The organism is Urechidicola vernalis (assembly GCF_031846385.1).
Taxonomy (GTDB): domain Bacteria; phylum Bacteroidota; class Bacteroidia; order Flavobacteriales; family Flavobacteriaceae; genus Urechidicola; species Urechidicola vernalis.
Genome location: NZ_JAVRHV010000004.1, coordinates 230686 through 331044 on the forward strand (window position 1 = coordinate 230686; position 100359 = coordinate 331044).

The window sequence follows — 100359 nt, forward strand, 5'->3', positions numbered from 1 at the left end:
CCCACGTCCGGGCCCAACAGAAACACCCATTTTACGCGCTTCATCAATTAAATCCCATACAATTAGGAAATATCCTGGGTAACCTGTTTTTTGAATAATAGACAACTCAAAATCTAAACGTTCTATAGTATCTTCATCTAATTCTTTACCCCAACGTTTATAGGCACCTTCATAAGTTAAAAAGCGAAGATATGCGTTCTCACCACGAACACCGCCATCTTCAGCGTCCTCTTCATGGACAAATCGCTCTGGAATATCGAATTTAGGTAAGAGTACATCTCTCGCTAACGGATAAGGTTCTACCTTATCAATAATTTCTTTAATATTTAAAATGGCCTCGGGAGTGTTTTTAAACTTCTCCTTCATTTCATCGGCCGACTTGAAATAATATTCCTCGTTTGGTAAACCGTAGCGAAAACCTCGACCACGCCCTTTTGGTGTGTCGAATTTTTCTCCGTCTTTTACACACAATAAAATATCATGAGGTGTGGCGTCTTCTTGCGAGATGTAAAACGTATCATTAGTAGCGACTAATTTTACAGTATGCTTTTTAGAAAACTCTTTAACAATGCTGTTTACGTGTTGTTCATTTTCTTGTCCGTGATCCGTAATTTCTAAATAGAAATCTTCGCCAAAAGTTTCTTTCCACCACAACAAGGCATCTTCAGCTTGTTGCTCTCCTATATTTAGAATTTTAGAAGAAATTTCGCCATAGATATTACCGCTCAAAACAATAATATCCTCTTTGTGTTGCTCAATTACTTCTTTATCTATTCTCGGAACGTAATAGAATCCTTTCGTGTGCGATATAGAAGACATTTTTGCCAAATTATGATAGCCGTTTTTGTTTTTGGCAAGCATTACAATTTGGTACCCATTGTCTTTATGAGATCGGTCTAGATGATTTTCACACACATTGAATTGACTTCCAACAATTGGAGTTATTTTTTGTTTGGGCTGTTCTCCTTCTTTTAAGTTTTCGTTGTGCTCATCTACCGATTTGTTGTGTGCTAGAATTTCTTTAACAAAATAAAAGGCACCCATCATATTACCGGTATCTGTAAGAGCAACAGCTGGCATTTTGTGTTTTATTGTCGATTTTACAATATCTGAAATACTTGCTGTAGATTGTAATATTGAAAACTGAGAATGATTATGTAAATGTGCAAATGGAGCATCTTTAAGTAAGGAGGTGTCTGAACCTGAAGTCTTAGAAGGGCCGTCAGTTTCTTGCGCTTCTTTTTTTGATTTTAGTTTTGCACTTGCCTTTTTTAGATTGATGTGTTTTAACCCTATTAATTTAATAGTTCTAGGGTTCTTTTCATCATATTTTTCAAAGAAATCATCTGCTACATCTAATTCTTCTTTGGTATAAACTCTTTTTCTGATGAGTTCTAAAAAACATCTTGTAGTTGCTTCAACATCGGCAGTGGCATTGTGTGCCTCTCCAAAAGCGGTACCGAATAAATATTGATGCAACTCAGTTAATGTTGGGAGTTTAAATTTACCTCCTCTACCACCTGGAATTTGACAAAGCGAGGCCGTAGTTTCGGTACAAGTATCTAAAATTGGTAAATCGTTTAGACTCGTTTCAATCCCTAAACGGTGATACTCACAACCCATAATATTTAAATCAAATCCAACATTTTGTCCAACTACAAATTTAGATTTGTCTAGCGCTTCGTTAAATTTTATCAAGACCTCTTTTAACGGGATACCATCAGTGTCTGCTAGTAAAGTAGAAATACCATGAATTTGTTCCGCATCATACGGAATGTTGAATCCATTTGTTTGTATTAAATAGTCTTGGCTTTCAATCAATTGACCTAATTCATCATGTAATTGCCAAGCAATTTGAATACACCTTGGCCAATTGTCTGTATCGGTAATTGGAGCATTCCATTTCTTGGGTAAACCAGTGGTTTCGGTATCAAAAATTAGGTACATGTAAGGATGAAATTTGAAGATTTAAAAGTAGTATAATTCAGTCTTTTTTTGTGGTTGAAATATCGAATACTTATCAACAAAAAGATTGAAGATTAACTTGCTTTAAATCATGTAATTACTATGATGTGATAATTTTTTAATTTCTATTGAAAAATTGAATTTTTAACGAATTAAATTTTGTACATTTGCAGCCTTAATTCCCAAAATAAATTTGGGACCAATTAATAACCAAGGTCGCGTACCTTAAAATTTTAAAAAAATGTCAGTAAAAATTAGATTACAAAGACACGGTAAAAAAGGAAAACCATTTTATTGGATCGTAGCAGCAGATGCTCGTGCAAAAAGAGATGGTAAATTCTTAGAAAAATTAGGAACTTATAACCCTAATACAAACCCTGCAACAGTTGACTTAGATGTTGATGGTTCAGTAAAGTGGTTACAAAATGGAGCACAACCTACAGACACTGCGAGAGCATTATTGTCTTACAAAGGAGCTTTATTAAAGCATCACTTAATGGGAGGAGTTAATAAAGGAGCATTTTCTGAAGAAGAGGCTGAAAAGAAATTCCAAGCATGGTTAGATGAAAAAGCAGGTTTAGTTACGGCAAAGGTTGATGGTTTAGCAAAAGCACAAGCAGATGCAAAAGCAGCAGCATTAGCAGCAGAAAAAGAAGTAAACGAGGCTCGTAAGAACGCAGTAGCGGAAGCAGAAGCAGCGGCTAAGGCTGAGGCAGAAGCGGCAGCAGCAGAAGCAGCAGGTGAAGAAAGTGCTGAGGCTCCGGCTGAAGGTGCTGAGGAAGCAACTGAAGAAACTGCAGAGTAATTTATTTTTCTAACCACCATGAAAAAAGACGATTGTTTTTATCTTGGTAAAATTGTTAGAAAACACAGTTTTAAGGGTGAAGTAGTTATCAAATTAGATACAGACGAACCCGAACTATACGAAAATTTGGAATCAGTATTTGTGCAACATGGCTCAAATCTGATTCCTTTTTTTATGGAGAAAACCTTACTCCAAAAAGGAAATCAATTACGTGTAAAATTTGAAGGAGTAGATTCTGAAGCGGATGCAGACGGAATTATGAAATCTGGAATATATCTGCCTTTAAATATGCTTCCCAAACTTGAGGGGAATAAATTTTATTTTCATGAAGTTATCGGATTTTCTTTAGAAGATGTAAATCACGGTATTGTTGGAGAAATTTCTGCAATAAACGATACCACAGCACAACCACTTTTTGAAGTTGATAGAGATGGAGTAGAGTTGTTAATTCCGATGATTGATCATTTTATAAAAAAAATTGATCGAGAAAATAAGACAATCCTCGTTGAGACTCCTGATGGGTTGATTGATCTTTATCTAGAATAAATGTCTTCAGAATTTAGATTCAAACAATTTACCATTCGTCAAGAACACACTGCAATGAAAGTGGGTACAGATGGTGTGTTATTAGGTGCTTGGGCCCAACCAAAAGAAGCCTTTTCTATTTTAGATATTGGGACAGGAACCGGTTTAATTGCTTTACAATTAGCGCAAAAAACGTACGCCGAAGTTGTTGATGCGCTAGAAATTGAAGGTTCTGCATATGAGCAGGCCGTTGAAAATTTTGAGCAATCCGACTGGGGAGATCGTTTGTTTTGTTATCACGCTTCATTCAATGAGTTTGTTTCAGAAATGGAAGGTGAAGAGTATGATTTTATTATTTCTAATCCTCCGTTTTATACATCAACAGTAAAAGAAGATACTGTGGAATCTGCACGAGTTAAGGCACGTCATGTAGAGAGTCTATCGTATGAAGAACTGATAGAAGGCACGACTAAATTACTTTCAGAAAAAGGAGAATGTGCCTTTATAATTCCGTTTAAAGAAGAAGTGTCGTTTTTAGAAATTGCGTCGAATTATAATTTATTTCCAAACAGAATTACTAGAGTTAAAGGAACAGAAAAGGCTGAAATTAAGAGAAGTTTATTACAGTTATCTTTTCAGGAAGTAAAGCGAGAACTTTCGGAATTGGTTATTGAAATTGAGAGACATGTTTATACTAAAGAATATATAGACTTAGTTGAAGATTTCTATTTAAAGATGTAATCCACATTCTGTTTTTGGAGAGTTATTCCATCTCCCAGACCTTCCATCACCTGGAACCGTACAATGTTTACAACCTACAGAACTATAACCTTTTGAAGCCAAAGGATGGAATGGCAATTCATGTGCTTTTATATATTGTTCTCGTTTTTCTTTAGTGACATCGAGCAACGGGTAAAATTTTAAAATACCATTTCTTAATTCAAATATATCGAGTGTTGCTCGATGGTCACTTTGCCATTCCATTAATCCTGAGACCCATACGTTAAAACGTTCATTTATTTGTTGCAATGGTCTTACTTTATTGACATCGCAACAAAATTCGGGCATGGTTTTCCAAGTTTCATTTCTAGTTGTAAAGTCATTATCTATTGGGTTGCCACTTATTGATTCTACTTTTAAGCCGTATAACTCTGTAAGTTGTTTTTTATAAGTTAAAGTTTCTTCGAAATGATAAGTTGTATCAATAAAATAAATGATTTGGTTATTATTTACTTTCGAAAATTCATGTAAAAGAAACGCTGAACTTGTAGCAAATGAACTTGTAAGCATTACTTCATTTACATCAAAATCTTTGTACAATTGTTCGATACGCTCTGTAACCGAGAGGGCTCTATACTTTTGGTTTAATTCTGATATATACTTTTCTGTAAAAGTTCTTTTCTCGACTGTAATTGTGCTCATCAAAAGGTTGATTATAATAACCTACCAAATATATAGAGTTTATATGATACTAACTAATATTTTCAGAATTATATCCTAAAAAAGGGACTTTCCTTTCTTTAAAAACAACTCCGTAGTCTTTTAATTCAGATAGGATTGGAGCGTAAACCTCTTTATCAATTGGAATAATAACACCTTTTTTAGTGATTTCATTATTCAATATTTTTAAACATGCAATTGCAACAGGTAGCCCTACTGTTTTGGCCATGGCTGTATATGTTTGGTCATCTCCCATTACCACTAATTGAGAGTCAATTTGTTCTTTTTTGCCATTTAGTTCGTATCCAAATTTATGATACATTACTATCATATCTTTATCATCTGGTTTCAAGGTCCAGCTATCCATTAAAATCTTTTGGAGCATTTGGGCTGGTGTAGCATTTTTAATGCCAATTAGTTTTGAACTGTTGAAAATGTCTAATTCTTCTAACTTACTCCAAAGAATGTCGTCTTGGTCAATCTTCAAATAATGACGTAACTTCAACTCAATAGAATCCGTTGGATGATATGCTAAAAATGAATTGATAAATTCACGATTGGTCATATTTTCAGATCCTTCTAACTCATAACTATCATCGGTCATTCCTAGTTGCACAAAAATATTCCATGCTCTCGAGAATCCAACACGTCTAATAGTTCCTCTATACAAAGTAGGGATTGCATCTAAGCCATAGACACTTCTATATTTTAACGAATCTCGGTTGGCATAAGCTTCAAACTTTCCATAACCGTCAATATTTAGAAACTCTGTACGTCTGAATAATTTTTGATATGGAATGTATTTGTATTTTCCTTCTTGAATAAATTTAGCGGCTCCTCCTTGTCCAGAAACTACAACATTTCTTGGATTCCAAGTGAATTTATAATTCCATAAATTATCATCGCAATCGGGAGATACCAATCCGCCTGTAAACGACTCAAAAAGTAACAGTTTACCACCTCTATCTCTAATGGAATCTAGAACCTCCATTGCGCTCATATGATCTATTCCTGGGTCTACCCCAATTTCATTCATAAAGGTTAAACCGTTTTCAACTACATTGTCGTGTAATGCTTTCATCTCAGGAGAAACATAAGAGGCAGTAACTAAACTTTTCTTAAAAGAAATACAATCTTTTGCAACTTCGATATGAAATCTCGCCGGCAGCATAGAAATCACAATGGCAGCATTTTTTATGGCTGCTCTTCTTTGATCAACTTCAAAAATGTCTAATTGTAAAGCACTAGCATTTGGATGGTTGTTTAGTTTACCCTCAGCAGATGCTAAATCAAGATCACCTAATATAATATGTAAGTTTTCATCTTCAGATTTGTCAAGTAAATATTTTATAAGTGAAGATGATGATCTTCCTGCTCCGATTATTAAGATGTTTCTCATTAAAGAATTGATTTTAGAATTGATTTGGCCTTGATGGCATCAAATGATCGTATTTGAAGTCGATAATCCGTAACAAAACCGATGGTTGTTAAATGCTCATCTGGAATAAAACTTTCTATACCTTCACTTTTTAATTTTTCCCTTGCAATTTGAACTTCATGTAAAAAAGGTGAATCGAAAATTGTTACAATTTTATTTGAGGATGAAGCATCTTGTTGGTTTGAAATCATATTTTTGTTTTAAACTTTTAATAATGAAAAATAGAAATTTAATAGTTACTTCAATTCTTGGCATGCTCACAGTTGTATTTGGTGCATTTGGAGTTCATTCTTTAAAAGAAATTTTAAGCCATGAAGCCCTAAATAGTTTTGAAACAGCAGTTCGTTACCAAATGTATCATGTAATTGTTTTATTACTAGTAAATATGTATGGTAATTTTAGTGCAAAAACTAAAAACAATATCAGTTTACTTTTCTTCATAGGAATTCTATTTTTCTCTGGCTCCATTTATGCTATTTCAATGGCAAACATACCTGCTAAATCAATTTGGTTTATTACTCCGCTTGGAGGATTGATTCTAATATTAGGCTGGATAAAATTATCGATTTCATTTTTCAAAGACAAGTAAAATATTGGTATTGTAAAATAATGTTTAAAAAATGCCGATTTAGCAATTTTAATTAAAAAACTTAACTTAGTTTTGCCTCATTAACAACGTTTAATCAAAAAAACTAATGGTAACTAACGACATAATTTCGAAATCGATTTCGTTAACCGACTATGGTATTGAAAATGCTACAATTAAGTACAATCTTTCAGCCGATGAATTACATCAAATTTGTATCGACAAAGGACTTGGTAAAGAGGCTTCTTCTGGCGCTTTAGCAGTTAATACAGGAGAGTTCACAGGGCGCTCACCTAAAGACAGATTTATTGTTAAAGATGAATTGACAAAAGACAAAGTTTGGTGGGGAGATATCAACCTTCCTTTTGAAGAAGATACTTTTGATAAATTGTATCAAAAAATTACAAAGCACTTGTCAGGAAAAGAATTGTATGTACGTGAAGCATATGCATGTGCTGACGACAGGTACAGAATGAATTTACGTGTAATTACAGAATTGCCTTGGGTAAATTTATTTGCGTATAATATGTTTTTGCGTCCAACTTCTAAAGATTTGGAATCTTTTACTCCAGAATGGACAGTAATGCAAGCGCCTAGTTTTATGGCGGTCGCTGCCGAAGACGGAACACGTCAGCATAATTTTGCGGTATTAAGTTTTAAACGTAAAACCATTTTAATTGGTGGTACCGGTTATACAGGTGAGGTGAAAAAAGGAATTTTTTCAGCCTTGAATTTTATTTTACCAGTGGAAAAGAACACCATGCCAATGCACTGTTCTGCTAATGTTGGTAAAAATGGAGAAACTGCAATTTTCTTTGGATTGTCAGGGACGGGAAAAACAACCTTGTCGGCAGATCCAAATAGAAAATTAATTGGTGATGATGAACACGGTTGGACTGCGGATAACTCTGTTTTCAATTTTGAAGGTGGATGCTATGCTAAAGCCATCGATTTAAAAGAAGAGAATGAGCCTGAAATTTTTGGGGCTATTAAAAAAGGAGCCTTGTTAGAAAATATTGTTTTTAAAGAAGGTACGAATGAAGTTGATTACGCGGATGTTTCAAAAACTCAAAATACCCGTGTTAGTTATCCAATTCACCATATAGAAAATATACGAGTGCCATCGGTAGCAGGTAACCCAAAGAATATTTTCTTTTTAACCTGTGATGCATTTGGGGTATTACCTCCAATTTCTAAGTTATTGCCAAATCAAGCGGCATATCATTTCATTTCTGGGTACACGGCGAAAGTAGCAGGTACTGAGGCAGGAATAAATGAGCCAACACCGTCGTTTTCGGCATGTTTTGGAGCACCATTTATGCCATTACATCCTGCAAAATATGCTGAGATGTTAAGTGCTAAAATGAAAGAATCTGGTGTAAATGTTTGGCTGGTTAACACTGGTTGGATTGGTGGACCTTACGGAATTGGAAAACGTATCAGTTTAAAATATACACGTGCCATGATTAACGCAGCCTTAAATGGTGATTTAGGCGCGTATTGTTATGAAGATTACCATGTACATTCTGTATTTGGATTGGCTCAGCCAAGAACTTGTCCTGGAGTACCAGATGCTGTTTTAAGCCCTAGAGCAACTTGGAATGACGATGAGGCCTATTATAAAATGGCTTTTAAATTATCAAATGCATTTAGAGAAAACTTCAACGAATTTGAAATGGAATCGGATGAAGAAATTCGTAGAGGAGGTCCAGTTAGATTTACTAATTAATAAGGATTAACTAATAAATATTTAAAACCACCAATTGAGAGATTGGTGGTTTTTTTATCGCGTAGATCTAAATCGAATCCCGTATTTATACTCACAAAATTTGAAATAATTATAGAGTTTGTAGTTTACATCTAGTCCATAATCAATACTCTGTTGGTAGTCAATTCTGGTTTCATAGAAACCCCCATATCTAGTAGGGTTATCATGTCTTATATTCCATTCTGTAACATAAAAAATATTCTTAATTTCATAATATTCTTGAGAATAAAAATTAGCAGGTCTAGCAATTGAGTTTAGATAGGTATTAAAACCAAGATCTAAAATAATAATCTCATATTCTAAACTGTCGTTTGATATTACCACGGCTTCTTCCTCAGATAATTGTCTTTTTGAAGTTGTATTTTTAGAATTTCCGCAACTATAAGCAATAACAGATATAAGTAATATGTAAAATAATTGTTTCATTTACTTCAAATTTAGAAATAAGCCTTTTATAAAGTGTCGTAGTTTCTGTTAAATTTGTACAAAACAAAATTTTATGGAAAGAATAAGGTGTAAGTGGGCAGGAACAGATCCGTTGTATGTAGCCTATCATGATACAGAATGGGGAGTGCCGATATATGACGACGCTAGTTTGTTCGAATTTTTAATTCTTGAAACGATGCAGGCTGGTTTAAGTTGGATTACTGTGCTTAAAAAACGTGAAAACTTTAGAAAAGCCTTTGATAATTTTGATTATAGAAAAATCGCAAAATATGATAACAAAAAGTATGAGTCATTGCTACTTGATGCAGGTATAATCAGAAACAAATTAAAGCTTAAAGCGACCATTTCCAATGCAATAGCTTTTATGAATGTACAAAAAGAATTTGGGTCCTTTTCTACATATATTTGGGGGTTTGTAGATGGAAAGCCAATCAAGAATAAGTGGGATTCAAATAATCAAGTTCCGGCAAATACGGAACTTTCAGATAAAATATCAAAAGATTTAAAAAAGCGAGGTTTTAAATTTGTTGGAACTACTGTAATATACGCTCATATGCAGGCTACAGGTATGGTGAATGACCATACTACAGAATGTTTTCGATATAATGAGGTTTAAAATCTATTTGTCATTCTGAGCATAACTTAATGTAGCAAAGAATCTCAAATCTTAAACCGAACTTTTAACTTCCTTTTAATGCATCGAAAAGGTAATAAGAGTAAATACAGCAATAACAGCAAAAATTGCAATTAGGACCAGATAACTGTTTTTATAATATTTTTTATGCAGTTTTAAATCTTTTCTATAAGTCCATATCATAACTGCTGTAAAAGCGATTACAAAAAAAATGGCGAAGATTTTCTGGCCAGGAGTAAACATATTCTGTTATATTTATAAACACAAAATTACATAAAATTTAAAGAGGATGAAGCAAAAAATAGGAGCTGTTCAACAATTTCATGAAGCGTTTAAGTTGGGAATTAAACAAGAGCCAACAGCCAATTTAGGAGAGGCGAAAAACAAGTTAAGATTTAATTTGATGGCGGAGGAGAATGAAGAGTATTTTGAAGCTGCTCAAAATAATGACTTGGTTGAAGTGGCAGATGCATTAGGTGATATGTTGTATATACTATGTGGAACTATATTAGAGCACGGAATGCAGTATAAAATAGAAGAAGTATTTAATGAAATTCAACGTAGTAATATGAGTAAATTAGGCGCAGATGGCAAACCAATTTATAGAGAAGATGGAAAGGTGTTAAAAGGACCATCTTATTTTAAACCGAACATTAAAGAGATATTGGATAAATAAAATTTTATGAGAAAGACAATTGCTATGGTTTTGTTTTCTTGTGCTATAAATACTATCGCTCAAGATTTAACGGTAATGAAGAAAAGTTGGGAATACAAGGTTGTTGAAAAATCTGATAATTCAAAGGTGTATGATAGAAATACTGGAGAGCATATTAAAGAGTCAGAGGTCAAAAAAATTTTTAAAAAGTATAAGAAAATATATTTAGAAAAGATAATAGATGAGAATGGTGATGTCGAGAAAAAGTTAATAGATAGTTCTGATCCAACTAAAATATATAAATGGGATATTTCCAAAAGATCCGAAAGTGGTGAGAAGTTCCCAAATTTGAATTTTCAATCTATAAATGGTGAAAATTTTAGGTTAAAGGATTTAAAGGGCAATTTAATTATTCTTAGGTTTGAGTTATTCTCGGATAATTTTAGATTTAAGAAATATGAAATCGAAGAATTAGATGCAAGGATTAATTCTTTAAATGAAAATTCAAATAAAGTCAAATCTTTTATATTTTTTATTACACCACCTGATGAAATTAGAAAGGGTTTTGATTTGGAAGGTTCGAACTTTGTTCCTGTTGCCAATAGTGGAAATATAAACTTACGATATATTATAAAGGAATTTCCGACGAATATAGTTGTTGACAGAGAAGGAAACTTAATTGGGTATTATTCAGATATTTATGAATTTAATATTGAAGAGTTATTAAGTGATAATTAAAAAAATAAAACTATGAAAACAATGAAGTTAATTAAAGCACATTTACTTGTAGTCGCAGTCGTGCTATTTGGGGTGCAAAAAGGGTATAGTCAATCGGAAACAATTAAAGTACAATCCTTTAATAAGGTAATTATAAGTCCGCACGTTCAGGTTAGATTTGAAAAGGGAATTGAAGAATCGGTAACTATTTTATCAAATTCAGAAGGAAAGGACAAATTGAATATAGAAGTAAATGGAAAGGTCCTGAGGATATTTCTTGATGATGCTAAAATGACTACAAAATCTGAAAAAGTAGATTATGAAGGATGGAAGCAGAAAGTGCCAATATACGATGGTACAGTAGTTACAGCAGTTGTAACTTTTAAGGATATTGAAGAATTGTCTTTAAGAGGAGAGGAAGACTATGATGTTATTGGTTTGTTAAAACAAGACAAGTTTGTGCTGTCTATTTACGGTGATTCTGAGGTTGAATTTGAGGAGGTCGATTTTATGAGGTTGAAAACAACAATTTATGGCGAAAGTGAATTGAAATTAAAAAAAGGTACTATTGAAGATCAAAAATATACGGTATATGGAGAAGGAGAGGTAAATGCTAAGAATATTTCTAATAAGACCACAAAAGTTATTGCTTATGGAGAAGGTGAATTTAAACTAAATGTAACGGAGCGCCTAAAAGTAACGGCCTATGGAGAAGCTGAGATAGAATACTCTGGAAATCCAACGCTAAAAAAGGGGATCGTTATAGGTGAAGCGACAATTGAGTCTAGAGATTAGATTAAACCCGTTATGAAATAAAATAATCAATTATAATAGTGTTTTACGAAGGTGAAACTGTAATTAATTTACAATGAATAAAACACGAACTCATATTGTACTTGAACTATCATCTCCTATGCGTCTTCAAGAATATGGAGTTGGTATTTTTGACGAAATTGGGACAAAATCTGCATTGAAGAAAATATTAAAAAAACAATACATTAAGGTAAATGATATTGTTGCAACTTCTGCTACTTTTATTCAAGAAGGAGATCGGATATCTTTGGAAATTTCAAATGAAGTAAAATTCAAAAGAAAACTAATTTTTCCACTTAAAGTATTGTTCGAAGATGATTATTTGGCTGTAATTCATAAGCCAGCCGGAATTTTAGTTAGTGGTAATTCATTTAAAACAATTACCAATGCGCTTGTTCAAAATTTAGAAGAAAGTAAATTGTCTGATGAAATTACGCCACAACCTGTTCATCGATTAGATTACGCCACAACGGGTCTTCTGTTGATCGGTAAAACAAGTAGTAGTATTCGTAGATTAAATAAGTTATTTGAAAATAAGGAAGTAGCTAAAACCTATTACGCAGTTACAATTGGTGAGATGGACACTAAAGGAATCATTAATTCAGAAATTGATGGTAAAAAAGCTTGTTCAAATTTTATTCTTCAAAAAACAGTTCCATCTAAAAGGTTTGGAAAATTAAATTTAGTAAAGTTAGAACCTAAGACAGGGAGAAGGCATCAACTCAGAAAACATTTATCAGGTATTGGTACTCCTATTTTAGGTGATAAGGACTATGGAATTAAAGATTTAATTCTAAATGGAAAAGGAATGTATTTACACGCTTTCTCATTAAAGTTTATGCATCCTTTTACAAAGGAAGCGATGCATGTCGTCGATGATTTTCCATATCGATTTAAAAAAATATTTAATCACTTATAGTACTAAGAATAAATTCAATAAAAAATCCTGCCTATGGCAGGATTTTTTAATTGTATGTTAAATGAATTTACTTCACTTCAAACCTCCATCCATAAGGATCTTCTGATTTATTCGTTTGGATGTCTGTAATTGTCTTTTTTAATTGCGCCGCATAAGGGTTTTCCAATTCCGGTAAATCAAAATCTTCATTTTTATAACCAAATCCTGCAATTGGAGAAATTACTGCTGCAGTTCCTGCACCGAACATTTCTTTTAAATCGCCACTTTTCGCCGCTGCAACAACTTCCGCTACCGTAACTTTGCGTTCTTTCACTTCAATACCTGCATCTTTAGCAATTTGGATAATACTCTTACGGGTAATTCCGTCTAAAATTCTGTCACTTGTTGGGCTTGTTAGCAAAGTGTCACCAATTCTTACAAAGATGTTCATGGCTCCAGCTTCTTCAATATACTCATGTGTATTGTCATCTGTCCATATAACTTGGTTGTAGCCTCTGTCTATAGCAAGTTGAGTTGGGTAAAATTGAGCAGCATAATTACCACCCGCTTTTGCATATCCGACACCGCCGTTTGCCGCACGCGCATATTTTTCTTCGATGAGTACTTTTACTTTTCCTGAGAAGTAAGCACCTGAAGGTGCTGTACAAATAACAAATTTATATTCATCAGCCGGTGATGCGTGGAATCCATTTCCTGATGCAAACATAAAAGGCCTGATATATAAGGAACTACCTTCATTAGTTGGAATCCAATCGCCATCAACGTCTAATAGCTTTGTCAATCCATCCATAAAAATAGCTTCAGGGATTTCAGGAATAACCATTCGCTCTGCGGATTTGTTTAATCTAATCCAGTTGTCTTTTGGTCTAAAAAGTAGTGTTGACCCCTTTTCATCTTTATAGGCTTTCATTCCTTCAAAAATAGATTGACCATAGTGAAAAATCTTTGCTGCAGGATCTAGTTGAATTGGTGCATAAGGTTCTATGGTAGGTGCTTGCCATTCACCATTTTTAAAATTACATACCAACATGTGGTCAGAAAAAATACTGCCAAATGCCAAGTTGCTAAAATCTACTTGATCTATTTTCGATTTTTCAACTTTGTTCACTACAATGTTTTGTGTCGCTGTACTCATCATTCAATTTTTAAATTTTCACAAACCAATTCTGTCAAAATTCTATTTTTTTGACCTTAAATATGGGTTTGTATTGTCTTAAAACCCAATATGGCTTAGTGCTTGTTTAACAGTGTAAAGGTATAAAAATAGCGCTAGCAATAATTATTCTTGAATTATTTTTTAATTGACTATATCGAATGCTTAAATTTGTAACAATCTTTAAAAATAAATTGATGAAAAGAATAGGTATTCTTATTGTAATTGCAATTTTATTAGTGAATTGTAAAAAGGAAGAGGTAAAAGTGAATTATGCATCTTTTGGAGCAAAAATTTCAACTGAAAATGCCCTCTCAAAAGAAGAAATGATGAAGCAATTTTCTTCGTTAAAATCAGGCGATACAATTGATGTTAAATTTGCTTCTAAGGTGAATAAGGTCTGTAAGGCAAAAGGATGTTGGATGAAAATTGATTTAGGTGATGCTGAATCTACCGTAAAGTTTAAGGATTATGGGTTTTTTGTGCCAATGAATTCTGAAGAACGCAAAGTTATTGTTAATGGTAAGGCTTATGTTGCCGAAGTATCTGTTGCAGAATTAAAACATTTAGCACAAGATGCTGGGAAGAGTGAAGAAGAGATTGCTGAAATAACTGAGCCAAAACGTACATATTCATTTATGGCTGATGGCGTGTTAATGGAAGAATAATAAGATGCGGTTAAAACACTTTTTAATACTTATTGGAGCAATACTTATAATTTTTTCTTGTGCCAAAGAGAAAAAAAATCAAGAAAAGGAACCTCTTATGATGCGTGAGGCATCTGAATTGGCCATAATGATGGAGCAGATGTATGCGTTTAATGATTCTGTGAAGCGACAAATATTGAGAGGTGAAGAAATTTCAAAGTTGCCTTTTGAATTGCAAGAGATGCATACCTTAGAAATGACGGATCGGTTTAGTAGAGATGATAATTTTAACAAGTTTTCAGTCGTTTTTGAAAAGTATCAAAAGCAATTATATACAACTACATCTGATTCTTTAAGAACTGTTTATAACAATGTAATTCAGACATGTATTGCTTGTCATCAAACTTCATGTACAGGCCCGATTCCAAGAATCAAAAAATTATTGATTGACTAAATTAAAACGGGAAATTATAACGACTTCTGATGGCTCTACTACCATTCATATTCCTGAATGGGATGAACAATACCATTCGAAACACGGGGCAATTCAAGAAGCTTATCATGTATTTATAAAGCATGGATTGGATTTGTTTCAGAACCAAAATATTTCAATATTAGAAATAGGATTTGGTACAGGATTAAACACATTTATAACATATATAGAAAGTGAACAAAGAAATTTAGAAATTAAGTATGTCGGTGTAGAGGCGTATCCAATTGCATTGGAGGAGGTTTCAAAATTAAATTATGTTTCTGAGCTGCAGGCGAATGATTTGAAAAACGTATTTGATCAAATGCATCAAACAAAATGGGGTGTTAAAGATTATTTGAGAAAGGGATTTAGTTTGTTAAAGAGAAAACAGTTTTTTCAAGATATTGAAGATTCAAAAAGTTTTGATTTGATTTATTTTGATGCCTTTGGTGCAAGAGTTCAACCAGAACTATGGTCTGTAGAAATTTTTCAAAAAATGATAAATGCACTTAAAGTCGGTGGTGTTTTAGTAACTTACGCAGCAAAAGGAAGTGTTCGTAGGGCGATGTTAGAGGTTGGTTTTTCAGTAGAAAAGTTACCGGGACCTCCAGGAAAAAGAGAAATGTTACGAGCTATGAAAGTGTCGAGTGACATTCAATGAAGTTAAATGTTTCGAGCAATAAAAATGAAGTAAAATGGAAAATAGTAGATTTAAAAAAAGAAAAAAACCTAACAAGAAAAAGCTAGTAATACTTCTTATAATCTTATTAGGAATTTTGTTTTTCTGGTCAAACGCAGAAAGCGTTTTGAGTAGTTTTTTCGGTTAGTTAATAACCATTTTTTTCATTAATCGAATCGCTTCTACATATACCCAAACTAGGGTAACAAGTAAGCCCCATGTAGCTACCCATTCCATATAGCGTGGTACATGATTTTTCTTCCTTTCAATAAAGTCAAAATCTAATAATAATGTAAATGCCGCAACTCCGGCTGCCAATGCGTTAAAAGCAATTGCCAAATAGGAAGAACTATCTAAAATTGCAAAAGGGGTTTCAATATTAAAGAAATGTAGCGTCCAACTACAAGCATAAATGGTCATGATGATGGCAATCGAAACAAAGATGACACTTTTAAAACGTTGGGTAACTTTAACGATTCTGCTTTTATATAAGAATAGCATTAAAAAGAAAGTACTTATGGTTACTCCAATGGCCTGCATCGCAATACCGCTAAATTTACTTTCTGCATAAATTGTAACACCTCCAATAAATAAGCCTTGAGCCAATGCATAAAGAGGAACAAGAATAGGTGCTAACCTATGAATAAATGCTGTGAGGAGGCTAAAAAATAGTGCTGCTACTAATCCACCATACATTAAAATATTAATGTTGAAACCGAATTCTTGCATTTTCCATGTGAAAATGGCACTTGTTAATAATAAAAATATGCAGAACAGAGATTTTAGAATAATTCCGTTTACTGTCATTTTGTTAGATGTAGATGCGTAGCCTTTCCATACATCTTTACTGAACGCAGGGTTCGCTGTCTTGTAATTGTATAAAGCCATAGTTGTGGGGTTTGGGGGTTGACTTGGCTCAAATATATAAATAAATTGTTGATAACTAATAATAAATTACCATTTATTTATAAAATCATACCATTTATATGTAAAATCATACCATTTATTTTATATTAGGAAAATATAAGATGTTTCTATTAACCCCTTATTTACTTGAAAATGTTCGATTTTTCCAATTGTATTTACTTGAAAATATGGCGAATATGGCAATGCTAACTATAAAAATGGGATGCAATAATACTATTATTGGGTGCCACAGAATGGATTTTTCATTTTTACCAAGACTTAATGTGATCCATATTATGATAAAATCTACTATTATTTTTGAAATTACCAATGCGAAGTAAATCGGAGAGAAATTTTTCGAAAGAAATAAAAATAGTAGACAATATGCAAATATTAAATTTGATAAGAAGACAATAAAACTAACCAATTTTGAAAAAGGGTTAGAATAAGAAGTGGCTTTGGAGGCCCATCGGATTCGTTGTTGAATTAATTTAGAGATGGATTTTTCAGCTGAAGTATAAACCAAGGCATCGTAAGATTTTAAGTATGAAACCTTATTTGGGAAATGCTCATGAGTTTTCTCCAATAAGAAAACATCATCTCCGCTTGCTAAATGATTATTACCTACGAACCCATTTAATTGAAGAAATAGATCTTTTCGATAGCAAAGATTGGCACCACTGCACATAAATGGTTTTTTAATTCCGAATCCACCAATGGTAGACCCAATTAATGCACTTAGGTCCAATTGCTGAAAGTGATCTAAAAAAGATGCAGGTTTTGAAAACGCAACTGGGCCTGCCATGAAATAAGGTTCGTTCTTTAAAATGAATGCATTGTATGTTCGGAGCCAGAAAATTGGTACGATACAATCCGCATCAGTAGTTAAAATCCACTCAAATTTTGAATGTTGAATACCCGTTTCAATAGCATCTTTTTTAGGAGAACTAGATTTTCTGTTATTCTCAATTATCTTAATATTTAAATGTGAATGTTCTTTGATAAATGCATTTAAAATCAATCTAAACCCATCTCGAGAATTATCGTTTATAAGAAGAATTTCAAATTTTTCACTTGGATAGTTCAACTTTGAGATGCTTTTTAACAAACAGGCTAAATTATCGGCTTCATTTCTGAATGGAATAATTATAGAAAATGAGTTTGAAGCAATTTCTGAATGGTAGTTGAATTCCTTCACTTTAAAAAATCCAATAATTAGTACTCCTATTAATAGGGTGTACAAAGCAATAATTAGAATGGCAATTATGGTCATTTAAAGTATAAGATATGCACTTGCTTATGAAATGCTTTATTGTATTTTTACACAAAGTAACAAATATAATGTCGTCAGAAAAAATCATACTCGGAATTGATCCAGGAACTACAATAATGGGTTTTGGTTTGATAAAAGTTGCCAATAAAAAAATGGAATTTATTCAAATGAATGAATTGGTTTTGAAAAAGTATGATGACCATTATGTAAAGCTAAAATTAATTTTTGAACGAACAATTGAGTTAATCGAGTCGTATCATCCAGACGAAATTGCAATTGAAGCACCATTTTTTGGAAAAAATGTGCAATCAATGTTAAAATTAGGAAGAGCGCAGGGTGTTGCTATGGCTGCCGGTTTATCGCGACAAGTTCCAATTACTGAATATTCTCCTAAAAAAATTAAAATGGCCATAACGGGTAATGGTAATGCTAGTAAAGAACAAGTTGCGGGGATGCTTCAGAATACTTTAAAATTGAAATCTTTGCCAAAAAATTTAGACGCTACAGATGGTTTGGCCGCGGCAGTATGTCATTTTTACAATCAGGGTCGTATAGATGTGGGAAAGAACTACACAGGTTGGAAAGCATTTGTTACGCAGAACCCGAGCAAAGTAAAATAAGAAATCCAAATTATAGTATATTTGGGTATGTCCAAAACAAAAATTGCTGAATTAAAACCATCTAAACTAACTATTGCAATCAATAGATTCATACGGTTCGTATTTGTTAGTTCTGCTTTACAGATTATTGTAGGCTTAAGTGTTTGGTTGTTTGTGGTTGGTGTGCGAGAGTTATTGCAGTATCAAGGTCTGGCATGGGATCTTTACTTTTATAAATGGGCTTTTTTAACTTGGATAGGAATGGCAATTCCTTTATTTGCCGAGATGGATGCTTTTGGGAGGTATCAAAATTATAAAATGGTAAAGGATAAACTACATCTTATGGGATTTGATCCTAGATTAGTACGTCCCTTTATGTATTCAAATTGTCAACGAATTGCCATATTAGTGGCGGCCAATGATTTGGGTTGTGAAGATGATGTGAAAAAATATTTTTATCAACAAGGATATCGTTGGTATCATATATTCCCAGACACTTGGATTAAAAAACCGCTGATTTTATTCACGAAACTATTTTGGGAGAAGATTTTGTTTACCAAATATTATCAACTTAAATATTTTTATTGGTGATGAATATTCTTGAAGTTGAAAACTTGTCGTTAGCTTATGGTAAACAACAAGTGTTAGATCACATTTCTTTTGAGTTTAAAAAGGGAAAGATAATCGGGTTGTTAGGGCCAAATGGAGCAGGAAAAAGTTCTATTTTAAAAGTGTTGGCCGGGTTGGTTTTCGCCGATAGCGGAAAATTGAAAATAAACAATCAATCTCAAACGGAGTTTCATAAGGTGAAGTCAATTACAGGTTTTCATATAGATTCTCCCTCTTTTTATCCCTTCTTGTCTGCAAAAGAAAATTTGTATTTGTTAATGAAAATGAATCAGAAACAAATTGACATCGATGTTTTGTTGAGAAAAGTGGGATTAGAAAATGTTGGTTCTAAAAAGGTGCGTTTTTTTTCAACCGGAATGAAACAACGATTGGCAATTGCACAAACTTTATTGCGATCACCCGAATTACTCATTTTGGATGAGCCGTTTAATGGTTTGGATCCAAACGGATTTCAAGATTTAATTGATTTGATTCAAAAATTGAATGCAGAAGGTATCACAATAGTCGTTTCATCGCATTTATTGAATGAATTAGAGCAATTGGCAGAGCATTTTATTTTATTGCATCACGGTAAAATAGCCTTGGACATTTCGAAAAAAGAATTACAAAAGTCGAAAAATAAGGTCGAATTTAATTTTATATCAGAGTTAACAGAGGCGTCGATTCAATTATTAATTGATAAAAAAGCAGAGTTCATATCAGAGAATAGATTGATTTTGAAATTGAATCCAAAGGAAGTTGAACAATTGGTGCTGGCTTTAGTGCATAACGGAAATAGTCCAGTGAAGGTTGAAACCTTGACCTTGTTACAAGAAAAATATCTCGAAATAACAGTGTGATTCGATTGGTTCAAATAGAGTTGATTAAGTTATTTCGTTCTAAAAGAACGTATTTAACTTTTGGAATTACCTTAGTTCTGATGTTAATCATAGACTTAGGATTGTACAGCGATGGAGATGAATTATTTAATTATTTACTACAATCTATAAATGACTATTTTTATTTAGAAGGTAATCTAGTAAACGGTTATTTAATTTCTTATTTGGCCTTAAACACTTTGTGGGTTCATATACCAACCTTAATTGTAATCGTTACGGCGCATATTTTTTCAAGCGAATTTGAGCAAGGAACAATTCGGTTATTACTTACCCAATCAGCTTCTCGTGGAGAATGTTTAATGGCTAAGTTCATTTGCATGATTTTATATGTAATTTGCTTTATGATAGTGGTGGCGTTATCAGCATTAATTCCTTCTGTAATGATATTTGGCACAGGAGATGTGCCGGTATTTATTGATGGAATTCAATTTATTCAAGAAAGTTCATTTCTATCCAGATTTTGGAAAACGCTCATGTTTTCGACCTTAGCAATGGTTGCATTTTCTAGTTTAGCAATGGCCTTTGCTATTTGGTTTAGGAATACACTAACCGCTGTTTTGGTAGTTTTAGGATTATTGATTGTTTTAACCCTATTGCAGACCTTTGTTTTTGGAATCTTTAGTAGTTGGCAGCCATTTATATTTAGTTACCATATTGCTAAATGGCAATTATTTTTTATGAGTGATATTCCAATGCCTAGTATTTGGAATTCAGTTTATTATTTAATTGGAATGACATTTATTTGTTATGTTGTAACGTGTATAAAATTTAATAAAATGAATATTTCAGAATGAGAAAAGTGATCTTTTTTTTATTGGTGTTATCTGTCTTTCAGTCCTATTCTCAGCAATTATTGGATGAAAATATTCAGGATTTAATTGAAGTCTATGCTGAGAAAAAAGAGATTAATTGTGAAATAACAATTGATATTGAAATTGAAGGAATGCAAATTCCACAAAAGGTGATTACTGTTAATTTTGAAGAAGGGAAAAAGCCCAAAGTAAAGGGTAAAGGATTGGCATTAGTGCCTAAAAAGGGGTTGATAAATCAGTTTAATGAATTGTTTAATACACCACTTCAAGCAATAAAAATGGACGATAATGGAGAAGAATTGGATTATAAACTAGTATCTCTAATTAATTCGAGTGAATGGGTTACGGCTGATATTAGATTTAATTCCATAACGAATCAAATTTTTGAATCCACCATTAATACGCGTAAGCACGGAACAATTAAGGCAATACATTCCTATAAAGATTATGAATATCCGATAAAATCGGTTGTAACTTTCGATGTAAAGAAATTTAAAGTTCCTTTACGTTTTATTGGAAGACAAAATCAAAATATAGATTTGCCAAAAGTTGATGAGCAAGTTCAAGGTAAAATTGTATTGCAATACAAATATTTAGATGAATAATGGCTGGAATTTATTTACATATACCGTTTTGTAAGCAAGCCTGTTTTTATTGCGATTTTCACTTTTCTACATCCGTAAAACGAAAGTCTGAAATGGTTGATGCTATTTGTAAGGAAATAGCATTACGAAAGAGAGAGATTGATGATGTTATTGAAACGATTTATTTTGGAGGAGGAACACCATCATTACTTTCTGAGCAAGAATTAGAGCAGATTTTAAACACAATTTGGGCAAATTTTGAAGTAAATGAAAGTCCAGAAATTACTTTAGAGGCGAATCCAGATGATTTAACAGAAGAACGAATTATTCAATTGTCTAATAGTCCAATCAACCGGTTAAGCATCGGAATCCAGTCTTTTTTTGAAGAGGAATTAAAATCGATGAACCGTGTCCATACAGCCACCGAATCCTTAAACTGCTTGTCAGTGGCGACTGGCTATTTTGAGAATATTACAGTTGATTTAATTTACGGTATTCCCAATATGAGTAGTGAGAAATGGAAACAGAACTTACAAAAGGTTTTTGATTTGGGGATTTCACATATTTCTAGTTATGCCTTAACTGTAGAATCTAAAACAGCACTAGAATCCTTTATTAAAAAAGGAATCTATCCACCCTTAGATGAGCAATTGGCTTCCGAGCATTTTAATATATTAGTAGAAGAAACAGCCAATAACGGTTTCGTGCATTATGAAACCTCAAACTTTGGTAAAGATGGTTTTTTCTCAAAACATAATACCTCTTATTGGAAAGGAGTGTCTTACTTAGGTATAGGGCCTTCAGCTCATTCATTTATTGGAAATACGAGAAGTTGGAATGTGGCCAATAATGCCAAATATATCAATGCAATAGAGCAAGGAGAATTACCATCGGAAAATGAAGTACTTTCGGAAAAAGATCAATTCAACGAATATATAATGACCGGTTTGCGAACCATTTGGGGCGTAGACTTGCAAAAAATAAAAATGGATTTTGGGAATGCCTATTTTGATTACTTAAAAACAACATCGGAAAAATTTATTACTCAAGGTTTACTCGAAATTAGCAATTGTCATTCTGAGCCAGTCGAAGAATCTTTAAATAGTAATGTATTAAGAACTACTCAAAAAGGCAAATTCTTGGTAGATGGAATCGCATCAGATTTGTTTATGATTTAGTATTTTTGAGAGGTGATTGCTAACATAAAACATAACGGAGAGGAATATTCAATTGATTTGTCAAAACCATTAGATATTTCAATTCCTTTGGTCAATTCAGAAAAAAACCCAATTGCATGGTATCAGGAGCAACCTGAAATAAATCCTGTAAAAGGTGAAGGATTTGTTGGCAGTGTTGCTGAAGGATTTTCGGTGAATTTTAATAATATCCATTTCAACCCACATGCACATGGAACGCATACGGAGTGTATTGGACATATAACCAAAGAGTTTTATAGTGTCAATGATTCGTTAAGTACTTATTTTTACAAGGCACAATTGATTACCGTATCTCCAGAACTACAGCCCAATGGAGATTTGGTAATAACCAAAGATCAGATTTTTTCATTGTTGAAAAATGACTTAGAAGCTATTGTTATTCGTACTACTCCAAATGAGATCTCAAAAAAATCTAGAAAATATTCAAATACCAATCCACCTTATTTAAGTGAAGAGGCTGCTGATTTTTTTAGAGAAATTGGTGTCAAACATTTATTAATTGATTTACCATCAGTTGATAAAGAAAAGGATGAAGGTGCACTGTTAGCACATAAAGTTTTTTGGAATTACGATGGAAAACAGCGACTAGATGCAACTATTACTGAGTTTATTTATGTTTCTGATTCAATTGTTGATGGATTATATATGTTAAATCTTCAAGTCGCGCCAATTGAGAATGATGCAAGTCCGAGCAGGCCAGTATTATACAAAATTGAAAAGACGTAATAATTTATGAACATCGAAGTTTACAGAGATTATTGTTTAGCCAAAAAAGGCGTTACAGAACATTTTCCTTTTGATGAGGTGACGTTGGTTTTCAAAGTGATGGGAAAAATGTTTGCACTTTGTGGCTTAGAGCGTATTCCTTTTCAGGTCAATTTAAAGTGTGACCCAGAACGGTCATTGGAGTTAAGAGAGGAATATAGTGAGGCTATTATTGGTGCTTGGCATATGAGTAAGAAGCACTGGAATACGGTCATTCCTGAAGGTAATATTTCAAATGATTTTTTCTTTGAACTAATAGATCATTCCTATGAAATGGTTGTAAAAGGGTTGACCAAGAAAATGCAACAAGAATTAGAAGGTCTTTAAAAACTAATATCCCATTGCAATCGATATCGACTTCCGGTTTGATTCGAAACCATGTCTATAGATTCATAATCTAAATAGGAGTATTCTGCAGTAATTTTATTGTTATGTCCAAAAATAAACCAGTTCAGTCCTACGGTATATTCAAATTGTAAATCATCTTTTAGTTCTCTATTCGGATTAAAGACAGAATGCCTTCCATAAACTTCAAAATCTTTTGGCAAAAAGTTGATTTTCTGCCCAATTAAATAACCCAATTGCGCATAATGACCGGTTAGGTGTGTCATTGGCGTATCATAAATTTTATCTTCAATTTCTTTCCAATGATATTCCTGCTGATAATACCAACCCTTGTATCGAAAGTTCGCCTCAATTAAATATTGATTCACTCGGTATTGGCCATCTTCAGCGTCTTCAAAGCCTTCTAAAAAACCTCCTCCGGATGTAGAAAAACGTGTGTATTTACTTTTATTAGTTACTGTTGCTGTCGCAATATAAGTGGTGAATTTATCTGAATAGTTCAAATCAGAGCCCGTAAATTTCACTTCTTCGCCACTAATATTCCATTGCAAACGACCCATATACATCATATGCTTGTCGTCGTTACTTCGATTTCCTCTACCAGTACCAGTAAAAACAGAAGCCCAATAACTGATATTAGCAGCTCCTTTTCCTTCTAAATTCCCATAAACAGAGGCACCTCTTTGCCTATCTATTGTAAAGGCTCTATTGATAAGTGACCTTTCTAATGTCTGCTGTTTACCGGAAGAAATCATGCGTTCAACACTGTACCTAGATTTCCATTGACCAACCCTAAATTTTAAGAACTTCCATCGTTCAATCATAAACTCAAAGTTTAATAGATTGCTGCCTTCTAAATCATACTCAAAATAATATTTAAGCCAAGACTTGTAGGCATTTCCTCCAACTTTCATCCGCGCTCTGTTCACATTTATCCCATTGTCAAAATTTTGAAAATCGTCAATAGTAGTTGGGTCAGCATCAAAATTTAAATAGCCTCGGAATTGAACTCGAAAGTTCAATTTCATTTTGTAGTCACCATCCATCGTCTGGAATTGAACACCAGGTTTGGCGTAAAATACTTTTAGTTTTTTATCAGATTCCTTATCTGGAATACTGTCTTTTTGTTGCCCATAAAAGATGGTTGTGAAAATTAAAAACAGAAAGTAAATTCGTTTCATGCAATTTTTTTGATAAGTAAATATAGGAAGTTGTGAATTAATGGAAACGAAGCGTAAATTCTTTTCGAATGAATATTATCTGTTTTTATACGATGTGGGCGTCATTTGTTTAACCGATTTAAACTTTCTATTAAAATTAGAAATGTTTTGAAACCCAGACTGCAAAGCAATTTCTGCAATAGACAAATCTCTATCCTTGGTTAATAGTTTACAGGAGTGCTCTATCCGAACTTCGGTTAATAGTTGAAAATAAGTTTTGTTTGTACGTTGTTTAAAGTACTTGCAAAAAGCATTTGTAGTCATATTGGCAACTGATGCAATTTGGGGCAAGGTAATCGGTTCACTAAAATGTTGAAAGGTAAAATCATAAATGTCTCCCATACGCTTTCCTTCATCGTCTTTGTAATTTTTCTGGTAAACGAACGAAGATATTTGATCGCAATCAGATTTTATAATAACCTGCATAATTTCAAAAAGCAATATGAATCGTTGCAATTTGGTTGATTTTGGAAGGTTTAGAAACAACTCTTTTAATCGGTCCTTGTTCGATGTAAGTTTGACTCCGTATTCACTTTGTTTAAAGAACTTTTTTAATGACCTAAATTCATTCAATTCAAAGAATAGATTTCCAAATGAGAATTTAGAAAAGAATAATGTCATCATAAAACTAGGTACTTCACTTTCTAAATCAGAATTAAAAACATGAGGTAAATTACTCCCAATAACAATGATATCATCTGTTTTGTAATCGGTAATGGTATCTCCAATTATCAAGGAACCTTCTCCACTTTTAATAAAACTAATTTGAATTTCTTCGTGTTGATGCAGTTTGTTGTAAAAGGCTATTTCCTTGTCTTCTTGATAGATAAAAGCTTCATTTTCTGGTTTTGATATTTTAAATGGAAGGACTTTCATGAATAGAATTTAACGACTTATTAGTGCAATATTAGTCAAAATATTATATTTACAAATAATTATGGATAAAAAAGTATTATTAGTGGATATTTTGTATGTATTGATTTTTACTGATTCGGTATACCTTTACAAAAAAATATTATTACAATGAGTTTAGAATGGAATGGGGTAATGCCAGCCGTATTTACATGGTTGAAAGAGTCAAAATCCGGCTCTCTTGAAATTGACTTTGGAGCAACACAAAAACAGGCTGCAGGTATTTTAAAAGTTCAAGGAAAGGGTGGGAGCAGAATGAGCGGACTTGTCGGTTCTGGAACTCTGGGTGAGAATAGTTACCTGAGCACCAAGCAGCGTCTTTCCTTACTTAAATCTCTTTCTGAGGTTGCTAAAGAATATAATGTGCCGTTAATTAGCGGAGCAGCAGCAGAAACTAAGGAAGAACTTGCCAAAATTGTTGAAGGACTTGCAACAGTTGGAGTTGATACCGTCATGGTCATGCCGCCAAAAACTAAGGCGATACCGTCTGAAAAAGAAATGTATGAGTACTATGCACTTTCTGAAGCAACTGCGAAAGATGTAGGCGTAACAATAATGCCTTATAACAATCCTGATGCAGCCGGTTATCATGCGCTCTCAACAGACCTTCTTAAAAGACTTTCCGTACTTCCTAAGGTAACTGCTCTTAAAATATCGACGATTGATGTTTCAATAATTGAAACACTGATGTTAGAGAACAAAGATTTAAAAGTTTTGGCAGGAGTAGACACGGTCACTGTACATGCAGGACTTGCTGGAGCAAGTGGTGGAATTACTGGTGTAGGTTGTATCTTCCCAAAAGCAAGTGTTACTATGCAAGAGCATGTTGTAAATGGAGAATGGGCTAAGGCAAACAAAATTTCTCAGGCTTTGAATTCATTGTCGTATCTAGATGCTCAGCCGTTGCTTTTGGAATATCTTAAACTTGCTATGGGGATTCATCATAATGATATTGCTGGAGGACTTCGTACTTTTGGTAAGAAATTAACTCAACAGGAAATTGATGATGTCCAAGCAAGATATATTTTGGCAAAAGAAAGACTTGAAGTCCTAGACTTAATTTAGGCGTTTCAAATATTCAAACTAGTAAATTTGAAAAAAAAGACATATAAAAAATAAGTGAAGATGATTACAGGAAAAAACCAGATAGGAAACACGGTATCCGCCATCGGAACCAAAACATATAGAACCTTTAATCCGCAAACCAATCAGGAGAATTTGTATTTATTTACTGAGGCGGCAGCAGAAGAAATCGATACGGCTGTTTCTCTAGCTGCGGATGCTTATAAAGTATTCAGTAAAAAATCGGGAAAAGAAAAGGCTGCTTTTTTAAGAGCAATAGCAGAGGAAATAGAAAACCTTGGCGATGATTTAGTTAAGGTATATACTTCAGAATCTGGATTGCCAGAGGGAAGAGCAATGGGAGAGCGAGGAAGAACAGTTGGGCAGTTAAGAGCCTTTGCGGCGCATATAGAAGAAGGTTCATGGGTTGATGCTCGTATTGACACTGCACAACCAGATCGTCAACCAATTCCTAAAATTGACCTTAGAAAAATGAATGTAGCCATTGGTCCAATTGTGGTTTTTGGAGCATCTAACTTTCCATTAGCATTTTCAACGGCCGGAGGAGATACTGCAGCGGCATTTGCAGCGGGCTGTCCGGTTATTGTAAAGTCACACCCAATGCATTCAGGTACTGGAGAATTGGTTGCTTCGGCAATTATAAAAGCAGTTGAAAAAACCGGAATGCCAAATGGTGTTTTTTCAAACTTAAATAGTAGCGGAATTGAAGTTGGACAGGCTTTGGTGCAACACCCACAAGTTAAGGGGGTTGGGTTTACAGGTAGTATCCGCGGAGGTAGAGCCCTGTTAGATACTGCAGCAAAAAGACAAGAGCCAATTCCGGTTTTTGCAGAAATGGGAAGTATAAATCCTGTAGTGCTTTTACCAGAGGCACTGAGTAATAAGGCAACGGATTGGTCTAAAACATATGCCGGATCTATTACTTTAGGTGCAGGTCAGTTTTGTACAAACCCAGGACTTTTAGTTGGTGTCAAGGGAGAAGGATTAGATAATTTTGCACAAACCTTAGCAGAAGAAATAGTAAAAATTGAACCAACTTGTATGTTGCATCCGAACATTATTGGAGCGTATGAGCATAATAAATCTACGGCAATAACGCAGGAGGGTGTTGCAGTTTTGGCAGCATATGATAATGACGCTAAACCAAATTATGGTCGTCAGGCGGTATCTAAGGTTACTGGATCTACGTTTTTAGAAAACCCAACATTACATCACGAAGTATTTGGTCCTTTCTCTTTAATTGTAGAATGTGAAAGCCATACACAGTTAGAAGAGGTTTTAAATAATTTAGAAGGACAGTTAACGGGAACTATTGTTGCAACTGATAGCGAATTAGAGAACAATTCGTCAATCATAAGCGCACTACAAAACAAGGTTGGTAGAATTATATTTAATGGAGTTCCAACTGGTGTAGAGGTGTGTCCGTCTATGCAACACGGAGGTCCATACCCTGCATCTACAGATTCAAGATTTACAGCGGTTGGTGTAGATTCAATTAAAAGATGGGTAAGACCATTTAGTTTCCAAGCATGGCCAAACACATTGTTGCCAGAAGAATTACAAGATGAAAATCCAATGGGAATCTCTAGAATTATAAATGGATTACAATCAACAGATAAAATTTAAAAATTAGCCTATGAGTTTTGTAAAGCAACTTAAGTATCTAATCGTTTCAATGTTTGGGTTTACGATGGTAGCTCAACAAAATTCTGTTGAATTAGATTCAATTATTAGCAAATATGAAAACCACGAAGGGTACGATTATAGATCGTACCCTTTGGGGTTATATACAAAACAACATTATAAATCGGAGGCAGATTTTGCCCGTTCTGCATTGAGTGAGCTGACATCAATATCATCAGAAGGGTTGTCTGAAACGGATAAGATTTCATATCAATTACTCGAATTTGTTCTTAATGATAAAATTGCTTATTTCGAATTTGAACGCTATTTAAATCCCTTGTTATCAGATTCAGGGTTTCATGCTAGTTTAGGTTTTAATATTCGATCAATAAATAGTTTTGAAGGGGCTAAGAATTATTTAAATAAATTAAATGCCATCCCAGAATTTGTGAATCAACATTTTGTAAACCTAAGAGAAGGATTAGAAAAAGGAGTATCACAACCTTTGGTTATTTTTAAAGGATATGAGTCAACTTATAATGATTATATAGTTGATAACTTTGAAGAAAGTCGTTTTTATGCACCATTTAAAAAGTTGCCGTCAACATTTACAGACCATCAAAAGGATTCAGTATTAGTTGCTGCTAAAATTGCTATAGAAAAAAATGTTACCCCACAATTTAAACGAATCAAACAGTTTTTTGAAGAGGAGTATTTTACTAAAACTAGAGAAACTTTAGGTGCTTCAGAAACACCAAATGGGGAGGCCTATTACCAAGATAGAATCAATTTTTACACAACAAGCACGCAATATACAGCAGATGACATTCATCAAATTGGATTGAAAGAAGTCGCTAGAATTCGTGCTGAAATGAAGCAAATTATTACTGATTTGGAATTTGAAGGCACTTTCGAAGACTTTTTTGAATTCCTAAGAACGGATGAGCAATTTTTTGCTAAAACACCGAAAGAAATTTTGATGATTGCAAGAGATATGGCAAAACGTGCGGATGCTCAGTTACCCAAATTCTTTAAAACCTTACCTCGAAAACCATATGGTGTAGCCCCGGTTCCTGATGCAATTGCTCCTAAATACACAAGCGGACGTTATGTTGGCACTTCTAAAAACAGTACAAATCCAGGTTATTATTGGGTAAATACCTACGATTTACCGAGTAGGACATTATATACTTTGCCGGCCTTAACTGTTCATGAAGCTGTACCAGGTCATCATTTACAAATGAGTTTAAATAATGAATTGGGAGATAATATTCCACAATTTAGAAGAAATTTATATCTGTCTGCTTACGGAGAAGGATGGGGATTGTATTCTGAATTTTTAGCTGAAGAAATGGGAATGTATTCAACACCTTATGAAAAATTCGGACAGCTAACCTATGAAATGTGGCGCGCTTGTAGGTTGGTAGTAGATACGGGTATTCATGCAAAAGGATGGACAAGAGATCAAGTTGTAGATTATATGGCGTCGAATACAGCCTTGTCTTTACATGAAATAAATACTGAAACGGATAGATATATCTCATGGCCGGGTCAAGCACTTTCATACAAAATTGGAGAAATAAAAATTCGAGAAATGCGTGTTAAAGCCGAGAGTCAATTAGGAGCGAAGTTTAATATTAGAGATTTTCATGAAGTGATATTGGAAGAAGGAACAGTAACGCTTTCAATTCTGGAAGACCGTATTAATAATTATATAGAGAAAACAAAGAATGAGTAGAAAAACATTTTTTTGTGTTGATGCACACACATGCGGAAATCCGGTAAGAGTAGTTGCAGGAGGCGGTCCAAATTTGGAAGGGACTAATATGAGTGAAAAGCGTCAACATTTTTTAAAGGAATATGATTGGATTCGAAAGGGCTTGATGTTTGAGCCAAGAGGACATGATATGATGAGTGGAAGTATTTTATATCCCCCTCATAATCCTGAGAATGATTTTGGAATTTTGTTTATAGAAACTTCTGGTTGTTTGCCAATGTGTGGACATGGAACTATTGGAACCATAACTATTGCTGTTGAAGAAGGATTGGTTACTCCAAAAGTGCCAGGTAAAATAAAAATGGAAGCCCCTGCAGGATTGGTGCAAATTGAATATCAACAAACTGGTAAGAAGGTCGATTGGGTTAGATTAACAAATGTAAAAAGTTATTTAGCTGCCAAAAACTTAACAATAGAATTAGATGATTTAGGTGAAGTTACTTTTGATGTGTCCTATGGTGGTAATTATTATGCAATTGTAGATCCACAACAAAATTTTGCTGGAGTTCATGAATATACAGCATCAGATATTGTTCGTTTTTCTCAGGAAGCAAGACGAAAAATAAATGAAAAATATCCAGATATGTTTATACATTCTGAAAACGAAACCATTAGAGATGTAAGTCATATGTTATGGACAGGAGACCCGATAGATCCAACATCATCTGGACGAAATGCTGTTTTTTATGGAGATAAGGCCATAGATAGAAGTCCTTGTGGAACTGGAACTTCTGCTCGAATTGCTCAATTACATGCAAAAGGAAAACTGAAAAAGGGTGAGGAGTATGTCCATGAAAGTTTTATTGGATCAAAATTTATTGGCCGTATTGAAGAGGAAACAACTTTAGATGGTAAAGTAGCAGTTGTCCCAAGCATTCAAGGATGGGCTAAGGTGTATGGTTACAATAACATCATTATAGATGATCAAGATGATCCATACGCACATGGTTTTCAGGTAATTTAAAGTATCAATAACAATTTTATCACTTCGAGCGGAGTTCAGACATACTTCGTTTTTTAAAATTTAGTAAAATGAACAAATTTTTAAAACTTTCATTCTTAGTACTATTCATTTCTAGTTCACTTTTTTCACAACAAATTTCGAAAGAAGATTATAAAAGAGCCGTGAGTTATATGTATGCAAATTACAATAACAAAACAGCCTTCAATTTAACAACAAACGTCAATTGGTTTGAGGACAAAAGCGGAATTTGGTTTATAGATTATTCAAAGAATGCTAAAACATACAAAACGGTTAATTTTAAAAATGGAAAGGTTACAGAATTGTTCGATCATGCTAAGTTCTCACAAGAATTTTCAAAGTTTACAAAAGATACAATTGCATTTAATGATATATCCATTAGTGATGTTGAGTCATCAAAAGATGGAATTCAGTTCAAATACAAAAACAAAAAATATCAATTAGATACTAAGAAGTTTGAGTTTTCGAAAGTTGAAGAAGAAAAAAAAGAAGAGCGAAATGAGTTTGAAACAAAATCACCTGATGGTAAATGGATTGCTTTTGTAAGAGATTACAATCTTTTTATAAAATCTGTTGATGACAAAGAAGAACATCAATTAACCACCGACGGTAAAAAAGATTATGAATATGCCACTTGGTACGGTTGGTATGATAAGATGGAAGGTGAAAATGGCGATCGTCCAAAACATTTTTATGTAGATTGGAGTCCAGATTCAAAATTTCTAAAAACGGATGTATTAGACTTTAGAAATGCGGAGAAAATGTACTTGTTAGATTGGAGTATTGATTCTTTATACAAGCCAAAGTTAATGACTTATTTCCGTGGATCTCCCGGAGATACTAGCATGGTTCATGTACAGCCTGTGGTATTTAATGTAGAGAAAAAGAAGCAACTAGATGTTAATTTGCCTAAACAAACGCATATCAATTCTGTTACTACGCAATGGACAGAAAAATCAAGTGAATTGATAGCGAGAATTCCTGAACGTGGATATCAAAAGGAAGAAGTGAATTTAATTGATTTGAACTCAAATACTTCCAAAAATTTAATTTCAGAAATTTCTAAAACGAATATTGATGATTTTAGATTTGTGCAATTCGAAGGACAGAACAAGTTAGTTTTTCTGTCGCAAAGAAGCGGTTGGCGACAATTATACGAATGTGATTTTGTTGGTAATATTAAAGCAATTACCAAAGGTGATTTTGTAATTAATGATGTGAAGTATCTCGATGAAGAGAATGGGGATGTTTACTTTATGGCATCGGGTGTAGACGCTCAGATGAATCCATATCATCAGCAATTGTATAAGGTAGATGTCAAAGGTAAAATGGAACTATTAACTCCAGAAAAAACACATCATGAGGTTAATTTTTCTGAAGATGGAGCTCATTTTGTAGATGCGTATTCAACCATTTCAATTCCAACTAAAACTGTCTTAAGAAAATCAAAATCAGGTAGAATAGTTGTACAATTAACACAGGCAGATATTTCACATTTTACAAGCCAAGGATTTGAATCACCCGAAGTGTTTCATTTAATTGCTAAGGATAAAAAGACCAAGATTTATGGAGCCTTTTGGAAGCCTTCAAATTTTGATGCTACTAAATCATATCCAATTATTGATGCAACCTACACGGGTCCGCATACGCAACGTTTTCCTAAATCATTCAATCTAAGTTTTAGTGAACAATCTTTAGCGGAACTAGGCTTTATTGTTGTAAGAATTGATGGTTTAGGTACTAGCGGAAGGTCAAAAGAGTTTTTAGGCCACTCCTATAAAAATATGGGTAAAAATTTAGAAGATCATGTCTTAGCCATCGAGCACTTGGCAAATAAACACTCCTTTATCAATAAAGATAAGGTCGGTATTTATGGCCATTCGGCTGGTGGTTTTGATACCGGTAGAGCGTTACTGGCTTTTCCAGATTTTTATAAAGTTGGTGTAGCTAGTAGCGCAGATCATGACTTTAGAATGGAAAAAGCATGGTGGCCGGAAATGTATATGGGTTGGCCTGTTGATGAAAGTTATGAAGCGGCGTCTAATATTACCAATGCTAAAAACCTTAAAGGTAAATTGTTGTTGGTGCATGGTGGAATAGATGAGAATGTAAATCCATCCGCAACCTTTAAATTAGCTGAAGCATTTGTAAACGCAGATAAAGAGTTTGATTTGTTAATTTTACCAAGTCAGCGTCATGGATATACTGGTAAGGCGAGAAATTACTTTATCAAAAAACGATGGAATTATTTTGTAGAACATTTAAAAAATGAAAATCCTGTTTGGGATTTTAGTTGGGAATAAAAATGAGTAAAAGAATTGTAATTATTGGTGGTGGAATTGTAGGTTTAAGTTCTGCGTATTATCTGCAAAAAGAAGGGCATCAAGTAACTGTAGTAGATCAGTCTAAGATGGATAGCGGTGCATCACATGTTAATGCTGGATACATAACACCAAGTCATATTATTTCATTGGCGCATCCAGGCATCATTACCCAAGGAATTAAATGGATGTTTAATTCATCTAGTCCGTTTTATGTGAAGCCTAGATTAGATCCTGAGTTTTTAAAATGGTCTTGGGCTTTTAAAAAATCTGCAACTGAATCAAAGGTTGAAAAGTCGATAAAAGTACTAAAGGATATCAATCTTTTAAGTAGATCATTGTTTGAAGATATGAAATCTTCGAACGAATTTAACTTCCATTACGAGCGAAAAGGTTTGTTAATGGCGTATCAAACCGATAAGGCAGGTGAAGGAGAATGGAAAGTTGGGCGACGTGCCATAGAAGAAGGCTTAGACGTGGTACATTTATCAAAAACCGAAGTAGAGAATTTAGAGCCGAATGCCAAAATAAATGTAAAAGGAGCAGTTTATTATCATTGTGATGCGCATTCAACTCCTTCGGATTTTATGCCAGAAATGATTCATTATTTAAAGGAGAAGGGTGTAGAAATTTTGATAGAAGAAAAAGTAGAAGATGTTGAATTATCTAACAATTCAATTTCAAGAGTAATTACAGATAAACGAAGTATTGACGCTGGTGATGTAGTTTTGGCAGCTGGAAGTTGGAGTCCGTTATTATCTCAGAAATTAGGGTTGAATTTATTGATTCAAGCGGGGAAGGGTTATCGAATAAATGTTAAAAGAGATACTGGAATAACTATTCCAACCATTTTAATGGAAGCAAAAGTTGCAGTAACACCTATGGATGGGTTTACGCGTTTTGCAGGTACTATGGAAATAGGAGGTATAAATCACAACATCAATCCGGTAAGGGTAGATGCTATAGCAAAAGCAGGTAAAAGATATTACCGAGGATTAAAAATTTCCGAAGAAGAAAAACAAGAGGCTCAATGTGGATTGCGTCCATGTTCTCCTGATGGTGTTCCTTTTATTGGTAAATCGTCAAAATGTTCAAATTTAACTGTGGCTTCAGGTCATGCAATGATGGGGTGGAGTTTAGGACCAGCAACAGGTAAATTAGTTTCAGAAATCATTTCAGATAAAAAGACTTCATTGGATTTAATTCCGTTTCACCCAGATAGAAAATTTTAATATGAGATATACACCACTTCCAAACTCAGTTTATATAAAAAATAGGGCGTCTTTTTGTGAGCAAATGCAATCAAATACAATTGCAATTTTAACTTCGAATGATGTAAAACATACCAATGCAGATGATGTGATGGGTTTTGCGCAAAACAACGATTTGTTTTATTTAAGTGGTATAGATCAGTTTGAAACGATATTAGTTTTATATCCGGAAGCTGTTAAAGAAGAAAACAAAGAGATATTATTTATAAAACAACGAAGTGAATTAGAGAAAATTTGGGATGGTGATGTGCTTACAAAAGAACAAGCAATTGAACTATCAGGAATTGAAAGAGTTGAATGGGTTGATGATTTTGAACGTTTGTTACAGTATATGGCTTTTGAAGCCGATGGACTTTGTTTAGGTCATAATGAGCACCTTAAAAGAGTTACTAATAATCAGCAGACCAGACAGGATAGAATGATTAATTGGTGTAAGAAAAAGTATCCATTGCATAATTACTATCGCGCTGCAAAAATTACCAGAGCATTAAGAACTGTAAAATCAAATGAAGAGATAGCGCAAATTCGAACGGCTGCTTCAATAGCCACGGCTGCTTTTAAAAGAATGCTTGGAAAGGCAAATTCTGAAATGATGGAATATGAGTTAGAGGCAGAATTATCCTATATCTTAGCAAAAAAGGGAGCAACAAGACATGCATTTAAACCAATAGTCGCTTCAGGTAAAAACGCCTGTGCTTTACATTATAATACCAACGATGCTCCATGTAAAGATGGAGATATGGTTTTGATTGATTTTGGCGCTTGTTATGGAAATTACAATAGCGATACAACACGCTGTATACCTGCTAATGGAAAGTTTTCTGCGCGACAAAAAGAAGTGTACAACGCCGTTTTACGATGCTTGCAAGAGGGAAGTCAGTTATTAGAGCCAGGAATACTTCCAGCGGATTACGAAGCAAAAATGGCTAAGTTGGTAGAGGTAGAAATTATAAACTTAGGATTATTAACACAGGATGCGGTCGATAATCAAGACCCTAAAAATCCGTTGTATAAAAAATACTTTATGCATGGAACAGCGCACCATTTAGGATTAGATGTCCATGATGTTGGTTTGTATTCTAAACCTTTTGACGTAGGGAATGTAGTTACTTGTGAACCGGGTATATACATACCAGAAGAGAATATTGGTTGTAGGTTAGAGGATGATTTTTTAATAACCGATGAAGGTCCAGTAAATCTAACTCCAGACCTGCCAATAACAATAGAAGAAATAGAGTCACTAATGAGTCAAAACAACTAAGATGATAGGAATAGGAGGTTCAACGGCAGCAGAAGAGTTAGCAAAAATTCAGCCTAGAATAAATCAAGTAAAGCCCATTCAAAAAGAAGAGTTTCAGGAAAGAATTCAACGAGCTGCAAAACTTATGAATGATGAGAATATAGTTTCCACTTATGTGCATTCAGGGACAAACTTGTTTTATTTTACGGGAATGCGTTGGAATGCTAGTGAGCGTATGGTTGGAGCCTTAATTCTACCAAATGGAACCATTCATTATATCGCTCCACAATTTGAAAAGGGGACCATATTCGATTTTATGTTGTTGAATGGAGAGGTGCATTGTTGGGAAGAGCATGAGAGTCCATTTGAACTATTACTAGCTATTTTAAAGCAAAATGGAATTGAATCTGGGCAACTTGCCATGGATGAAATGACACCGTTTTTTATGACAAATAGTTTGTCTAAAGTGAATACTTCTTTTTCTATTATAGATGCAACTCCGGTTACTGCTGGGTGCCGTATGCAAAAATCTAAAAATGAAATAGCCATAATGCAAGCGGCTATGGATATTACCTTAGAAGTTCAAAAAGCAGCAGCGAGAATTTTATATGTCGGAATATCAGCAAAGGAAGTGGTCGATTTTATCAATGAGGCTCATATTAGATACGGTATTCCTTCTGGATCTTACTTTTGTATTGTGTTGTTTGGAGTTGATTCTGCTTTTCCACATGGTGTAAAATCTCCAAAGAATTTAGAAGCAAATGAAATGGTCCTTATTGATACAGGTTGTGTCTTACATGATTACATTTCTGACATTACAAGAACCTATGTTTTTGGAACTCCAACGGATGAACAAAAGCGAATATGGAATGTAGAGAAAGCAACTCAATTAGCCGCTTTTGATAAAGCCAAATTGGGAACGACATGTGGCGCTATTGATGATGCTTCGCGCGTTGAACTTTCTAAAAACGGGTTGAGTAAAGACTATGATTTACCAGGGTTACCGCATAGAACAGGGCATGGAATCGGATTAAATATTCATGAGCATCCCTATATAGTTCGAAACAATGCAGTAACTTTAAAAGAAGGGATGACTTTTAGTAATGAACCGATGATTGTAATTCCTGATGCATTCGGAATTCGCCTAGAAGATCATGTTTATATGACCACTGAAGGGTCTAAGTGGTTTACAGAACCTGCACATAGTATTGAGAATCCCTTCGGATATTAAGAAAACGTTCAAAATAGGTGTACCTTTGCAACATCGTAAAGAAAATCTATGTCATTTAAATCCTTAGGGTTAATTCCAGAACTTTTAAAAGCAGTAAAGCAACAAGGTTACGAAACGCCTTCTCCTATTCAAGAGAAAACAATACCTACTATTTTAGAAAAGAGAGATGTATTGGCTTCTGCGCAAACAGGAACTGGAAAAACAGCGGGGTTTACCTTGCCGTTATTACAAACATTAGATGCGACTCGTAAAAAGCGTCATCGCCCAATTAGAGCACTAATTTTAACCCCAACGCGAGAACTAGCAGCTCAGGTTCATGATAATGTAAGAAGTTACAGCAAGTTTTTAGACATAAGATCTACTGTAATTTTTGGAGGTGTAAATGCCAAACCACAAATACGTACTATCCGTGGAGGAATTGATGTACTTGTTGCAACGCCTGGAAGACTGCTAGATTTAGAAAATCAAAAAGCCTTGTCATTGGGTCGTATCGAAATTTTGGTATTGGATGAAGCAGACCGTATGCTAGATATGGGCTTTTTAAGAGATATCAAAAAGATTATTTCTTTAATGCCAAAGCATAGGCAAAACTTAATGTTCTCGGCAACCTACTCAAAAGATATTAAGAAATTGGCTGAAGGAATATTAAACAAGCCTGTCCTAATCGAAGCAACTCCTGAAAATACGACTGCAGAGCGCGTAAATCAAAAAGCTTTTAGAATTGACAAGGGGCAAAAAATTGCTTTTATAACAAAATTGATTGATGATGGAAACTGGAAGCAAGTACTGGTTTTTACTAGAACAAAGCATAGAGCAAATAAACTAAGCGAGAAGTTAGTAAAGGCTGGAATTTCTTCTGCTGCAATTCATGGAAATAAGAGTCAGGGCGCTAGAGAAAAGGCTTTAGGAGGTTTTAAAGCACAAAAGATTCGAGTATTAGTTGCCACCGATATTGCCGCACGTGGATTGGATATTCCATTACTTCCTCATGTTATCAATTTTGAATTACCAAATGTACCAGAAGATTATGTACATAGAATTGGTAGAACGGGTAGAGCAGGAGCAGAAGGTGAGGCTATATCTTTGGTTGATATTGATGAAATTCCTTATGTGAAGGCAATTGAAAAGTTGTTGGGTGAACCAATTGAAACCGAAGAAGTAGAAGGATTTGAACCATCTAATGAGCCTTCAGAAAGCAAGCCTAAACAGCAGCAAAAAAGAAAAAAGCCTAGAAGGCCATCAGACAGAAAACAACCTAGAAAAGAGGGGCAGAATAAATCACACAATTCTTCTGGAGACGCTAAAAAAGACGGTTCTAAAAATAGAAGAAGAAATAATAGGAGGAGAAGAAATAGAAACTCTTCTAAACAATAAGAGATGCCAAATTTAATGACATCTCTTATTAGGGGTGGGATTGAATTAATTAATTTAATACTGCAAATTTTCCAGCTTCAACTTTAGGAAAATCAATTTCCGTTTCTGCTAAATGATTTACGTAATTCGTTAAGGTATTCGAAACTACGTTTAGAACAATTTCTAGTGCATCGCCATCCGAATGTCCTGCTGCTTTAAAGTTATTAATAGTATCGGAAGTTACTTGTCCTCTTGTACGTGTAATTTCTTGAGCAAATTTTAATGCCGCTTGTACTTTAGTATCATCGGCTAATCCTTGTCTATTTTGTTCGGTTTGCTCGTCAGTTAATCCATTCATTTTTCCAATTGCAGTATGCGCAGATAGGCAATAGTTACAACTGTTTTCTTCGGCGATGGCCAAGGCCAATTGCTCTCTAAATTTGTTATTGAAGTTGCCTGAAGCCGTTAATTGACCTAAAGAAAGATAGGTTTCTAAAAGTGCAGGAGAATTACCCATAACCTTAATCAGGTTTGGAATAAAGCCTAACTTTTTTTGTACGGCGTTAAACAATTCTTTTGCTTTTCCGGTAGTTGTATCCGGGTTTAAAGTTTCAATTCTAGTACTCATAATTTTTGTTTTTAGTGTTTAATTAATTTTTAGGACAATTACATAAAATATTGTCTGGTTGTTTTTCATCGTATTGTTGATATCCCCAACAATTTGGGCATTGATTTTCTTGTACTACATGTTTCATAATTTTTACTATTAATTATTTACACTGCAAAGATGCGGTAGAATTGAAGGTGAAAAAATGGACAAAAGTTCCTTGTACTTGGACAAATTACTTTTTAACCTCTTTTTTGAATGAATTAGGGGATTGAGTCGTTGCTTTTGCGAAGAACCTAGAAAAATATGCAGGGTCGTTAAAACCTAAATTGTATGCAATTGTTTTGATTGAGTCATTAGAATAAAGTAATTGTCTTTTCGCCTCAAGAATTATTCTATTTTTAATGAATTGACTAGGAGAAGTGGTTCCAATTTTTTGAAAATGTTTTGTGAGTGATTTAGGCGAAAGCCCTAATCTAGATGCATATTCATTTACTGCATGAATTGATTTAAAATTCATTTCTACCAGGACACTAAAATCTTTAAATAATTTTGAGGCAACGTCCTCTTTTATTTGTGATTGCCCTTTTTTTATTCGAACAGATGATACTATAAATTGCTTTAAGTAAGATTGTAGCATATCATATTGTGCCGTTTCATTAAGTTGAAACTCCTCAATAAGGTTGTTTAAAATAAAATCTAGTTTTTTGATATCATTTGTTTCTGGAAGAACAAAAGGGGATTCATATATATTGTTGAAGAGCAATCCATTGCATGATACTTCCTTGTCATGAGTTTGGATACAATAGAAATCTTGTGCAAATGAAATTTTATAGGCTTCTTGTATTTTTTCTGAATCTACGGCAAAGACCTGACCAGGAGATAGAAAAAATAAGGTGTTATCTTCAAAATTGTATTTCTCAAAATCGATGTGATATTGTCCTTTCCCTTTTTTAATCCAAAAGATATTGTAACCACTAACTTGCTCGGGTTTATTTACAACGCATGCTTTTTCAAATTGAACGGAACTGACCGAGAAAATATTTTTAAACGAGTATGTAGATATATCTTGAACTGCCATTGTAGTTTCTTATCCGAAAATTGGTCGTAAAAAGAAAGAATTCATTTCTTATAAATCTTTTAATGGTTTTTTTCGATTTGATTTTTTGTCTGATTGCTTCTTTTTAGATTCCATTCTTTTTTTAACAACACTTCTAGGTACTTTAGTTGGTCTTCTAGTTTTTTGAACCTTTAATCCATTTTTTAGAATTTCTAGAAATCGAGAAATAACCAACTCTTTATTTCTATGCTGACTTCGAGTTTCGTCACAATTCAGAATTAAGATATAATCCGAATTTAGTTTTGATGAGATTGATTTTCGTAAGCGTTCTTTCTCTAGATCGGATAATCCTTTTGAAGTATTAAGATTAAAGAATAAAACAACTTTTGATGAAACTTTGTTTACATGTTGCCCTCCGGCACCACCGCTTCTAACTGCTTTAAAATTAAGCTCCGATACAATTTTTTCAATGTTCATTACAACGATGATGAGAATCGATCCAAATTTGACCTACTAGCTATAATCTTATCAATGGCAGTAACGGCCGTTTCAAGTCTAGTTTTTTTATCACCTTTTAATAATAAATGCGGTCGGTTGTATTGATTTAAGGCCGTTTCAAAGGCATTAAACATTTTTTCTCGTTCATGAGGTTTGTCTCGTAAGTCGTCCGCTTCCCAGGGAGTATCTATGTAAGTAAGTAGGTATAGATCATATTGATTTTCAATTGCGTATTTGTCTAAAGTCGGATCACATGTGCCTGCATAATACGCTTCCGAATATACCTTAGTTTCTAATAAATCAGTATCGCAAATAAGAACTCGGTCTGCTTTTTTAGACAATTTATTTTCTAATTTCATTTGCCCTTTGGCAATTGGAATTAAATCAGAAGTCTCACAAGTCTTTCTTTCATTATTCCATTTTTTTTGCAAATATTCTCTGGCATATTCTGGGGCCCAAACGGTATTATAATATACCGCAAGTTGGCGAGACAAAGTCGTTTTACCAGTAGATTCCGGTCCGAACAAGACTATTTTTACAATGTTTGCGGGTTTTTGTTTAAGTGTTTTTTCCATGCTAAATAACCAGAAATTGCTATAAATGTAAAGATTAAATATTGAAAACTAGTAAATGTAAAGCCTTTGTAAAAATACAACGGAGCCGAAATTATATCGCCAATGATCCAATAAATCCAGTTTTCAATTTTTCTTCGTGCCATTAACCACATTCCAACAAAGAAAATTGCCGTAGTTACCGTATCTACATAAGCAACCCAACTGGTCCATTTGTCAAAAGTTTCATAAACGAAATAGACAAAAATTAGCGTAGCAATAAAGATGGCTACCGATAATTTTTTTTCTTTTGATGTCGTTCTAGAAATGGGTGTTACGTGTGTAGAATCTACTTTTCGAGTCCAAATGTACCATCCATAAACACTCATTATGAAATAGTATCCATTAATCATCATGTCGCCTAAAAGTTCCCATTTAAACAGTAGGTAAACGAAAATAGAGGTGCTAATCATTCCGGTAGGGAAAACCCAAATTTTATTTTGTTTGGAATACCAAACAGATAAAAACCCGAAAATAACAGCAATAATTTCTAAAACAATATCAATGGTTTCATATCCGGAATACTGTCCGAATAGAAAATCAAAAATGTGGCTCATAGTTGCGTCTATCAGACTTTACAATTTTTAGTAATAAAATTCCTCTTTCTGTCATTTCCAAAGCCGCTTTACCTTCTTCATTTAAGACCTTCATTACGGTGTCAAAATCACCATATACTTGCGTACTTAATGGATTTTCCAAAACTTTTAGCCCACTTGCTCTTAGTTTCTTAATAAAGGCAATAATCGGCGTTTCGTAATCGTCTTGTAATGGAGTTAAAGTAAGTTCTACAGAAATATTCATTGTATTTATTTTAATGATTGTAAAATGTTTAAATTTTCTTCAAAGGCAGTGCCGATAACTACAACATCTGCACCGTTTTTATAGGCGTTTTCTAATTGTTCTTTTGTTCTGATACCACCTCCAACTATTAGCGGAATGTCTAATTGCATTGATACGGTTTTAATAATAATTACCTCCATGGGTTCCGTGGCGCCGCTACCAGCCTCCAAATATACCAAGTCTTTACCCATATATTGAGCCGCCAATGCCGTGTTTATTATTTTTTCGATTTCATTTTGAGGAATTGGGAGTGTTTTACTTACCCTTTGCACCGCTGTTTCTTTGCCTCCATCAATTAAAATATATCCGGTTGGAATAATTTCTAAAGTTGAGTTTTTTAAAAACGGAGCAGATTTAACCTGTTGATGTACCAAATATTCTGGGTTGTTTCCAGAGAGTAAAGAAAGAAAAAGAACCGCATCTCCTTCATCCGTAAGTTGGGTGTAATCTCCAGGAAATATTAAAACTGGAATATTAGAATATTTTTTAATTTCTTTAATACAATTATCTGTAATTCCTTTTTGAACAGTACTACCACCAACAAAAATAAGATCAACATTTTGATTGTTGATTTTATCAATAATTTCAGAGATTATTTCTAACTTTAATTTGTCGGGATCTAATAAAATGGCTAGCATTTTTTCACCCTTAACTTTGGAGCTTTTTATATGATTTAAAATTTGATTTTGCATTTTAATTCATTGCATATACCAAAGTGAAGTTTTCTATTTGCTCAAAAAAGATATCGTAGTTTTCGTAATAATTGTCTTTTTTAATCCAGCCTTTAGTCTTAGTGTCGGTTAGTTTAAATGACTCTATAGGCAAATGTTCTCTAAATAATAGGCCGCCGTCTGGATGAATTTTAAAAAGACTTTCCTTAGCGCCCCAAATTACGGTCAATTGCTCAATTAAATTCTCTTCAACTAAAAAATCATTTTCAGAATCGACAAATTTATGAGCAATACGCTTTATTTTTTCACGATTCATTTCCATATCTATCCCAACCTGTGTAGTACTTACAATAATTGCAGAAAAAGTATAAGAATGAGTAATAGAGATATGATTTCCATCTTTTAAATGAGGTTTTCCATCTGAAGTATAAAATAATTCATCATCAGAATATCCAGCCTCTTTTAAAAGATATCGAACACTTAAAAACCCACGTTGATGCAATTCAGATTTCATTTTTTCAATTCTAGAAATACTTCTTTCATTGAGGTGTATATTGTCTCTTAATTCATCAACAACCTCTTCTATTTTCCAGACATATACAATGGTATTTTCATTCGCTTGTATTGTTTTAAATAGAGGCATTATTATATCGTTGAGTTTTCGTAATTTTGCACCTCAAAAATATACAATTATGAGCACAGAGACATCAACTTACGTAAAATTTAAAGTAAAAGATATCGATCTTGCCGCATGGGGAAGAAAGGAAATTAAATTGGCGGAGGCTGAAATGCCTGGGTTAATGAGTTTAAGAGAAGAATATGGAGATTCTCAACCTTTAAAAGGTGCAAGAATTGCTGGTTGTTTGCACATGACAATTCAAACGGCTGTTTTGATTGAAACATTGCAAGCTCTTGGAGCGGAAGTTACTTGGAGTTCTTGTAACATATTCTCTACACAAGATCAGGCTGCTGCTGCAATTGCTGCTGCAGGAACTGCTGTGTATGCGTGGAAAGATATGACTGAAGAAGAATTTGATTGGTGTATTGAGCAAACTTTATTCTTTGGAGAAGATAAAAAACCATTAAATTTAATTTTAGATGATGGTGGAGATTTAACCAATATGGTGTTGGATAAATACCCGGAATTGGCTGCAGGAATTAATGGATTGTCTGAAGAAACAACAACAGGAGTTCATAGATTATACGATAGAGTAAAGGCTGGGACATTGCCTATGCCAGCAATTAATGTTAATGATTCGGTAACAAAGTCAAAATTCGATAATAAATACGGATGTAAGGAATCTGCAGTTGATGCGATTAGAAGAGCAACCGATATTATGTTGGCAGGAAAACGAGTAACTGTTTGTGGTTATGGAGATGTAGGTAAAGGAACGGCGGCTTCTTTTAAAGGTGCTGGAGCAATTGTTACAGTAACCGAAATTGATCCAATTTGTGCATTGCAAGCAGCAATGGATGGTTTTGAAGTGAAGCGTTTAGAATCGGTGGTTGGTAATTCTGATATTGTTATTACTACAACTGGAAATAAAGACATCATTCAAGGACGCCATTTTGAGTCTATGAAAGACAAAGTGATTGTTTGTAACATCGGTCATTTTGACAACGAAATTGACATGGCTTGGTTAAATGCGAATCATGGAAATACAAAGGACACAATTAAACCACAAGTTGATAGATATAATATTGATGGAAAAGACATCATTATCTTGGCAGAAGGTCGATTGGTAAACTTAGGTTGTGCAACAGGTCACCCAAGTTTTGTAATGTCTAATTCATTTACAAACCAAACATTGGCGCAATTGGAGTTATGGAATAATAGAGATGCTTATGAGAACGAAGTATATATGTTACCTAAGCATTTAGATGAAAAAGTTGCAAAATTACACTTGGCTAAAATAGGCGTTGAGTTAACGGAATTACGTGAAGACCAAGCTGCTTATATTGGGGTAACTGTAGAAGGGCCATTTAAACCGGAACATTACAGATACTAATCTGTAAAGAATAAATTATTTAAAAAAGGCTCTCAGTTTTGAGGGCCTTTTTAAATTCCCTCACATTTCGATATTCTTGTTTGCTAATTGAAATTGTTTTTTAAATAATTAAAATTAAGAAGGTGATATATATTAATATTTTGTACCTATGTTGATTGTACTGTATTATTTTCAACTTAGCATCTAATTTCATGTATTTTTCATAATGAGAAATATTATTTATTAACCAACTAAACCAAACTAATCGATGAAAAAACTTTTTCTATGCTGTTTACTATTTATTTTTTCCATTCAAGGCGTATTAGGTCAAAAAACAGAATTAAATTCCGATAATACTCCTCAAGAACTTGAAGAGTATTATACTATGATGCATAAAAAGAAGAGGAAAACGGGTAATATACTTTTGATAAGCGGAGTTAGCGTACTTGCAGTTGGAGGAGTTTTAAGTGTTACTACTGCACTAGAGGCTGGTTTAATTGCTGCTCCTTTAGGAGCAATATCATGTCTTGCGAGTATTCCATTTTATGTTAAGAGTAAATCATACAAAAGAAAGGCTAGGAAAGTCTCCTCATCTTTTAATGTTTCTATCGGAACTGTAAATTTGCCTGATAGTAAAAAGATGTCTCTAGGACTAAGTTACAATTTTTAAAAACGTTTATTCCAGATTGTTGTTTTTAGAATTTGATTTTTAGATATTTGAAACTTATAATTTTTTTGGGGATGTAGCTCAGCTGGCTAGAGCGTTTGACTGGCAGTCAAGAGGTCGTGGGTTCGACTCCCATCTTCTCCACCAAGTATGTTTTCCTTTTAAGGAGGATTTAATAATAAAGTATTCAGATGAATTTAAAAAAGTACGTAATTGCGCTATTAGCACTGACTTTAGCAGGGTGTAATGTTGAAGATAAAGGAAAGGAAGTAAAGAATAAGACTCCAAAAAATGTGATTCTGTTAATAAGTGACGGAACAGGATTGTCTCAGATTTCATCGGCTTTTTTCTTCAAGGATACGGAACCAAATTATAAGCGATTTGAGCATATTGGTCTAATAAACACTTCTTCTTCTCGTCAAGATGTTACAGATTCAGCCGCAGGTGCTACCGCTTTTGCAAGTGGTGTAAAGACGTATAATGGCGCTATTGGGGTTGCAGATGATACGACAACAGTAAAAAATATAGTAGAGATTGTTTCAAAGAAGAATATTAATACGGGATTGATTGCAACCTCTTCAATTACCCATGCAACACCAGCTAGTTTCTTTGCGCATGTAGAGGAAAGAGGGATGGCAGAAGCTATAGCTGAGCAAATGGCAGCATCTGGAGTAGATTATTTTGCTGGAGGAGGATTAAAATATTTTAATAAGCGAAAAGATAACCGCAATTTGTTAGAGGAATTGAAGCAGCAAGACTTTACGGTTGATACTATAAGCCTGAAAGATTTTTCTGCAATCAAAAACAATAAGAAAGTCGGATATTTATTAGCCGATAAGGCCATGTTAAAAATACAAGATGGAAGAGGAGATTTTCTTTCAGATGCTACGAATCAAGCAATTCAATTTTTAAGTCAAGATAATTCGAACTTTTTTATGATGTCAGAAGGATCTCAAATTGATTGGGGTGGGCACGATAATGATGCTCCCTATTTAATTTCGGAATTAATCGATTTTGACAATACTATAGGAAAGGTATTGGATTTTGCAGAGAAAGATGGTAATACGCTGGTTGTTGTCACTTCTGACCATGAAACAGGAGGATTTACCTTAAGATCAAGCCAAAAAGAAGGTGATAATGGAAAAATGCATAGTGATTATACAAAAGTTGGAACTTCATTTTCTACAGGAGGACATTCAGCAACTTTAATCCCGGTTTTTGCTTATGGACCAGGCTCAGAAGAATTTATTGGTGTTTATGAGAACAATGATATTTTTCATAAAATTTTAAAGGTTACAGGTTGGTAGTATTGAAATAGTTTCCAATTCGATTTTAAAAATTAATATTTTAACTAAATAGAAAAGCAACGCAAATGCGTTGCTTTTTTTATTGTCGACTTGAGTGTTAGTCGTTAAAATATAGATTTTAACCCTACCACAAATACGGTTGCTAATACTGTAGAAATGGAAGTAATTCCCAACCATGTTACTACGAATACGATTCTGTCTATTATATAATTTCTTGTTTTCATGACCTGTGTTATTTGATTTCACATCAAAAGTAGGTCTAAGAATAAGGCGTAAAAATATATATAAGGTGAATCGCCTTAATTTAAAAGTGAAGTGTTTTTAAAAATGGATGAAATGAACTTAATTTTTACTTAACGGCAAAATAACTATCCAGAAGTCCATCAATAGTTAATTTTAAGTCGTTAATATTTACACCATCATTTCTAAAAATTGTAATGTTTTTATCCACCCTATTTCTGCTCAAACTATCTTGTATTTCTACGAATTTAATACCTCCAACTTTGTCTAACATGTTTTTTATGTCAGCATAAATAGTAATATCTTTTACGTAAATTTTTATAGTCTGCTCCTTAGGTGAATTTCTAATTTCTGTTCTAAAAGGTAACATGACAATAGTATTTTATAGATGAATAGTTTTCTGTACTATTGATCTGCCTAAATATACTAATTACCTCTGATTATCGCAAATGTTTGCTTTTCAAAAGTTTAACAGTTTCTTTAACTTGAGATTAACAGATTATTAACGCCTAAGGTAAAATTTTCATTTTAATATTGTTGTATCAAACAGCCATTATTAAAGTTTAACTAACTATGAAAACCACAAGAAATTATCTATTCAATCCGGTTATTTTTGCCTTGCTTGCTTTGTCCACTTTAATGGGGTTTGCTCAGGATAAAGGTAATAATGCACAAGAATTTTCTAATTCTGAGGTTATACAAGTTTCAACTTTAAATGATATTTCGCCGAATAGAAAGTGAACTATAATGTATTCTTTATAAGATTTAGTTGCTATGTAAAAGAAATGGTTGATTATTTATGAAAAAGCAGTTTCAAGCAATTTGTTTGAACTGCTTTTTTTAATTAGTTATATTAATAATTTTTCATATTTATTATTTTAGTTGTTGTAAAGTCTCTTTTATTGGTCAGATGTTGTTTGTCGATTAAATTAAGTTCTTTATCCTATCTTTTTGTGGAGGTCTTATTTTTTGATCAAATTTGAAATGAATTAATTTAGAAGTTAACAGGTTTCAGTGGTTTAGTTTCCAGTTTTTAAATTCAAAAATAGTTTGTTTTCGTAAAATTCAGTTTAAAAAGTTTTTCCATTTTGGAAAAACTTTTTTCTATCCCAACCATCCTTCTCTGTCTAAACTCCTGTATTGAATGGCTTCAGCAATATGATCCGGATTTATATTTAAAACTTCTTCTAGATCTGCAATGGTTCTAGCTACTTTTAAAATTCTGTCATAAGCTCTTGCGGATAAATTTAATTTGTCCATTGCGTTTTTCAATAATGTTTTCGACTTTTCATTTAAAACGCAATACTGTCTAATTTGTTTAACGCTCATCTGTGCATTGTAATGAACATTATCTATTTCATTAAAACGTTTAGATTGAAACTCTCTAGCTGTGGTTACACGCTTTCTTATTTCCGAACTCGGTTCTCCTCTTCGTTCTTCAGTAAGTTTTTCAAAAGGAACTGGTTGCACTTCAATATGGATGTCAATTCGATCTAATAAAGGTCCAGAAATTTTGCTCAAATATCGTTGCATTTCATGTGCTGAAGTCGAAATAGCCTGGGCGTCATCAGGAAAATACCCGCTTGGAGATGGGTTCATGCTTGCAACTAGCATAAAGCTACTAGGGTAAGTTACGGTAAATTTTGCTCTAGAAATAGTTACTTCTCTGTCTTCTAAAGGCTGCCGCATTACTTCTAATACATCACGTTTAAACTCTGGTAATTCATCTAAAAATAATACACCGTTGTGGGATAGAGAGATTTCACCAGGTTGGGGATAGCTTCCTCCACCAACGAGTGCAACATTCGAAATTGTATGATGTGGACTTCGAAAAGGGCGTTGATTCATTAATCCACTATGTTCTTTTATGCGACCTACAACAGAATGAATTTTTGTAGTTTCTAAAGCCTCATTCAAAGTCATAGGAGGTAAAATAGTTGGTAGCCTCTTGGCAAGCATGGTTTTTCCACTACCCGGTGGTCCTATTAAAATGATATTATGTCCGCCGGCAGCGGCAATTTCCATACAGCGTTTTATGGATTCTTGACCCTTAACATCTGCAAAATCAAATTCTGGATTTTGCATGTTATTATAAAACTCCTTACGAGTATCTATCATCAAGGGTTTTAAGTTAGATGTACCTTCAAAATAATCAATTACTTCTTGAATATTATCGACTCCATAAACATCTAATCCGTTAACAATAGCAGCTTCTTTTACATTTTGTTTTGGAAGAATGAAACCCTTAAATCCTTCTTCTCTAGCTTTAATAGCAATAGGTAATGCACCTTTAATAGGTTGTAGACTTCCGTCTAGAGATAGTTCACCCATTATAATATACTCATGAATGTTTCCTCCTTTTATTTGATTTGAAGCGGTAAGTATGCCAAGTGCCAAAGTTAAGTCATAGGCACTACCTTCTTTTCGCATATCGGCGGGTGCCATGTTAAGCGTAATTTTTTTACCAGGTAGTCGATAACCATTGTTATTTAATGCTGCAGAAATTCGATAGGAACTTTCTTTTATGGCGTTGTCAGGTAGTCCTACAAGATGATATCCAATCCCTTTGTCTATATTTACTTCAACGGTAATAGTGGTGGCTTCAACACCGAATACGGCGCTGCCAAATACTTTGACGAGCATATTTTTTTCTATAAATATAGAAAAAAATGGATTGATAAGTGGCTGAAATTAAGTTGATTCTCGTATCTCGAGAGAAGTAGGAATAACCAATCGTTGAATTTCTATTTGTTGTCTTTCCTTTTTTAAGGCAATTTCTTTAAGCAGCAATTCCACAGATTTTTCTCCCATTTCATAGCCTGGTTGGTTAACTGTAGAAAGAGAAGGAGTTACAATGGAAGACATAAACCAGTTACTAAATCCAAAAATGGCGATATCCTCTGGAATTTTAATTTCATTCGAGTTAAAGTATTTGCTTGCCCCAACCGCCATTAAATCAGTAACGGTAAACAGTGCGTCTACTTTGCTCTTACTATGGTCTGATACAATCTTTTCGGCATATTTCATCCCGTTTTCATATTCATCATCGCTGTCTGTTATGTAAACAATCGATTCGTCATATTTAATTCTAAATTCGCTCAATGCTTCTTTGTAGCCTAAAAACCGATTGTTAAAATTTTGTGCAGTTAACGAGCCTCCTAGAAAAGCAATTCTTTTATAACCTTTTCTAATTAAGTAAGATACTGCATCGTAGGCAGCTTGTTTATCGTCAATAATAACTTTAGAACAATTAATATTTTTCGATACTTTATCGTACATAACTAAAGGTATTCCTCTAGTTTGCACTCTTTTAATATGTTCAAAACTCGTAGTATGCGCTGTTAACGACATCAAAATACCGTCTACTTGTTGTTGAATAAGCAAGTTGATTTGTTTTTGCTCTAATTCAAATTTTTCGTTACTCTGAAGTAAGATAACCATGTAACCATTCTGTTCCGCAATATTTATGATACCCCCAATAACATTCGAAAAGAAGTGGTGTACAATTTCTGGAACGATTACTCCTATTGTTTTGGTATGTTGTGTTCTTAAATTGGAAGCAACAATATTTGGAGAGAAATTTAATTTATCAGCAAGTTCAACAACCGCTTTTTTGGTTTTTTCGCTCACATCTGGATAACCTTTAAGTGCTTTTGAAACCGTACTAACGGAAATATTTAATTCATACGCTAAATCTTGTAAGGTTATTCTTGACATATTTTTAAATTTCTAGTTTCCAGCCCTCTCTATATTTTCTGCTAACAAACTTGTTAGCTTCGTTAAAGTTAGTGACTCTTAGATTTTCCCTATCCCAAAGTAATTTTTTACGACCGTTAAATTTATTTCCAGTTTTTTCCAAATAACTTCTAATAGCTAAGTTACCAATTAATAATGACTCTGTCAACGGTCCGGCATAATCAAAAGAAGAGGTCAATGATTTATGCTCCTTACTTCCAAACCCAGCTTTACAGGCTTCAGTCCAAAATATCTGATGTCCACTTTCAGGTAGTTTGTTGTTAAACAGTCTTTTACTACTTGTTAATAATTCACCTGAATTCAAATAAACTTTCGGTTCTTGCCCATAAGTTCCACAGGTCATAATTCCTTTTTCTCCAATCATTAATACTCCATTAGAGCTATCTTTATTTCCTATGGAGTGATCCGCTGGAATTAAATCAGGATGAAATGGTCTAATACCACCATCGGACCAAGTGAGTTTCACATCAACTGGATTCTTTTTTGTTGCCTTAAATTTTAATTGTGTTCTAGAAGAAGGAGGACAAGAATCTGGGAGATAATCTGCTGTCCAATCACTAGAGAACACTGCTCCAACACTACTTTCAACTTCAGTTGGATGTCCTAACCCTAACACTCTAAATGGAGGGTCTATTAAATGACATCCCATATCGCCTAAAGCACCAGTTCCAAAATTCCACCAGCCTCGCCATTTAAATGGATGATACAACGGATGATAATCTACCATTTTGGCTGGGCCAACCCAAACATCCCAAGCCAATCCGTCAATCATTTTTGGTTTGTCTAAAGGTGATTTAATACCTTGAGGCCATACAGGTCTGTTGGTCCAAACTTCAACAGTATTTACTTTGCCAATAACACCTTGATCAAACCATTTTATCAATTGTTTGGTTCCGTCGCTAGAAGCTCCTTGGTTTCCCATTTGAGTAACCGATTTGTATTTGTTTGCGGCCTCCGTTAATACACGAGCCTCATGGATATTATGTGTTAGTGGCTTTTGAACATAAACATGCTTGCCCAATTGCATGGCTGTTAATGTAATAATGGCGTGTGTATGATCAGGAGTAGAAACAGTAACAGCGTCAATATCCTGAACTTCATCAAATAACCTTCTATAATCTCTGAATTTTTTTGCCTTAGGAAATTTATTCATAAGGTCTTTAGACATGTTCCAATCTACATCACAAATAGCCGAAATATGAGAAGCGCCTTTGTTCCATGCATTCATGGCATCACTTCTTCCTTTTCCACCTCCACCAATTACTGCAATATTTAATTTATCACTTGGAGCTGTAAATCCCTTGCCTAAAACATGTCTAGGAACAATAGATATTCCGGTTGCAACCACAGCAGATTTTTTAAGAAAACTTCTTCTGCTATTGTTTACTGTACTCATATCCTGTTTATTTCTATAAAAATTTATCTGATTCTTGATAGGCTTTAATTACTGCTATTTCGCCATCTTTTCCATTAACAGAGTTGCCATGCTCCATTCCTAAAATTCCGTCAAAACCTCTAGAATGGATATATTTAAATACATTTTTGTAATTAATTTCTCCTGATGTTGGCTCGTTCCTACCAGGATTATCTCCTATTTGAAAATATCCAATTTCATCCCAGCACGCTTCAATATTAGGGATCAAATTACCTTCTTGAATTTGTTGATGATAAATATCGAATAATATTTTACAAGACGGACTATTTACAGCTTTACATATTTGAAATGCCTGTGGGCTTTCTGATAAAAATAAACCCGGGTGATTTCTAAAATTTAATGGTTCTAATACCATTGTTAAATTCTCCTTTTCTAGGATTTCAGAAGCATATTTTAAAGAGTCAACTACGTTAGCAGTTTGATACGCCATATTTAACCTTAAATCTACATGGCCAGGTACAACTGTCATCCATTTTGCATTTACGCGTTTAGCTACAGCCACAGACTCTTCAATTTGAGATAAAAATTCTTTCCTGAATTCTTCTTTGCCACTGGCTAAATTTGGCTCTTTCCAATAAATTTTATGCGCAACAAAAACACCCATTTCTATGTTTCTGTTAGACATGATTTTAGCCATTTTTTCTTGAGTTTCAATACTTCGACCTTTCATGCCATTATCTTCAAAAGCAGTAAAACCTTGATCAGCCATAAAATTAAGTTGGTCAATCGGGTCTTTACCCGCATGGTTTTGAAACATACCTAAATGTGGAGCGTAATTTAAATTGTAATTATACTTGTCTACAATTATCGTTTCTTCTTTTTTAGCATTCATGGCGCTAAGTCCAAAGGCACCCGAACTAAGAACAGCTGCTGCAGTTGTCCCTTTTTTTAAAAATGATCTTCTTTCCATCATAAATAAAATTAAGAGTTAATAATTGCTGTGCTTCCTGGAACAGGGGTAGGATAATTTCCATTTGCATCCAATACTACTGGTGGTATAGCATCAAATGTAAGTAAATCTTCATCTGGAACTAGTTTATGTTCAGAATTCATGGCTTCTTCCCAAGTAACAGATTTGCCCGTATAAGTAGCCATTCTACCTAAAATTGCGGTCATTGTACTTTTTGCTCCATATTCAGCATTGTTTATATATTCACCGTTACCTCTTATGGCAGCAAATAGTTCGTCATGCTCTACTTGATAGGGGTTTTTATCATTCTCACCGTCATGTTTGTACCTGGTATTTCCAGAATAAGTTTTTAAATTTCCATTTCCACCTCCATCAGAATAAGTAGTTCCATGGGTTCCTTGAAATGTCTCAGAAACTCTATTCATACAACCTTGCTGATGTCTACATTGGCTTGATATTACTGCCCCACTTGGATATTCAAATTCTACAAAATGATGATCGAAGATTTGCCCATGATCTTTCCCTTTTCTAGTTTCTCTACCACCCATACCTTGAGCTTTTACAGGGTATTCTCCCAAGAACCAGTTTGCAACATCTATATTGTGAATATGTTGCTCTAAAATATGATCACCACAAATCCAGTTAAAATAATACCAATTTCTCATTTGATATTCCATTTCTGTCATGCCTTCTTTTCTAGGTCTTACCCAAACACCACTACTATTCCAATATACCTGACCTGAAACAATATTCCCAATTTCTCCTGCTTTAACCTTGTCGTAAATTGCGCGGTAGTTGCTTTGGTAGTGTCTTTGAAGACCTACTACCACATTTAACTTTTTGCTTTCTGCTTCTCTTGCTGTTTTTAAAACTTTTTTGATTCCTGCAACGTCAGTAGCTACAGGTTTTTCCATAAATACATGTTTGTTTTGAGCAACTGCATATTCAAAATGTTGAGGTCTGAATCCAGGAGGGGTTGTTAAAATAACGACATCAGCTTCGTCAATTGCCTTTTTGTATGAGCCAAAACCAACGAATTTTGTTTCTGGATTAACCTTAATTCTATCTACTGAAAACATTTTCAATAAGTTTTTTAAAGAACCTTCTAAACGATCCTCAAAAGCGTCTGCCATAGCAACTAATTCCACATTTGCATCGGCTTTTAATGCTTGACTTACAGCCCCAGTGCCTCTTCCACCACAACCAACAACGGCTAGTTTTAGTTTTTTGTCTGATTTAAATGTTGGTGAAGCTGATAAAAGTGAAGGTGTCAAAATGATTCCACTTGTTAATAGGCTAGAGCCTTTAACAAAATTGCGACGAGATAAAATGTTTTTGTTCATGATGTAAATAGTTATTAATTAAGTCCAAAATCTTCAATGGCATTGAGCCAGTATTTTTTAATTTCTTCTGCAGTTGGTTGTTTTTTTGGTCTTACAACTCTAAAGCCAACGAATTCTGCATTTGTGTGCCACCATTCGCTTTTCGGAATTTGTGGATCTCTTCTTTTCCATTTCGATTTTGATGCACCTCTATAGGTGCAACAAATCTTGTCTTTCGTATCTTTCCAAGACCCACCTCTTACAACACGTGGGTATAATTCTATAGGAGTGTTTATAGGGTTTGTTGAAGGGGATTTTTTATAAAATTCAGGGTCGTATTGGTCAAAAACCCATTCAGACACATTTCCAAGCATATCGTAAATACCTAGATTGTTTGGAGTTTTTTTTCCTACACGTTCATATTTGTCATTAGTGTTTTCATTATACCAAGCAATGGTGTCAATAGTGTTGTTAGATGCATCTGTTTTTCCAATTTTACAAACGTATTCCCATTCAGCTTCTGTTGGTAGTCTGTAAAAAATGCCTGTTTTTGCAGTAAGCCATTTGCAATACATAAGGGCAGCGTAATGGGTCATGTTAATAGCAGGGTGATCTTCTTTACCCATTCCAAAACTCATTTCTACATATGGTGTTGTTGCTCCACTTACTCCATCAATTCCAAATTCACTTAATAGGTTATTATTTTTAAATTCCTTCGACTCAAAAGACCCAAAAACAAAAGCATCATATTGCTCCCAAGTAATTTCGTACTTACCTATCCAAAAGTCATCTACCGTTATTTTATGTTTAGGTTTTTCGTTGGATTTTCGATTTTCATCATTAGTTCCCATATTAAATGGCCCTCCATTTACTGCGATCATTTCAACAAGGAAAGTTTCATTTAAAATTTTTTGCGAATAGTTTTTAAAGGTCTGAGCATTTAAATGACTATAAAAACTAAAAATTATAGTGTAAACAAGAATTTTTTTTATGGAATGCATTGTGTTTTTTATCGGTTAAAAAAAAGGTTCATTTTCTTAGATTGTATTGAGAATCTGATGTCTATCTTTTGAAAACGCTCAAATGTATGAAAATGATCTTTTGAATTATTGAAAATAATATAGAAAATTGAACGGAAACGAGCGAATTTTATAATTGATTGTAAAGGTCTGAATTTATTAAGAAATTGGCAAAATTTTCGAAAAACAGCATAATATGTCATTCAGCGAAGGTTAACGTCCATTTGTCGTAATGGTAAAGTTTGTTCTTTATTAAGATTTTATATTGTCAGTTCAAATTGGCCGAAAACGATTTAGGTTGGGGTTGCTCTTTTGAGAAAACTAAAAATTAATTAAATTAACTAAGTATGAAGAACAATTTACTAAAAAAAATGTTTTTTGTTGCAATTATGCTCACTAGTAGTGTCATATTTGCTCAAACAGTTTCTGGAACGGTATCCGATAATAATGGACCGCTACCTGGAGCGAGTGTAGTGGTGAAAGGCACTACAAACGGTGGAGACACCGATTTTGATGGGAAGTTCTCGCTAGACAACGTTGCTGCTGATGCAGTACTTGTTGTTAGTTTTTTGGGATATGAAACCCAAGAGATAGCGGTAGCAGGTCGATCACAAATTGATGTGGTATTGATTGCGGGTTCAGAATCTCTAGAAGAGGTTACTGTGACTGCACTTGGAATTACAAGAGAGCGTAAATCTTTAGGATATTCTGTGCAAGAGGTAAAAGGAGACGTGCTTGCTGAAAGAAGTGAAACGAACGTAACCAATGCTTTATCTGGACAGGTGGCTGGTTTACAAGTAATGAGATCTAGTAATGGACCTGCGGGTTCTTCAAAAATTATTATTCGTGGTAACAACTCTTTAACAGGAGATAACCAACCGTTAATTGTAATTGATGGTGTGCCAGTAGATAATTCAGGTGGTGCTAATGCTGATTTTTGGAATCCTACTCAAGATACAGGAAATGGACTTGGAGACATTAACTCTAACGATATTGAAACTATATCTGTATTAAAAGGTGCATCGGCAGCCGCTCTTTATGGTTCTCGTGGTGGTAATGGAGTTATTTTAATTACGACTAAGACAGGTAGACAATCCGATGGTTTAGGAATTACATATTCTGCAACCTTAGGGACTACTAACACTTTTATGGCACCAGATATGCAAAATGTTTTCGGACAAGGTTCTGAAGGAATTTTTGACCCTGTTTCTGGATCTTCTTGGGGACCAAAAGCAGAAGGACAAACAGTTACTGATTGGGAAGGAAAGCAAGTGCCTTTAAATATACATGATAATATTGATAATTTTTACGAAGGAGGATTTACGCAAGATCATAGTTTGTCTTTCCAAAATAGAATTAGTAATGGTACATCGTTGTATACTTCAGCGAACTACTTAAACGATCAAAGTAATATCCCTGGTTCTACTTTAGAAAGGTTAAATTTAACATCAAGAGCAGTTTCTGTATTTGGTAAAACTGATAATTGGACAGTAGATACTAAGATTCAATATATTAATACTATAGCGAATAACAGACCGATCAATGGTCAAAATGATAGAAACTCATTTGGAACAATTGCTACCTTACCAAGATCATTAGACATTAGAGAGTTTAAAGATCATACTGATGAATTTGGTAATATGATTTGGTGGTCTGAAGGTAATGGATCTAATCCTTACTGGGCCGCAAATAATGCTTTAAGTAACGATAAAAGAAATCGTTTCATTTTAACAGGAATGTTAAAAAACCAAATTAATGATTGGTTAAGTGCAGAAGTTAGAGGAGGTGCTGATATTCATAATACAGTATTGGATTCTAAATTGTATGCTGGAGGTAGAAATTCTGTGACAGGTAGATATTCTACTGGATATAGAAATTTCCAAGAGAATAACTTCAGTGCTATGGTAACTGCTTCTAAAAATAACTTATTTGGTAAATTTGGAGGAACTGCCTTATTAGGAGGTAACTTAATGAAGCAATTCAGAACTAGTTTAAGCTCAAGTTCTGGAGAATTAGTTGTGCCTAATTTATTCTCTTTAAATAATGGTGTAAATCCACCAACTGTTAGTCAGGGAAGAGTTGAAAGAAAAATGAACTCTATTTATGGAACATTACAAGTAAATTATGATGATTTCTTATACTTAGATGTTACAGGAAGAAATGACTGGACTTCTACTTTAAGTGAAGATAATAGATCTTTCTTCTATCCATCTGTGAGTGCCTCTTTTGTATTAACAGAATTGTTAGATAAAAATGATGGAAATCCAGATTGGTTAAACTTTGCTAAGTTCCGTGGATCATATGCAACAGTAGGTAATGATATGGATCCTTATCAGTTATATAACTTTTATTCTATTGGAAAAGATCCAAATGGTAATACTACAGCTTCAAGTAACTCAACTAAGTTTAACGAAAATATTAAGAGTGAGTTAATTAAATCTACAGAAATCGGATTTGAAACACGTATGTTCAATAACAGATTATATTTAGATTTTGCTTGGTATAAAACAAATGCAACTAACCAAATTTTAAGAATCCCTGTTGATCCATTAAGTGGATTTACAGGATCAATTGTAAATGCAGGTGATATCCAAAATACAGGTTTCGAGATTACAGCTAATGGATCGATTTTTGATAATCCAGAAGGGTTCTCTTGGGATGTGAATGTGAACTATTCTCATAATAAAAATACTATTGAAGAGTTAACTGATGATGTTACGCAATATGGTTTAGGAGGATTTGATAATATGAGTATCTTGGCGGTTTCTGGAGGTAGATATGGTGAGATTCATGGTACTAAATTTCAGCGTGTAGAAGATGAGGCTGATCCAAATTTTGGAGCAATCATTGTTGATGCAAATGGTATTCCATTAGGTACTTCTGAAAGATTCCATGTTGGAGATCAAGAAGCAGATGCTTTGTTAGGTATGACAAATTCATTTAGTTATAAGAACTTTGCATTAAGTGTTTTAGTTGATGCGCGTATTGGGGGAGAAATTTTCTCTGGTACAAACAGAGCAATTCAACAAAGTGGTACTGGTGCTGCAACGGTAGTAAACGGAGAAAGAGCTGATATCGTTTTTGATGGTGTAATGGATGATGGTTCAGGAAGCTATACTCAAAATACTACTGGGGTTAGTCCACAATTATATTGGGGAACTTTAGCAGCTAGAACAGGTAATTTAGGTATTACTGAGCATAATATTTATGATGCTACAAATGTACGTTTAAGAAATATTCAATTAGATTATACATTCCCTTCTGAGTGGTTGGGGGATTCTGGGATTCAACGTGCTAAAGTTGGATTTTCAGCTAACAATGTTTGGATGATTTCTAGTAATTTGAATGGGGTAGATCCTGAATCTGTATTCGCTACAAATTCTAATGCTACTGGTTTTGAGAATTTAACTTCGCCAACACAAAGAAGTTTCTTTTTTAATGTAACACTTAGTTTCTAAACTTAAAAAAATAAAATTATGATTAAAATAATGAAAAAAATAGGGATGCTTTTAGCAGCATTTGTATTGATTGTCTCATGTGATGATTTTGAGGAAATCAATGTAAATCCGACGGCTGCAAGTGCGGACCAAGTTCAGGTAGAGTACTTTATAAACGGTTCTATTATTGGTGCGCAGCAAGACCCACATATTGCAGAGAGAGTCTTTGTATTGTATTGGTCAGATGCATCAAGAATGGATAATAAACGAGTATTGTCTGAAGGAGGTTATAATGCTGGTTGGACAGCGGATTACTATAGATATGTAGGAGGATGGTTGAACGATATTAATTCTGCAATTGAAGTAGCGGACACTCATTTAGAGTCTGGTAATATTAAAGAGTACACGAGTAACTTAAAGCAGGTTTCTAGAATTTGGAGAGCTTATTTAATGAGTGAAATGGCTGATAACTTTGGACCAATTGCTATTGAGGGTTTTCAAGGTGAAAACCCAGATTATAATTCTGTTGAGGACGTATATATGTTCTTGTTGGCTGAATTGAAAGAAGCAACTGCGATGTTAGATGTTAATGTTAGTGTGCCTAATGGAGTGGCAAATTTAGATGCGGCTTATGGTTTTGATTTTACAAAATGGAAAGCATATGGTACATCTATGAGGATGAGATTGGCAATGCGTTTGTCTGAGGTTGCTCCTGGGGTAGCACAGCAAGAATTTGAGGATGCAGTAAATAATAATGCATATGTTTCCGTTTCTTCTGAAAACTTTAAAGTGAAAGAAGGTGGTGGATGGAATTCATTGACTAACGTAATGTCTAGACAATGGAATAACCATTACTTGTCTGCTTCATTAAATAACTTAGCAATTGGTTTAGGAGGAATTAATTCTGCTGATCAATTAGATGCAGATAAGCATGCATTTATTAAGCCTGGAGATCATATGGGATTAAAGTTTGATGATCATTTCACAACTTTAACAAATGATCCTTCTGCTGGGTTCTGGTTTGATGGTTTGCATGAGAAGATTGATCCAAGAATTTATGCTTTGTATAAAATACCTGGAGATGTAAATGATCCTGACTTTAATAAATATCCGACTTGGTCAAGTTCTTGGGGTGATACTGTAAGACCTTTATTAGATGATAATGGAGATGAAATTTTAACTGTTGACGCTACAAATCATTGGAATGCGCCATCATCTGGTGACTGGGGTGAAAAAGGAGCGAAAAACAGATTGAGATATATAGGAACATTACCTAGATTGTCTCATAAGTATAGAAGTGATCAGTCAGATAGGTTGTTTTTTGCATCTTGGGAGTCTTATTTCTTAATTGCTGAAGCAGCAGTTAGAGGTTGGAGTGTTCCATATTCGGCTAAAGCGGCATATGAGCAGGGAATTAGCGAGAGTTTCGAATATAATGGTGTGTCTCAACACTATGGAAATTATGTCTTGTCTCAAGATTATAATAGGGTTGGAACTTCAGTATCGTTTGATCACGTAACTGAGCCACCTGCTACTATGACTATGAACTATGTAGATGGATATACAAATACTCCAGGTACGCATACCTTTACTTATCCAAGTAATACAATCTATGAAGGTGGTTCTGTGAAGAATGACCAATTAACTAAGATTATTACTCAAAAATACATCGCACAGAATCCATATTTAGCTTTAGAAGGATGGAATGATCATAGAAGATTAGGATTACCTTTCTTTGAAAATCCTGCAATTGAGAACCCACTTGCAAACTTGCCAGATTTAACTACAAGTAACTATATGACTAACAGTGTTAAATTCTACGGACAAAGACAAATTTATCCGGCTAATTTTGCCGATAATGTTCCTGATGGATATGAGCAAGCGGTAGGTCATTTAGGTGGGCCAGACGAAATTTTAACTCCGCTTTGGTGGGCTAAGAAAAACTAAATTTAGTTTAGATTAATTTTTAAAACTCAGCATTTAATTATGCTGAGTTTTTTTATGAAATAGAATCGCTATTTTTTCAAAATATCGTTTATAAATAAAGGCTCTAGAGGATTAAATTTTGTATCTTTCTACCATCTTTTTTACTATAAATACATTGTTTTATTATGAAAAAAATCACCCTGTTTACTTTTATTTCTTGCATTGCTTTTGCCTGTTCTTTAGATACTGATTATAAAGTTTTGAAAACAGTAGTGAAGGATGAAAATAAAAATTTAAAACAGTTTTCAGTAATGTCTGATACTGGAATAAATTTTGAAAATTTTATTGAGGAAACAAGAGATATGAATTTCCTGAATTTTGCAAATATTTATAATGGTGGAGGCGTGGCCGCAGCAGATTTTAATAATGACGGTTTGACAGATCTTTATTTTACCGCAAATCAAAAAAAAAATTCATTGTATTTAAATAAAGGGGATTTTAGTTTTGAGGATGTTACTAAAAATGCAGGTGTAGATGATAAAGAGGGATGGACTACCGGAGTTTCTGTTGTTGATATTAATAATGACGGCTGGTTGGATATTTATGTATGCAAATCTGGAGTTGAATTTGGATCGGAGTCTATGGTCAATAAATTATTCATCAATCAAAAAGATAACAGCTTTAAGGAAATGGCCGAAACTTGGAAATTAAATGACCCAGGTTTTAGTACTCAATCTTATTTCTTTGACTTTGATAAAGATGGTGATCTGGATATGTATTTGGTAAATCATAGACCAGATTTTAATAATGCTGGAGGTTTGAACTTAGAAAATGATGCTAAAGTATCGCAACTTAGTTCGGATAAGTTGTACAGGAATGAAGGGACTTTCTTTTCTGAAATTACACACGAGGCCGGAGTTGTAAATAAAGCCTGGGGTTTAAGTGCTTCAATTGGTGATTTTAATAATGATGGGTGGCCGGATGTGTATGTATGTAATGATTTTATATCTCCGGATATGTTGTACATCAATAACCAAAATGGAACTTTTACTAATGAAATTTTGGATGTTATGAATCACGTATCATTTAGTAGTATGGGATCAGATTATGCAGATATTGATAACGATTTACTCCCAGATTTGTTAGTGTTAGAAATGGCCGCAGAAGACCATGAAAGAAGTAAAAAGAACATGGCAACCATGAGTACAAGTAGTTTTAACTACATGGTAAAATCAGGCTATCATCACCAGTATATGATTAATACGTTACAAAAAAATCAAGGTAATGGCAAGTTTAGTGAAATAAGTCAATTAAGTGGATTGGCAAAAACTGATTGGAGTTGGGCACCATTGATTGCAGATTTTGATAATGATGGTTATAAGGATGTTTTTATTACAAATGGTATCTTGAAAGAAATGGGAGATCAGGATTTTAGAACAAATATGGTGGAGAAATTTAATCAGCCTATCAAACCTACTTTTCAAGAAGTAACAGAAATGCTGTCGTCTACCAAATTAAGTAATTATGGATTTAAAAATAATGGAGATTTAAGTTTCACCAATAAAACCAAAGATTGGGGCTTAGATATAAAGTCGAATTCTAATGGAGTGGCATATGCAGATCTTGATAATGATGGTGACTTGGATCTTATTGTAAACAATATCAATGAGAAGGCTCAGGTTTATAAGAACAATGATGCAAAAAACTTTATTCAATTTAAATTATCGGGTGATGATAAAAATTCATTAGCGATTGGAACTAATATTTCTATTTCTACTGGTGCCCAAAAGCAAATGCAAGAGTTATACATGACCAGAGGATTTATATCATCTGTTCAAAATGTGTTAAATTTTGGTGTTGGTTCCAATGATATAATTGAAGAAGCAATAATAAACTGGCCAAATGGAAGCACAACAATTTTAAATGATTTAGCATCAAATCAAATAATTTCATTGGAAATGCCTGCTACAGCGAAGGCTGTTTCTAATGAGAAAGAAATTGAACGTATGTTTTTTGAACCTTCTCAGTCGACAAAATTGGGAGTGTCTTACAGGCATACCGAAAGTAATTTTGACGATTTTCAGAAACAAATTTTATTACCCCATAGCCAATCTACAAACGGACCATTTATAGCACAAGCAGATGTAAATAATGATGGATTTGAAGATTTTTATGTTGGGGGTGCTGCAGGACAAACAGGAGAATTATACATTCAATTAGAGAATGCTACTTTTAAGAAAAAGCAATCTAAGGCATGGATAAATGATAAAGACTATGAAGATTTAGGCGTTTTGTTTTTTGATGCGGATGGTGATAATGACCAAGATATATACGTAGTAAGTGGTAGTAGTGAATTTGAAGAATACAGTAATATGTTTCAAGATCGCTTGTATATTAATAATGGTGACGGCAGTTTTAATAAGAGTGTTAACATGCTTCCTAATATCAACTCAAGTGGACAAACAGTTGTTTCTTCTGATGTTGATAATGACGGAGATTTAGATTTGTTTGTGGGCGGACGTGTAATCCCGGATAAATACCCTTTTGCACCAGAATCTCAACTTCTGATAAATGAGAATGGAAAATTTATAAATAAGACGAAGTCTTTAGCAGCAGAGATGAGAAATATAGGCATGGTAACAGATGCTGTTTTTACAGATTATGATAATGATGGAGATGATGACTTGATGGTAGTTGGAGAATGGATGCCGATTTCAATTTTTGAAAATAATTCGGGGAAATTTTCTTTAATTGAGAATAGTTTTTTGACTAATACAACAGGGTTGTGGTTTAGCATTGCAGCCAATGATATTGATAATGATGGTGATTCAGATTATATAATTGGTAATCTTGGGTTGAATGCGAAATATAAAGTGAATGCTAAAAAGGAATTTCATATTTTTTGTGACGATTTTGATAATAATGGGACTTATGATATCGTACTTTCAAGTAATTATAATGGAAAGTTAGTTCCTTCTAGAGGAAAGGAGTGCTCCACGCAACAAATGCCATTTGTAAGTGATAAATTTCCGAGTTATCAAGCATTTGCTCAAGCGAGTTTAGTTGATGTATATGGAGAGAAAAACTTAGATAATGCGCTTCATTATCAAGCAGATATTTTAGAAAGTATTCTTTTAGAGAATATTGGAGATGGTAAGTTTAAAATTAAAAAACTACCTATAGCTGCACAGTTTGCTCCAATTATGGGGATAGAGTTTTTAGATCTTGATAATGATTCAGATGCCGAAATAATTTTGGTTGGTAATCATTATAATACAGAGGTTGAAACTGTGCGCTATGACGCCTCATTTGGTACGGTGTTAAAATATGATCACGGAGAATTTAGTGTTGTAAAACATGACAAATCAGGGTTTTTCAATAAAGGCAATGCAAAAGACATTATTGTACTTCAAAGTGAAAATGGACATTCAATACTTGTAAGTAACAATAATGAATCTTTAAGTGTGTTTAAATTGAATTAGCAAAATTCCATTTTTCAGACAAGGTTATTTTAGTTTCTTAACTATTCTTGTAAAGAATAAAATTGCGATTTTTATAAGGTATTCTATGAGGTATTCTATAAAGTTTTAGTTGAAAAATTTATTTCTGCTAAAATTTAAGTCTAATAATTAAACAAATTGTAATAAATATTCCATTATCTCTTAGTAATTTATTTTATTTCAAAGAAAAGGGAATAAAAACTTATTTATTCATAATCTTAAGCCTTTATAAAGTAGTTGGAGCTCTGTGTGACGAAAACGTTTTCGTATGTTTTACTGATGATTTATGTTAATTTAACTATAAATTGTCATCGAAAATTAACTTTAAATTAACTGTAAACTCTACTAAATTAACTTTTTAAATCACCTTTTTTTGTAATATTCCTATAGTTAATGCGGCCTGCGCTCTTTACAGAGTTCTTGTTGTTTGTCGATAAAATTGATGCTTATGTCGGAGGATTTTGTCGTTTATGGGATTGTACCAATACCTTGGCCTTTGAAAGTTAACTTAAATTGTGTTTAAATGATTTCAAGTCAATTTTTTTAACTAAAAAATTAATTAAAATTAACTAAGTATGAAAAACAATTTACTAAAGAAAATGTTTTTTGTTGCAATTATGCTCACTGGTAGTGTCATATTTGCGCAAACTGTTACTGGTACAATTTCGGACGCTAACGGTCCGCTACCAGGAGCAAACATTGTGGTTAAAGGAACCACGAACGGAGTAGATGCTGATTTTGATGGGAATTTTACATTGGATAATGTAGCATCGGACGCAGTATTAGTTGTTAGTTTTTTGGGGTATCTAACCCAAGAAATTAATGTAGCTGGGCAATCAGTTATTAACGTAACATTAGCGGAAGACGCAAATGAATTAGATGAGGTGGTAGTATTTGGATATACTGCTCAAACTAGAGGAGATGTAACAGGATCTGTTGCTTCAGTAGACATGGAAGAGGCTTTACAAGCACCAACCGTGAATGCTGCAGAGGCGTTACAAGGTAGGGTAACTGGTGTAACTGTTGTAACAAATGGTTCTCCAGGTTCAGCACCAAAGATTAATATTCGTGGTTTTGGTACTAGTAACAATACAAACCCATTGTATATTATTGATGGTGTTCAAACGGATGACCCAAACACTTTAAATAACATTAACCCTGCTGATATTGAGCAGATGAACGTTTTAAAGGATGGGGCAGCGGCTATTTATGGAGCACGAGCAAGTAATGGTGTTGTTGTAATTACGACTAAAGGTGGTGGCTACAATATGGCATCAGCAAAGGTTTCTTTAGATATGTATACTGGTTTTTCTGAAATAGCAAACTCTCCAAGTGTTTTAAATGCACAACAACATGCTGATGTATTACTACAAAGTTATTTAAATGATGGTGTAGATACTACACATGGTCAGTACGATCCATCAGGAACAGGTAATTATACAGTTCCTTCTTCAATTTTAGGATATAGAAGAGTTGTTTCTTACGACCCTATTGTATTTAGTGATGCTTTTAATGCAACAACTGAAGCAAATGGAACTGATTGGTTAGATGCTATTACTAGAACAGCACCAACTTCTAATGTTTCATTGTCTGTTCAAAACGGTAATGAGTCTGGTAAATATTTCATGTCTGTTTCTTATTTAAATAGAGATGGTGTTATGAATCATACTGGATTTGAAAGAGCAAGTACGCGTTTGAATTCAGAATTTAAAGTGAAAGAAAAATTAAGAATTGGAGAGCATATCAATATTTCTTATTCTAATACTTTAAGCGGTTCTGGTGAAGCGATTGAAAATTCTTTCAGAATGACACCTCTTTTGCCAGTTAGAGATGACGATGGTAATTTTACGGGTGTTGCAGCCCCGGACCTTGGAAACACAAGAAACCCAGCAGCGCAATTATACAGATCTAAAGATAACTATAACAAGCGTTATGCAGTATTTGGAGATGTTTACCTTTCTTACGATATTTTAGATGAGTTAACATTTAAAACAACGTTGGCGGGTGGATTTAATACTTTTGATAGTAGAGCATTTACGTATTTAGATCCTGAGCATGGTGAGCCAATTTCTACAAACACATTAGCTGAGCAAGATCAAACTGCTTGGAACTGGGCTTGGACTAATACTTTAAACTACAATAAGTCATTCGGAGATCACTCAATTAATGCTTTGATCGGTATAGAAGCTTTAAAAAATGAAAGTAAAGGAAAAGGAGTTTCGAGAACAGGATATTTATTTGAAGATCCAGACTTTTATTTATTAAATAATGGTTCAGGTGCTCCTAACGTAGATTATGCATATGCAGGATGGGATTCACTTTGGTCAATCTTTGGTACTGCAAACTATTCTTATAAAGATAAATATTACTTTACAGGAACATTGCGTAGAGATACTTCTTCTAGATTTAAAGGAGACAATCAATCAGATATCTTCCCATCATTTAGTGGAGGTTGGGTATTGAGTAAGGAAGACTTTTATCCAGAAGATGCTTTCGTTGGAAGAATAAAAGTAAAAGCTTCTTGGGGAGAATTAGGTAACCAAACGTTACCAGCAAGTAACCCTACAATTAATATCTCAAGTTTGAATGAAGGCTTAGCGAATTATGCATTTAATGGAAATGCTAGTAGTATCGCTACTGGAGCATTGTTATCACAAGTTGGTAACCCTGATTTAGTTTGGGAAACATCTGTTGCTACAAACTTTGGTGTAGATTTATCTATGTTAGATAGTAAAATTGGAGTTGGTTTAGAGTTCTACCAAATTAAAACAAAGGACCTTATTACAAGAGATTTTGGACTAATTAATTCTACAGCTATTGATGCTGGAGCGCCATTGGTGAATTTAGGAGATGTTAAAAACACAGGTTTCGATTTAGCGCTTAGCTATGGAGATGAAACCGATGGAGGATTCTCTTATAACCTTAGTGCAAATATCTCTAGTTACAAGAATGAAGTTACTGCGTTGATCGACGGTGCACCAGTTGCGGGTAGAGGAGATCTTAGAAACGGAGCAGTAACAAGAACTGAAGTAGGAGGAGAAATGTCTTATTTCTACGGACGTCAAGTTGCTGGATTAGATTCAAACGGAAGAATGGAATTTGTTGATGTAAACGGTGACGGTGTTGTAAATGATGATGATAGAACAAATATAGGTTCTCCACATCCAGATTTTACATATGGATTAAATGCTAATTTAGCATACAAAGGATTTGATGCACAGTTATTCTTTACAGGGTCTCAAGGAAATGATATCTATAACTACAATAAAGTATTTACAGATTTCGGATATTTCTTTAAAGGAAACAGAAGTACTAGAGTGTTAGATGCATGGACACCTTCAAATACGAATACAAATATTCCAGCATTAACATCTTCTTATCCATTAGAAGAGTCTTCTTCGAATTCATATTTTGTTGAAGATGGATCTTACTTTAGATTAAAGAACTTGCAAATTGGATATACATTACCTGAAAATATTTCAGGAAAAATAAGTTCAGAGTCTATTCGTTTTTATGTACAGGCTACAAACTTGTTTACAATTACTGATTATAGCGGTTTTGACCCAGAAGTTGTTGCTTATGACAATTTAAGTTTAGGTGTAGACAGTCGTTTATATCCAAACTCTCAAATATTTACTTTAGGTGCTAATATTAAATTTTAAAAAATGAAAAAAGGATTAATATATGTTGCATTGCTTTTCGGAGTTTTAGCATGTAGCGATGAATTTACTCAGTCTCCAGCAGTTGGAGCATTGAGTGATGAGGCTCTTAAAAATGAAACCGGAGTTAATTTATTATTAACTGGTGCGTATTCAACTTTAGATGGCCAAAGAGCGAATGGATTTGGAAATGGCTGGTCTGTTTCTGGAGATAACTGGATTTATGATGTCGTTTCTGATGATGCTCACAAAGGGTCTACAGATGATGATCAAGCAGATTTAAAAGAAGTTGAATTATTCAACTGGGCAACTGGTAATGGATATTTCTATGGTAAGTGGGGAGTAATTTTCGCTGGTATCAATAGAGCAAATGCCGTAATTGCGTTAATTGCAACTATTGAAGAAGGAGATTTTTCTGCTCAATTAGCAGAAGCAAGATTCTTAAGAGGACATTTTAACTTTGAGTTACAAAAGGCTTGGGGTAATGTACCTTATATTTCAGATGAAAATTATGCTGCTACAGAATTTAATCAACCAAACCCTGGACCAATTTGGGATCAGATTGAGGCGGATTTTAAATATGCTTTAGATAATTTACCAGATACTCAAGATGTGTACGGTAGACCAACTACTTGGACAGCTACGGCCTTTTTAGGAAAAGCACACTTGTATCAACAAGAATGGACAGATGCTTTAACGTATTTAGAGACTGTGATTAATTTAGGTCCTTATTCTTTAATGCCAGACTATGTAGATAACTTTAGATTGGCTGGAGATAACAGTACTGAGTCTATTTTCTCTATTCAGTTTGCTGCCGATTCTGGACAATCTTATAATGGTAATTCAGGTGGGGCATTGAACTTCCCTAACCCAGGGCCATTCGGTTCTTGTTGTGGGTTCTATCAGCCAACACAGGATTTACTAAATGCATTTCAAACGACTGCTGGAGGTACACCTTTATTAGATACTTATAATCAAACGGATGTAACTAGTGATTATGGAATTAACAGTGATGAAACGTTTACACCATTTGCAGGAAACTTAGATCCACGTGCTGATTATACAGTTGGTCGTAGAGGAATTGACTACAACGGATATGGTGAGCATATTGGAAAAGATTGGATTAGAGCAGGATTCTCTGATATTTCTGGACCTTATTTACCAAAGAAAAATGTGTATTGGGATGGAGAATCAGATAACCAAGCAACAGGTGGTTGGGGACAACAATTATCTGGTATTAACTACCACATTATGCGTTATGCGGATGTATTGTTAATGGCAGCAGAAGCAGAAGTTGAATCAGGAGGAAGTTTAGCTAACGCCTTAACTTATGTAAATAGAGTTAGAGAAAGAGCTAAGAACTCGAACTACATGCAGGCAACTGATGGTTCTGGTGATGCGGCAACTTATGTTATTCAACCATATGCTTCATTCCCAGATGCAGACTTTGCAAGAAAAGCAGTTCGTTTTGAGCGTCGTATAGAATTAGGTATGGAAGGTCATAGATTATTCGATATCAGAAGATGGGGTAACTCAGTTCAGCATATGAATGATTACTTCACTAATGAAGCTCGTACAATTACAAATTTTGGAACAAAAGTAAATGCGTATACTTCTACGTTTGATTTATTTCCAATTCCAATTTCTGCAATTGATTTAAGTGGCGGAATTTTGACACAAAACCCTGGTTACTAATTTGAATTAATGACTAAATATTGAAGGACGGGGCATATTTTTGCCCCGTTTTTTTTTACTTTTATACCCATAATATTATTACTCTTTTTTAATGAAAAATCTGATTTTATCCCTTTGTACATTCCTTTTTTTATTTTCATGTTCAGTCGATAAAAAAGAAGGTGATGCGATCTTTAAAAAAATAGATCCCGCATTTAGTGGGATTGACTTTAAAAATAATTTAGTGGAAAATGATTCTTTAAATTATTTGACGTATGCCTATATGTATATGGGTGGAGGAGTCTCAGTTGGAGACGTAAATAATGACGGTTTAAAGGATTTGTTTTTTACCGGAAATATGGTGGAGAATAAATTGTATTTGAATAAGGGAAATTTAAAGTTTGAAGATATAACGGATGCTGCGAAAATTCAAGGAGATGGTAGATGGTTTACAGGGGTAACTATGGCCGATGTAAATGACGATGGTTTTTTAGATATCTATTGTTCTGTTGGTGGTAAGTTCGGCCCAAAAGAAAATTTGCTATATATAAATAATGGCGATTTAACCTTTTCAGAGAAGGCAGTAGAATATGGTTTGGCAGATGTAGGAAACAGCGTTCAGGCAAGTTTCTTTGATTATGATTTAGATGGAGATTTAGACGTATACCTGTCTAACTATCCTCCAACACATTTTAATGCACCTAACAGTTATTACAGGACTAAAATGTCTGATCCAAAAGATGTTGAAACAGATAAATTGTTTAGGAATGATGGAAATAAATTTATTGATGTTACAGACGAAGCAGGTTTAAGAACTTTCGGATTGTCATTAAGTTGTACAATAGGTGATCTAAATAATGATGGATGGCCAGATATTTATGTTTCTAATGATTTCAGTTCTCCAGATTATATGTTTTTTAATAATCAGGATGGTACGTTTTCCGAGCAAGTAAAAAAGACAACAAAACACACTGCTTTTTATGGAATGGGAGTTGATATTGCAGATTATAATAACGATCAACTTTTAGACATAATTCAAGTAGATATGATGGCGAAAAACAACCGTCGTCAAAAAGCAAATATGGCAAGTATGAACCCGAAATTATTTTGGGGAACAGTGAATTCCGGTTTTCATTATCAATACATGCAAAATAACTTACAAGTTAATAATGGAATTTTGAATGATAATCTTCCAGATTTTAGTGATGTTTCAAGAATTGGAGGCTTATCTTCTACGGATTGGAGTTGGGGTCCATTATTTGCAGATTTAGACAATGATGGATTAAAAGATATATTTATTTCTAACGGTACAAGAAGAGAAATAAACAATCGTGATTTCTTTATTGAAATGCAGAAATTAAAACTGTCTAAAGCTGATTTACTAAAGAAAAGTTTAGAGATACCTTCTGAAAAAATTGATAATTTCGTCTACAAAAATACAGGAGATCTAAAATTTGAACAAGTAAATAAGGAATGGGGAATAGAATATCCAGGTTTTTCTAATGGGGTTGTATATGCAGATTTAGATAACGATGGAGATTTGGAAATAGTTCTTAATAATATTGATGACCACGCTACAGTATTCCAAAATTCTAGTTCAGAAACATCGAATTACATTACAATAGATTTTGATGGGATTAAAGGAAATAGAATGGGGTTAGGTAATCGTGTTTATGTTTTGACTGAAGATGAAACTCAGATGCAAGAGTTAACTTTAACTAGAGGGTTCCAGTCGTCAGTAGCGCCCGAACTACATTTTGGCTTAGGACAATCAAGTTCAATTAACAAACTAAAAGTAGTTTGGACTGATGGAAAGACGCAAGTGTTAGAAAACCTTTCGATAAACCAAAAACTAACTTTAAAATATGAGGATGCCGTTTCTATTATGGAGAAGGCTTCAACTAAGAATAAAATATTCTCTGAAAATAGCGCAATAGCATTCCCAGAGCACAAGCATGTTGAGAATTATTATGATGATTTCATAGATCAAGTATTGCTACCACATAAAATGTCTCATTTTGGACCTGCATTGGCCATTGGAGATCTAAACGGAGATGGTAAAGATGATTACTTTGTTGGAGGTTCTTCAAATTATGTAGGGGCTGTTTATTTACAAGAAAATAAAGGTTTTGAGAAAAAAGAAATCTCTGATTTTGAACAAACATTATTAAGTGAAGATGTTGGCGCTACGATTTTTGATGCCGACAATGATGGGGATAATGATTTGTATGTTGTGAGTGGAGGTTATGAGTTTGAACCAAATTCAAAATGGTTGCAAGACCGTTTATATATTAATGATGGAAATGGGAATTTGACATTATCAGAAAATGTATTACCCGAAATGATAGCAAGTGGATCTAGAGTTTATTCAGAAGATTTGAATAAAGACGGAAAGTTAGATTTGGTAGTGCTAGGCAGACAGGTTCCTAAAAATTATCCCTCTCCTGCTAACTCATATATATTATTCAACAAATCAGAAAATGGTGTAGTAAAGTTTGAAAATGTAACGGATAAAGCAATCAATGAATTTACCAATTTAGGAATGGCAACAAGTGCTATTATTACGGACTTTAATAATGATTCTTGGAAAGATATAATTGTAGTTGGAGAATGGATGCCTATTAGAGTTTTTCAAAATAATGAAGGGGTATTTACCGAGGTTTCTGAGAAAATGGGACTAACAAACGATTCAACTAGTTGGTGGTGGAGTATTCAAGAAGGAGATTTTGATAATGATGGTGACATGGATTATATTGTTGGAAATAACGGATTAAATTATAAATACCAGGCTACGGAAGAAGAGACTTTTGATATTTTTATTAATGATTTTGACAAGGATGAGAAAAGCGATATTGTCTTGAGTTATTATAACGAAGGAGAGCAGTTTCCTGTAAGGGGAAGAGAATGTTCATCGCAACAAATTCCAGCTATAAAAACAAAATATAAGAATTACGAAAGTTTTTCTGAAGCAACCCTAGTTGATATTTATACAGAACAAGACCTGAAAAAATCAGTTCATTATCAAGTAAAATCTTTTGCCAGTATTTACCTAGAAAATAAAGATGGAAAATTTATAATACATAAACTACCAAACGAGGCTCAGGTTTCAAGTGTGAACCAGATTTTGGTAGATGATTATAATAATGATGGAAACCTTGATGCTGTGTTGGTAGGGAATTTACATGTGTCAGAAATTGAAACTACTAGAAATGATGCAAGCGTTGGTCAACTTTTGATAGGAGATGGATCTGGTAACTTTAATGCAATGAGCGCAACAGAAAGTGGATTGTTTATTCCAGGAGATGTGAAGGATGCTGGAATTATTTCCGTTGATGAGTCTAATTATATTATTGCAGTTAAAAATGAAGATTTAGTGCAAACGATTAAAATTAACTAAGAGTAAAAACATTGTTTAATAAAAAAGCCAAATCTTAAAGATTTGGCTTTTTTATTAAACTTAGATTAAATTATTACAATGACCAGGCATTTCCGTTTCCTGCTTCTTCTAAAGGAATACAAGCATCGTACCTTCCTGGTATTGGATCATAATTTAAAATATTTTCACCTACATGCTCTGATGTGTAATAGCCATAGAGTGTAAAACGTCTTGTCTGTGTTAAAAATGAATAAATCAAATACGTGTTTAATTTTGTGCCACTTAATTTTGATTTATCTTCTCTTAAAACTCTAAATACTTCTTTCTGTTTGTCATCAGAAATATCAAAATAGGTTGCTAAAATAGTTTCATATTCACCTTTTGTTCCTTCGGAAGCATCTTTTCCAAACACTGAATTAAATTCTGTAGCAAAAGTTGAAGCGCCTTCTTTCATAGCAACTTTCTCATTATCACCTAATATTTCATCAAACATTTTATCCATAAATTCTGGCACAAATACATCAAGGGCACCTGCAGTGTCCGTTTTTGGCAGTATTATATCGGCTAATTGTGTGATTATGTATCCTTCAGTTTTTGTAAAAAATACAGGCGTCCATGTCGCTGCGTCCGAAGTACAGGATTGAAGTACACTCAATATAGTAGGCGTTGCAACAGCATATCCTAGTGTTAACGACATGTTTTTTAGGGCGGCTCTTCTATCCATAATTATGCATTGTTAAATTTATTATTTTTTAATTGTTTAATAGCATGTTTAGCAGCTCTTGCTGTAAGTGCCATATAAGTTAATGAAGGGTTTTGACATGCTGCAGAAGTCATACATGCTCCATCTGTAACATATACATTTTTTACAGTATGAACTTGATTATTCCCATTTAAAACAGAAGTTTTAGGGTCACGTCCCATTCTTGCAGTTCCCATTTCATGAATTCCTAATCCTGGAAAGAACATGTTAGGATTGTCGTTACCTCGAACATTTTTAAAACCAGCAGCTTTTAACATTGCTATCGCTTCTTCTTGAATGTCCTTTTTCATTTTCTTTTCATTTTCTTTGAATTCAACGTCAAAAGTAACCGTTGGTAAGCCCCATTGGTCTAAATTGTCATAATCCAGAGTCATTTTATTTTCATGGTAAGGTAAACATTCTCCAAACCCTCTCATTCCAATACTCCAAGATCCTGGCTTCATTAATTCGTCTTTTAGGTCTTTTCCGTAACTCAATTCTGCTACTCCCCTTTGCCAGTTAGATCTACTTGCACCCCCTTGGTAGCCAAATCCACGTACATAGTCTTTTCGGTCTGTATCTCCTCCTAAATTTCTGAATCTAGGAATATAGAATCCGGCAGGTTTACGACCTTTATAATACTGTTCTTCATATCCTTCAACTTGAGCACTTGCACCAACAGATAAGTGATGGTCCATTATATTATGGCCTAATTCTCCACTATCATTTCCTAATCCATTCGGAAATCTTTCAGATTTTGATTGCATTAAAATTGAAGCGGTAGCAATTGCGGATGCACAACTGAAAATTATTTTTGCATTGTAAACTGTGGCTTCTTTGGTATTTGCATCTATCACTTTAACTCCAGTTGCTAATTTTGTTTTGTCATCATAAACGATTTCATGAACAATGGAATTTGGTCTTAGAACCATATTTCCAGTTTTTTTTGCTGCTGGAAGTGTAGAAGATAAACTGCTAAAATAGCCTCCAAAAGGACAACCTCTGATACATCTATTTCTAAATTGACATTTATCTCTTCCTTCGTGTTTTTTTTCTCCAGTAATATGTGCGGTTCTTGCATGCGCAATTACCCTACCATCATCAAAAGACTCTGCTACTTTTTCGGCTAAGAATTCTTCTACACAATTGAACCCGAAAGGGGGTGAGTATTTTCCATTTGGTAGTGGATCTATATCCATATTTTCTCCTTGAATTCCAATGTACTCTTCAACTTTGTCATACCACGGAGCAATATCATTGTAGCGGATAGGCCAATCTACACCATTTCCATCACGTTTGTTTTCTTCAAAGTCTCTCGCACTCCATCTATAGCAATGTCTACCCCATGTAATGGAACGACCTCCTACATGATATCCACGCATCCAATCAAAACGTTTTGTCTCATTATATGGATGGTCAATATCATCTACAAAAAAATGTTCAGATGCCGGACTTGTTGTATATCCAGTTCTATCCTGTTTTGCTTTGCGTTCTTTAATTCTTTTGGTTTTCTCACCTCTGTTATCAAAATCCCATGGGTCCATATTCATGGTAGGGTAACCTTCAATGTGCTTAACCATACGTCCTCTCTCAAGAACCAAAGTTTTTAGTCCTCCTTCGCATAATTCTTTTGCTGCCCATCCTCCTGATATTCCAGATCCAATAACAATGGCATCATACAGTTCGTTCGTCTGTATTTTTGAATTTGTAGTCATATATAATTGTTAAAATTTAAAAGGTAAAGAATTATTTATGCAGAATCATAAAAATGAATGTTAAATAACTCTTTAAGTATGGGCAAAATAGTTAATTTGCGGCTGCTTTTTGTTCAAAATATTTCAGTGAAAATAAATATACAAAAAATACAGCCTTATATAGAAGATGATATTGTCTATCATGCAGATACCTGTTTGCCTTTAATTGATGCCGTTTCAAGAAAAAAATTAAAGTTTAAAGCATTGGCTAGATATACTTATCCAGGAGACCGCTTGTCCGAAGACACTAAGGGGTTAAGTTCTATAGGATATTGGGATGCAGATGAGCCTCAAGATTGGGGCTTAGATTGGCATCGTAATGAAGGTATTGAGGTGCATTATTTAGAGTCGGGTTCTATGCCGTATTCTCAAGGCGATAAAACACTTAAATTGCTACCGAATTATTTAACGGTGACAAGGCCTTGGGAGGCGCATAAGGTCGGAGATCCTTCTATAGGGATGGGGAAGTTTTACTGGGTTATTATTGATTTGGACGTTAGAAGGCCACATCAAAATTGGACATGGCCAGACTGGATTTTGCTGACTAAAAAAGACTTGAACAGATTAACAACATTGTTAAGGCACGATGACAAATGGCTGTGGAAAGCAAACAATAAAATAGCCTCATGTTTTCAAAGATTAGGAAAAGTTGTGGATACTGACGTTAACGGTTCTAATGACTCTAAAATTAGACTCATAATTAATGACTTGCTATTGTGTTTATTACAATTGTTAGAAGAAGATGAAATAGTTTTAAACGAGTCGTTAGTGGATAGTTCTAGAAGTGTGCAGTTGTTTTTGAATGAGTTGGAAACACGCTTATCAGACAGTTGGACAATTGAAAAAATGGCAGCTTCGGCTGGAGTAGGATTGACACGGTTTACGCATCATTGTAAGAAGTTGACGAATCTTACGCCAATGCGTTTTTTGGCTATGAAAAGAGTTGAGATGTCCAAATCTCTATTACTTGAAAATCCAAATTTAAGTATAACTGAGGTGGCATATAGTTGTGGGTTTGCAACTGGTCAATACTTTTCGACTGTGTTTAAGCGTCATGAAAAATGTACTCCTTTAGAGTTTAGAAGTAATCATTTGGTAGAATTCGATTAAATTTTCTTCATTTATAGAGATAGATATTGATTTTATCACAATTCATTCTTTGTTTTTTGTATAAATTCTTTCACTGGTAAAAAATAGACAGCGTTCCTGTATTGATTTTTTATCTTGACCTAGATTTGCAAGGTTAAAAAATAGACTTTCACTTCAAATTAGAATCAAAGACGATTCATTAAATTAAAATCAATCAGTAAATTATAAGTAAATGAAAAAAGTACAGTTTTTATCAAAATTATTCTTAATAGTGTTTTTAAGTACAGCAATGTTTAGTTCTTGTACTCCTGAGAAAAAAGAATTAAAAATTTCATTAGCGCAATGGTCATATCATAGAGCATTCAGAAATGATGGAGTCGATCCATTTGAGTTTGCTAAAATGGCTAAAGAATTAGATATTGAAGGCTTGGAATACGTGAGTCAATTATATACGCATGGAATGGCGGATCAAGACAAGGCAACTGAGATCCCTAAAATAGCTACAGAACTAAAAAAGCGTAGTGAATTACATGGTAGAACCAATGTTTTAATCATGGTAGATGGTGAAGGTCCATTAGCAAGTTCAGATGAAAAGAAAAGAAATCAAGCAATTTTGAATCACTCTTACTGGGTGGATGCTGCAGCGACTTTGGGTTGTACGTCAATTCGTGTAAATTTGGCTCCTACAAGAGGGTTGAGTGACGAAGAATGGCACAAAAATTCAGTTATTGGTTTAGGTGCATTGGCTGATATTGCGGCAAAAAAGAATATCAATGTAATTGTAGAGAATCATGGAGGAATTTCTTCTGATGGTGCAAAATTAGCAGCAGTTATGGCAGAAATTAATAAGTCAAATTGTGGTACTTTACCAGATTTTGGAAACTTTTGTATCGATGGTAGCCCAAGAGGAGATTGTAAAGTTGAGTATGATAGATACAAGGGAACGAAAGAATTAATGCCTTACGCTAAAGGTGTTAGCGCTAAATCGTATGACTTTGATGTTGAAGGAAATGAGACTAAAATGGATTACAATAAATTGTTGCAAATTGTAAAGGATGCCGGATATACTGGATTTATTGGAGTTGAATACGAAGGAGATAGATTAAGTGAAAAAGAAGGAATTATTGCAACGAAAGAATTGTTGTTGAAAATAGGATTAGAATATTAATCAAATAACTAACTAAATACTTTAACATGGAAGGAATTAATAAAAACAGATTGTTTTTGGCCAGTTGTATGGCTTTGGTCGTAACTTCAATGACATTTGCTATTAGAGCAAGATTAGAAACAGTTTTTGGACCTGAAGGGGTAGGACTTACATTGGAGCAAATTGGTTATGCATTTACTCCAGCATTCTGGGGATTTACCTTAGCAATGATTATTGGTGGTCCTTTAGTTGATTCTTTAGGTATAAAAAAAATTACTTGGATTGCATTTATTACCCATGCAATTGGAATTGTGTTGACGATTACTGCAACATCAATGACTTCGTTATTTATAGCTACACTTTTTGTTGGAATTGGAAACGGTATGGTTGAGGCTGCATTAAATCCTATGATTGCATCTATTTATCCTAAGAATAAGGTGAAGATGTTAAATAGATTCCATGTGTGGTTTCCTGGTGGAATTGTAATTGGCTCATTAGTAGGTTACCTTATTATGGATGTGATGGGATTAGGTTGGCAAATAATGGTTGCTACTTTATTTATTCCGCTTATTATTTATGCGGTGATGTTTTTAGGTCAAAAGTTCCCCGTTACAGAACGAGTAGAAATGGGTGTTAGTTATAACGACATGTTAAAAAGTGTAGGAAAACCGTTATTCTTATTTATGGTGTTTTGTATGTTATTAACTGCAGCATCAGAATTAGGGACAACACAAAGAATAGAATCTTTATTGAAAACTTCAGGGGCAGCACCGCTCTTAGTATTGGCTTTTATTAACGGAATCATGGCTTTAGGAAGGGCTTTTGCCGGACCTGTAATTCATAAAATGCAGCCTGCTGGTATGCTATTGTTCTCCGCAATATTTACTTTTATTGGTTTGTGGCTACTTACCATAACTTCAGGTGGCATGTTATTTTTAGCAGCTGCAGTATTTGCTGTTGGTGTTACGTTCTTCTGGCCGACAATGATTGGTTTTGTAGCGGAGTATTTGCCGGAAACAGGAGCCCTTGGAATGTCTATTATGGGTGGAGCAGGAATGCTTTCTGTATCAATTGTTTTGCCAATAATGGGTAAAATTATGGATGATGCTGGTGCGAACGAAGCGCTTAGAACAATGTCCGTCTTACCTTTGATATTGATAGTGTTGTTCGTAGGGTTGAATGTTTATATGAAAAAAAGGAAAGCCTAAGGTTAACTTCATGAATACTAAAATTAAGATTCAGTTGTCCTTAATGATGTTTCTCGAATTTTTTATTTGGGGAGGATGGTTTGTTACACTTGGGTCTTTTTTAAGTAATAATTTGGGGGCTATAGATTCTGAATCTGCCATGGCTTATGCAACCCAGTCTTGGGGTGCCATTATTGCTCCTTTTGTAATTGGATTAATTGCAGACAAGTATTTTAATGCTGAAAAAATACTAGGAGTCCTGCATTTAATTGGAGCCGGGCTCATGTATTTAATGTATACGTCGGATGATTTTGCAACATTTTACCCATATATTTTAGCATATATGATCGCATATATGCCAACATTAGCGTTGGTAAATTCAGTGGCGTTTAATCAGATGAAAGATCCTTCAAAAGAGTTTCCTTTCATTCGTGTATTTGGAACAATTGGCTGGATTTTGGCGGGCTGGATTATAAGTCTTGTATTTAAATGGGATGCTTCAGAAAGTATTCAAAAAGGCTTGTTGTCTAATACATTTTTAATGGTGGCAATTGCTTCATTAGTATTAGGTATATTCAGTTTTACCTTACCTAAAACGCCACCAAAAATAACGAAAGGAGAAAAAGTAACGATTACTGAAATGCTGGGGTTAGACGCATTAAAATTATTAAAGGATAAAAATTATTTTATCTTCTTTATTTCATCAGTTTTAATTTGTATTCCTTTAGCATTTTACTATCAAAACATTAGTTTGTTTTTAACAGAATCTGCGGTAGAAGATTCCACTTTTTGGGCTTCTATGGGGCAATTGTCTGAAGTGTTGTTTATGTTGTTGTTACCTTTTTTCTTTAAAAGGTATGGTTTTAAGAAAACGATATTAGTTGGTATGTTGGCATGGACCGTTCGTTATCTGTTATTTGCATACGGGAATTCGGGTGACTTATTCTTTACTATTGTGATTGGAATTGCGTTACACGGTATATGTTATGACTTCTTTTTTGTATCAGGTCAAATTTACACAGATTCTAAAGCGGGAGAAAAAATAAAAAGTGCTGCTCAAGGATTAATAACATTAGCAACATACGGTGTTGGAATGTTAATCGGTTTTTGGGTTGCAGGAAAAATTGGAGATCATTTTTTAATAGAAAATGGAGCGCATATATGGAAAAACATTTGGCTATTCCCAGCCTTATTTGCATTGGGAGTTTTCATGATTTTTCTAGCATTGTTTAAAAATGAAAAAATAGAATTTACAGAATAAAAAATAAAATTATGAGTAATAAATTAAGACTTGGAGTTCTTGGTGGTGGAGGAGATTCGCTTATCGGTGTATTGCATAGAGTTGCATCTGCAATGTTCGATCAATATCAAATTGTTGGAGGGGTTTTTAATCCAGATTTTGAGCAAAATAAAGGATTTGCCGAGGAAATAGGTCTGCCTACCAATAGAATTTATTCCGATTTTGATACAATGGTAGCGGAAGAATTGAAACTTCCTGAAGAAGAGAGAATGCAAGTGGTGTCTATTTTAACACCTAACTTTTTGCATTTTCCAATGGCAAAGAAGTTGATAGAATCAGGGTTCAATGTTATTTGTGAAAAGCCTATGACAACAACCTATGAAGAAGCAAAAGTATTGGAGGCTTCATTAGAAAAATCAGGAACTGTATTTGCATTAACTCATACTTATACGGGTTACCCAATGGTACGTCAAATGCGTGAAATGATTAAGGAAGGTGTTTTAGGTAAAATTCATAAAGTAGATGCTCAATATTATCAAGGGTGGATCAATCCAATAATTCATGATGAAGAAAGCCGTAAATCAACTTGGAGATTGGATCCTGAAAAAGCAGGAATTAGTTGTTGTGTTGGTGATATTGGTGTGCATGCTTTTAATTTAATTGAGTTCACAACCGGTTTAGAAGTAGATACTATTTTGGCGGATTTTAATTATTTGTATAGCGATAATAAAATGGATATCGATGCGTCTGTATTGGTTAGAATGTCTGAGAATGTGAAGGGGATTGTGCGTTCAAGTCAGGTTGCAACAGGTGAAGAGAATAATATAAGTTTGGCCATTTACGGTGATAAAGCAGGGTTAAAATGGGAACAAGAAAATCCTAATTATCTTTATGTATTAACTGATGATAAACCTTTGCAAGTATTAAAACCAGGTCATGCTTATAATAGTGATTTGTCATTAGATGGTACAAAATTACCACCGGGACATCCAGAAGGGATTTTTGATTCAATGGGGAATATTTATAAAGGAGTTGCGAAGGCAATTCGAGGATTGGAATATAATTCAGGAGAATTCCCAACAATGAGAGATGGAGTTAGGGGAATGAGTTTTATTGAGAAAACAGTAGAGTCGAATGCAAACGGAAATGTTTGGGTAAAAATAGAAGGATAATATGAAGACAATAAAAGGACCTGCGGTATTTTTAGCACAATTTGTAGACAGTAAAGCACCATTTAACACTTTAGACGGAATGTGTAAATGGGCAGCTGATTTAGGATATAAAGGAGTTCAAATTCCAACTTGGGAAAACTTTTTAATAGATTTAGATAAGGCTGCAGAAAGTCAAACTTATTGTGATGAGCTAAAAGGGACAATCAATTCGTATGGATTGGAAATTACAGAGTTGTCTACGCATTTACAGGGGCAACTGGTTGCGGTTAATCCAGCATACGACTTAATGTTCGATAATTTTGCACCGGATGCTGTAAAGAACAATCCAAAAGCAAGAACCGAATGGGCAGTAGATACTGTGAAGAAAGCGGCGGTAGCGAGTAAAAATTTGGGATTAAATGTGCACGCAACTTTTTCGGGCTCATTGTTATGGCATACGGCTCATCCTTGGCCTCAACGCCCAGCCGGCTTGGTAGAAATGGGCTTTGCAGAGTTAGCAAAGCGTTGGAAACCTATATTGGATGTTTACGATGAAAATGGGGTAGATGTTTGTTATGAAGTGCATCCTGGTGAAGATATCCACGATGGCGACACATTTGAACGATTTTTAGCAGCAACTAATAATCACAAACGAGTAAATATTTTATATGATCCTTCACATTTTGTGTTGCAACAATTAGATTATATAGCCTACATAGATCATTATCATGAGTTTATTAAATCCTTCCATGTAAAGGATTCAGAATTTAACCCAACGGGTAAAAAAGGTGCCTTTGGTGGATTTAATGATTGGGGAGACAGAGCGGGAAGATACCGCTCGTTGGGAGATGGTCAGATAGACTTTAAAACTATATTTAGTAAATTAACACAATACGGTTGTGATGTTTGGGCTGTAATGGAATGGGAGTGTTGTATCAAATCACCGGAGCAAGGGGCAAGAGAAGGAGCAAAGTTTATCCAAGACCATATTATTGAAGCAACGGAAAAAACCTTTGATGATTTCGCTGGTGCAGAAATTGACAAGGGTACATTAAAGAAAATATTAGGGATATAATCCGTAAATTAAAGCACTTAACTAAAACGACTATTTAAAATGCAAATAAAAGAATCACCAGACACGTTTGATGCCATTATTGTTGGTTCAGGTGCTGGAGGAGGGATGGCGACCAAGATACTTTCTGAAGCCGGATTGAATATCGCGGTGGTTGAAGCCGGTCCGTTTTTCGACCCTAAAGATCCAAAAACACAAACACAATTAAAATGGCCATATGAATCTCCGAGACGTGGTGCATCTACAACTAGAGCTTTTGGCGATTATGATGCTGCCTATGGAGGTTGGGAAATAGAAGGTGAGCCATATACCAGAAAGCCAGGAACTAAATTCGATTGGTTTAGATCTAGAATGTTAGGAGGTAGAACAAATCATTGGGGAAGAATTTCTTTAAGATTTGGTCCTTTAGATTTTAAAAGAAAAGACCATGATGGATTGGGAGAAAATTGGCCAATATCATATGATGATGTAAAGCCATATTATGATAAAGTTGATAAACTTATTGGGGTTTTTGGAAGTAAAGAAAATATTCCAAATGAGCCAGATGGATTCTTTTTACCAGCACCTAAGCCAAGATTACATGAGATGTATTATATCAAAGGCGCGCGTAAAGCAAATATTCCTGTTATACCTTCGAGGCTATCAATTTTAACAAAAAGAATAAACAATGAAAGAGGTGTTTGTTTTTACTGTTCTCAATGTAGTAGGTCTTGTAGTGTGTATGGGGATTTCTCTTCAGGTTCTTGTTTAATATTTCCAGCGCAAAAGAATGGCGGGCAAATTACGTTGTTCAACGATTCTATGGTTCGTGAAGTAGTAACAGATGATGCTGGAAAAGCAAGAGGTGTTATTTTTATAAATAAAAAAGACAGGAAAGAATATCAACTAAATGCTAAGGTCGTTGTTTTGGCGGCATCAGCATGTAGTTCTGCTCGTATCTTACTGAATTCTAAAAGTAAACATCATAAAGATGGTTTAGGAAATAGTAGTGGTGTTGTAGGTAAATATTTACATGATTCAACTGGAGCTAATAGAATGGCGTTTATTCCTGAATTAATGAATCGTAAAACCTATAATGAAGATGGTGTTGGAGGGATGCATGTGTATACGCCATGGTGGGGAAATGATAAGAAGTTAAAGTTCCCAAGAGGGTATCATATTGAAGTTTGGGGTGGACTAGGAATGCCTGCTTATGGATTCGGTTTTAATCCAAACTATTTAAATAAATATGTTGGAGAAGAAGTTGGAGGTTATGGAGATCAATTAAGAGATGATGTAAAGAAATTTTATGGATCTGTTATTGGTGTAGCGGGACGTGGAGAGAGTATTCCAATGGAAAGCAATTATTGTGAAATAGATCCAGATGTTGTCGATGAATGGGGAATCCCGGTGTTAAGGTTTAACTATAAATGGAGTGAACATGAAATCAATCAAGCGGAGCATATGCAAGATTCGTTTGAAGAGATTTTTGATGGAATGGGAGCGAAAGTGTTAGGAAGTAGGCCAACGGCCGAAAACAAATTTGGTTTAGAAGCACCAGGTAGAATTATTCATGAAGTAGGAACTACTAGAATGGGTAATGATCCAAAAACTTCGGTTACGAATAAGTACAATCAATTACACGACGTGAAGAATGTATTTATTGTAGATGCTGGACCATTTGTGTCGCAGGCAGATAAGAATCCGACTTGGACAATTTTAGCCTTGTCTTGGAGAGCATGTGATTATATCGTTAAAGAATTAAAAAGTCAAAATTTATAGTTATGGATAGAAGAGATACAATAAAGTCATTGTTACTTGGTTCTGTTGCGGCAGGTTTGGCTTTAAATGGATGTGCTCCTGATGTTTCTAGTGAAGAAACATTGAAGCCATTGGCAAATGGATTGTATGGAAGAACTCCTGAGGAAGTTGAACGCGATGAAAAATTAAATTCTGAAGAATTTTTTAATGGTCACGAATTATCGACCATTGCAGTTTTGTGCGATATTATTTTACCTAAAACCAATTCATCTAATTCTGCCACGGAAGTTGGTGTTACTAGTTTTATAGAATTTATAGCGAAGGATTTACCAAATTATAAAACTCCTATTAGAGGTGGAATTATGTGGTTAGATTCTTTTAGTAATAGATTGTATGGTAAAGAATTTGAGAAATGTTCAAATACAGAACAATTGGCCGTATGTGATCAAATTGCATATCCAGAAAAAACAGCACCAGAATTAAAGCAAGGAGAAAAATTCTTCTCTACCATGCGTAATTTAACCATGACAGGCTATTTTACGTCAAAAGAAGGGCTTCAAGATTTAGGATATAAAGGCAATACACCAAATGTTTGGGACGGAATTCCAGAAGATGTTTTAAAAGCACATGGTATGGCCTATGAAAAAGAGTGGTTGGCAAAATGTGTAGACCAATCTAAGAGAGGAGATATTGCTGTTTGGGATGATAATGGAAATTTAATTAGTTAATTCTAAGAACAAAAAAATATAATAATGAAAAGATTAATTTATGTATTAATGGCAGGGATGTTATTTGTTTCCTGTAAAGCTCAAAACGATTGGATCACCTTGTTTGATGGGTCGAATTATGATCATTGGAAAGGCTATGCTATAGACGGGATGCATCCTGAATGGTCTATTGACGGTGATGCTATGAAGTTTACTCCAGGAAAAAAGAACGGAAAAAATATTATTACAAAACAGACATTTGAAAATTTTGAATTATCAATAGAATGGAAAATTTCAGAAGGAGGAAATAGTGGAATTTTTTGGAGTGTATTTGAAGATAAAAAATACAAAGAAGCATATCAAACGGGGCCTGAGATTCAGGTGTTAGATAATGAACGTCATCCAGATGCACGGAATAATCCTAAGTTTCATCAGGCAGGTGCATTATATGATATGGTTCAGCCCATGCATGATGTGTGTAATCCAGCAGGAGAATGGAATCATGTGCTGTTAAAAGTAGATCATAATGCCAATAAAGGTGTTGTGACTTTAAATGGAACTGTAATTGTTGAGTTTCCGGTTAATGGTCCAGAATGGGATTCCTTGATAGAAAACTCAAAATTTAAAGGTTGGGATGGATTTGGAAAATATACTGACGGCCACATCGGATTGCAGGATCATTCGGATATAGTTTGGTATAGAGATATAAAAATTAGAAAGTTGGATTAAAATTGTATGAATTAATTAATCAAGCTCAATGGGGGTTCTTTATTAGAACCCTTTCTTTTTGAAATAAAAAAGTAATAAAGAATGAAAAATAAAATATTAGTAGGTTTAGTTGTGTTTTTTATAATTAACAATGCTATTGCCCAAGTTGGAGAAAAAGAGCCAACAAAACCAGAAGAAACTGAATTGTGGGAGCCAAAGGTACCTGTTGTAAAAACAAATGGAATTGGCGCTCCGCCATCTGATGCTATTGTTTTGTTTGATGGAGAAAACTTAAATGCCTGGCAACATATTGAAGATAAAAGCCCAGCAGAATGGATTTTGAACGGAGATGGAAGCATGACGGTTAAGGATAAATCTGGCGATATTGAGACCAAGCAAGAATTTGGCAGTGTGCAATTGCATATTGAGTGGCGCTCTAATAAAAACAGTACTGGAAGCGGTCAATCAAAGTCTAATAGTGGTGTTTGGTTGCAGAGTAAATATGAAGTTCAAATTGTAGATAGTAATGATAATCCAACCTATGTAAATGGTCAGGTAGGAAGTGTTTATAAACAGTCTGTTCCTTTAGCTATGGCATCTGTCCCAACTGGAGAATGGAATTCTTATGACATCATTTATCATGCGCCTGAGTTTGATTCAAAAGGGATGAAAACGAAATCGGCCACAGTAACTGTCTTGCATAATGGCGTTTTAATTCAAGATCATTTTGCAATTTTAGGAACTGCACAATACATTGGTTGGCCTAAAAACCCACCTCATGGAAAAGCACCTTTAAGGTTGCAAGATCATCATGATAAAAGTGGTGTTTCCTTTCGTAATATTTGGGTAAGAGAATTGGATTAATCTTCCATAGGGTAGGTAAGTCCAATTTTTTCTCTTACGCTATCTAATTGCGAAATTAAATCTAAACTGTTTTGATGTGACCATAAATCACTTTCAATTTTATGGTCATTTAAGCATTTATGACATTCTTCTATTTCATGAGAATATCCTAAGCCCGTTTTAGTTAATTCAATCAATTCAGTATGGTCGTCTTTAATAATGCTAAAACGATCTGCTTGATGCCATCGGTCGTGAATATGAATTTGTCCTTCGGTACCTGAAATTCTTACGGTCATGTCAGAATGAGAAGTAAACCCACAATATAATATGGCACTTGCTTTTTTGTAATTAAATAACATGGAAGTTTGAATGTCAGCACCAGTTTCTTTTTTAAATAAGGCCCTAGCATTAATGCTTTCGGGTATTCCTAGTATAGCATAACTTAAAAAAACCGGGTATATTCCAATATCTAACAAAGCACCTCCTGCCAAATCTAAATTAAAAACTCTACTTTCTAATGCATGATTAGATAAGAATGCGAAATCTGCGTTTATGTAGTTAACCTCGCCTATTTCACCATCATTTATTCTTTTCAATACTTCAACAAAAACAGGATTGAATCTGGTCCATAATGCTTCCATAAAAAAACAATTTGTTTTCTTAGAAGTGTCAATCATTTGCTGCGCTTCTTTTTTATTAATTCCAAGTGGTTTTTCACACAAAACATGTTTGCCGTGTTCCATGGCTTCAATGCTCAGTTGGGCATGACTATAATGTGGTGTAGCAATATATATAATGTCAATTTCGCTATCATTAAATAGGGCGTTGTATGAGTTGTATGCAAGTCTTGCATCATGCTTAGAAGCAAATTGTTTTGCTTTATCTTCTGATCTTGATGCTACTGCATGCAATTCGGCATCATTAAATAATGAAAGGTCTGCAGCAAATTTATTTGCAATATTTCCGCAACCAATTATTCCCCATTTAATTTTTTTCATTTCTCTATTGTAAAAGTGAGTTTTGTCGAAACTTTTTCGATTTCTTCTTTGTTCATTTTCATTTTTCGAAACTCATTATTCGCATACATTTCTGCTTGATCCTTATAGAATTCACTAAATGGATTTCCAGAATTACCGGTAGGTAAAATACTCATGCTGTTTTCAATATCTGAAAAATCAATGATTCTTCTTGTAGAAGGTCCGGCATGAACTTCGTAAGTACCGTCATTTGTAAATTTATAGGCTAAATTGTTGATGACTTCTTTGCTTCCTGCTACTTCAAAAGGACCTACATTAAAAAACGACCGTAAAACTGAAATTTCTCCGAAAGGATGTTTGTGTTCAAGTGTGTGAACACGATTCCATGTCCAATTTGAAATATCGTCTCCAAATTGTTCTCTTAAAACCGCTACAGTTTCAGAAAAAGAAATTCTTAAAATATCAGATCTACTTTCTCTATCGTTTGTTGAGGTGTTATCCCACCAAATAGACTTTTCTTTGTTTAATTGCTCGGCAATAGTTCTACCCGCTAAATGTGTTTTTGTGAAGTTTCTGAATGATGTTTCTCCCATCTCATCTTGAAATGTATTTTCTAAGAAGCGGTAAATATATTTTGTATAGATAGTTGCAGCTATACTTTTTTTATTAAAGTCTCCATCCCAATTTGTAAGAGTTTCTAAAGCCTCTTTTTCTATTTCGTTTAGTTGTTTTTTTTCAATAGATTCAGTTATAATTTTTACATTATTCGGTGCAACAGCCGATTTTGTATCTGAAATCATTTTCATAAAATCTGTTTTGGTCCAATCGTTTTTAGGGTCTAAAAGTTCAGTAATTCTTTTGGCTCTATCTTCTGGTAGATAATAGCCTGGGTAAAGTATTCCGGCAATAGAATCTGGCTGATTATTGGCAGAATACACATAATTCCATGTTGGGTTATGTGCCTGTGGATTTTGAGTAAAATTTAAATAATCTTTTATTTCATGATTTCCTGTTCCGCTTAAAATTAATTTTGAATTTGCATTTTCTGGTAATTTATATAATTGAGCAGCCGCCCACCATGAAACATTTCCATCGGCATCTCCATACATAATGTTTAGTCCTGGAGCATGAATTTTTGCAACTCCTTTTTTTACATCGTCTAAATTTTTTGCTCTAGACATTTCATATAAAGAAGTTAAAAGTTGATTTGGAATTTTGGTGTAAATCCAAGACATGGAGATTGGTCTATCCGTATCAATGGTTTCAACAATACCATTCATTACAGGTCCATGTATAGTTGATTTTAATTCAAAAGTTATTGGTTCTTCATCCTTAACGTTTATTGTTTTTTTCGTACTTGAGTAATCTCGGTAACTTCTTTTAAATTGATATTTAGAATCATCATTCGGGTGGTTTCTCTCTTGGTAAAAATCAATATCATCATTTTCGAACATGGTTATTCCATATGCATAGTTTCGATTATGAGAAAGCACAGGGAAAGGCACAGCCCCTAAATAATAGCCGTAACTTTCAAAATTTGGAGTTTCAATATGTGCTTCGTACCAAACAGATGGTGAAGAGAAAGCGATATGAGGATCGTTGGCAAATAATACTTTACCGCTTTCGGTTTTATTACCATTTACAACCCAACTATTAGAGCCTATAAACGGAGGAATTGGAGAATTCTCCATAATTTCATTTATAGCCACAGTTAAATCTTCAATATGCTCGTTGTAATTTTTTATTAAAGTTGAATTAGCAGGAACTTGAATACCAAGTTCGTTTAAATATCGATACCCTAGTTTTTTTTGTAGTGAAGTTAATAGAGGGTCAGTTTTATGCGCCATGGCAAAACTGAACGCCATATAACCAATAACATTGTAGGTGTCTTTTAGCGTAAAGTTTTCTTTCTTTAATCCTAAAATTTTATATTCAATCGGAGTAGGTCCTTTTGCTATAAATTCATTGATGCCCTCTAAATAGGCGTTTGCCATTTTATAAGTGTCACTATTCTTGCTGAGAAGTTTAACTGATTCTTCAGAGTATTCATCAATACCTAAACTTGCGAATAGTTTATCGTTTTCAAGTGCTGCTTCTCCAAAAAGTTCTGATAATTTTCCTGGTGCTATGCGTCTTAATAATTCCATTTGCCATAAGCGATCCTGGGCATGAACATAGCCTAAAGAACGTACAGCATCTTCTTCCGTGTTTGCATAAATATGCGGTATGCCGTAATCATCAAAATATACCGAGGTTTTATTGTAGAGGCCATTCAGGGTAATTTCACCTTTATAAGTGGGTTTTAAGCTGTTTATAAAAAGGAATAATGCAATGATTAGAATAGCAATCAGTGCTAAGGAAAATTTTAAAATTCTTTTTTTCATAATAACAAGGTATTTCATGTGAAGAAATACAAATGTTAAAAATAAGATTTTTTATGTTCCTATTTTAGTTGGGGTTTAAATTTAAGAGAACTCTTTTATAAATAGCGTTCTCGAAGTATTTCAATGTGATGATTTTCATGGCCAATGATAATAAATCCTGCTGCACGAGTCGATAATTTATGGTCACTAGCAATGCCAATATTTGTAAGCATTGATTCTGAAAAAGATTTAAACAGTGCAATCGTGTTATTTCTGGCTGCAATAAAATCTTCAATTAAATCAGTCTTAGTTCTGCTATTAGCCTCGGCATAATTATTAAACTCATCTTGATCAAACCCTGGAAGGTGCACTTGATCGTTCCTTGCGATTCGCAAAGCGCGATTCGCAAAAATACGTTCCGTATCAATTATATGAAGTAATAATTCTTTGATAGTCCATTTGTCAATATCGTAAGCATAGTCGAATTTCTCTTCAGATAATGACTCTAATAAAGAGACCGTTTCCATTTTGTTTTGAACAAGACCTTCGACAAGGTCATGTTCTTTAACCTTTGCAATGTAGGTTTGATAATAGTTGAAATATTCGTCTTTAGTTAAATCTTTTATTGTCATCTATGCTGAGTTTCTACTTGCATTAATATTTCCAAATAATGAACGTGTTACAATCTTTTCATACACCCCAATTTGTTTTAAATCCGGTTTAGATTGACGCTTTAATTCTTGAATTTTTCTTAATGCATATTGTTGAATTGTAAGCAAAGGTAATACAATATGTTCTCTTACTTCAATAGAAGCTTTTCCTTCCGGACTTGTTTCCATTAATTTGGTGTGACCAGCAACTTCTAAAATAAGCCTTTTTGAAAGTTCATATTCCGCGTATATTAATTTCCAAAATGCTCCAAATTCAGGATCGTCAGCCATATAAGACGTCAACTCAAAAAATGATTTTGAAAGTGACATCATACTGTTTTCTAAAAGGGTTTTAAAAAAGTCAGAATTTTCATATAAATCCTTTATTTTTTGTAGTTCACCCTTCTCTTCATATTTTTTAATGGCAGTTCCAACTCCAAAGAAACCAGGAACGTTTTGTTTTAACTGACTCCAAGATCCAACGAAAGGAATCGCTCGTAAATCAGAAAAATTAAGTTGAGCAGATTTAGATCTTTTAGACGGTCTACTTCCAATATTAGTTTTGGCGTAGAATTGAAGTGTGCTCATTTGCTCCAAATAAGGAAGGAACTTTGGATGATTTTTAAAATCTACATACGACTGATAACTCGTATTGGCCATATCATTTAATAATTCCTTTTCATTCTTTGAAAGTACATTTCTATTTCCGCTAAATAATTCATTAGAAATCCCAGCACTTAACAATTGTTCTAAATTGTATTGCGATGATTCTAATGTTCCGAAATTTGAACTAATAGTTTGTCCTTGCACTGTTAATTGAATTTCTTGATTTTCAATTGTAGGTCCAAATGACGCGTAGAATTGATGTGTTTTTCCTCCTCCTCGAGCAGGTGGTCCTCCACGGCCATCAAAGAATATAACTTTAATACCATATTTTCTAGACATGGCCGTAAGATTTTCTTTTGCCTTGTATATTCCCCAATTTGCCATTAAATAACCTCCATCTTTTGTTCCGTCAGAAAAACCAAGCATTATAGTTTGCTTGAACTTTCTGTTCTTAAGATGCTTCATATAGGCTTTATTTTGATACAGTTGTTCCATTACTTTGTCTGCAACTAATAGATCATCTACAGTTTCGAACAATGGAATAACATCTACCGGTAACTTACCTCCAAACCCGCAAAGATTTAGCATAGCAAAGGTTTGCATTACATTTAAGGCAGTCTGATTGTTGCTAATAATATATCGGTTACAGCCAAGTTCTCCATTTTTCTTTTGGATTGTTTTTAATGCATAAATAGATCCAATTGTCTTATTTAGGACTTCGTCTTTGTAACCTTCTGGTTTAATTTTTCCTTTTACCGTCGATAAAAATTCAACTTGTTCATCGGCGCTCCAAGAAGTATAGTTTACAGGGAATGTAGGGTCCCCTTCATTCTGTAATTCTTCAACCAACTCAGTAAAAGCGTTGTGGTGTACACGACTGTCTTGTCTAATGTCTAAGGTTGCAAAATGGAATCCAAATAGATTAACCTTATGAATCAAATCGTCTAATTCGTCTAAGAATAGAGATTTGTGCTGTTCAATAATGGTGACTCTTATTTGTTGTAATTCATTTTTAAACTCTTCTAATTTTAGTTGTTTACGTTGCGCAATAGGAAATGTAATTTCTTCATAGATACGTTTCTCTAGATTGAACACGGGGTCTTTTACACCTTCAAAAGTTAAGCGTCTTTTCAATTTTCTTAGATCTCTAAAATAGTTTGTCATTAAAGAGTGTCTCAGTCTTTCTGCTACTTGAAGTGTTATTTCTGTTGTTACAAAAGGATTTCCATCTCTGTCTCCTCCTGGCCAAAACCCTATATTTATAACCTCATTGTCAAGAGGTCTGCCCGCTGCAATGTTATTTTCAATGTAATTGCTGATTTTAGAAAAAGAATGATAAAATACATTTTCTAAGTACCAGATTAAGTTTACCGCTTCATCAAAAGGCGTTGGCTTTTGTTGTTTAAAAAACTGTGTTTTTCCAAGTTGAGCAAGTAATTTTTTAATCATTACAAGATCACCTTCTTTAATGGCTTTAGTCAGATCTGTAATAATTCCGAGAACAGTTCCTGGGTAAAATTGAGTTGGATGTGCAGTTAGTACTATTCTGACTTTAAAATCATTTAAATATTTAACTAATTCTTCCCTTTTATTCGAAGACTTGGCAACTTCTTTGATGTTTCTTAAAGTGCCCAACCCATTCATATTGTTAATAATAGGGAATGCAGAATCTTCAATAGCATCAAATAACACCACTTGTCTTTCTATATATTGAATAAAGCGGAACATTAAATCTACGCGCTCCTCTTCCGTTGGGTTCTCTTGGTATTTTTCAAAAAAATACTCTACAATTTCTGTTGGATTTTTTTTGTTTTTGAATCCTTTTTCACAAGTTTCATGAAACAAAGGTAGCATCACTCCTGTACTGCTAATACTATCAAATGGTAAGCCAGTGAATACACTGTTGTACATTTGAAAATTCCCCAATACATTATCGTTAAATCGTTTTAATTTTGTTTTTAAGGCCATTGTAAAATATTCATGTTTTGAGCGAAGTTACAAAAGGATGTTTAATCAATATATATCTTGAATAAAGAATTACGAGTATTGTATTGGTATTGTTGGTAATTCATTAAATGCAGAATAAAATAGTGTATTTTTTGTTGAATCCATAAATTAAAAATTAATAAAATTAAGAATTCAATAAATTAAATGTTTAAAATACTTGTCATAATGTAAAATAAACTTTACATTTGATAAATAATTAAACAATATATGATTATGAAAACACGTTTTTTATTCCCTACAAGATTTAAACTATTTGGTTGGATTCTCCTGCTTGTTGGATTAGGATTAGGAGCACTATTAATGATGAACGATTTAGATTATTTTAATTGGAAAGTAAATGTATTTCCTTTGATTGGAGAAGAGTCTGGTTTTTTAACAAGCAATGAAAGCCTGACCTGGTCAGAGAATAATGTGTCGGATGAGGTTGCTTCAATTTTGATTATTATTGGAGGAGTGCTAGTCGGTTTTAGTAAGACAAAAGAAGAAGATGAGTTTATTTATAAGATCAGAATGGAATCTTTGATTTGGGCTACTTATGTAAATTATGCTGTGTTATTGCTGGCTGTTTTGTTAGTTTTTGACATGCCTTTTTTTAGTGTATTGATCTATAATATGTTTACGGTCTTGTTTATTTTTATAGTTAGGTTTCACTTTATGCTTTACAAATCAAAAAAACAATTGAGTTATGAAGAATAACATTAAAGTAGAGCGCGCGATTAAAAATATAACTCAGGCTCAGTTGGCAGAAATTATAGGTGTAAGTAGGCAGACTATAAATGCTATGGAACTTAATAAATATGTGCCATCTACAGTATTGGCTTTAAAAATTGCGGAGGTTTTTGAGAAGAATGTGAATGACATTTTCTTTTTAGATGACGACGATTAGTGTAAAGAAAAGGAGATTTGCACAAAGTCTTTCTTTTCTTTAGATAGTTCGAATCTTCGATCAGGACGAAGATTTACAATCCATATAATGTCTTGATTTCCGTTTTCGAGTATCCAAGCGTTTTCTTTTTCGATTAAAGATAATTTTTCGTCTTTGAAAAATTTACTCACTTTTTTCTTGCCAAGCATTCCACTTGGGTAGAAATAGTCTCCATTTCGCCATCGCCTAATGGTTAATGGAAATATCAGTTTTGAGATGTCAACTGAAATATTATTAATTGTATTCTTTTCCAAAACTCTTGTAAAAATAATTTCAAACTCATCAGTTTTAAATTGATCAAGCGAATGGATTTGGAAACTTTGTTTTTTGTTGTTATTCTCTAATTTTGTCAACTGCAAGTGTTCGCGGTTTTTTAACAATCTATGTGTTTTACTAAGAACAAATTTCCCTGTTTGGCCATGAATCATATTTGAAACATCATCCCATTCTGAGAAACCATAGGATGAAAGTATTTCGAATAGATATGGTTTAGGATTTTCTAATTCTGTTAAATGAGAAATGCTAATTTCTGTTACTTTACCCTTTTTTGTAACTGCCGTTTTACAAAAGTCTTCCACCGCCTTATTAATAATTTCCTTACTTCCGTTTAAATGGTTTAGGGTGTTGTTTAGAGCATCCATTAAATTTGGATTCAGTTCTTTTAAAACTGGAATAACATCGTGTCTTAATTTATTTCTGATATATTTAGTTGAAGCATTAGAGGAGTCTTCTTGCCATAAAATTTTATTCTTTTTTGCAAAATGTAAAATTTCTTCTCGACTATATTTTAATAATGGTCTTACAATAACTCCGTTTATTTCTGGTATTCCGGTAAGTCCTTTGAGTCCTGTTCCTCTCGTAAGATTTATTAATAGAGTTTCTAAAACATCGTCTTTGTTGTGGGCAGTTAGTATGTAATCAAATTTTTCTTGTATTCGAATTTTTTCAAACCATTCATATCTTAAGTCTCTAGCAGCCATTTGAATTGAAATTCCTTTTTCCTTCGCAATTTTTTCAGTTTCAAAGGAGGTTGAAAAATGAGTAATACCCAAATCTCCTGCCAAGGTATTTACAAATTCTGAGTCAGAATCACTTTCAGTTCCTCTGAGATTAAAGTTGCAATGCGCAATGGCAATGGGTTGTTTTAATTGATATAATAAATGAGTCAAAACAACACTGTCTATTCCGCCAGAAACAGCAACCAACAGTTTTTTCTCTTTTAAAAAAGAAAAACGAGTGTTGATATGGTTCTTGAAATTCGAAATCATGAGCAGTTAAAGGTACTAATTAGTGTTTAATAGAACTTCTCTCATTGCTTTAGCTTTTAGAAGGCATTCTTCATATTCATTTTCTGGAATCGACTTTGAAGTAATAGCACCCCCAACCGAATAAGAAATGTAGTTGTTATTCGCATTGTATAGAATACTTCTGATTACCACATTAAAGTCGAAATCTCCGTTAGGAGTGAAGTAACCCACAGCGCCAGAGTACAAGCCGCGTTTTGTTTCCTCTAACTTTTCAATTATTTTCATCGCAGCAATTTTTGGTGCACCGGTCATGCTGCCCATAGGGAACATACTTTTAATAATGTCGATTGAGTTTTTATCAGATTCGACTTCCGCAACTACAGTAGATATTAGTTGATGTACTTGCTTAAAGGAATAAACTTTGCATAACTCAGCAACTTTGACCGTTCCTTTATTTGCTGTTCTAGACAGGTCGTTTCTGACCAAGTCTACAATCATAATGTTTTCGGCCCGTTCTTTTAAATCTGTTTCAAGCGACCATTTCAACTGCTCATCCTCTTTTTCAGATTCTCCTCTTTTTGTTGTTCCTTTTATTGGTTGAGAAATAATGGTGTTGTTAGTTCTCTTTAAAAAACGCTCTGGTGAGGCTGAAAGTAAATATTTGCTGTTTAGTTTTAGAAATGTCGCAAAAGGTGGAGTAGAAATTTCATTTAAATTATGATAAACTTTAAGTGGGTTAATTTCCGAATTTTCAGCATAAAATTCCTGGCAAAAACTAACTTCATAAATGTCTCCTCTATGTATGTGATTTAAAATTGCATTTACTTTATTGAAATATTCGTCTTTATGGATTCTAAGTTTTATTTTGATATTGTCTTCAAGGCTCTTGTTTTCTTCAGAGAAAATAGGACTGTTTAAAATAGTTTTTAAATCTGTTTCTATTTCAGAAGTGTATTTCGAGAGGTATTTAACTTCAACTTCGTTATTTTTTAAAAAGAAAATCTTTTTCGGTTGAAAAAAACAGAGATCATCAAAGTTTAATTCATCATAATTAGAAGAAGATAGTTGTTCAACATCATTTTTAAGGTCGTAACCTAAATAACCAAACAAGTAATCGTTTGTTTTTGTATGATATTCTTTGAGTTTCTGAAAAGCGTTTTCATAATCTAATTTTAGAATGGATTCGCTGTCAACTGCTAGAATAGCGTCGTATTTTGAAATACAAGTTTCAGGTTCATTTTTATTTGAATCTAGCCAAACAACATGCTCAAATTGCTGCGCCCAATTCAATAAGTTAGATTTGAACGTAGCGATGTTTTTAATTTTTATGGATTTTAAAACGCGCATTTGAATTTGGTAAAAATAAAAAAGTCCTTTCATATGAAAGGACTTTTAAATGTTTTAAAATATAGTATTAACTATGAATCGCTCTTCCATCTACCGCTAAACAAGCTTCTTTTATGGCTTCTGTAAATGTTGGGTGGGCATGAGAACTTCTTGCAACATCTTCTGCAGATGCTCTAAATTCCATAGCAATAACTGCTTCAGCAATCATATCCGCAGCTCTAGCGCCAATCATGTGCATTCCTAATATTTCATCAGTTTCTGCATGTGCTAAAACTTTAATCTGCCCTTCAATATCCATACTCGCTCTTGCTCTACCTAAAGCTCTCATAGGGAAACTTCCGGCTTTGTATTTTACGCCTTCTTCTTTTAATTGCTCTTCCGTTTTACCTACTGCAGCAACCTCTGGCCAAGTGTAAACAACACCAGGGATTAAATTGTAATCTATATGTGGCTTTTGACCTGCAATAATTTCGGCAGCCATAGTACCCTCTTCTTCTGCTTTGTGAGCTAACATGGCTCCCTTTACAACATCTCCAATAGCGTATATATTAGGAACATTGGTTTGTAAGTGGTCGTTTGTTTCTACTTGACCTCTTTCATTAACCTTTACTCCAGCATTTTCTAAACCTAATTTATCTGTGTAAGGCCTTCTACCTACAGATACTAGGCAATAGTCACCTTCAAATTCAACAGGTTTTCCTTTTTTGTCGTCTGCAGTGATTTTTACCGTTTCTCCAGTATTTTCAACTGAGGTTACTTTATGACTCGTGTAAAACTTGATGCCTTGTTTCTTTAAAGACTTTTGTAATTCTTTAGAAAGCATTCCGTCCATAGTAGGAATAATTTTAGGCATGTATTCTATTACAGATACATCTGATCCTAATCTTTTGTAGACTTGCCCTAATTCTAGTCCAATTACCCCACCACCAATAACAACTAAGTGCTTTGGAATTTCTTTCATGCTTAATGCTTCAGTAGAAGTAATAACACGTTTTTTATCTAAAGAAATAAATGGTAAAGTTGATGGTTTTGATCCTGTTGCAATAATAGTATGCTTAGACTCAATTGTTTCGGTTTTATCTTCTGATACAATGTTGATATGTGTTGCATCTTTAAATGATCCAAATCCTTGATATACATCAACCTTGTTTTTGTCCATTAAGAAATTAATCCCTCCACTTGTTTGAGAAACAACTTCTTCTTTACGCGCAATCATTTGCTCAAAATTTACTTTTACTTCTTTAGTATCGATTCCGTGCTTTTCAAAATGATGAACTGCATCATGGTAATGATGAGAAGAATCTAACAATGCTTTTGAAGGGATGCACCCAACATTTAAACATGTACCGCCTAAGGTGTTGTATTTTTCAATAATTGCTGTTTTTAAACCTAGTTGTGCACATCTAATTGCTGCAACATAACCTCCTGGTCCTGAACCTATAACGGTAACATCGTATGAACTCATAAAAATTGATTCTAAATTGAAGAGCAAAAGTACTACAAAATGTATTTATTGACTAAAAAATGGAAGTATTTTAACCCTTAATTATACTCCTATACAATATTCTTAAAAACATGCCGTTTATTAGAATAAACTTACCATTTACATATTTGCTTAAAATTAATCAGTTATGACTGTTAGGTCCGAAATAGATTTTTTTATGTTTGTACCAGAATCATTTAATTGCTAGGTGATTCATCTTAAAGATTACAAAGCCCACAATTGTAATTATTCTGGCCTTGTTTTTTTAAAGAAGTTAAATAACTGCGTTGTTGTCGAAATAAATGTATAACCCCACATTGTACGACAATTTCGATATTTTTATTTAAAGAAAAAGCGTATGTATAAAACTACTTTTGAAAAAAATTATTCTTATCAAAAAAGTATAGAGTGTCTATATACTATAGGTGCTTCTTTAAGATTTATTCTTTTTACCATATTAGGTGTAAGAAGAGGTACATATAATAACCCCAATTATTTATTGATGATGAACGAAACTGCCAATGCGCAGAATTTCGTGTTTAGAAACAGATTGAACTTATTATATATTTCTAAAATATAATGTTATGAAAAAAATTACTTTACTAATTTTAACTTTAGTTTTTTACTGTTTGCCTAGTGTAAACAGTTATGCTCAATTAGATTTATCGGAATACATTGGGGCATGCGAAAATGCGGATCCAAATGCAAATTGTACATCAAGTTCAACAAAAATATTAGGGGCTTTTATAGGATTGGCTAATGGAACTCCAATAACAGATGCAAATGTTGGAAGTATTTCAAATGGAACCCCTGCATATGTATTTATAGAAGTTCAGAAAACAGGTAATAAATTTGATTTGTATGTTGAATTTGATTTAGTTGATTTGTCGCCTGGAGGTATGAAGGTTCCTATTAGAGCGTCTAAGACTGGTCCCGTTCAAACGGATAATTATAAAGTTTATCATGCAATTTCTGACTATGTGGTAGATGGTGAAGTGAATACAGTCTATGGGCTCGAGAATATTATTGTAGGATGGGATAATACTAATAATGGTACAATTACATGTATAGATGCAAATTATCCTAGTTGTAATGGTGAGATTCCTGATATAATTGCTGTTGGACCATTTGCAGGTGGAGTTACCCCTTTAGATGCTGATTGTAGTGGGAATGATGGAAGTTTACATGTTCAGGCAAGTGGAGGTGTAGAACCTTATACAATATCGATAGAGGATGAAAATGGTGTTGTTGTTGTTTCCGGAGCATTTGATGGTGATGAAGTATATAATTTACCGCCAGGTGAATATGATGTGGATTTAGATGATTCAGATGGTCATGATTGGGATGGTGATGATTATGAGATTGGTTCTGGTACTTTGTTGACTGTATCACAAATTGTTGTTCAACCAGATTGTAATACAGCAGGTTCTATTACAGTTACAGCTTCTGGAGGTGTTGCACCATATTTATATGTATTGTTTAAGAATGGAAATGGAACTGCTGAAGCATCTAACGAAACAGGTGTTTTTAATAATTTAACAGATGGATCTTACCTAATTGGTATTGAGGAATTACAAGATCCTCCTGCAGTAAATTGTTCAACTTCTATTGGCCCAATAATATTAACGACAACTCCAGATATGGAATTGCCTACATTAGTTGGCTGTCCAACAAATATTAATTTATTTACAAATGATGACGGAGGTGCGGACTGTGAGGTTATAGTGAACTATACAGCACCTACTTTTAATGATAATTGTGATGGTACAGGGACGGCTACTTTAATTTCTGGTCCTGCTAGTGGTGATTCTTTAAGTGTGATTAATTCACCTTATACAGTTGTTTATTCATATACTGATGCAGCTGGAAATAAAGTTGCTGCGGATTGTTCATTTACAATTACAGTAACAGATAATGAGGCTCCAGTGATTACACATAATGGAGATCAGAATGTAAATACAGATTCAGGCGTTTGTGGAGCGGATGTAACAGTTAGTGCATTGGCAACAGATAATTGTTCTGTAGGTACTCCAACAGGAGTTCGTTCAGATGGTTTGGCCTTAGATGCAGATTATCCAGTAGGCGTAACGACAATTACTTGGAATGTAACAGATGTGAATACGAATGCTGCTTCTCAGGAAGTTCAGACAATTACAGTAACAGATAATGAGGCTCCAGTGATTACA

At 34.0% G+C, this 100359-nt stretch carries 87 protein-coding genes and 1 tRNA gene (1 of these 88 only partly in view); 54 read left to right on the plus strand and 34 right to left on the minus strand.

Translation table 11 applies throughout. The features are described 5' to 3' along the window. Positions 1–1947 carry the start of a DNA polymerase III subunit alpha gene (gene dnaE / locus RM519_RS09675; RefSeq protein WP_311593536.1) on the minus strand. The gene continues 2415 nt to the left of window position 1, outside the view, so 1947 of the gene's 4362 nt are visible here — the first part of the coding sequence; its start codon is at positions 1945–1947; the stop codon falls past the left edge of the window. Between the two features lie 259 nt (positions 1948–2206). On the opposite strand from dnaE, the gene RM519_RS09680 reads away from it, so the two are divergent. Genes RM519_RS09680 through RM519_RS09690 form a run of 3 tightly spaced genes read left to right on the plus strand, consistent with a single transcriptional unit; the run spans position 2207 to position 4036 of the window. Continuing rightward, entirely contained in the window at positions 2207–2770 is a 564-nt protein-coding gene (locus RM519_RS09680; protein ID WP_311593538.1) for a 30S ribosomal protein S16, read from the plus strand. An 18-nt stretch (positions 2771–2788) separates the two neighbouring features. After that, on the plus strand, positions 2789–3316 hold the full coding sequence (gene rimM / locus RM519_RS09685; RefSeq protein ID WP_311593539.1) for a ribosome maturation factor RimM: 528 nt from the start codon (positions 2789–2791) through the stop codon (positions 3314–3316). Beyond that, positions 3317–4036: a tRNA1(Val) (adenine(37)-N6)-methyltransferase gene (locus RM519_RS09690; RefSeq protein ID WP_311593541.1), complete on the plus strand. Its 720-nt coding sequence runs from the start codon at positions 3317–3319 to the stop codon at positions 4034–4036. Here the strand turns inward: RM519_RS09690 and RM519_RS09695 are convergent. From RM519_RS09695 to RM519_RS09705, 3 genes are read right to left on the minus strand one after another with little or no spacing between them, the layout of a single operon-like run. Continuing rightward, positions 4025–4717 carry a phosphoadenylyl-sulfate reductase gene (locus RM519_RS09695; RefSeq protein WP_311593542.1) on the minus strand — a complete coding sequence of 231 codons (693 nt, stop codon included), beginning with the start codon at positions 4715–4717 and terminating at the stop codon, positions 4025–4027. The genes RM519_RS09690 and RM519_RS09695 overlap by 12 nt on opposite strands. Positions 4718–4766: 49 nt before the next feature. Further along, complete coding sequence (locus RM519_RS09700) at positions 4767–6134, minus strand: saccharopine dehydrogenase family protein (protein WP_311593544.1); 1368 nt, start codon at positions 6132–6134, stop codon at positions 4767–4769. Further along, a complete protein-coding gene (locus RM519_RS09705) occupies positions 6134–6364 on the minus strand; it encodes a DUF2007 domain-containing protein (RefSeq protein WP_311593546.1) in 231 nt (76 codons plus the stop codon). Before RM519_RS09705 ends, RM519_RS09700 begins: the two co-directional genes overlap by 1 nt. Positions 6365–6387: 23 nt before the next feature. On the opposite strand from RM519_RS09705, the gene RM519_RS09710 reads away from it, so the two are divergent. Next, entirely contained in the window at positions 6388–6762 is a 375-nt protein-coding gene (locus RM519_RS09710) for a DUF423 domain-containing protein (RefSeq protein WP_311593548.1), read from the plus strand. 106 nt (positions 6763–6868) lie between these two features. After that, the gene (pckA, locus tag RM519_RS09715) at positions 6869–8488 is read left to right on the plus strand and encodes a phosphoenolpyruvate carboxykinase (ATP) (protein WP_311593550.1); all 1620 of its coding nucleotides are present in this window, start codon (positions 6869–6871) and stop codon (positions 8486–8488) included. A gap of 54 nt (positions 8489–8542) precedes the next feature. Here pckA and RM519_RS09720 read toward each other — a convergent pair whose 3' ends face one another. Then, a complete protein-coding gene (locus tag RM519_RS09720; RefSeq protein ID WP_311593553.1) occupies positions 8543–8953 on the minus strand; it encodes a DUF6146 family protein in 411 nt (136 codons plus the stop codon). A gap of 73 nt (positions 8954–9026) precedes the next feature. Between RM519_RS09720 and RM519_RS09725 the strand changes: the two genes are divergently transcribed. The 5 genes from RM519_RS09725 (at position 9027) to RM519_RS09750 (ending at position 12712) form a co-directional block, all read left to right on the plus strand. Next, positions 9027–9590, plus strand: a complete 564-nt coding sequence (locus tag RM519_RS09725) for a DNA-3-methyladenine glycosylase I (RefSeq protein ID WP_311593554.1) — start codon at positions 9027–9029, stop codon at positions 9588–9590. A 307-nt stretch (positions 9591–9897) separates the two neighbouring features. Continuing rightward, on the plus strand, positions 9898–10284 hold the full coding sequence (locus tag RM519_RS09735) for a pyrophosphohydrolase domain-containing protein (RefSeq protein WP_311593557.1): 387 nt from the start codon (positions 9898–9900) through the stop codon (positions 10282–10284). Positions 10285–10290: 6 nt separating this feature from the next. Further along, a complete protein-coding gene (locus RM519_RS09740) occupies positions 10291–11001 on the plus strand; it encodes a hypothetical protein (protein ID WP_311593558.1) in 711 nt (236 codons plus the stop codon). Positions 11002–11013: 12 nt separating this feature from the next. Continuing rightward, entirely contained in the window at positions 11014–11775 is a 762-nt protein-coding gene (locus RM519_RS09745; protein WP_311593560.1) for a head GIN domain-containing protein, read from the plus strand. Between the two features lie 73 nt (positions 11776–11848). After that, positions 11849–12712: an RluA family pseudouridine synthase gene (locus RM519_RS09750; protein WP_311593561.1), complete on the plus strand. Its 864-nt coding sequence runs from the start codon at positions 11849–11851 to the stop codon at positions 12710–12712. Positions 12713–12779: 67 nt separating this feature from the next. On the opposite strand, the gene RM519_RS09755 is transcribed toward RM519_RS09750, so the two are convergent. Then, positions 12780–13847 carry a branched-chain amino acid aminotransferase gene (locus RM519_RS09755; protein ID WP_311593562.1) on the minus strand — a complete coding sequence of 356 codons (1068 nt, stop codon included), beginning with the start codon at positions 13845–13847 and terminating at the stop codon, positions 12780–12782. 215 nt (positions 13848–14062) lie between these two features. On the opposite strand from RM519_RS09755, the gene RM519_RS09760 reads away from it, so the two are divergent. The 3 genes from RM519_RS09760 to mnmC2 are packed head-to-tail and all read left to right on the plus strand — an operon-like array spanning position 14063 to position 15645. Next, positions 14063–14533 (plus strand): DUF4920 domain-containing protein, encoded by a 471-nt coding sequence (locus RM519_RS09760; RefSeq protein WP_311593564.1) that lies wholly within the window; start codon positions 14063–14065, stop codon positions 14531–14533. A 4-nt stretch (positions 14534–14537) separates the two neighbouring features. Next, positions 14538–14966, plus strand: a complete 429-nt coding sequence (locus RM519_RS09765) for a hypothetical protein (RefSeq protein ID WP_311593566.1) — start codon at positions 14538–14540, stop codon at positions 14964–14966. After that, positions 14959–15645 carry a tRNA (5-methylaminomethyl-2-thiouridine)(34)-methyltransferase MnmC2 gene (gene mnmC2, locus RM519_RS09770; protein ID WP_311593568.1) on the plus strand — a complete coding sequence of 229 codons (687 nt, stop codon included), beginning with the start codon at positions 14959–14961 and terminating at the stop codon, positions 15643–15645. Before RM519_RS09765 ends, mnmC2 begins: the two co-directional genes overlap by 8 nt. Before the next feature lie 162 nt (positions 15646–15807). Here mnmC2 and RM519_RS09775 read toward each other — a convergent pair whose 3' ends face one another. Together RM519_RS09775 and RM519_RS09780 are read right to left on the minus strand one after the other, a co-directional pair. Further along, positions 15808–16551, minus strand: a complete 744-nt coding sequence (locus RM519_RS09775) for a Bax inhibitor-1/YccA family protein (RefSeq protein WP_311593570.1) — start codon at positions 16549–16551, stop codon at positions 15808–15810. A 157-nt stretch (positions 16552–16708) separates the two neighbouring features. Further along, on the minus strand, positions 16709–17842 hold the full coding sequence (locus RM519_RS09780; protein ID WP_311593572.1) for a glycosyltransferase family 2 protein: 1134 nt from the start codon (positions 17840–17842) through the stop codon (positions 16709–16711). Positions 17843–17910: 68 nt separating this feature from the next. Here RM519_RS09780 and ruvC point away from each other — a divergent pair, with 68 nt between their 5' ends. From ruvC to RM519_RS09820, 8 genes are read left to right on the plus strand one after another with little or no spacing between them, the layout of a single operon-like run. Further along, on the plus strand, positions 17911–18462 hold the full coding sequence (ruvC, locus tag RM519_RS09785; protein WP_311593574.1) for a crossover junction endodeoxyribonuclease RuvC: 552 nt from the start codon (positions 17911–17913) through the stop codon (positions 18460–18462). 27 nt (positions 18463–18489) lie between these two features. Further along, positions 18490–19032, plus strand: a complete 543-nt coding sequence (locus RM519_RS09790) for a hypothetical protein (protein WP_311593576.1) — start codon at positions 18490–18492, stop codon at positions 19030–19032. Then, positions 19032–19910, plus strand: a complete 879-nt coding sequence (locus RM519_RS09795) for an ABC transporter ATP-binding protein (RefSeq protein ID WP_311593577.1) — start codon at positions 19032–19034, stop codon at positions 19908–19910. The genes RM519_RS09790 and RM519_RS09795 overlap by 1 nt, the downstream gene beginning before the upstream one ends. Beyond that, positions 19907–20743, plus strand: a complete 837-nt coding sequence (locus RM519_RS09800; protein WP_311593579.1) for an ABC transporter permease — start codon at positions 19907–19909, stop codon at positions 20741–20743. The genes RM519_RS09795 and RM519_RS09800 overlap by 4 nt, the downstream gene beginning before the upstream one ends. Continuing rightward, positions 20740–21366 (plus strand): hypothetical protein, encoded by a 627-nt coding sequence (locus RM519_RS09805; protein ID WP_311593581.1) that lies wholly within the window; start codon positions 20740–20742, stop codon positions 21364–21366. Before RM519_RS09800 ends, RM519_RS09805 begins: the two co-directional genes overlap by 4 nt. Further along, positions 21366–22523, plus strand: coding sequence for a radical SAM family heme chaperone HemW (hemW, locus tag RM519_RS09810; RefSeq protein ID WP_311593583.1), 1158 nt, complete (start codon positions 21366–21368; stop codon positions 22521–22523). Before RM519_RS09805 ends, hemW begins: the two co-directional genes overlap by 1 nt. A gap of 12 nt (positions 22524–22535) precedes the next feature. Beyond that, positions 22536–23288 carry a cyclase family protein gene (locus tag RM519_RS09815; RefSeq protein ID WP_311593585.1) on the plus strand — a complete coding sequence of 251 codons (753 nt, stop codon included), beginning with the start codon at positions 22536–22538 and terminating at the stop codon, positions 23286–23288. Positions 23289–23294: 6 nt separating this feature from the next. Next, on the plus strand, positions 23295–23654 hold the full coding sequence (locus RM519_RS09820; protein ID WP_311593587.1) for an MmcQ/YjbR family DNA-binding protein: 360 nt from the start codon (positions 23295–23297) through the stop codon (positions 23652–23654). Here RM519_RS09820 and RM519_RS09825 read toward each other — a convergent pair. Together RM519_RS09825 and RM519_RS09830 are read right to left on the minus strand one after the other, a co-directional pair. Further along, positions 23651–24853, minus strand: coding sequence for a porin (locus RM519_RS09825; RefSeq protein ID WP_311593589.1), 1203 nt, complete (start codon positions 24851–24853; stop codon positions 23651–23653). The genes RM519_RS09820 and RM519_RS09825 overlap by 4 nt on opposite strands. Positions 24854–24928: 75 nt before the next feature. Continuing rightward, positions 24929–25768: an AraC family transcriptional regulator gene (locus RM519_RS09830; RefSeq protein ID WP_311593591.1), complete on the minus strand. Its 840-nt coding sequence runs from the start codon at positions 25766–25768 to the stop codon at positions 24929–24931. A 291-nt stretch (positions 25769–26059) separates the two neighbouring features. On the opposite strand from RM519_RS09830, the gene RM519_RS09835 reads away from it, so the two are divergent. The 9 genes from RM519_RS09835 (at position 26060) to RM519_RS09875 (ending at position 38706) form a co-directional block, all read left to right on the plus strand. Further along, the gene (locus RM519_RS09835; protein WP_311593685.1) at positions 26060–26869 is read left to right on the plus strand and encodes a dihydrodipicolinate synthase family protein; all 810 of its coding nucleotides are present in this window, start codon (positions 26060–26062) and stop codon (positions 26867–26869) included. A 60-nt stretch (positions 26870–26929) separates the two neighbouring features. Beyond that, positions 26930–28513, plus strand: a complete 1584-nt coding sequence (locus RM519_RS09840; RefSeq protein ID WP_311593593.1) for an aldehyde dehydrogenase (NADP(+)) — start codon at positions 26930–26932, stop codon at positions 28511–28513. Between the two features lie 10 nt (positions 28514–28523). Continuing rightward, positions 28524–30248 carry a DUF885 domain-containing protein gene (locus RM519_RS09845; RefSeq protein WP_311593594.1) on the plus strand — a complete coding sequence of 575 codons (1725 nt, stop codon included), beginning with the start codon at positions 28524–28526 and terminating at the stop codon, positions 30246–30248. Next, positions 30241–31251: a 4-hydroxyproline epimerase gene (locus RM519_RS09850; RefSeq protein WP_311593596.1), complete on the plus strand. Its 1011-nt coding sequence runs from the start codon at positions 30241–30243 to the stop codon at positions 31249–31251. Before RM519_RS09845 ends, RM519_RS09850 begins: the two co-directional genes overlap by 8 nt. A 68-nt stretch (positions 31252–31319) precedes the next feature. Further along, the gene (locus tag RM519_RS09855) at positions 31320–33572 is read left to right on the plus strand and encodes a S9 family peptidase (RefSeq protein ID WP_311593598.1); all 2253 of its coding nucleotides are present in this window, start codon (positions 31320–31322) and stop codon (positions 33570–33572) included. Positions 33573–33574: 2 nt separating this feature from the next. Next, the gene (locus RM519_RS09860; protein ID WP_311593599.1) at positions 33575–34822 is read left to right on the plus strand and encodes an NAD(P)/FAD-dependent oxidoreductase; all 1248 of its coding nucleotides are present in this window, start codon (positions 33575–33577) and stop codon (positions 34820–34822) included. Position 34823: 1 nt separating this feature from the next. Further along, complete coding sequence (locus RM519_RS09865) at positions 34824–36122, plus strand: aminopeptidase P N-terminal domain-containing protein (protein ID WP_311593601.1); 1299 nt, start codon at positions 34824–34826, stop codon at positions 36120–36122. A gap of 1 nt (position 36123) precedes the next feature. Continuing rightward, positions 36124–37332 (plus strand): M24 family metallopeptidase, encoded by a 1209-nt coding sequence (locus RM519_RS09870; protein ID WP_311593603.1) that lies wholly within the window; start codon positions 36124–36126, stop codon positions 37330–37332. A gap of 48 nt (positions 37333–37380) precedes the next feature. Continuing rightward, positions 37381–38706, plus strand: coding sequence for a DEAD/DEAH box helicase (locus RM519_RS09875; RefSeq protein ID WP_311593605.1), 1326 nt, complete (start codon positions 37381–37383; stop codon positions 38704–38706). Positions 38707–38755: 49 nt separating this feature from the next. Here RM519_RS09875 and RM519_RS09880 read toward each other — a convergent pair whose 3' ends face one another. The 8 genes from RM519_RS09880 to RM519_RS09915 all read right to left on the minus strand — a co-directional run bounded on the left by RM519_RS09880 (position 38756) and on the right by RM519_RS09915 (position 43615). After that, positions 38756–39313, minus strand: a complete 558-nt coding sequence (locus tag RM519_RS09880; protein ID WP_311593606.1) for a carboxymuconolactone decarboxylase family protein — start codon at positions 39311–39313, stop codon at positions 38756–38758. 214 nt (positions 39314–39527) lie between these two features. Next, positions 39528–40373 carry a helix-turn-helix domain-containing protein gene (locus RM519_RS09885; RefSeq protein ID WP_311593608.1) on the minus strand — a complete coding sequence of 282 codons (846 nt, stop codon included), beginning with the start codon at positions 40371–40373 and terminating at the stop codon, positions 39528–39530. A gap of 48 nt (positions 40374–40421) precedes the next feature. Next, the gene (gene arfB / locus RM519_RS09890; RefSeq protein ID WP_311593610.1) at positions 40422–40829 is read right to left on the minus strand and encodes an alternative ribosome rescue aminoacyl-tRNA hydrolase ArfB; all 408 of its coding nucleotides are present in this window, start codon (positions 40827–40829) and stop codon (positions 40422–40424) included. Then, a complete protein-coding gene (locus tag RM519_RS09895; RefSeq protein WP_311593612.1) occupies positions 40829–41425 on the minus strand; it encodes an ATP-binding protein in 597 nt (198 codons plus the stop codon). The genes arfB and RM519_RS09895 overlap by 1 nt, the downstream gene beginning before the upstream one ends. Next, positions 41386–42018: a nicotinamide riboside transporter PnuC gene (gene pnuC / locus RM519_RS09900; RefSeq protein WP_311593614.1), complete on the minus strand. Its 633-nt coding sequence runs from the start codon at positions 42016–42018 to the stop codon at positions 41386–41388. Before pnuC ends, RM519_RS09895 begins: the two co-directional genes overlap by 40 nt. Beyond that, positions 42002–42262 (minus strand): thiamine-binding protein, encoded by a 261-nt coding sequence (locus RM519_RS09905; RefSeq protein ID WP_311593616.1) that lies wholly within the window; start codon positions 42260–42262, stop codon positions 42002–42004. Before RM519_RS09905 ends, pnuC begins: the two co-directional genes overlap by 17 nt. Before the next feature lie 5 nt (positions 42263–42267). Continuing rightward, positions 42268–42993, minus strand: a complete 726-nt coding sequence (locus RM519_RS09910) for a phosphoglycerol geranylgeranyltransferase (protein WP_311593617.1) — start codon at positions 42991–42993, stop codon at positions 42268–42270. Between the two features lies 1 nt (position 42994). Next, positions 42995–43615 carry a 4'-phosphopantetheinyl transferase family protein gene (locus RM519_RS09915; protein ID WP_311593619.1) on the minus strand — a complete coding sequence of 207 codons (621 nt, stop codon included), beginning with the start codon at positions 43613–43615 and terminating at the stop codon, positions 42995–42997. 49 nt (positions 43616–43664) lie between these two features. Between RM519_RS09915 and ahcY the strand changes: the two genes are divergently transcribed. The 4 genes from ahcY to RM519_RS09935 all read left to right on the plus strand — a co-directional run bounded on the left by ahcY (position 43665) and on the right by RM519_RS09935 (position 46934). Then, on the plus strand, positions 43665–44981 hold the full coding sequence (gene ahcY / locus RM519_RS09920) for an adenosylhomocysteinase (RefSeq protein WP_311593621.1): 1317 nt from the start codon (positions 43665–43667) through the stop codon (positions 44979–44981). Between the two features lie 247 nt (positions 44982–45228). After that, on the plus strand, positions 45229–45630 hold the full coding sequence (locus RM519_RS09925) for a hypothetical protein (RefSeq protein ID WP_311593624.1): 402 nt from the start codon (positions 45229–45231) through the stop codon (positions 45628–45630). A 67-nt stretch (positions 45631–45697) separates the two neighbouring features. Continuing rightward, a tRNA-Ala gene (locus tag RM519_RS09930) sits at positions 45698–45774 on the plus strand. 44 nt (positions 45775–45818) lie between these two features. Continuing rightward, positions 45819–46934 carry an alkaline phosphatase gene (locus RM519_RS09935; RefSeq protein ID WP_311593625.1) on the plus strand — a complete coding sequence of 372 codons (1116 nt, stop codon included), beginning with the start codon at positions 45819–45821 and terminating at the stop codon, positions 46932–46934. Positions 46935–47283: 349 nt separating this feature from the next. On the opposite strand, the gene RM519_RS09940 is transcribed toward RM519_RS09935, so the two are convergent. Next, positions 47284–47544, minus strand: coding sequence for a hypothetical protein (locus tag RM519_RS09940; RefSeq protein ID WP_311593627.1), 261 nt, complete (start codon positions 47542–47544; stop codon positions 47284–47286). Positions 47545–47747: 203 nt separating this feature from the next. On the opposite strand from RM519_RS09940, the gene RM519_RS09945 reads away from it, so the two are divergent. Next, entirely contained in the window at positions 47748–47915 is a 168-nt protein-coding gene (locus RM519_RS09945) for a hypothetical protein (protein WP_311593628.1), read from the plus strand. 363 nt (positions 47916–48278) lie between these two features. Here RM519_RS09945 and RM519_RS09950 read toward each other — a convergent pair whose 3' ends face one another. Genes RM519_RS09950 through RM519_RS09975 form a run of 6 tightly spaced genes read right to left on the minus strand, consistent with a single transcriptional unit; the run spans position 48279 to position 55478 of the window. Further along, entirely contained in the window at positions 48279–49817 is a 1539-nt protein-coding gene (locus RM519_RS09950; RefSeq protein WP_311593631.1) for a YifB family Mg chelatase-like AAA ATPase, read from the minus strand. 48 nt (positions 49818–49865) lie between these two features. Next, positions 49866–50891, minus strand: coding sequence for a LacI family DNA-binding transcriptional regulator (locus RM519_RS09955; RefSeq protein WP_311593632.1), 1026 nt, complete (start codon positions 50889–50891; stop codon positions 49866–49868). 4 nt (positions 50892–50895) lie between these two features. Further along, positions 50896–52326 carry a Gfo/Idh/MocA family protein gene (locus RM519_RS09960; protein ID WP_311593634.1) on the minus strand — a complete coding sequence of 477 codons (1431 nt, stop codon included), beginning with the start codon at positions 52324–52326 and terminating at the stop codon, positions 50896–50898. Between the two features lie 13 nt (positions 52327–52339). Further along, complete coding sequence (locus RM519_RS09965; protein WP_311593686.1) at positions 52340–53275, minus strand: hydroxypyruvate isomerase family protein; 936 nt, start codon at positions 53273–53275, stop codon at positions 52340–52342. 11 nt (positions 53276–53286) lie between these two features. Then, a complete protein-coding gene (locus tag RM519_RS09970; RefSeq protein ID WP_311593636.1) occupies positions 53287–54618 on the minus strand; it encodes a Gfo/Idh/MocA family protein in 1332 nt (443 codons plus the stop codon). A gap of 14 nt (positions 54619–54632) precedes the next feature. After that, positions 54633–55478, minus strand: coding sequence for a formylglycine-generating enzyme family protein (locus RM519_RS09975; protein WP_311593638.1), 846 nt, complete (start codon positions 55476–55478; stop codon positions 54633–54635). Positions 55479–55963: 485 nt separating this feature from the next. Between RM519_RS09975 and RM519_RS09980 the strand changes: the two genes are divergently transcribed. The 6 genes from RM519_RS09980 to RM519_RS10005 all read left to right on the plus strand — a co-directional run bounded on the left by RM519_RS09980 (position 55964) and on the right by RM519_RS10005 (position 73209). Then, positions 55964–59074 (plus strand): SusC/RagA family TonB-linked outer membrane protein, encoded by a 3111-nt coding sequence (locus RM519_RS09980; protein WP_311593640.1) that lies wholly within the window; start codon positions 55964–55966, stop codon positions 59072–59074. Between the two features lie 18 nt (positions 59075–59092). Next, the gene (locus RM519_RS09985; protein WP_311593641.1) at positions 59093–61000 is read left to right on the plus strand and encodes a SusD/RagB family nutrient-binding outer membrane lipoprotein; all 1908 of its coding nucleotides are present in this window, start codon (positions 59093–59095) and stop codon (positions 60998–61000) included. A 164-nt stretch (positions 61001–61164) separates the two neighbouring features. Then, the gene (locus tag RM519_RS09990; protein WP_311593643.1) at positions 61165–64461 is read left to right on the plus strand and encodes a VCBS repeat-containing protein; all 3297 of its coding nucleotides are present in this window, start codon (positions 61165–61167) and stop codon (positions 64459–64461) included. A gap of 593 nt (positions 64462–65054) precedes the next feature. Further along, positions 65055–68141 (plus strand): SusC/RagA family TonB-linked outer membrane protein, encoded by a 3087-nt coding sequence (locus RM519_RS09995; protein ID WP_311593645.1) that lies wholly within the window; start codon positions 65055–65057, stop codon positions 68139–68141. Between the two features lie 3 nt (positions 68142–68144). Then, on the plus strand, positions 68145–69833 hold the full coding sequence (locus RM519_RS10000) for a RagB/SusD family nutrient uptake outer membrane protein (protein ID WP_311593647.1): 1689 nt from the start codon (positions 68145–68147) through the stop codon (positions 69831–69833). 91 nt (positions 69834–69924) lie between these two features. Further along, entirely contained in the window at positions 69925–73209 is a 3285-nt protein-coding gene (locus tag RM519_RS10005) for a VCBS repeat-containing protein (RefSeq protein WP_311593649.1), read from the plus strand. A 73-nt stretch (positions 73210–73282) separates the two neighbouring features. On the opposite strand, the gene RM519_RS10010 is transcribed toward RM519_RS10005, so the two are convergent. Together RM519_RS10010 and RM519_RS10015 are read right to left on the minus strand one after the other, a co-directional pair. After that, positions 73283–73912: a gluconate 2-dehydrogenase subunit 3 family protein gene (locus RM519_RS10010; protein WP_311593651.1), complete on the minus strand. Its 630-nt coding sequence runs from the start codon at positions 73910–73912 to the stop codon at positions 73283–73285. A gap of 2 nt (positions 73913–73914) precedes the next feature. Continuing rightward, the gene (locus RM519_RS10015; protein WP_311593653.1) at positions 73915–75645 is read right to left on the minus strand and encodes a GMC oxidoreductase; all 1731 of its coding nucleotides are present in this window, start codon (positions 75643–75645) and stop codon (positions 73915–73917) included. 126 nt (positions 75646–75771) lie between these two features. Between RM519_RS10015 and RM519_RS10020 the strand changes: the two genes are divergently transcribed. The 10 genes from RM519_RS10020 (at position 75772) to RM519_RS10065 (ending at position 86589) form a co-directional block, all read left to right on the plus strand. Next, positions 75772–76794: a helix-turn-helix transcriptional regulator gene (locus tag RM519_RS10020; protein WP_311593654.1), complete on the plus strand. Its 1023-nt coding sequence runs from the start codon at positions 75772–75774 to the stop codon at positions 76792–76794. Between the two features lie 211 nt (positions 76795–77005). Continuing rightward, entirely contained in the window at positions 77006–77941 is a 936-nt protein-coding gene (locus RM519_RS10025) for a sugar phosphate isomerase/epimerase family protein (RefSeq protein ID WP_311593656.1), read from the plus strand. A gap of 26 nt (positions 77942–77967) precedes the next feature. Next, a complete protein-coding gene (locus RM519_RS10030) occupies positions 77968–79128 on the plus strand; it encodes an MFS transporter (protein ID WP_311593658.1) in 1161 nt (386 codons plus the stop codon). Positions 79129–79138: 10 nt separating this feature from the next. Beyond that, positions 79139–80368 (plus strand): nucleoside permease, encoded by a 1230-nt coding sequence (locus tag RM519_RS10035; protein WP_311593660.1) that lies wholly within the window; start codon positions 79139–79141, stop codon positions 80366–80368. An 11-nt stretch (positions 80369–80379) separates the two neighbouring features. After that, positions 80380–81519 carry a Gfo/Idh/MocA family protein gene (locus RM519_RS10040; RefSeq protein WP_311593662.1) on the plus strand — a complete coding sequence of 380 codons (1140 nt, stop codon included), beginning with the start codon at positions 80380–80382 and terminating at the stop codon, positions 81517–81519. A gap of 1 nt (position 81520) precedes the next feature. Next, positions 81521–82573 carry a sugar phosphate isomerase/epimerase family protein gene (locus tag RM519_RS10045; RefSeq protein WP_311593663.1) on the plus strand — a complete coding sequence of 351 codons (1053 nt, stop codon included), beginning with the start codon at positions 81521–81523 and terminating at the stop codon, positions 82571–82573. A gap of 39 nt (positions 82574–82612) precedes the next feature. Next, entirely contained in the window at positions 82613–84331 is a 1719-nt protein-coding gene (locus tag RM519_RS10050) for a GMC family oxidoreductase (protein ID WP_311593665.1), read from the plus strand. A 2-nt stretch (positions 84332–84333) separates the two neighbouring features. Then, the gene (locus RM519_RS10055; protein ID WP_311593667.1) at positions 84334–85038 is read left to right on the plus strand and encodes a gluconate 2-dehydrogenase subunit 3 family protein; all 705 of its coding nucleotides are present in this window, start codon (positions 84334–84336) and stop codon (positions 85036–85038) included. Between the two features lie 24 nt (positions 85039–85062). Beyond that, positions 85063–85746 (plus strand): 3-keto-disaccharide hydrolase, encoded by a 684-nt coding sequence (locus RM519_RS10060; RefSeq protein WP_311593669.1) that lies wholly within the window; start codon positions 85063–85065, stop codon positions 85744–85746. A gap of 81 nt (positions 85747–85827) precedes the next feature. Next, the gene (locus tag RM519_RS10065) at positions 85828–86589 is read left to right on the plus strand and encodes a 3-keto-disaccharide hydrolase (protein WP_311593671.1); all 762 of its coding nucleotides are present in this window, start codon (positions 85828–85830) and stop codon (positions 86587–86589) included. Here the strand turns inward: RM519_RS10065 and RM519_RS10070 are convergent. The 4 genes from RM519_RS10070 to RM519_RS10085 all read right to left on the minus strand — a co-directional run bounded on the left by RM519_RS10070 (position 86586) and on the right by RM519_RS10085 (position 93132). Continuing rightward, complete coding sequence (locus tag RM519_RS10070) at positions 86586–87566, minus strand: Gfo/Idh/MocA family protein (protein WP_311593673.1); 981 nt, start codon at positions 87564–87566, stop codon at positions 86586–86588. The genes RM519_RS10065 and RM519_RS10070 overlap by 4 nt on opposite strands. Further along, positions 87563–89929 (minus strand): penicillin acylase family protein, encoded by a 2367-nt coding sequence (locus RM519_RS10075; protein ID WP_311593675.1) that lies wholly within the window; start codon positions 89927–89929, stop codon positions 87563–87565. The genes RM519_RS10070 and RM519_RS10075 overlap by 4 nt, the downstream gene beginning before the upstream one ends. 95 nt (positions 89930–90024) lie before the next feature. Further along, entirely contained in the window at positions 90025–90540 is a 516-nt protein-coding gene (locus tag RM519_RS10080; RefSeq protein WP_311593677.1) for a DinB family protein, read from the minus strand. Continuing rightward, on the minus strand, positions 90541–93132 hold the full coding sequence (locus tag RM519_RS10085; protein WP_311593678.1) for a phosphoenolpyruvate carboxylase: 2592 nt from the start codon (positions 93130–93132) through the stop codon (positions 90541–90543). A gap of 252 nt (positions 93133–93384) precedes the next feature. On the opposite strand from RM519_RS10085, the gene RM519_RS10090 reads away from it, so the two are divergent. Further along, positions 93385–93867 carry a hypothetical protein gene (locus tag RM519_RS10090; RefSeq protein WP_311593679.1) on the plus strand — a complete coding sequence of 161 codons (483 nt, stop codon included), beginning with the start codon at positions 93385–93387 and terminating at the stop codon, positions 93865–93867. After that, positions 93857–94057 (plus strand): helix-turn-helix transcriptional regulator, encoded by a 201-nt coding sequence (locus RM519_RS10095; protein ID WP_311593680.1) that lies wholly within the window; start codon positions 93857–93859, stop codon positions 94055–94057. The genes RM519_RS10090 and RM519_RS10095 overlap by 11 nt, the downstream gene beginning before the upstream one ends. Here the strand turns inward: RM519_RS10095 and tilS are convergent. The 3 genes from tilS to lpdA all read right to left on the minus strand — a co-directional run bounded on the left by tilS (position 94054) and on the right by lpdA (position 98155). Next, positions 94054–95364, minus strand: coding sequence for a tRNA lysidine(34) synthetase TilS (gene tilS, locus RM519_RS10100; protein WP_311593681.1), 1311 nt, complete (start codon positions 95362–95364; stop codon positions 94054–94056). The two genes, RM519_RS10095 and tilS, sit on opposite strands and share 4 nt — an antisense overlap. 15 nt (positions 95365–95379) lie before the next feature. Then, positions 95380–96690, minus strand: a complete 1311-nt coding sequence (pabB, locus tag RM519_RS10105) for an aminodeoxychorismate synthase component I (RefSeq protein ID WP_311593687.1) — start codon at positions 96688–96690, stop codon at positions 95380–95382. Between the two features lie 67 nt (positions 96691–96757). After that, on the minus strand, positions 96758–98155 hold the full coding sequence (lpdA, locus tag RM519_RS10110; protein WP_311593682.1) for a dihydrolipoyl dehydrogenase: 1398 nt from the start codon (positions 98153–98155) through the stop codon (positions 96758–96760). Between the two features lie 602 nt (positions 98156–98757). On the opposite strand from lpdA, the gene RM519_RS10115 reads away from it, so the two are divergent. Next, on the plus strand, positions 98758–100359 hold a 1602-nt coding region (locus tag RM519_RS10115), incomplete at its 3' end, for an HYR domain-containing protein (protein ID WP_311593683.1).

What these genes read in the sequence shown, in the direction of transcription:
- RM519_RS09880 (WP_311593606.1), bottom strand. Translation starts at nt 39,313, where the DNA reads ATGAGTACTAGAATTGAAACTTTAAACCCGGATACAACTACCGGAAAA.
- RM519_RS09995 (WP_311593645.1), top strand. Translation starts at nt 65,055, where the DNA reads ATGAAAAACAATTTACTAAAGAAAATGTTTTTTGTTGCAATTATGCTC.
- RM519_RS09875 (WP_311593605.1), top strand. Translation starts at nt 37,381, where the DNA reads ATGTCATTTAAATCCTTAGGGTTAATTCCAGAACTTTTAAAAGCAGTA.
- RM519_RS10050 (WP_311593665.1), top strand. Translation starts at nt 82,613, where the DNA reads ATGCAAATAAAAGAATCACCAGACACGTTTGATGCCATTATTGTTGGT.
- RM519_RS09895 (WP_311593612.1), bottom strand. Translation starts at nt 41,425, where the DNA reads ATGGAAAAAACACTTAAACAAAAACCCGCAAACATTGTAAAAATAGTC.
- RM519_RS09765 (WP_311593566.1), top strand. Translation starts at nt 14,538, where the DNA reads ATGCGGTTAAAACACTTTTTAATACTTATTGGAGCAATACTTATAATT.
- RM519_RS09725 (WP_311593554.1), top strand. Translation starts at nt 9,027, where the DNA reads ATGGAAAGAATAAGGTGTAAGTGGGCAGGAACAGATCCGTTGTATGTA.
- RM519_RS10095 (WP_311593680.1), top strand. Translation starts at nt 93,857, where the DNA reads ATGAAGAATAACATTAAAGTAGAGCGCGCGATTAAAAATATAACTCAG.
- RM519_RS09750 (WP_311593561.1), top strand. Translation starts at nt 11,849, where the DNA reads ATGAATAAAACACGAACTCATATTGTACTTGAACTATCATCTCCTATG.
- RM519_RS09905 (WP_311593616.1), bottom strand. Translation starts at nt 42,262, where the DNA reads ATGAATATTTCTGTAGAACTTACTTTAACTCCATTACAAGACGATTAC.
- RM519_RS09745 (WP_311593560.1), top strand. Translation starts at nt 11,014, where the DNA reads ATGAAAACAATGAAGTTAATTAAAGCACATTTACTTGTAGTCGCAGTC.
- RM519_RS10085 (WP_311593678.1), bottom strand. Translation starts at nt 93,132, where the DNA reads ATGGCCTTAAAAACAAAATTAAAACGATTTAACGATAATGTATTGGGG.
- RM519_RS09935 (WP_311593625.1), top strand. Translation starts at nt 45,819, where the DNA reads ATGAATTTAAAAAAGTACGTAATTGCGCTATTAGCACTGACTTTAGCA.
- RM519_RS09850 (WP_311593596.1), top strand. Translation starts at nt 30,241, where the DNA reads ATGAGTAGAAAAACATTTTTTTGTGTTGATGCACACACATGCGGAAAT.
- RM519_RS10045 (WP_311593663.1), top strand. Translation starts at nt 81,521, where the DNA reads ATGAAGACAATAAAAGGACCTGCGGTATTTTTAGCACAATTTGTAGAC.
- arfB (WP_311593610.1), bottom strand. Translation starts at nt 40,829, where the DNA reads ATGAACATTGAAAAAATTGTATCGGAGCTTAATTTTAAAGCAGTTAGA.
- RM519_RS10060 (WP_311593669.1), top strand. Translation starts at nt 85,063, where the DNA reads ATGAAAAGATTAATTTATGTATTAATGGCAGGGATGTTATTTGTTTCC.
- RM519_RS09775 (WP_311593570.1), bottom strand. Translation starts at nt 16,551, where the DNA reads ATGGCTTTATACAATTACAAGACAGCGAACCCTGCGTTCAGTAAAGAT.
- RM519_RS10010 (WP_311593651.1), bottom strand. Translation starts at nt 73,912, where the DNA reads ATGGATAGAAGAGCCGCCCTAAAAAACATGTCGTTAACACTAGGATAT.
- tilS (WP_311593681.1), bottom strand. Translation starts at nt 95,364, where the DNA reads ATGATTTCGAATTTCAAGAACCATATCAACACTCGTTTTTCTTTTTTA.
- pnuC (WP_311593614.1), bottom strand. Translation starts at nt 42,018, where the DNA reads ATGAGCCACATTTTTGATTTTCTATTCGGACAGTATTCCGGATATGAA.
- RM519_RS09690 (WP_311593541.1), top strand. Translation starts at nt 3,317, where the DNA reads ATGTCTTCAGAATTTAGATTCAAACAATTTACCATTCGTCAAGAACAC.
- RM519_RS09945 (WP_311593628.1), top strand. Translation starts at nt 47,748, where the DNA reads ATGAAAACCACAAGAAATTATCTATTCAATCCGGTTATTTTTGCCTTG.
- RM519_RS09975 (WP_311593638.1), bottom strand. Translation starts at nt 55,478, where the DNA reads ATGATCGCAGTAAATGGAGGGCCATTTAATATGGGAACTAATGATGAA.
- RM519_RS09710 (WP_311593548.1), top strand. Translation starts at nt 6,388, where the DNA reads ATGAAAAATAGAAATTTAATAGTTACTTCAATTCTTGGCATGCTCACA.
- RM519_RS10040 (WP_311593662.1), top strand. Translation starts at nt 80,380, where the DNA reads ATGAGTAATAAATTAAGACTTGGAGTTCTTGGTGGTGGAGGAGATTCG.
- RM519_RS09955 (WP_311593632.1), bottom strand. Translation starts at nt 50,891, where the DNA reads ATGTCAAGAATAACCTTACAAGATTTAGCGTATGAATTAAATATTTCC.
- RM519_RS10000 (WP_311593647.1), top strand. Translation starts at nt 68,145, where the DNA reads ATGAAAAAAGGATTAATATATGTTGCATTGCTTTTCGGAGTTTTAGCA.
- RM519_RS09985 (WP_311593641.1), top strand. Translation starts at nt 59,093, where the DNA reads ATGATTAAAATAATGAAAAAAATAGGGATGCTTTTAGCAGCATTTGTA.
- RM519_RS09970 (WP_311593636.1), bottom strand. Translation starts at nt 54,618, where the DNA reads ATGAACAAAAACATTTTATCTCGTCGCAATTTTGTTAAAGGCTCTAGC.
- RM519_RS10075 (WP_311593675.1), bottom strand. Translation starts at nt 89,929, where the DNA reads ATGAAAAAAAGAATTTTAAAATTTTCCTTAGCACTGATTGCTATTCTA.
- RM519_RS09700 (WP_311593544.1), bottom strand. Translation starts at nt 6,134, where the DNA reads ATGAGAAACATCTTAATAATCGGAGCAGGAAGATCATCATCTTCACTT.
- RM519_RS10055 (WP_311593667.1), top strand. Translation starts at nt 84,334, where the DNA reads ATGGATAGAAGAGATACAATAAAGTCATTGTTACTTGGTTCTGTTGCG.
- RM519_RS09845 (WP_311593594.1), top strand. Translation starts at nt 28,524, where the DNA reads ATGAGTTTTGTAAAGCAACTTAAGTATCTAATCGTTTCAATGTTTGGG.
- RM519_RS09740 (WP_311593558.1), top strand. Translation starts at nt 10,291, where the DNA reads ATGAGAAAGACAATTGCTATGGTTTTGTTTTCTTGTGCTATAAATACT.
- RM519_RS09680 (WP_311593538.1), top strand. Translation starts at nt 2,207, where the DNA reads ATGTCAGTAAAAATTAGATTACAAAGACACGGTAAAAAAGGAAAACCA.
- RM519_RS10030 (WP_311593658.1), top strand. Translation starts at nt 77,968, where the DNA reads ATGGAAGGAATTAATAAAAACAGATTGTTTTTGGCCAGTTGTATGGCT.
- hemW (WP_311593583.1), top strand. Translation starts at nt 21,366, where the DNA reads ATGGCTGGAATTTATTTACATATACCGTTTTGTAAGCAAGCCTGTTTT.
- pabB (WP_311593687.1), bottom strand. Translation starts at nt 96,690, where the DNA reads ATGCGCGTTTTAAAATCCATAAAAATTAAAAACATCGCTACGTTCAAA.
- RM519_RS09960 (WP_311593634.1), bottom strand. Translation starts at nt 52,326, where the DNA reads ATGAGTACAGTAAACAATAGCAGAAGAAGTTTTCTTAAAAAATCTGCT.
- lpdA (WP_311593682.1), bottom strand. Translation starts at nt 98,155, where the DNA reads ATGAGTTCATACGATGTTACCGTTATAGGTTCAGGACCAGGAGGTTAT.
- RM519_RS10005 (WP_311593649.1), top strand. Translation starts at nt 69,925, where the DNA reads ATGAAAAATCTGATTTTATCCCTTTGTACATTCCTTTTTTTATTTTCA.
- ahcY (WP_311593621.1), top strand. Translation starts at nt 43,665, where the DNA reads ATGAGCACAGAGACATCAACTTACGTAAAATTTAAAGTAAAAGATATC.
- RM519_RS09720 (WP_311593553.1), bottom strand. Translation starts at nt 8,953, where the DNA reads ATGAAACAATTATTTTACATATTACTTATATCTGTTATTGCTTATAGT.
- RM519_RS09860 (WP_311593599.1), top strand. Translation starts at nt 33,575, where the DNA reads ATGAGTAAAAGAATTGTAATTATTGGTGGTGGAATTGTAGGTTTAAGT.
- RM519_RS09990 (WP_311593643.1), top strand. Translation starts at nt 61,165, where the DNA reads ATGAAAAAAATCACCCTGTTTACTTTTATTTCTTGCATTGCTTTTGCC.
- RM519_RS09840 (WP_311593593.1), top strand. Translation starts at nt 26,930, where the DNA reads ATGATTACAGGAAAAAACCAGATAGGAAACACGGTATCCGCCATCGGA.
- RM519_RS09795 (WP_311593577.1), top strand. Translation starts at nt 19,032, where the DNA reads ATGAATATTCTTGAAGTTGAAAACTTGTCGTTAGCTTATGGTAAACAA.
- RM519_RS09855 (WP_311593598.1), top strand. Translation starts at nt 31,320, where the DNA reads ATGAACAAATTTTTAAAACTTTCATTCTTAGTACTATTCATTTCTAGT.
- RM519_RS09980 (WP_311593640.1), top strand. Translation starts at nt 55,964, where the DNA reads ATGAAGAACAATTTACTAAAAAAAATGTTTTTTGTTGCAATTATGCTC.
- RM519_RS09760 (WP_311593564.1), top strand. Translation starts at nt 14,063, where the DNA reads ATGAAAAGAATAGGTATTCTTATTGTAATTGCAATTTTATTAGTGAAT.
- pckA (WP_311593550.1), top strand. Translation starts at nt 6,869, where the DNA reads ATGGTAACTAACGACATAATTTCGAAATCGATTTCGTTAACCGACTAT.
- RM519_RS09865 (WP_311593601.1), top strand. Translation starts at nt 34,824, where the DNA reads ATGAGATATACACCACTTCCAAACTCAGTTTATATAAAAAATAGGGCG.
- RM519_RS09915 (WP_311593619.1), bottom strand. Translation starts at nt 43,615, where the DNA reads ATGCCTCTATTTAAAACAATACAAGCGAATGAAAATACCATTGTATAT.
- RM519_RS09735 (WP_311593557.1), top strand. Translation starts at nt 9,898, where the DNA reads ATGAAGCAAAAAATAGGAGCTGTTCAACAATTTCATGAAGCGTTTAAG.
- RM519_RS09910 (WP_311593617.1), bottom strand. Translation starts at nt 42,993, where the DNA reads ATGCAAAATCAAATTTTAAATCATATAAAAAGCTCCAAAGTTAAGGGT.
- RM519_RS09820 (WP_311593587.1), top strand. Translation starts at nt 23,295, where the DNA reads ATGAACATCGAAGTTTACAGAGATTATTGTTTAGCCAAAAAAGGCGTT.
- RM519_RS09805 (WP_311593581.1), top strand. Translation starts at nt 20,740, where the DNA reads ATGAGAAAAGTGATCTTTTTTTTATTGGTGTTATCTGTCTTTCAGTCC.
- RM519_RS09695 (WP_311593542.1), bottom strand. Translation starts at nt 4,717, where the DNA reads ATGAGCACAATTACAGTCGAGAAAAGAACTTTTACAGAAAAGTATATA.
- RM519_RS09780 (WP_311593572.1), bottom strand. Translation starts at nt 17,842, where the DNA reads ATGACCATAATTGCCATTCTAATTATTGCTTTGTACACCCTATTAATA.
- RM519_RS09940 (WP_311593627.1), bottom strand. Translation starts at nt 47,544, where the DNA reads ATGTTACCTTTTAGAACAGAAATTAGAAATTCACCTAAGGAGCAGACT.
- RM519_RS09705 (WP_311593546.1), bottom strand. Translation starts at nt 6,364, where the DNA reads ATGATTTCAAACCAACAAGATGCTTCATCCTCAAATAAAATTGTAACA.
- RM519_RS09835 (WP_311593685.1), top strand. Translation starts at nt 26,060, where the DNA reads ATGAGCGGACTTGTCGGTTCTGGAACTCTGGGTGAGAATAGTTACCTG.
- RM519_RS10090 (WP_311593679.1), top strand. Translation starts at nt 93,385, where the DNA reads ATGAAAACACGTTTTTTATTCCCTACAAGATTTAAACTATTTGGTTGG.
- RM519_RS10015 (WP_311593653.1), bottom strand. Translation starts at nt 75,645, where the DNA reads ATGACTACAAATTCAAAAATACAGACGAACGAACTGTATGATGCCATT.
- RM519_RS09830 (WP_311593591.1), bottom strand. Translation starts at nt 25,768, where the DNA reads ATGAAAGTCCTTCCATTTAAAATATCAAAACCAGAAAATGAAGCTTTT.
- RM519_RS09870 (WP_311593603.1), top strand. Translation starts at nt 36,124, where the DNA reads ATGATAGGAATAGGAGGTTCAACGGCAGCAGAAGAGTTAGCAAAAATT.
- RM519_RS09755 (WP_311593562.1), bottom strand. Translation starts at nt 13,847, where the DNA reads ATGAGTACAGCGACACAAAACATTGTAGTGAACAAAGTTGAAAAATCG.
- RM519_RS09825 (WP_311593589.1), bottom strand. Translation starts at nt 24,853, where the DNA reads ATGAAACGAATTTACTTTCTGTTTTTAATTTTCACAACCATCTTTTAT.
- RM519_RS10080 (WP_311593677.1), bottom strand. Translation starts at nt 90,540, where the DNA reads ATGACAATAAAAGATTTAACTAAAGACGAATATTTCAACTATTATCAA.
- RM519_RS09790 (WP_311593576.1), top strand. Translation starts at nt 18,490, where the DNA reads ATGTCCAAAACAAAAATTGCTGAATTAAAACCATCTAAACTAACTATT.
- ruvC (WP_311593574.1), top strand. Translation starts at nt 17,911, where the DNA reads ATGTCGTCAGAAAAAATCATACTCGGAATTGATCCAGGAACTACAATA.
- RM519_RS10065 (WP_311593671.1), top strand. Translation starts at nt 85,828, where the DNA reads ATGAAAAATAAAATATTAGTAGGTTTAGTTGTGTTTTTTATAATTAAC.
- RM519_RS10035 (WP_311593660.1), top strand. Translation starts at nt 79,139, where the DNA reads ATGAATACTAAAATTAAGATTCAGTTGTCCTTAATGATGTTTCTCGAA.
- RM519_RS09950 (WP_311593631.1), bottom strand. Translation starts at nt 49,817, where the DNA reads ATGCTCGTCAAAGTATTTGGCAGCGCCGTATTCGGTGTTGAAGCCACC.
- rimM (WP_311593539.1), top strand. Translation starts at nt 2,789, where the DNA reads ATGAAAAAAGACGATTGTTTTTATCTTGGTAAAATTGTTAGAAAACAC.
- RM519_RS09925 (WP_311593624.1), top strand. Translation starts at nt 45,229, where the DNA reads ATGAAAAAACTTTTTCTATGCTGTTTACTATTTATTTTTTCCATTCAA.
- RM519_RS09965 (WP_311593686.1), bottom strand. Translation starts at nt 53,275, where the DNA reads ATGGAAAGAAGATCATTTTTAAAAAAAGGGACAACTGCAGCAGCTGTT.
- RM519_RS09885 (WP_311593608.1), bottom strand. Translation starts at nt 40,373, where the DNA reads ATGGCAGTTCAAGATATATCTACATACTCGTTTAAAAATATTTTCTCG.
- RM519_RS10070 (WP_311593673.1), bottom strand. Translation starts at nt 87,566, where the DNA reads ATGAAAAAAATTAAATGGGGAATAATTGGTTGCGGAAATATTGCAAAT.
- RM519_RS10025 (WP_311593656.1), top strand. Translation starts at nt 77,006, where the DNA reads ATGAAAAAAGTACAGTTTTTATCAAAATTATTCTTAATAGTGTTTTTA.